Here is a 114,823-nt window from a genome sequence, read left to right as displayed (position 1 = left end):
TCGCCCGCTGGACGACGGAGCTCGAGCTCGACGACGTGCCCTCGGACGTCGTGGCCGCGGCGAAGCTCCACGTCCTCGACACGCTCGGGTGCGGGCTCGCCGCGGAAGCCACCGGGGTCGCCGGCGAGGGGCGGGCGACGATGGACGAGCTCGGCGGCCGGCCCGACGCGACGGTGATCGGCTCCCAGGCCCGTCTACCCGCTGCGAACGCCGCCTTCGCCAACGCCATGCTCTGCCACGGACTGGATTTCGACGACACGCACTCGGACTCGGTCAGCCACGTGTCGACCGTGATCGCCCCGGCGGCGCTCGCAGCGTCGGAGCAGCAGCGCGCCGGCGGCCGCGAGGCGCTCGCGGCGATTCTGGCCGGGAACGAGGTCGTCTGCCGCATCGGGATGGCGGCGCCGGGGGAGTTCCACCGGCGAGGGTTCCATCCCACCGCGATCTGCGGCGTCTTCGGCGGCACGGCCGCCGTGTCGAAGCTGACGGGGCTGGACGCCGAGGCGACGACGCGGGCCCTCGGGATCGCCGGCTCGTTCGCCTCGGGGCTGTTCGCCTACCTGGCGGACGGCACGCCGACGAAGCCGATGCACCCCGCCTGGGCCGCGCACGGTGCCCACGTCGCCTCGCGGCTCGCCCACCACGGAGCTGTCGGACCGCAGTCGGTGCTGGAAGGCAAGTTCGGGCTCTACCACGCCTTCCTCGCTGCGGAGGAGGGGACGGTCGACATCGAGGGACAGCTGGCCGACCTCGGCTCGCGGTGGGAGACGCCGCGGATCGCGTTCAAGGCCTACCCGGTGTGCCACTTCATGCACGGCTCGCTCGGTTCGGCGGCAGAGGCCGTGGGCGAGCGCACGTTCGCGCCCGGCGAGATCGAGGACGTGCTCGTCAGCGTCCCCGCCGCGGGCGTGTCGCTCGTGCTCGAGCCGGCGGAGCTCAAGCGGGCGCCGCGCTCGGAGTACGAGGGCAAGTTCTCGCTCCAGTACTCGGTCGCCTCGCAGCTCGTGCGCGGGCACGTCTCTGTCCCCGACTTCACCGAGGAGGCGATCGCGGACCCCGAGGTCCTCGAGGTTGCCGCCAAGGTGCGCTACGAGACGCGGGACTACCCGACCTACCCCCAGGCCTTCCCGGGCGGGGTGACCGTCCGGCTGGCCGACGGCACCGAGCTCGAGGCCGACCACGCGCACCAGAAGGGCGGTCCCGAGAACCCGCTCACGCCGGCCGAGGTGTCCGAGAAGTTCCGCGAGAACGCCTCGCTCGTCCTCCCGGACGACGCGGTGGCCGCGCTCGAGGAGGCGGTGCTCTCGCTCGAGGAGCAGGCTGACGTGACGGCGGCGCTCGCGCCGCTGCAGCTGCTCCAGGCCGTCGGGGCGTGAGCGAGCACCGAGCCGGCGGCGGCACGTAGCGTGGACTTCGCGCCCGCCGAGGAGCTCTCAGGGATCCGCACAGCCGTGCGCGAGCTCTGCTCCCGCTTCCCGGGGGAGTACTGGCGCGGTCTCGAGCCGGACACCTACCCCGCCGAGTTCGTCCGCGCGCTCACCGAGAACGGGTGGCTCGCGGCTCTCGTCCCCGAGGAGTACGGCGGCGCGGGCCTGTCGCTCACGGCGGCGAGCGTGATCCTCGAGGAGATCAATGCGTCGGGCGGCTCGAGCGGCGCCTGCCACGCGCAGATGTACACGATGGGCACGATCCTGCGGCACGGCTCGGAGGAGCAGAAGCTCCGCTATCTGCCGCGCATCGCCTCCGGCGAGCTCCGGCTGCAGGCCTTCGGCGTGACCGAGCCGACGGCCGGCTCCGACACGACCTCGATCCAGACGACCGCGGCGCGCTCGGACGGAGGCTGGCTCGTCAGAGGTCAGAAGATCTGGACCTCGCGGGCGCTCCACTCCGACCTGATGCTGCTGCTCGCGCGCACGGCCCCCGCAGACCAGGTCGAGCGGCGCACGCACGGCCTCTCGACCTTTCTCGTGGACATGAAGCGCGCCCAGGCCGAGGGCACCATGACGATCAGGCCGATCAGGACGCTGATGAACCACGCGACCACGGAGATCTGGCTCGACGGCGTGTTCGTGCCTGACGAGGACCTCGTCGGCGAGGAGGGGCTCGGCTTCCGCTACATCCTCGACGGCATGAACGCCGAGCGCGTGCTGATCGCGGCGGAGTGCATCGGCGACGGTCACTGGTTCGTCCGGAAGGCGGCCGCCTACGCCTCGGAGCGCGTCGTGTTCGGTCGGCCGATCGGCGCCAACCAGGGCGTCCAGTTCCCGATCGCCCAGGCGCACGCCCAGATCGAGGCGGCGGACCTGATGCGCTACAAGGCCGCGTGGCTGTTCGAGCAGGGGCTCCCGTGCGGGGCGGAGGCGAACATGGCCAAGCTGCTCGCCGCCGAGGCGTCATGGCAGGCGGCCAACGTCTGCCTCGACACGCACGGCGGCTTCGGCTTCGCCGAGGAGTACGACGTCGAGCGGAAGTTCCGCGAGACGCGCCTGTACAAGGTGGCGCCGGTCTCGAACAACCTGATCCTCGCGTACCTGGGTCAGCACGTGCTCGGCATGCCGCGCTCCTACTGATCTGTCGTCGCCTGCGACGCGGCCCGAGACTGGGTGCGGCGCCGAGACATGCCGCGGGAGGAGGAGCTCAGGCGGTCCGCGAGCGGCAGCATGCCGAGCTCCCGCGCTATCGAGAGCGCCTCGGCTCGGAGGTCCGCCGCGCGTGCGGTCCCGTCCGCATCGGGAACGCCGAGGAGCACCTCGGCGTAGTCCGACGCGGTCCAGGCGCACTCGGGCCGGTAGCCGGTGCGTCGGCAGAAATCGAGCCCGCGCTCGAAGTGGCTCAGCGCCGTCTCCACGTCGCCGGCGGTCGCTGAGAGAAGTCCTAGCAGTCGGTCGGCGGTGACACCGATCAGCGCCAGTGCGGTTCCACGCAGGTGCAAGAGCGCGTCGTGCTCCGCCCGAGCGCGAGCTGCGTCGTGCTCTCGCACCGCGGTCAGGGCGCGGCCGACTCCGCAGTACATGTCGAGCAGGGGAAGCACGACCCCGGACGAGTCGACGTGAGCAGCTGCCTCCGCCGCCTTGTCGAGCCGCCCATCGTTGCCGGCGATGCGCGCCAGCAGCGGCAGGTACCCGGCGACACAAGCGTCCTCGAACGCGAACCCTGTCGCCGAGAGCCACCGCGCCTCCACGAGCCGATCGGCGTGGGCGTCGGCCAGGTCGTGCTCGCCGAGCTGACACTCGACCAGCGCGCGGCTGGCCAGGCTCCGCGCATCCCTCGGCTGCAAGGCGAGCGCCTCCTCGCTCAGCGCCCGCGCAGCTTCCCACTCTCCGGTCAGGACGCAGAGCCATAGTCGGTTCACGCGCGCGGTTACGAGCCAGTAGCGTTCGCGGAACCTGTCGGCCAGCTCGAGCATGCGCAGCGCGTGCCGGTCGGCTTCGACCGGCCGGCCGAGCGTTGCGCACATGCGAATCACCTCCGAGAGCGCGAGCATCTCGGTGCGCTCGTCGCCTGCGTCTCGCGACAGCGCGATCGCGCGCTCGCCTTTCTCGAGACAGCGGTCGTACTCGAGATGCCAGAAGTCCACGTGGGCCTCGCTGAGGAGGACTCGTCGCTCGAGAGTCGCGTCGCCGAGCTGCCGGGCGATCGCGGTGGAGCGCCCGAATGCGTCCCTGGCCGCGTCGTAGTCGGTCATGCCCGTGAACCAGCCGAGCGTCGACAAGAGATGGCCCGCCTCCCCCGAGCCGGCCGGGACGAGCGTCAGAGCGCGGGAGGCCAGGCCGGCCGCGTCTGGTGAGCCGTACACGTACGGGACGGGGTGTGTGGCCACTTCGATCGCCCGCCGCCGGTCTCCGGACGTCTCGAAGTACGTGAACGCCTCGCACATGTGCCCCAGCGCCTCTCCGAGGTCGTAGCGTTCGCGCCCCGCGAACTCGGATCGGGCGAGCCCGAAGAGGAGCGAGGCCGTCTCCTCGTCCATCTGCAATCCCGCCTTGGCGTCCAGGGCCTGGCGGAAGTACGCAGACGCCTCCTCGTAGGAGTGCGCGACGAGGGCCTGCTCGCCGGCGAGCCGCGCGTAGCGGACGAGAGCGGCTGGGCCGAGCACCGTCTCGGCCTCCGCACAGTGGTGGACGAGCTCCGCCGCGTGGGCGTCGACCGTGTCGCCGTAGTGCTGCTCGAGCGCCTCGGCGACGCGGGCGTGGAGCCGCACGCGCTGCGTGGTCGACAGCTCCGAGAGGAGCGTCTCCTGGATCAGCCGGTGCGTGAACCGGAAGCAGTCGATCGTGTCGGGGAGCTCCTCGACGAGGCGCATGTCGAGAGCCTCGTGCACGAGCCCGAGCAGCTCGTCGTCGGCCGACTCGACGACGAGCGCCTGCAGCTGGCGGAGGCCGAACTCACGGCCAATGACGGACGCAAGCCGGAGGACATCGTTGCAGGCCGGCGAGAGCTGGTCGAGGCGCCTGCCGATCACGGCCCGCACTCCCTCCGGCACCCGCAGGCTCCAGTCGCGAGACAGGCTCCTCTCGTCGGCGAAGGCGTCCTCCTGGTCGAGCACGCGCACCACCTCGGTGACGAACAGGGGGTTCCCCTCGGCCTGGCGGTGGATCGCCTGCATGAGCTCGGGTGCAGCGGGCCGGCCCATGATCGCCTCGACGAGGCGTGCCACCTCGGTCACGGTCAGCCCTCGCAGCGGGAGGCGCTCGAAGGTGCCCTCGCGCGTGAGCTCGGCCAGGGTCTCGACGAGCCGGTCTCCGCGCCTCAGCGCGACGTCTCGATACGTGCCGACGACCAGCAGAGGCGTGCCCGCGAGCTCCCGGGCAAGGAACTCGAGCATGAGCAGCGAGCCCGCGTCGGCCGCGTGGAGGTTGTCGAGGATGATCGTCATGACCTGCTTCGCGGCTGCGTGCCTCAAGAACGATGCGACCGAGTCGAGGAGGAGGAAGCGGGCCTCCTTCGGATCACGGGGCGCAGGGGCAGCGCCCAGGCCGGGTAGCTGTTCGCGCAACTCCGGCACGATCTCGGCGACGGTTGCGGTGTGGCGTTGCAGCCCGGACCCGAGCAGCCGCAGATCGCATTGGTCGGCGTACGACCGGATCGCCTGCACCCACGGCCAGTAGGGCGGGGCTCCCTCGCGCTCGTAGCAGCGTCCCCAGAGCACCCGAGCTCCACGTATCTGAGCGAGCCCGGCGAGCTCTGTGACGAGGCGGCTCTTGCCGATCCCCGGCTCGCCCGAGACCATGACGAGTCGGCCGTCTCCGGCGAACGCCTCGTCGAGCGCAGCCGCGAGACGTGCCAGCTCGACCTCACGGCCTACGAACGGGATGCTCGGGCGTGAGACCGGGACGGTCTCCGTCATGCTCCGGGACGGCTCGTCGAGTACCGGGTCCTGTCGAAGGATGGCGCTCTCCAGCTCGTGGAGCTTCCTGCTCGGCTCGATGCCGAGCTCGCCCACCAGGTGGGTGCGCCTGTCCCGGTAGGCGCCGAGCGCCTCGGCCTCCCGACCCGAGCGGTACAAGGCGAGCATGAGCTGCAGGCAGAAGCGCTCCCTGAAGGGGTGCTGCTCCACGAGCAGCTCGAGCTCGCCGATCAAGTCGGCGTGGCGGCCGAGCGCGAGATCTGCTTCGACTCGCTCCTCGAGAGCAAGCAGGCGGAGCTCCTCGAGGCGTGCACCCTCGCTCGCCGCGAACGGCTCCGCGGCGAACTCGGCGAGGGCGAGTCCGCGCCAGAGCCCGAGCGCTCGCCGAAGGGCCTCGCCGGCGGCAGCGTGCCTGTTCTCCGCAAGCCCTCTGCGGCCCTCCTCGAGGAGGCGCTCGAAGACGTGCAGGTCGAGATCGTCGGGATCGACCTCGATCGCATAGCCGTGCGGTCGCGTGGACAAGACGCCCTCGGGCAACGCCTTCCGCAGGCGTGACACGTATGTCTGGATCGCCTTGACCGCCTTCTCGGGCGGCGCCTCGCCCCACAACCCCTCGATCAGACGGCTCAGCGAGACAGCGTGATTGGCATCGAGCAGGAGAAGCGCCAGCAGCGCCCGCTGCTTTTCCGAGCCGAGCGCGACGGGCGCGCCCGGCTCACCCGCTTCGAGAGGACCGAGAAGGCGAAACTCCATTGGCCCGCGAACGTACCAAACGGCACTTGCTTCGGGGGCGTCGTTTACCGGTCTGCTGCCGATCGTCGACTCGCCTGCAACCGCGGCGCTACCCGCCGTCGACCGACTCGGTGTCTCCTGGTCCACGGAGCAATCTGTTCGTGACGCAAGGGAGGAGCAATGACCGGGCAACCGACCGAGAAACAGCGGGTCGTCGCCGAGATGAACGCGTCGGCGGGTGCACCCGAGATCGTGCGTACGGCGATCTCCTACTGCCAGGAGCACGACGCCGAGCTCGTCATAGTCTGGGTGGTCGAGCCGGATCTCTTCGGCGCCACGTGCCGGGGAGAGAGTTGGGGGATCGGAGCCTGGGGGACGGTGAGCGCGCCGCAGCTCGCTCTCCGGCTGGTGCGCGGGACGGGCGTTGCTGCGCGGGCTGTGGTCCGGATCGGTGAGCGCAATCGTGTGCTCGAGGAGGAGCGGCGGGCGCACGGGGCCGAGCGCGTGTTCACTGCTGCCGACGTGCCCGTCGTGCGGTGCCCGGTGTGCCGCGGGCGCCTCGACCCGCGGGGCGTGCATTTCTGCCCGAGGGTTCACCTCGGGTCGGCCGAGACACCCCGTACCGAGCCGCGCGCCGCCTGAGGGTCAGCCGGGGCACGCGGCGCCGCAGAACGCTCGCAACGACGCCTCGAGCTCCTCCCCCGTGAAGCCCCGTCCGATGACGACGAGGCGCGAGCGGTGGTCCTCGTCCGGCCAGCCGTGGAGGTGCACCGGCGGGTGCACCGCGTGCTGGACGCAGTTGACGAGCAGCGGGCCCTCGCCTCCGGTGTCGAGCAGGCCCTTGACCCGGAGCACGTCCGCACCGCGCGCCTGGAGCAGCATCGTCAGCCAGATTCCGAACGCGACCCAGTCGACCTCCTCGTCGAGCACGAGGCACACGGCGTGGATCTCGTGCGCGTGCTCGCCCTCCACCGACGGCGAGGTCGGCAGCCGCTCGAGGTCGTGCTCCGGGCCACGCAGGAGAAGCTCCGGCTCGACGTTCCCGAAGGCCACCCGCAGGGCCGGCGCCGTGGGATTGAGCGCCTCCAGCTCCCGCTCGAGCGCGTCGAGCGACACCGGCTCGGCGAGGTCCGGCTTCGTCAGCACGAGCGTGTCCGCCGCGGCAACCTGCTTCACCGACTCGCTCCCGCGCAGGCCGTGCATCCCGTCGACCGTCGCGACCACGGTGTCCAGCGTGTAGTGGTGCGGGACGAGCGGGTCGGAGAGCAGCGTGTTCACGATCGGGGTCGGGTCGGCGACGCCGGTCGTCTCGACGACCACGCGCCGGAACTGCGGGATCTCGCCGGCGTCACGGCGGTCGAGCAGGTCGCGCAGCTCGTCGGCGAGGTCGCCGCGCAGGGCGCAGCAGACGCATCCGCTGGCGAGCAGGACGGTCCGCTCGTCGACGCGGCGGAGGAGGTGGTGGTCGATGCCGACGTCTCCGAGCTCGTTCACGATCACCGCCGTGTCGCCCAGCTCGGGCCGCGCCAGGAGCTCGGAGATGAGCGTCGTCTTGCCGCTGCCGAGAAAGCCCGTGACGAGGACGACGGGCGTCTTCACGCGGAGAGCGTCGCCAGGAGGCCGGGGTCGAGCGGGTCGAGGGGTCGCCCGGCGAGCCGCTCGGCCTCGACCCAGAGCGCGCCGAGGTCGGAGACGACCGCCGCGCCGCCCTTCGCGTCGCGGACGACGTAGCTGCCCGCCCACGCCGCGACGGAGAGCCCGAACTGCGAGAGCACCCTGTCGAGCAGGGCGGCGCGGAAGACGCGCGCCCGCCGCCCGTCGCCGAGCTCGGCCCAGTGCTCCTTCGACATGACGCCGCAGAGCGAGCACATTAGAGTCGCGTTGTAGCAGCACCGGCGAGGGGCGGACGGAACGGAGGGTGAGGGAGATGGCCAAGGAGATCTTCGTCGCGTACGGCGTGGACGTCGACGCGGTCGCGGGCTGGCTCGGGTCGTACGGGGGCGAGAACTCGCCCGACGACATCTCGCGCGGGCTGTTCGCCGGCGAGGTGGGGACGCCGCGCCTGCTGCAGCTGTTCGAGCGGAACAGCCTGAAGACGACCTGGTTCATCCCCGGCCACTCGATCGAGACGTTCCCGCGCGAGACCGAGATGGTCGTCGCTGCGGGGCACGAGATGGGGATCCACGGCTACACGCACGAGAACCCGATCGCGATGACGAGAGAGCAGGAGACGGCCGTGCTCGACAAGTGCATCGGGCTCGTGGAGCAGGTCTCGGGCCGCAGGCCGACCGGCTACGTCGCACCGTGGTGGGAGTTCTCGACCGTCACCAACGAGCTCCTGCTCGAGCGGGGCATCAAGTACGACCACAGTCTCATGCACCACGACTTCCTGCCGTACCACGTCCGCGTGGGCGACTCCTGGACGAAGATCGACTACTCGAAGCGGGCCGAGGAGTGGATGCTCCCCCTCGTCCGCGGCGAGGAGACCGATCTGATCGAGATCCCGGCGAGCTGGTACCTCGACGACCTCCCCCCGATGATGTTCATCAAGACGGCGCCGAACAGCCACGGCTTCGTCAACCCGCGCGACATCGAGCAGCTGTGGATGGACCAGTTCGACTGGGTCTACGCCGAGCACGACTACGCCGTGTTCACGATGACCATCCATCCCGACGTCAGCGGGCGGCCCGCCGTGCTTGCGATGCACCAGCGGATCATCGACCACATCAACGGGCACGACGGGGTGCGCTGGGCGACGTTCGACGAGATCGCGGACGACTTCGCGCAGCGCTCGGCGCGCAAGGCCTGACGGCGAGCTCCGTGCTAGGACTGCGACGAGAGGACGCCGGCCGCGTCGAGCCCGGCGCCCAGGGCGACCTGCAGCAGCACGCGCGCTTTCGGGCCCGCCAGGTCGCCCGCGAACAGCGCGCCCGCCTCGGCGAGGTCGCGGCCGCCGCCGCGACCGTACACGGGCTCGACCCGCCCTTCCGTGCAGCGTGAGCAGACGACGACCGCGACCCCGGCCGCGACCGCCTCGCGCACGCCCTCCACGACCTGGTCGTTCGCGTTGCCACGGCCGGTGCCTTCGAGCACGATCGCTTGGGCGCCGGACCCGACCGCCGTGCGCAGGAAGCGCGCGTCGCTGCCGGCGTGCAGGCGGATCAGGTCGACGGGCGCGAGCAGCTCCGGCGGCGGCAGGGAGGCGCGCCGCAGGGGGCGGCGGCGGAAACGCACCGCGCCGGCGTCGACGTGCCCGAGCGGGCCGTAGCCGGGAGAGGCGAACGCCTGCAGGGCGCTCGTGTGCACCTTGCGCGCCTCCCGCGCAGCGTGCACCTCGCCCGCGAAGGAGACCAGCACGCCTCGTCCGGCGGCGTCCTCCGCCAGGGCGGCCGTGATCGCGTCGCGGAGGTTGCGCGGGCCGTCGGCGTCCCGCTCCTCGGCTCCCCGCTGCGCGCCCGTGAAGACCACGGGTGCCGCCCTCTCGGGAAGCAGCAGGTCGGCCAGGTAGGCGGTCTCCTCCATCGTGTCGGTGCCGTGCGTGACGACCGTCGGGGTGCCGCCGCCTGCGTGCTCGCCCACGCGCCGCGCGAGGGCGAGCGCGAGCTCCCCGTGGACGTCGAAGCTCGGCACCCGGGCGAAGTCGTCGAGCTCGATCGCGGGTGCCTCCGGCCACTCGAGCATCTCCATCAGCTCCTCGCCCGAGACGGCGGGGACGAGCTTCCCGCTCGCGGGATCGGGCCGCATCGCGATCGTGCCGCCCGTCGAGACCACGACGACGGTCGGAGCGTGTGCCGCGCCCACGCGACTGCCCCTGACGGGCTACTCCGCGGGCCGCCGGAGACTGCCGGGGCCGGCGAGGCTGTCCGCCTCGCCGAGCTCCTCCGCCGGACGGGTCACCGGCGCGCTGCGGAAGCGGAGCCGGAGCGTGACGGCGACGAGCACCGTGAAGATCAGGAACAGCGTCACCGCGGTCGTCCCGGCGCCGAGCGCGTACAGGTTGGGGAGGATCGGCCTCGAGGACGGCCAGGTGCCGATCAGGATCGGCAGAGGCTGCGCCTCGTAACCGTTCTGCAGCAGGATCGTCCGGTCGAAGTCGTTCCAGGTCAGGGTGAAACCGAACAGGAAGCTGCCGAACACGCCCGTCCAGACGAGCGGGAGCGTCACCTCGCGGAACGTGGTGACCGAGTTCGCCCCGAGGTCCCGCGCCGCCTCCTCGATGTGGCGGTCGTACCGGTTCCAGACCGCGAGCATGACGAGGAACGAGAACGGGATCCCCCAGATCACGTTCGCGCCGAGCGCCGTGTACCACAGGCTCGGCGTCTCGCCCATGAACCGCCACAGCAGCTGGTTGCCGAGCCCGACGAGGAAGGCAGGGGTCATCAGCGCGAGCATCAGGACGTAGAAGGCCACGACGTCCGTCCGCAGGCGCCACCGGCGGCGGAAGGCCATCGACAGCATGAACCCGAAGACGGCCACGAGGGCTCCCGCCGCGAGGCTGAGCCAGAGGGACTGACGGCCCGACGCGCTGACGTCGTCGGCGATGGTGTTGAAGAGGTTCGAGTCCCAGAGCGTCTTCCACCAGTCGAGGCTCACGGGGCCACGGAACGGGAACGTGAGCTGGCCCGTGTCGCCCTGGAAGGAGAGGATCGCCATCAGGATCATCGGGATGTAGAGGAAGAAGAGGAAGATGAAGAAGTAGACGCCGAGGCCGAGCTTCGCCCAGTCACGGCGCTGCTTCACCTCGCGGCGCACGACGACGTCCTGCGGCCGCGCGACCGCCTCCGCAGCCTGGGCCATGGTCTCGATCACAGCTCCTCCCTCAGGTTGGAGAAGCGCGTGATCACCCAGACGCCGACCATCAGGACGATCACCAGCAGCACGGCCGAGGCGGCGCCCTGCGGGTACTGCACGGCTCCGATCTTCGAGTAGATCAGCGTACCGACGGAGGTGATGTTGCCCCCGCCCACGGTTGCGACCGTCCCGTAGTCGCCCATCGTGAGGACGAAGATAAAGATCGAGCCGATCACGATGCCGGGCATCGTCTGGGGGAGGATCACCTCCCGGAACGTCCTCCACCAGTTGCCGCCGAGGTCGCGCGCGGCCTCGATCGCATGGCGGTCGACCTGCGCCAGCGAGAAGAACAGGGGCGTGATCATGAACAGGATGTAGAGCTGGATCATCGCGAGACGCACCGAGAGCGTCGAGAAGCCGAACTCCGGGATCGGCTCGGCGATGATCCCCAGCTTGATGAGCACCTGGTTCAGCGCGCCCTCACGACCCATCAGCGGGAACGTCCACGCGATGGCGCGCGTGAGGAAGCTCGTCCAGAACGGCGCCAGCGCGATGATGAACAGCGCGATCTGGATACGCAGGCTCTCGACCTTGAGGGCGAGGAAGTAGGCGACGGGGAACCCGAGGACGAGACATGCGACCACCGCGATCAGCGACGTCACGAAGGTCGAGATCATGTTGTCCCAGTACGTCGAGTCGTTGAAGAGCTCGCTGTAGTTCTCGAGCGTCCACGTTCGCTCGAACCCGGAGTCCGTGAAGGTCCAGAAGCTGACGAGGACGATGATCACGAGCGGGGCGATCAGGTAGAAGCCGATCCAGAGCAGCCCCGGCGCCGCCAGCGCGGCCGTCACCCAGCCGCTCGAGCGGCCGCTTCCCGCACCTTCCCCGAGCGCCGCCTCCGCCTTCTGGGGACGCTGCGCGAGGACGGCCTCGGCCTCCTCGACTTCCTCGAGCGCGAGCCTGGCGGCGTCCTCGTCCAGGTGATCAGGCGTCGAGGAGCTGGACATCCTCCTCCTTCCAGGAGATCCGGATCCGCTCGCCCTCGCGGCCGCGGAGCGCCGGGTACGCCTCCGCGCCGACCTTGGCGAGCATGCGCTCACCGCCCGTGAGCAGGTGCAGCTTGACGAGGTCACCGAGGAACTCGACGAAGACGATCTCGCACTCGGCCGTGTTGAGGTCGCTCGCGGTCGCGCCGTTCGGATCCACGATCACGGCCGCGGCCCGGACCGAGATCATGGCCGGGTCGCCGACCGACTGCCGGGCCTCGGGTGCCCTCACGCTCGCCCGCACCTGCTGCTCGTCCTCGACGACGAGCCGGTCGCCCTCGCGCTCGGTCACGGTGCCGCGGATGATGTTGTTGTCGCCCATGAACCGGGCGACGAGCTCGGTCGCGGGCCGCGTGGCGATCGTGAGGGGGTCGGCGACCTGCTGGATCCGCGCCTCGTTCATGACCACGATCCGATCGGCCATCGAGAGCGCCTCTTCCTGGTTGTGCGTGACGTGGATGAACATCAGGCCCAGCTGGCGCTGGAGGTTGCGCAGCTCGACGCGCATCCGCAGCTGGAGCAGCCGGTCGAGGTCGCCGAGCGGCTCGTCCAGGAGCAGCGCCTTCGGCTTCGTCACGAGCACCCGGGCCAGGGCGACGCGCTGCTGCTGACCGCCGGAGAGCGCCCTCGGCTTGCGGTCGGCCAGGGGGGTCAGCCCGACCATGTCGAGCGCCTCGAACGCCCGCTGCCGCCGCTCCTCCTTCCCGACGCCGTGCATCTTGAGGCCGAACTCGACGTTCGCGAGCACCGACCGGTGCGGGAACAGGGCGAAGTGCTGGAACACCGTGGTCGTCGGCCGCTTGTGCGGCGGCAGGTCGACCAGCGACTGGCCGTCGAGGACGATGTCGCCCTCGGACGGGAACTCGTGGCCGCCGATCATCCGCAGCGTCGTCGTCTTGCCGCAGCCGGACGGCCCCAGCAGGACGACGTACTCCCCGTGCTCCACGTGCAGGTTGACGTCGTCGACGGCGACCGTCCCGCCGGGGAACACCTTCGTCAACCCGATGAGGTCGAGGCCCGACCCGCTCGATGGCGAGGGGGCGGCAGGTGCCGCCCCCTCGATGTCCTCCACGTGATCCGTCATTCGACGTTACGCGGACAGGAAGTCGTTCGCCCTCTTGGTGAGGTAAACGCTCTCCTTGCCGAACGAGTTCCACGAGTAGTACTTGCAGATGCGCTGCTGGAACGAACCGCCCTCGCGGCGCTCGCCCTTCTTGATGTCGCCGACCTTGCCCGTGATGCCCGGCAGGTCTCTCGGGGCCGCCTTGCCGCCCCACCAGTAGTCGTACTCGGCGGGCGTGAAGCCTGCCCGCTTCCCCGCCGCGGACTTGATCCACGGGAGCAGTCTCTGGCCGTTGGCGATGTAGTAGCCCTGACGCATGATCACGGCGCCGAGGTACCCGTTGTAGTTCCAGTTGATGTAGTCGTAACACGCCTGCAGCTTCGCCGGGTCGGTGACCTTCGACGAGATGCCCTCGGCGCTGCACCAGCCGCGGAAGCCCTCGGGCGGCGCTGCGTAGAGGATGTTCACGCCGGCCGCCTTGACCAGCGCGACCGCAGGAGACCACATCGACTCGATCACGACCTCACCGGAGACCATGAAGTTGACCGAGTCCGTGAACGCCGACCAGAAGGCGCGGAACTGGCCCTGCTTCTTGTACCTCGTGAGGATCTTGAAGAGCCGGTCGATCTCGCCCTTCGTCGGGTTGCCGTAGTCCTTGATCTTGAGGAGGCCGAGGGCGCCGACCGCGGCCGCCCCGTCCTGGCTCATGATGCCCGGGTCGCGGAGGAGGGAGACCCGCCCCTTCCACCGGTTGTTCAGGAGCTCGGCCCACGACACCTGCCCCGGCCGCTTCTTGATCACGTCGGCGTTGTAGCCCATGGAGTCGGCGTTGAAGTGCGCCGCCGGGCCGACGATCCAGCGCGGCTGCGGCTTCCCGCCGATCGGCTTGCCGTCCTCGCCGATCCAGCGGATGATCTGCCGGTTGCTCTTCGGGCCGTTGGCGTACGCCGGAAGGCCGGTCGAGCCGTCCGGGTCGACGAACGTCGTCCGGAAGGGCGCGTTGCCCTGGCCGAACGTGCACACGCCGGACGCCGGGTTGAGCTTGCCGTGCGTGAACAGCTTGTACTGCGCCGCCCAGCTCTTGAGCCGGCGCGTGTCGACCGGCTGGAGCCCACCCGACGGCCAGACCTGCAGCGACTGGTAGTTGTAGCCGCCGAAGACGTCGAACGTGTCGGGCGACGTGATCGCGATCTGCGGCTGCTTCTCCGACGGAGCGAGGATCGGCTTCACCGTGAAGCCGAGGTCCTTGGACGCCTGCTTCGCGATGTCGGGGATCGGGAACTCGACCCCGAGCGTGAGCACGCGCAGCGTGCCCGTGAACTTCCCGTTCGCGTCGACCTCGCTGGAACCTTGCCTGGCGGCTGCGGCCGGCCCCGCGAGCGCGCCCAGGCCGCCGACCATCGCCGCACCCGCGCCACCCCGGGCGATGAGCTCCCGGCGGGTCAGGCCCCCGCGCTCGTCCTCTCTCCGCTCGGGCGTCGAGAGATCGCTTCGGCCGAGATCCTCCCCGGCGGCGAGCTCCTCGGCATATTCGTAGGGGTCGTACTCCCACTCCCCACTCATACGTGTGCTCCTTTCCCCTCGCGACTCTCGAGGGTCTCGACGGTTCGGGGCTGACAGACAGGCGAGTCGCGGAGGGCATTGGCGATACCGCAGCCGCGGGAACGACAGGTTGGACCAGACCCTGGAATGCTGTTTGTATACAACCGGCGCGGGCGCGAGTCAACGCCCAACCAGGCTCGTGGACCGTTCGAGCGCATGCCTAGCACGGTGGGTGAGGGACGCCGATCGCGGTCCCGAGCCGTGCCACCTTCGGGCCCGCGAGGATGAAGTCGACGTAGGCGACGCTCAGCGCCCGGAAATCCTGCTTTCGAGCCGCCCGCAGCGCTTTCTCGAGCATCTCCAGCCGCCGTTCCTGGAGGTCGAGCCAGCGCGTCACCCTGGCACGCAGCTTCGGAGGTGGCTCGAGCGCACTGACCTTACGCTTCTGCGCTCGCGCGAGCGGGAGGGCCCGGACGACGGCGTCGATCACGTTCGCGGGCTCCGCGACGTCGGGCGGCCGGATCCTGTCGAGCCGCGGCCCGTAGACGCGGCAGATCGCCGCCACGCGTGCGAAGTACTGCGCCACCGTGGGCTCGGCTCTCGAGCTCGCGCTGAAGACGAGGACGACGGTTGTGACGATTGCCGCCGTGGCGACGGCGCAGGCAGCGCCCACGAGCGTGCGCCGACCTCTCAGCGTCCGCATACACCATATCTTCGTCGAAAATCCGCTTTCGGATCGCAGTCCACCGGCGCTGAGCCGGGCCGCGCGGGCTCAGCGGGGCTTCGCCCCCTCCGAGACCGGTGCCGGCACCGGCCCGCGGCCGACGATCCGGAGCTCGAGCTCACGGGCAGCGAGGTAGCCGAGCGCCGCGACGGCGATGCCCCAGACGACCTTCAGCGCGCCGTCCGGGACGGCGTAGTACGCGGCCACCCCTGCGACGATCCCGACCAGGGCGGAGAGGTTGACGCCGGCGCGGTAGCGGTAGCGACCGGCCGGATCGAACAGGGCGGGCACGTCGATCCGCCCCCGCTGCGCCACGAGGTAGTCGGCGAGCACGACGCCCGTCAGCGGCGCGCCGAGGTTGCCCAGATGCGTGACCCACGACTGGGCCTCCTCGATGAACGAGGGGAAGCCCGAGAGCACCACCGCCGCCGCTCCGGCGATCGCCGTCGCCCGCAGCCGGCCGAGGCGCGGCACGGAGTTCACCAGCGACAGCCCTGCCGTGTACACGTTCGTGAGGTTGGCGGCGACCGTCTGGACGACGATCGCCACGAGCAGGCCGGCCAGGATCACGTCGCTCGACGTCAGTCCCGCGGCGGCGACGAAAGGGTTCGTGTCGCCGCTCGCCGCGGCGACGTAGCCCCCGACGAAGGTGGTCGCGACCGCGGCGAGGAGCGCCGACGCGACGAGACCGATCCGCATGTCGCGTCGCGTCGGCGTGTAGCGGCAGACGTCGGCGACGTTGGTGACGAACGTCAGCGACGAGCCGCACATCACGGTCACGAAGGTCGCGAAGCCGACCCACGTGAGGCTCTGGTCGGGCGAGTCGAGCACCCGGGACGGCGCGTAGCGCGGGTCGTCGGAGGCGATGAAGAGCGCCACCAGCACGGCGGCGGCGCCGAGCGAGAGCGGCAGCACGAGCTTGAGCAGCCACCGCATCACGTCGAAGCCGAGCAGGGCGAGGGCGGCGTAGAAGACGCCGAGTCCGACCGCCGTGGGCACGAGCGGGAGGCGGTGCCCGGACATCGCGTCGACGATCGCCTGGAAGCCGAGCGCGCCGGTGAGCGCCTGGGCGGCGAACCAGTAGGTCGCCGCGACCATCCGGTAGGGCGACGTGGCGAGGCGGGCGCCGAGGATCCCGAACGTCGCGCGCATCGCGACCTGGCCGGGCAGGCCGTCGTCCACGCCCGGGCGGGCGACCACGACGAGGAGGCCGAAGGCGAGCGCCTGCCCGAGCACCATGGCGACGATCGCCCAGGGCAGCGGCAGCCCGCCCTCGAGCACGGCGAGCGCCCCGAGGACGTACATCACGGGGTTGAGAAAGAACGTGAAGTTGACCGCGAAGAGGTCGCGCCAGCCGGCGGTACGTAGCTCCGGCGGGATCGGCTCGATCCCGTACTCCTCGACGGCGGGCATCAGCGCGCGGCGTGGCGCGCGAAGAACTCGCTCACGACGCTGGCGTGCTCCGCCGTCGAGTCGAAGATCGTGGAGTGGTTCGCGCCCCGGATCACGTGCGTCTGCGCGCCGGGGATCCCGTCCGCGATCGCCTGCTGGCCGGCGCCGTCCGGCCCCTGGTCCCAGGGTGTCATCAGATCCTCGTCGCCGCCGAGCACGAGCGCCGGGGAGGTGATCCTCGAGAGCCAGGGCCGCAGGTCCATGTCGCACATCGCCTGACACGCGGCGGTGAAGATCTCGAGGTCGTTCGAGTCCCGGAGGATCGTCTGCATCGCGTCGGCGAGCCCCTCGGCCCCCTGCTCCGCCACGAAGCGCTTCGAGAGCGCCTGCCAGGTGATCAGCTCGGCGAGCACGCGGCTGCCCGGTCCCTCGGGGTCGAGACGGGCGATGTCGATCCAGTTCTTGAAGATCAGGCAGCCGGTCGCGCCGAGCTTGGCGGCCGCGCAGTTGATCACGACGGACGTCGTCCGCTGCGGGTACTTGCCCGCGAAGACGATCGCGATCATGCCGCCCATCGACGTCCCGTGGACGTGGGCCGCCTCCAGCCCGAGTGCGTCCATCAACCCCGCGAGGTCGTCCGCCCACACCTCCATGTCGTAGTCCTGCACCGGGCGATCCGACCGCCCGTACCCGCGCATGTCGTAGTCGACGACCCGGAACCGCTCGGCCAGCGCCGGCGTCACCGGGTCGAAGTTGAAGTGCCCGAACCCGGCTCCGTGGATCTGGACGACCGGCTCGCCCTCGCCCGTGATCCTGTGCCAGAGCTTGACACCGTTCACGACGACGACACCCTCCACCGCGTTCTCCATCGCTCCCTCCGTCACGGCTCGACCACGATCTCCAACCGCTCCGGCTCGAGCTCGAGGAACTGCTCCCGGAACGCCTTCTGTGTCCACCCCCGCTTCGGGACGAGGCGGCGGACGAGCTCGAGCGTGCGTGCGCCGTCGGCGAACGGGTACGGCTCCACGCCGATCCGCCAGGCGCCGCGCGGCTCGATCCGCAGGGCTCCGAGCTCGAACGGCTGCTCCCGTTCGAGGTCGCGCATGCAGAAGAGGAGCGAGAGCCGGTCGTAGGACTGGAGCCGCCGGTAGTCGGCCCAGCGCAGCTCGTCGTCGACCCCTGCGGCGTCCAGTCGCGCCCGGGCGCTCGCCTCCTGCTCGGCGACGAACTCCTCCACGAGCTCGGCGACGTCGTCGGCGTGCGTGAGCCGGAGCCCTGGGTCCTCGCCGTAGCGCTGCCGGTAGATGCCCGCGCCGTGCATCGAGACGAGCAGGCCCGCGTAGGGATCCTCGTCTGCGATCGCCGCGATGCCGGCCCGGTAGAAGGCGAGGTGGGCAGGCACCTGGACGTCGAGGAAGTTCACCGGCGCGCCGTCCGCGTCCACGAGCGGTGACTGCTCCCACACGGCCCAGCCGTCGTCGTGGCGCTCCGCCGCGAGCACGAGCGAGTCGTGCCGGGGGCCCTGCTCGGCCCAGGCGCGTGCGAACGCGCCGGAGAGGTCCGCGTGATCCGTCTGGAGGACGACCTGCCACGCGTCGCCTGCGTCGCGGACGATCATCCCGCGATCATGTCCTCCCTCGGCGCGGCCGTCACGGAGGCGAGCACCTCGTCCAGGGAGACGACGTCGCCGTACTTGGCCTCGATGTCGTAGAGGTTCGCCTCGTGCGCCGCCGGGTTCCGGTCGCCCACCGCCTCGCGGGGGACCGTCGGCCGGTAGCCGTGCTGCAGCGCGTCGACCACGGTCGCCCGGATGCAGCCCGAGGTCGAGGCCCCCGTGACGACGAGGCTGTCGGCGCGGCCCGCGGCGAGGAAGCTCGCGAGCGGGGTCGCGAAGAACGCCGAGGCCCAGAGCTTGTTGAACACGGGCTCGGTGCCCAGCGGGGCGATGCGGGGATCGATCTCCACCCAGCGCGATCCCGCCTCCAGGGTCAGGAGGGCCGGCACCTTGTCGATGAAGGCCCCTGCCGCGCGCTTCGCCGCCTCGTCGTAGGAGACGGTCGTGTACGCGACGGGGAGATCGCTCTCGCGGAATGCCCCCAGGAGCCGCCGGATCGCCTCCACGACGTCGTCGAGGTCGCAGACGAGCGGCGACTCGGGGTCGGTGAACCCGACGTTGACGTCGACGACGACCAGGGCGGGCCTCGAGCCGAGGCCCGCCCTGCCGTGGAAGCCGCGGTGCCTCACGTCACCTCAACCGCGTGTCGGCTCCGGGATCCCGTCGCCCGCCCGGACGCGGGCCAGCGCCTGGTCTCCGGGCTCGAGCGGCGACCAGCGCAGCGGCTTCGCGGGCGTGGGCGGCTCGAGGCCCGTCTCCGCCTCGCAGGCGGCCATCGTCTCCTCCAGGGAGGCGCCGAAGTCGAAGGCGAGCGGCTCTCCGCGCTGCTCGCGCTGGCGTGCCCGCTCCGACTCGGTGGCTGCCTCGTCCACCGACCCGTCCTCGGCGAGCACGACGCCGTACCCCTCGCGGGCGGCCTCGCGGCTGACGAGCCCGAAGGAGACGTCCCTGGCGACCGCGTCCGGCGGCCTGTCGAGCCGGTCCTTCCAGCCGCCGCCGCCCGCTGTCCGGTAGACGAGCATGTCGCCGACGTCCACCTCGACGTTGTCGCACTTCGAGGGCAGCACCTGCTCGGTGCCGTCCGCGCGCTTCAAGAGCTTCGTCGAGCGGGAGCCCGGCCAGCCGCCGAGGACGCCCCAGGGCCGGGTCAGCCAGCGGTCGTCGTGGATCGAGACCTCTCCCGGCTCGAGGTAGACGTAGCGCTTCTCGACGCCGTTGCCGCCGCGGTGCAGGCCGGGGCCGCCGGAGTCGGTGACGGTCGTGTAGCCGTCGATCCGCAGCGGGTAGTAGGCCTCGAGGTACTCGGTGGGGATGTTCTCGAACAGCGGCCACCACGAGTGGCCGTCCATCCCGTCGCCGATCGGCCGCCCGGGGATCCCGCCGTAGAGGATCTCCATCGAGTAGAAGAACTCGCCCTGGGCGTCCCAGCCGGAGTAGAGCATGTAGGGGCTCGTGCCGTAGCCGGCCGCGGTGTTCAGCTCGGGCGCCTGCTTGCAGAGCGCCCCGCCGAGCACGTCGAACTGCCGGGCGAGCGCGTGCGTGCGGCAGCCGAGCGCGGCCGGGTAGCGCGGCCGCAGCAGGCTCCCCTCCGGCATGACGACGTGGAGCAGGGGATAGAAGCCGTCGTTGAAGAGGATCTGGGGATCGTTGACCATGATCAGGTAGATCCCGATGAACATCTTGAACATGCCCTCTGAGAGGTAGAAGTTCACCGGGCCGAGCGCCTGCGGGTCGGTGCCCGACCAGTCGAAGAAGGCGTGGTCGCCTTCCCGCCAGATGGTCAGCTGCATCTTGTACGGCCCGTTGCCGAGCCCGTCGTCGTCGACCCAGTCGACGAATGTCTGGGGCTCCTCCGGGATCGCGAGCTGGATCAGCGTCCGCATCGCCTCGTACGTGCGGTCGAGGAGGGCCTGCAGCGCCGCGAGGTAGGTCTCCTTGCCGAAGCGGTCGCACAGGTCGATCACGCGGCGCTCGCCGGCGCGGCAGCCCGCGACGATCGCGAACAGGTCGGCGCGGTTCATCTCCGGCAGCCGCACGTTGTTGAAGATCAGCCGGAGGATCTCCTCCTGGACGACCCCCCGCTCGACGATCTTGAGCGGCGGGATGATGATCCCCTCCTCGAAGATCGTCCGCGCTCCCGTCGGCAGGGAGCCGGGCAGCGGGCCGCCGGCGTCCATCTGGTGGCCGAACTGGCTCGACCAGCCGACCAGTTCGTCCTCGTAGAAGATCGGCACGAGCACGAGCCAGTCGTTCGTGTGCGAGATCGAGGCCGAGCACTTGAACGGGTCGGACGTGAGGATCACGTCACCCGGGTACACCCCCCGGTCCCACTCGGCCATCATCTCGTTGATGTAGGCGCCGAACTGCCCCACGACCATGCGGCCGCGCGGGTCGGTGAGCATCGGGAACTCGTCGTGCTGCTCGCGGATCACCGGGCTCATCGCGGAGCGGAACAGCACCGCGTCCATCTCGAAGCGGGCGCTCTTGAGCGCGCCCTCGATGATGTCGAGCGTGACCGGGTCGACCTCGACGTCGGTCGGGATCTCGGCGATCCGGAGCTCGTCTGCTGTCGTCGTCATCGTCCGCCCCTCAGGCCGTCGGGTTGATCAGGATGTTGAAGCCGGAGTCGACCTGCGCCGTGTACCCGGGCAGGACGACGGTGGTGGAGTCGAACTCGGTCACGATCGCGGGCCCCTCGAAGCGCATCCCCGGCGCGAGCCGCGCCCGCTCGTAGATCTTGGTCGGGAGTCGGCTGCCCTCGAACACGATCTCGTGCTCCTCCGCCACGGCGCCGGAGGCGTCGGCGGGCCCGGACTCGCCGGTGGGCAGCTCCGGCTTGGGCACGGCGCCGAAGCCCACCGCGCGCAGGTTGACGATCTCCGAGGCGGTGCCGGGCATGCGGAACCCGTACAGCTGCTCGTGCAGACCGTTGAAGCGCTCCTCGAGGTCGGCGAGCCCGCCGCCCCGTACCTCCTCCGGGTCGATCGCGACGGGAATCTCGTAGCCCTGGCGGTGGTAGCGCATGTCCGCCGTGTACGTGATCCCCCGTGCCTCCGGGGCGATCCCCTCGCCCTCGAGCCACTCCGTGGCCCGCTCGCCGAGCGCCTCCAGGATCGTGGCGACGTCCCCCGCGTCGGCGTCGGAGAGGACGCGGATGTACGTCTGCGCGAACTCGTCGCGGAAGTCGGCGACCAGGTCGCCGATCGCGCACAGGACACCGGGGGCTGGCGGCACGAGCACGGGGAACGAGCCCATGATCTCCGCGACCGCGTTCGCGTGCAGCGGCCCGGCGCCACCGTAGGCGACGAGCGCGAACTCCCGCGGGTCGTGGCCGCGCTGCACCGAGACGAGCCGCAACGCGCCGGCCATGTTCTCGTTCACGATCGCCAGGATCCCCTCCGCGGCGGCCTCGACGGAGGGCAGGCCCATCGCCTCCTGCACCTTCTCGACGGCGGCGCGCGCCGCCTCCACGTCGAGCTCCATCTCGCCGCCGAGCAGGCGCGGCGGCAGGTGGCCGAGCACGACGTTCGCGTCGGTGACGGTCGGCTCCGCGCCGCCCTTCCCGTACGCGGCGGGTCCCGGCTCGGCGCCCGCGGACTGCGGGCCGACCCTGAGCGCCTTGGTCAGCTCCGGTACGTGCGCGATCGAGCCGCCGCCCGCACCGACGGTGTGCACGTTCACCGACGGCACCTTGATGCGGAAGTGGCTGATCGAGGTCTCGCGGCCGATCGTGGGCTGTCCGTTCTGGCAGAGCGCGACGTCGGTGGAGGTGCCGCCCATGTCGAAGGTGAGGATGTCGTCGAAGCCGGCCTTGCGGGCCACGTAGAGCGCCCCGGCGACGCCGCCGGAGGGGCCGGAGAGGATCCCGTAGATCGGGTTTCGCGTCGCCTCCTTCGTCGTCATCAGCCCGGCGTCGGAGCGGAGGATGTTGACCTCGGCCCTGGCGCCGATCCCTCCCAGCTCGGACTGGAGCTGCTCGACGTAGGTCGACACCCGCGGGCGGACGTAGGAGTTCATGCAGGCGGTCAACGTCCGCTCGTACTCCCGGAACTCGGGCAGGACGTGCGCCGAGAGGGTCACGGGGAAGCCCGGGTAGAGCCGCTCGACGATCTCCGCCACCCGCTCCTCGTGGGCGGGGTTGACGTAGGAGTTGATCAGCCCCACCGTGAGCGACTCGACGCCCGACTCGACGAGGTCCGAGACGATCTCCTCGACCTGCTGCTCGTCGACCGGGACGACCGTCTCTCCGCGCGCGTCCATCCGCTCGACCGCCTCGCGCGTGTCCGCCAGCGATGCGGGCGGATCCGGCTTGATCATGATGATCCAGCCCGCCAGCGGCCCCGGTGTCTGCGAGCGCGCCAGGTGCAGGATCTGCTTGAAGCCCGTCGTCGTGACCAGCCCGACCCTCGCCCCCTTCGACTCGAGCACCGCGTTCGTCGCGACCGTCGTGCCGTGGAGGATGTTGCGGAGGTCGCCGACCTCGATCTGCGCCTCCTCGCAGATCCGGCGGACGCCGTTGAGCACCCCCTGCGACGGGTCGGCGGGCGTCGACGGGGTCTTGACGCGGAACTGCGCGCCCCCGTTCGAGTCGCCGACCAGGAAGAGGTCGGTGAACGTGCCCCCGACGTCGACTCCGAGCCTGTACGCCATGCTGTCCCCTTTATGCCGTCATCCGGAGACCGGCGCGAAGACGCCGGCCCTGTAGACCATGCCCTCGAGCTCCCGCCCGAGGGTCTCCTCCAGCCACTGCGCGACCTCGACCAGCGCGTCGAGGTCGATTCCCGTCTCGATCCCCTCGCCGTGCAGCAGGTAGACCAGGTCCTCGGTGGAGATGTTCCCGGTCGCGCGCGGCGCGAACGGGCAGCCGCCGACGCCTCCGACCGACGCGTCGAGCACCGTCGCACCCGCCTCGACGGCCGCGAACGCGTTCGCGATCCCCGTGTTGCGGGTGTTGTGGAGGTGCACGCCCACGGGGACGCCGAGCCCGATCGCCTCGCCGACGAGCTCCCGCACCTGTCGCGGCACGCCGACCCCGACGGTGTCCGCGAGCACGAGCTCGTCGGCGCCCCCCTCTGCGAAGCGGCGGGCGAGCTCCAGCACCCGCGCGGGATCGACCCGCCCCTCGAAGGGACACCCGAACGCCGTCCCGAGGGTGACGGTGGCGCGCAGCCCGTCCTCGTGCGCGCGCTCGACGATCCGCTCGCCCGCCTCCACCGAGGCCTCGACGGCGGCGCCCGCGTTGCGGCGGTTGAACTCCTCGCTGACGGCGAAGGCGAAATGCACCTCGTCGAGGGTCGTCTCGCGCAGGCGGTCGTAGCCCCGCTCGTTCAGAGCCAGGCCGGCGTAGACGACGCCTTCGCGCCGGTCGATCGCGGCGACCACCTCCTCCGCCCCTGCCATCTGCGGCACGCGGGCAGGGCTGACGAAGCTGACCGCCTCGATCCGCTGCACGCCCGCCGCGGCGAGCCGGTTGACCAGCTCCGCCCGTGTCTCGGGGTCGAGCACCTGGGCGTCGTTCTGGAGCCCGTCGCGCGGCGCCACGTCGCAGACCGTGACCCTCACAGGACGCCCTCCGCGCGCAGGCGCTCGAGCTCCTCGTCGGGGATCCCGAGCAGGTCGCCGTACACCTCCCGGTTGTGGCTGCCTTCCTCCCAGGTCGCCGACCAGCGGACGGCGCCCGGGGTACGCGACAGCTTCGGGACGATGCCCGGGCCGACGTACTCGCCGAACTCCGGGTCGACGTGCGTGACGAGCATCTCCCGGGCGCGGTACTGCGGGTCCTCGAAGATGTCGGCGATCGTGTAGATCGGGCCGCAGATCACGCCCGCCTCGTTGAGGATCTCGTCGATCTCCTTCGCGGTGTGGCGTGACGCCCACTCGGCGACGATCCCCTCGATCTCGTCCTGGTTGTCGCCGCGGGCGAGGTGCGTCGCGAACCGCTCGTCGTCGGCGAGCTCGGGCCGTCCCATCGCCTCGCACAGCCGCCGGAAGACGTTGTCGGCGTTCGCGGCGATCACGATCCACGTGTCGTCTGAGGACTTGAAGATGTTCGAGGGCGCGATCCCCTTCAGGTTCGTGCCCTGCGGCCCGCGGACGATCCCGAGACGGTCGTACTCCGGCACGGCGCTCTCGAGCATCGCGAACGAGGCCTCCATCAGCGAGACGTCCACCACCTGCCCCAGCCCGCCGCGGAGCGCGTCGCGCCAGTAGAGGGCCGCCAGGATCCCCTGCGCGGCGAACATCCCCGCGAGGGAGTCGCCGAGCGAGATGTGCATGCGCGGCGGGGGCTCGCCGGGGAAGCCGTTGATGTACCGGATCCCTCCCATCGCCTCCGACACCGACGCGAAGCCCGCGCGCTTGGCGTACGGCCCGGTCTGCCCGTAGCCGGAGACGCGCGCGAGCACGAGCCTCGGGTTGACCTCGCTCAGCCGCTCGTAGCCGAGGTTCCACTTCTCGAGCGTTCCCGGCCGGAAGTTCTCCACCAGCACGTCTGCCTGCTCCGCGAGCCGGAGCAGCAGCGACTGCCCCTCCTCGTGGCGGAGGTTCAGCGTGATGCACTTCTTGTTGCGCGACTGCACGGGCCACCACAGCGAGCGGCCCTCGTAGCGGGCCTTGCCCCAGTCCCGGATCGGGTCGGGACGCCCGGGCGCCTCGACCTTGATGATCTCCGCGCCGAGATCACCCAGCAAACGGCCGGTGAACGGCCCGGCGAGGAGCTGCCCGAGCTCCACGACCCGCACGCCCGTGAGCGGGCCGCCGGCCTCGGCCGCGGATGCCTCCCGGCCCTCCCGCGCCGTGTCGGTCACGTTTGCTCGACCTCGTCGCGCGCCCGTGCCTGCTCCTCCTCGACGTGGCCGACCAGGACGTCCCGCGCCTCGAGCACGTGCTCCTTCATCACGAGCTCCGCGCGTTCCGCGTCGCGCCGCTCCAGCGCGCGCGTGATCTGGCGGTGGTAGTGCTGCGAGATCCGCGTCTGCTCGGGCGAGTACCAGACGTACGACTTGTAGACCAGCGGCAGCTCGACCACCTGCCTGACCATGCCGGCCAGACGCCCGCTGCCGGCCGCCTCGAGGATCGTGTTGTGGAAGACGAAGTTCTCGCGCACGAGCTCGCGGAGATCGTCGTCCGCGCTCATCGCCTCGAACCGCTCGCAGCTCGCCCTGAGCGCCAGCAGCTGCTCGTCGGTCAGGCCGGACGCAGCACGGCGCGCCGCATAGCCCTCGAGCAGCGCCCGCAGCTGGTACATGTCCTCGAGGTCGCCCGGCTCGTACGCACGCACCGTGGCGCTGCGGTTGGGGGCTGCGTCGACGAGCCCCTCCGACTGCAGCACCTTGAGCGCCTCGCGCACCGGCGTGCGGCTGATCCCCAGCTCCTTCGCGAGCCGCTCCTCGGTCAGGCGCTGGCCCGGCGCGAGCCGCCCGTCGACGATCGCCTTCCTGATCATCTCCGCGGCAGTGCTGCTGGCCGTCCGGGCGAGCGGGGGATGCCCGTCGAAGATCTTCCCCACGATCGGTGACCATACTGTATGCAGGCCAGGCGATGAAAGGGGGTCGCGGCCGTGCTCCACGACCTCACAGCGCAGGCTCGAGCGGTCGCCGGAGGCCCGCGGCGAGCAGCGCTCCCGCCGCCGCGAGCGCCGTCGTGCTCAGCCACAGGGCGTCCCAGCCGGCGACGTCGACGACCGCGCCGAGCACGGGGGTGACCACGCCCGAGAGCAGGAAGACGACCGTCGCAGCGACCGCGACGGAGCGGGCGGCCAGCTCCGGCGCGGCACGCTCGCCTGCGCTGACGTACACGAGCGCGTTCCATCCGAGCGCCCCGATCCCGAACAGCACCGCCGCCGCCAGCACCAGGAGGGCGCTCCCGTGCAGGGCCACCGCGAAGAGCAGCGAGCCGACGGCGGAGACGACCCCGATCTCCACCAGGGTCCGCACCCGGCGCGAGCCGCCCCCGCGGTCGGCGATCTGGCCCCAGGCGATGCGCGCCCCCATCGCGACGATGTTGATCGCGAAGTACGCGCTCGCCGCAACCAGCTCCGAGAACCCCGCTTCCCGCACCGCGGGCACGACGTACGCGAGGAGCGCCTGCAGCACGACGATGTAGCACGCCGCGACCGCGAGCAGCCTCTGCATCCCGGGAGCGCGCCAGATGCTGCGGAAGGGCGAGGGAATCCGCGCCGCGGGGGTCGACGGGCCGACGACGAGCGCGAACGCGGCCCCCGTCGCGCCGACGGCGACGGCGGTCGTGAGCATCGTGAGCCGGGTGCCGCCCAGCGCGTACAGCCCCGGGAACGTCAGGGCCGCGATCGTGCCTCCTAGCGGCACCGCGGTCTGACGCACGCCGAGCGCCCAGCCGCGCCGCCCGGCCGGGTAGACGCGGAACAGCTCCCCGGCCCCGGCGACGGGGACGACCGCGGAGCCGAGCCCGAAGACGAGCAGCGACCCGAAGAGCGGTCCCTTGGTGGTCGAGAGCGCCGCGACCACGAGCGCGACCGTCCCGAGCGCGGTTCCGGCAACCAGCGTACGGCGGGCCCCGAGTCGCTCGACGGCGACCCCCGCCACGAGCAGCGCGAGCCCGGAGCCGAGCAGCCCTGCGCCGAGCACGGCGCCCAGCTCGAACAGGCTGAGCCCGAACTCGTCCTGGAGCTCGGGCCCGATCGCGGGAAGGCCGAAGTTGACGAACGCGACAGACGCCTGTGCGGCCGAGGCTCCGACCAGGACAGCGCCGGCCGAGCGGGAAGCCTGCGGCACGACGGGATTATCCTTCGCGCGTGGATCGCGACGCGATCGTGCGGAGCCGGCGCAGGGAGGATGCGCTCGAGGCCCTCGAGTTCGAGCGCCAGCGAGAGCGGGCCCTCGCGGGTCAGATCGACGCGATCGTCGTCGAGGAAGACGGTCCGCGCGTCGACGAGCAGGTGTTCGCGCGCATGGAGCCGGACGACGTCGCTCTCGTCCGCGAGCTTCTCGGCAACGGCGGCTGGGTGACCGACGAGGACGGCGACGACTGGCCCGACGAGGACGGTGACGAGGCGGAGGAGGCAGACGCCGACGAGGTCGCGCGCCTGGAGGCGGAGATCGCGGAGTGCCGCCGGCGCCAGCAGGCGCTCGAGCGCTTCATCGAGGCGCTCGGCGCCTGATCGCCTCCCTCAGGGACCTCCGTCCCACGGCCTTACGCGCGGCCACCACCCGGGAACCGCTTGACGGTACGCCTCGTACTGCTCCCCGAACCGCCGGGCGAGCGTCGGCTCCTCGTACCAGTGGACGAATGCCCCGACCGCCGCGGCGAAGGCACCGAGGTACCCGAGGAGCACGACCCGGCCGAGCAGGAGGGCCTGCCCCAGGATGATCGCCCCCACCGCGAGGTACATCGGGTTCCGCACGAAGCGGTAGAGGCCCCCGACGACGAGACGTTCGGTCGGAGCGACCGGCGCAGGCGTCCCGAGCCCCTCTCCGACGAACCGCGCGAATGCGTGCACGAGCGCGGTGCTGCCGAAGACGACGAGCGCGCCCCCGAGTGCCTGCAACGGCCACGGCAGCCGCCGGCCCGTCTCCCAGCCCGTGAGCAGCCACGGGACGAGCCCGGCGACCGCGCCGGGGACGACCACCAGGAAGACGAGGCTGGCGGCCGCGGCCCGCCGCCGTCGGCCTCGGTCCGCGGCTGGTCCCGAGCTCACGTCAGAGGCGTCGTCGCGACGTGCCGGAGCAGGTCGACCCCCAGCTCGAGGTCGTCGACCGCGATCCGCTCGTCGGCGGAGTGGACGAGGCGCGCCGCAAGCTGCGTGTCCATCGTCCTGAGCGGGAAGAAGCCGTAGACGGTCGCGCCGAGCGAGCTGCGGACGTAGTGGCTGTCGGTGAACCCCGCCGTGACGATCGGGGCCAGCCGCGCCCCCGGCTCGATCCCCTCCACCCAGGTCTCCAGCGCCCGCCAGAGAGGCGTGTGGAGCGGCGAGCGCGTGCCGCCGACCTGCTCCGCGACGATCCACTCGAGCTCCCAGTCGTCGGGGATGCCCGCGCGGAGCAGCGCCTCCATCTCGGCGGGCGGCTGCCCGGGGAGCAGGCGGCAGTCCACCTCGATCACGCACGAGCCGGGGATCACGTTCCGCTTGCGGGACGCCTCGATCATCGTCGGCGAGAGGGTGGCGGAGAGCAGCGGCGCGAGGAGCTGGGCCGCAAGCGGGTGCACGTCCGCGGCGCGAGCGAGCGCCTCCTCCAGCGGGGGGACCTCTCCGAGGACGGTCTCCAGGAACACCTTCACCTCGGGAATCAGCGACCGGGGCAGCTCGAGCCGGCCGAGTGCTTCGAGCACCGGGGCCGCCTTCAGCAATGCGTTGTCCGCGGAGTACGGATCGGAGGCGTGCCCGCTGCGCCCGCGGAGGTGCAGCTTGAACGGGGCCGTCGCCTTCTCGCCGACGGCGCAGAGGTAGTAGACGCGGCCCCCGAGGACACAGCGCTCGCCGCCTCCCTCGTTGAGCGCGAAGTCCGCGCGGAGTGCCTCGGGGTGCTCCGAGGCGAGCCACGACGCGCCGAAGTCGAGGCCGACCTCCTCGTCGGCGGTGAGCGCAAGCAGGACGTCGCCCGGCAGCCGGGCGCCCTCGCGGGCGAGGGACGCGACGGCGACCGCGGCCGCGGCCACGTGGCCCTTCATGTCCAGCGCGCCCCGGCCCCAGACCTCGCCGTCGACCAGATCTCCCGACCACGGGTCGCGGGCCCACTCCGAAGCGTCGGCGAGGACCGTGTCCGTGTGGGCGAGCAGGAGCAGCGTAGGCCCGCCGCCGCCCTCGAGCCGGGCGACGAGGTTCGCGCGCTCGGGGGACCTGGCGACGAGCCGGCTCTCGAGGCCGTTCCTCGTCAGGTACTCACGGAGCAGCTCGGCGGCGCGTGCCTCGTTCCCCGGTGGGTTGACGGTGTCGAGCCGGAGCAGCTCCTGCAGGAGCGTCGTGACCTCGTCGCGGAGGGTCACGCCTCGATCGAGCTCAGGTCTCGGCCTTCGACCGCGCCGTCAGCTCGTTGCGGACCTCCCAGAGCTCCGGGAAGACCACCGTCTGCACGAGGCGGCCGAGCACCTCGACGGGCGTGCCCTGCGTGCCGACGACCGCGTCGCCGATCACGCGCGCGACGACGCGGTAGTGGCGCACGCGCCACGCCTGGCACCACTCGTCGAGCTCGGTCAGCGACTCGGCGAGCCGGTACAGCGCGTCGTGGTCGCGGCGCTGGACATAGAGCTCCACCAGCGAGAGCCCCGCTTCCCGCCGGCGGGCGTGGAAGGCCTGCCCGACGCGCGGGAGGGCGGCGCGGAGCGCCCGCCAGCCGGGAGAGTCGAAGCCGCTGCCGTGACCCAGCACCTTGCGGATCTCCTGGTACTCCCACGGCGAGAGCTCCTCCAGCATGTCGAGCTGATCGGTGACGTAGCGCATGCAGCGCAGGGGGCGGCGCAGGTGACGGACAGCCTCCTCGACGTCACCCTCCTCGGCCAGCCGCGCCGCCTCCTCGACGTCGCTCGCGGCGAGCTTCAGCCAGAGCTCGGACGACTGGTGGACGACCTGGAAGAGGAGCTCGTCGCGGTGGACCCACTCGTCGGGGCCCTTCTGCAGCGCGAGCAGCTCCTCGGTGTTGAGGTACCGCTCGTAGTCCGACGGGGCGTCGCCGGGGAGGATCGGTGTCTCGTAGTCCCCGCTCGTCGCGGACATCGTGGTGAGCATACTGACCCGGTGGGCGACCTCTTCAGCGACGCGGTGTCCCTGCGAGCCGACGAGGTCGCACCGCTTCCGCACCGTGTTCGCCCCCGGCGGCTGGAGGAGCTCGTCGGGCAGCAGGGCGTGCTCGGGCCCGGTACTGCGCTGCGACGCGCGATCGAGGAGGGCCGGGCGCCGTCGATGATCCTCCACGGGCCGCCGGGCGTCGGGAAGACGACGATCGCGCGGATCGTCGCCGAGGCATCCGAGGCGGTGTTCGAGGAGCTGTCCGCGGTCTCGGCCCGGGTCGACGACGTCCGCGGAGTGATCGCGCGCGCGCGCGATCGGCTCGGTGGGAACGGGATCCGGACGATCCTCTTCATCGACGAGATCCACCGCTTCGACAAGCGACAGCAGGACTCTGTCCTGCACGCCGTCGAGGACGGGCTCGTGACGCTGATCGGGGCGACCACCGAGAACCCGTACTTCGAGGTCAACCAGGCCCTGCTCTCACGCTGCACCGTGATCGAGCTCGAGCCGCTCACCGTGGAGGAGCTCGGCAGGGTGGTCCGGCGCGGCGCGGCCGAGCTGGGGGCCGAGGTGCCGAACGGGATCGCGGAGGAGATCGCGCGTCGCGCGGGAGGTGACGCCCGGACTGCCCTGCAGACGCTCGAGCTGGCGTGGGAGACGGCGACCGCCGCCGGCGAGCCGCTCGCCGTCGACCACGTGGAGGACGCCGCCCGCAAGCGGCCGCTCCGCTACGACCGTGCCGGCGACCGCCACTACGACCTCGCGTCGGCCTTCATCAAGTCGATGCGGGGAAGCGACCCGGACGCAGCCGTCTACTACCTCGCGGCGATGCTCGAAGGCGGCGAGGACCCGCGGTTCCTGGCCCGCCGCATCGTGATCGCCGCCAGCGAGGACGTGGGCAACGCCGATCCGCGCGCGCTGCTCGTCGCGGTCGCAGCCGCCAACGCAGTCGAGCACGTCGGGCTCCCCGAGGCGCAGCTCAACCTGGCCCAGGCCGCGATCTACGTCGCCCGGGCGCCGAAGTCGAACGCCTCCGCCCAGGCGATCTGGGGGGCCCTCGCCGACGTGCGCCGCGAGGGCATCGCCGAGCCTCCCGCGATGCTGCGCGGGTCGGGATACCGTGCCGCAGCCGCCCGCGGCCACGGGGTCGGGTACGTCTCCCCACACGAGGACCCGTCCCGGGCGGGCGTCGACCATCTCCCCGAGAGCGTGCGCGGACGAACGTACTATGTTCCGTCCGGGAACGGCGAGGAGGCGGAGGAGACGCGTGGCGATCGGGACCGGTGACAAGGCGCCGGAGTTCGACCTCGAGGAGGATCACGGGCAACCGAGGGTGCGCCTTGCCGACTACCTGGGCCGGTCGAACGTGCTCCTCGTCTTCCACCCCTTTGCCTACACGGCAGTCTGCACCGAGGAGGCGCTCGACCTGCAGGAGAACCTGGCCTCGTTCCGCAACGCGAACACCGAGATCGTGTTCGTCTCGTGCGACGCCTCCGCGGCTCGCCAGGCCTGGAAGCGCGAGCTCGGCGCGGAGTACACGTTCGCGTCGGACTTCTGGTCGCACGGAGCGGCGGCCAAGCAGTACGGTGTCTTCAACGAGGACAACGGCGCTCCGATCCGCGGGACGTTCCTGATCGACAAGGACGGGATCGTCATCTGGTCGCTCGTGAAGGACACGAGCACGCAGCGGACCGAGATGGTGCCGGAGTCCCTCGACACGCTTCGAACGAAGGCGTGAGGCCGCGGGCGGGGCGCGCCTGCGGGCCGACGTCGCCCTGCGCGGGTCGGCTGCACGTTCGAGAGGCGGAGCGGTGGACGCGGCGACGCCCGGATCGGCGGCGGGCTCCGGACCCGCATCGGCCGCTCTCGCGGGCGCAGGACCGGCACGAAGTCGGCGCACAGGCGCCACACGTCCGTCGATACCGTGACCTCAGGGGGCCGCGTGCCCCCCTGTGGGGGCGCGGACCGCTCTCCCCGAGAGGCGAGCGAGAGCCCGCGTGAGGAGCCTCCACGTCCACGCGTGGGGCGACGAGAGCGCGCCGGCCGTCGTCTGCCTCCACGGCGTCACCGCGTGGGGCGGGCACTTCGAGGGCCTCGCGCAGACCCTCTCGCCTCGTTACCGCGTGCTCGCGCCCGACCTCCTCGGCCACGGGGCCTCCCCCGGCGAGCCTCCGTGGCGGCTCGAAGACCACCTCGCCGCCGTGGAGAGCGCGGTCGGAGGGTCGCCGAGGGCCTGGCTCGGGCACTCCTTCGGCGCGCGCGTGGCGTTCGAACACGCGGCGCGGGCGCCTCGGGAGGTCGACGCGCTCGTCCTGCTCGACCCGGCGATCCTCGTTCCGCCGCACGTGGCGCTGTGGGCCGCCGAGAACGCGCGACGCGAGCGCGTCTACGCGAGCTTCGAGAGCGCGGTCGACCTGCGCTACGAGGAGAGCCAGCTGCACGACGCCCCGCGCGAGCTGGTCGAGGCGGAGCTTCGCGGCCACCTCGTGGAGGACGGCGACGGGTGGAGGTACCGCTACCGGCAGTCGTGTGTCGTCGCCGCGTACGGAGAGCTCGCCACGCGCCCGCCCGACTTCGCCGATGCCCGAGTGCCGACGCTCCTCGTGCTGGGTGCCGAGTCGTACCTTCCCTACGACCACTTGCTCGAGGCCCATCGCGAGGCGCTCGGCGACCTGCTCGAGATCGTGACGGTCCCCGGCGGGCACACCGTGCTCTGGGACGCGCTGCCCGAGACGGCGCGCGCCGTCGGCGAGTTTCTCTCACGCATCGCCGGCTGACCCCGCAGGCCAAACGCCAGAGGCTTTGATGTGAGGGCGCTCCGTGGAGGGGTCTCGGGTCGAGCCGGGTCGGCTCCGCGTCCATCGGGAGACCGGACGCCCTCGCAAGGGCGCGGACCAGCACGGCGCGGTGCCTGAGACGGCATCCACGACCGCGCACGAATTCGAATCAGGCCTCTAGCTCACGTACTCGTCGGTGATCGCGAGCGCCTCGTCGAGGATCGCGATCCCGGCGTCGACCTCCTCGCGGGTGATGGTCAGCGGCGGCACGACCATGATCACGTTCCAGTGGGTCATCAGGTAGAGGCCCTGCTCGAGCGCCGCCTTTGCGAGACGCGCGACCGGAGCCGCCGCCTCGCCCGAGGCGTTGTACGGCACGAGCATCTCCCGGGTCTCCCGGTTCTTGACCAGCTCGACGCCCCAGAAGCAGCCGAGCCCGCGCACGTCCCCGATCGACGGGTGTCGCTCGGCCAGGCCGTGCAGCGACTCGCCGAGGTGGCCGCCGACCGCGGCCGCGTTCTCGACCACGCGCTCCTCCTGGAACGCCTCGATCGACGCGATCGCGGACGCGCACGCGAGCGGGTGGCCCGCGTACGTGAGGCCGCCGGGGAAGAAGCGCGAGCGCACCTGGTCGACGATCTCGCCGCGCGCGATCATCGCCCCGATCGGGACGTAGCCCGAGTTGATGCCCTTCGCGACGGTGAGGATGTCCGGGACGACATCCCAGTGCTCGCACGCGAACCAACGACCGGTGCGCCCGAAGCCGGCCATCACCTCGTCGAGGATCAGGAGGATCCCGTGCCGGTTGCACACCTCGCGGATCGCCTGCAGGTACCCGTCGGGCGGCGGAATGATCCCGTTCGTCCCGGTGACCGTCTCGAGGATCACCGCAGCCACGGTGTGCGCCCCCTCGTACTCGAGGATCTCCTCGAGATGAGGCGCGCCCGTGCAGACGGGACACGGGTCCGGATGGCCGGCCGGGCAGCGGTAGGTGTACGGGTCGAACATCCGCACGACGCCGGGCATGCCCGGCTCGACCGCCCAGCGGCGCGGGTCGCCGGTGAGCGTGACGGCACCGTTCGTCGCGCCGTGGTACGAGCGGTAGCGAGCGATGATCTTGCTCCGCCCCGTCACCATGCGCGCGAGCTTCACGGCGTTCTCGTTCGCCTCGGCGCCGCCGTTCGTGAAGAAGGAGACCGACAGGTCGCCCGGAGTGACCTCGGCCAGCATCCGCCCCAGCCGGGAGCGCGACTCGTTCGCCATCGGCGGGCCGATCGTGCAGAGCTGGTCGGCCTGGTCCTTGATCGCCTGGATGATCTTGGGGTGCTGGTGCCCGATCGAGACGTTCACGAGCTGAGACGCGAAGTCGAGATACCGCTTTCCGTCGTAGTCCCAGAAATGCCGCCCCTCGGCTCCGGCGACCGCGATCGGATCGATCTGGTCCTGCACCGACCAGGAGTAGAGGACGTACTCCTTCGCGTCCGCGACGATCTGGGCACCGAGGTCGGGGTTCGCCTCGACGATGGCCATCTCCACGCTCCTTCGCTTCGCTCCGCCCGATGGTATCGCCGTTCGTCGAGCCTCACCCGGGTGGCTCGTGGGGCGGGCGCGATTGACGGCAGGATCGACGTTGGTGATCGTCGAGTCGGAGGGGAGGCGCCTTCAGCCCGCGACGGCGAGGATCCGCTGCGCGACGCTCCCCCAGCTCCACCGCTCCACCGCAGCACGGCGCGCCGCCGCGCGGATCGCCTCGCGGTCGTCCGGCCCGAGCGCGAGGAGCGCCCCCAGGCGCTCGCGCAGCGCCTCGGCGTCGTTGCTCGGGAATCGGACGAGGTCGCGGAGGCCGGCCGGATAGTCCTCCTCCAGGCCCGCGCCGACCTCGGCCAGCCCGGAGTGGTCGGCGACGAGCGGCGGGCACCCCGCGGCGGCCGATTCCGCGGCGACCATGCCGAACGCCTCGGGAAAGATCGACGGCACCACGCACGCGTCGGCCAGGGCGAGCAGGTGGACGAGGTGCCGGTGCTCGAGTGGCCCGGTGAAGAGCACGTCGAGGCCGCGAGCCTGCTCCTCGAGCTCCGAGCGGTAGTCGCCGAAGCCGACGACCACTGCGCGGGCGTCGATCCCCCGGAGCGCCTCGAGCAGCACCTGCACGCCCTTGTTCCGGATCAGCTTCCCGTAGTAGACGACGGTCGGCCGCTCGCCCCGGAGAAAGGCGAGCAGCCGCTCGTCGTTGCCGTCGTCGGGATGCCGCTCGTCGGCGTTGCCGGGGTTCGGCAGGTCCCTACGCGCCTCCGCCAGGAGTGCCTCGAGCGCCGGCTCACGCGCCTCCGGTTGCCACAGCTCCACGTCGACCCCGGGCGGGATGGTCTCGACGCGCTCGACGGTCCCGCAGATCTCGGCCAGCACCTCGCGAATGTGCTCCGAGCCGACGATGGTCGCCGTCGCGCCATCGAGCGCCCGCCCTCCCCACGTGGACAGCTCGCGGTTGCCACGCATCGAGTACTCGAGCTCGGAGCCGTGTGCCTTCACGATGTACGGTGAGCCGCTCGCCGCTCCCACCGGTCCGCCGAGGAGGACGTGGTTGACGAAGACCAGGTCGGCAGGCCCGCACTCGCGAAGTGCCGACGCGTTCGCCTCGACCCAGGCGTCCAGCTCCGCGCGCGTGCAGTCCTGCAGCCGCCTGACCTCGTACCCGGCGTAGTCGTCGAGGACGAACACGGGGAGAAAGCCGTGGACGTCGGGCCGCATCGTGGCGGCGCCGCCGAGGTCGACGCGCGCCGGGTCGGGGTCCTGGGAGAACACCGTCACGTCGTGCCCGTCCCGGCTCCACTCGCGGGACAGCTGCCGCGCGTAGATGTTCGACCCCGTGCCGGCGAGGAGGTACCCGTGCCAGACGAAGATGCGCATCAGGGACGGGCGTCGGGAGTCGAGCGCGGAGGAGACGGCATCACTCGACCCTAGTAGTCGCCCAGGTCGACCGACCTCACCTCTGCCCGTCCTCGGGCGGGCCGACCCCACCACGGCGCCCGGGGCTCCCTCCTCGAGCCGAGGGCCCCGGCGTCGGGGCCCTCGGGAGACGTGGACCGGCGGGATCTACACGAGCTTCTGATTGCTCCACTTGCGATAGATCGCCTGCGCCTTGCGTGCGAAGTTCGAGACGCCCTCGGCCGGGGTCGACTTTCCCTGGGCGACCTCGGCGAACATCTGCGGGATCAGGAACGTGTTGAAGATCTCGTCCATGACCGGGGTCGTGTTTCCGGGGTGGCCCGGGTTGGTCGTGTACTTCTCGGCGATGGTCGTCAGCACCGTGTACTTGCCCTTGGGCTTGTGCGGGTCCTGCGCGGTGAGCGAGCGGATGGTCTTGAAGCCGCCCTTGATCGCATTCGTCCAGGGCGGGAAGTTGTAGTACTTGCTGCGAATGAAATGCTCGCGGTAGGCGAGCTGCTGGTCGATGACGTACTTCTGCGCCGCCTCCTTGTTCTTCGCGAACTTCCAGATCAGGTAGACGCCCATCACGTGCTCGTTGCCCATGCGCATCACGGGGCCACGCGGGATCGACGCGAGCCACGTGTCGTCCGAGAGCGCCTGGTTCCCGGAGTCCTCCGCCGTGCGGGCGATCGAGATCGCGTTGAGCGCCACCGACAGCCGGCCGGCGACGAAGGCCTGGTTGTTCGATGCCGCCGTCCACGCGAACACCTCGTCGGACATGCCGTTCCGGTAGATGTCGCGCATCACCTGGAGGGCCTGGATAGCGCCCCTGCGGTTCGAGCCCTGCCCGATCACGATCCGGTTCTGCTCGTTCTGGATGAAGCCGCCGTAGCAGTACAGGAGCGAGGTGAGCAGCATGTTCGAGTCGATCTCGTTCGACATGCCGAGGCCGACCGGGTGTCCCTGCTGCTTGAGCTTCGGCGCTCCCCTGCGGAGGTCGTCCCAGGTGTTGAGGCTCACCCCCGCCTCCTGCAGGTAGCTGCGCCGGTACTGCACGGGGTCGGGCGCGTACGACTCGGGGAAGCCGAAGAACTGCTTCGTCTTCGGGTTGTAGGTGCTCTTCCTCGCGACCTTGGTCATCCGCCCGACCTTCCTCGACACCTCCTGTACGAGGTCGGTGACGGGAATCGCCTGCCGCTGGAAGGTCGACGGGGGCGAGATGAACCAGAAGAGGTCGTGTCCACTCTGGGCGGCCACCTGCGCCGCCCCCGTGCTGTAGAGCAAGGCGTTGTTGATGTGGTCGACCTTGACCTCGACGTCGTTCGCCTCGCCCCACTGCTTGACGTAGGTCCCGTCGAGCCAGGTGTCGTAGGCGGGGACGAAGTGCGCCCACGTCATGATCCTGAGCTCGCCCGAGAGCTGCCTGTGGGCGTACTTCAGCGGGCCGGTGAACGTCCCGAGGGCCTTGTCCGTGAGGCCGCCGAACATGCCGATCGCAAAGGTCGCGGCGGTGCCTCGCCTGAGCAGGTCGCCTCGGGTCAGTGCAGGTCCGGCACCTGCCACCTCGTCGGCTACGTCTGCCACGTCTGTTCCTCCTTTCGGGCCTTCGATTGTCTAGCGGAATGCCCCTCCTGTAAAGCCCTTGATGAACCGGTCGAGGAACGCGTTGTAGAGGAGGGCGATCGGGATCGCGGGGATCAGCGTCGCCGCCATGAGCGATTGCCAGAAGTAGACGTCGCCGCGGATCAGGTCGTTCGGGATCCCGGCGGACACGGTTCGCTGCTCCGAGCTCGAGATGAAGGTGAACGCATAGATGAACTCGTTCACGCACAGAGAGAACGCGAAGATCACAACGGTGAGGATCCCCGGCAGGGAGACCGGGAGGATGATCAGGTAGAGCGCCTTCAGCCGGGAGGCGCCGTCCATCAGCGCCGCCTCCTCGAGCTCCTGGGGGATGGTCTTGAAGAAGCCCATCAGGAGCCACGTCGCGAACGGGACGGTGAACGAGGGGTAGACCAGGATCAGCGCCCAGAGCGAGTCCTTGAGGTCGAGCTGCGTGACGAGCCGCGAGAGCGGCAGGAAGAGGAGCGTCGGCGGGATGAGGTAGACGAGGAAGATCCCGACCCCGGCGCCCTGACCCCACCCGCCGGCGAGCCGGGCCAGCGCGTAGCCGGCGGGCATCGCGAGCACGAGCGTGATCGCCACCACGGCGGCGCCGACGAGGAGCGTGTTGACGAGCCAGGTCGGGTAGTTCGTCTCCTCGAAGAGGAACCGGACGTGCTCGAACGTCGCGTAGTTCCAGAAGTCCCAGTGGAAGTTCCCCGCGAGGTCGTTGTAGAGGTAGGGGGAGTGCTCGACGTTCGAGAGGTCGAGGTTCGTCTTGAACATCGTCACGAGCGCGAACAGGAAGGGGAAGCCGAGGAGGATCGCGAACGGCACGACGACGAGGTACGTGACGATCTTCTGGCGGGTGCCCATCAGCTCACCTGCGCCCGCTTGGCGAAGAACAGCATCCCCACGCTGACGAGCACGAGCAGCGGGAAGAGGAACAGCGAGATCGCGGCGCCCTCGCCGAGCGAGCCGCCGTCGATCCCGATGAAGTACGCCCACGTCGGCAGCACCTGCGTCGAGTTGAACGGGCCTCCGCGGGTGAGGATGTAGACGACGGCGAAGTCGACCGCGGTGAACACGATCCCGAACAGGACCGCGACCAGCGCGATCGGGAGCTGTAGCGGGATGTCGACGTACCAGAGCTTCTTGAACCCGGTCGCCCCGTCGATCTTGGACGCGTCCTCGACCTCGTTCGGGATCGACGCGCGACCCGCGATGAAGATCACGACGGCGAACGGGAGGATCCGCCAGGCGTGTACGAGCGTGATGGCGATCAGCGCGAGATTGGGGCGTCCCAGCCACTGGAGCGGCACCTGCGCGTCCTCCTCGAGGTGCACGACGTCCAGCAGCCAGACGAGGGCGTCGTCGAGATGCAGCCTCGCCAGCGTCCAGTTGACGACGCTGTACAGCGAGTCGAGGAGCCAGAGCCAGGTGATCGTCGAGAGCACGACCGGGGCCGCCCACGGGAGCACGACGAAGAAGCGGACGATCCACTTGCCGCGGAAGTCCCGCACGAGGTACGCCGAGAGGATCGCCGCGCCGACGAGGACGACCGCCTGGGAGGCGAGCGTGAAGACGAGCGTGTTGCGGAGGGCCCGCCGGAAGTTCTCGTCCTGCCACGCGTTCGTGAAGTTGTCGAAGCCGACCCAGTCTCCGGTGAGCGAGCCGCCGATGGCGTTCGTGAAGCTGAGATAGATCGCCCAGGCGAAGGGGACGCCCACGACGAGCGCCATGAAGATCACGGCCGGGGCGATGAGCAGGGGCGCGAGGACGCGGCGGCTCTCGAGAGCGTGCCGCCAGCGGCCACCAGCAGGCTTCAACGGCGCGGCTCCGGCCTCCATGGGAACCGGGCCGATGCTAGTAGATTGCGACCTCGGGAGTCACCTGTGGCCGAGATCACCCTCGAGAGCCTGACGAAGGTCTACCCCGACGGCACGCAGGCCGTCAGCGACCTGCACCTCGACGTGGCCGGCGGCGAGTTCGTCGTGTTCGTCGGCCCCTCCGGCTGCGGGAAGACCACCGCGCTGCGGATGATCGCCGGTCTCGAGACGATCACCTCCGGGCACGTGATGATCGACGGGCAGGTCGTCAACGATCTTCCGCCCAAGGACCGGGACATCGCAATGGTCTTCCAGAACTACGCGCTCTACCCGCACATGAACGCGGCGAAGAACATGGGCTTCGCGCTGAAGATGAAGGGGCTCCCGCAGAACGAGATCGACATTCGCGTCCGTGAGGCGGCGCGCATCCTCGGCCTCTCCGACGCGCTGCACAAGAAGCCCCGCACACTCTCGGGCGGGCAGCGCCAGCGCGTGGCGATGGGCCGCGCGATCGTCCGCAACCCGCAGGCTTTCCTGATGGACGAGCCGCTCTCGAACCTCGACGCGAAGCTGCGGGTCGAGATGCGCGCCGAGATCGCGCGCATCCAGCGCGACCTCGGCGTGACGACGATCTACGTGACCCACGACCAGACCGAGGCGATGACCATGGGCGACCGCGTCGCGGTCATGCGAAACGGGTTGCTCCAGCAGGTCGCCGCCCCGAAGGAGCTCTACGACCGGCCGCGCAACCTGTTCGTCGCGGAGTTCATCGGATCTCCGGCGATGAACCTCGTGATGGCGCGGGTCGAGCGGCTCGACGGCGACACCTGGGTCTCGTTCGGCCCGCATCGCCTGCGACTCGACCCCGCGACGCTCGAGCGGCACGACGGCCTGCCGGCGTACGACGGCCGCGAGGTCGTCCTCGGAATTCGGCCCGAGGACATGGAAGACGCCTCGGTCGCGCGGGAGGCGCCTGCGGACCGTGTCATCTCCGTGGTCTGCGACATCCGCGAGGACATGGGGTCGGAGGTGTACGTGCACTTCAACGTGCAGGCGGACGCCGTGCTGATGAGGGAGGTGGTCGAGGCGCTCGTGGTGGAGGACGCCGAGGACGAGGAGACACGGCTGGCCGCCGAGCGCGCGCGGGGCGGAGGAGTCGTCTTCGTCGCGCGCCTCGACCGGGCGACGGAGGCGCTCGAGCGCCAGCCGGTCGACGTCGCGGTCGACGTCACGCGGCTCCATTTCTTCGACCCCGAGACCGGCGTCGGGATCCACGGGTCGCCGGCGGGCGCGACGTAGGACAGCGGCCGGGCGCCTGGGCCGGTCGCTTCCAGGGCCGGGTGGCGAAGTGCCCGCGGAGCGACCTCCGAGAGCCCGGCCCGAGAAGCCGGAGGGCTGCGCGGGCCGCTGGGCTCGGTGACGATCCGAGGCACGTATCCCGAGACTCGTCGGTGCCATGTGTCGAAATCGGCACGGACCTGGCACGGACACGTCACGCCTTTGCGATTAGCGTCCGTGTCCCCGGGGTGGGTGGGGGCTAGGGATGGGACCCCGCCGCAAACCGCGCCCGGCACCGGCGCGCACGCCGTCCACCCGCGACCGGTTAGGCTCCCTCCGGTGAGGGCGGCCCTGATACGTGAGCTCGGAGCTGCGCCCGAGACCGCCGTCATCGACGAGCCGGGCGGTGACGGGATCGACGTGCTCGCCGCGCCGGTCAACCCCATCGACCTGGCCGTCTCGCGAGGGATCCTCGCCGCAGGCCACCCCGAGCTGCCGTACGTCCCGGGGTGTGAGGCGGTCGGCCGGACCGCCGACGGGAAGGTCGTATGGATCTTTGGCGGAGGGCTCGGCCTGGCTCGCAACGGTGCGATGGGCGAGCGGGCGTCGATCGGCTCGTCCTTCGCGATCGAGGTGCCCGACGGCGCCGACCCGGCGCTGGCCGCCGCGCTCGGAATCGCCGGGCTCGCAGGCTGGCTGCCCTTCGCCTGGCGCGCGCCGCTCCACGGCGGCGAGAACGTCCTCGTGCTCGGGGCCACCGGCTCGGTCGGGCTCGTCGCGGTGCAGTCCGCAAGGCTTCTGGGCGCCGCGCGCGTCGTCGCTGCCGGGCGCAGCCCCGAGGGCCTGGAGCGCGCCGCGTCGCTCGGGGCGGACGCGACCATCCGGCTCGACGAGGCCGGTGACCTCGTCGCCGCCATCAAGGAGGCGTTCGGAGGCGACGGGCCGAGCTACGTGTTCGATCCGCTCTGGGGTGCCCCTGCCGCCGCTGCCGTCGAGGCGGCCGTGCCGCGGGCAACGATCGTCAACCTCGGCCAGTCCGCGGGCGCGACCTCGGAGCTCGCGTCGGCCGCCGTGCGCTTCAAGAGCCTCTCGCTCCTGGGCCACACGAACTTCGCCGTCCCCGCCGACGAGCTGGCCGACCACTACCAGCGGCTCGTCGGCCACGCGATCGCGGGCGACATCCGGCTGGACGTCGAGCAGGTGCCGCTCGCGGAGGTCGCGTCGGCCTGGCAGCGCCAGGCCGAGGGCGCGGGCACCAAGCTCGTCGTCGTCCCCTAGCAAGCCCGGCCGATGCGACGATAGGCTCGCGACCGTGCCGCTCGATCCGTCCCGCGTCGTCTCTCGGCTGGAAGAGCTCCGCTCCCTGACCGGAGACGTGAACGGCGAGCAGCGCGTCGCCTGGACGGAGACGTGGGCGAAGGGACGCGCCTGGCTCGCGGAGTCGCTGGCCGACCTCCCCCTCGACGTCGAGCGGGACGAGGCGGGCAACGACTGGTACACGCTGCACGGCGACTCCGACCGGGCGGTGCTGATCGGCGGTCACATGGACTCCGTGCCGAACGGGGGCTGGCTCGACGGCTGCCTCAACGTGCTCGCGGGCGCCGAGGTGCTGCGTCGCGTCGCCGAGGAGGGGACGCCGCCCGTGACCGTCCGGCTCGTGGACTGGGCCGACGAGGAGGGCGCTCGCTTCGGACGCTCGCTCTTCGGCTCGTCGGCGGCCGGCGGCTCGATGGCCGATCAGGACGAGCTCCGCAAGCTCGTCGACGGCGGCGGCGTCCCGCTGCCCGAGGCGATCGCCGCGTTCGGCATCGACCTCGGCCGGGCCGTCGACGCACGTTCCCAGCTCGAGAGCGCCGCCGCGTACCTCGAGCTGCACATCGAGCAGGGGCCCGTCCTCGAGTCGCTCGACCTCCCGCTCGGAGCCGTGCTGGGCACGTTCGGGGTCGAGCGATGGCGGATCACCTGGAAGGGCCAGGCGGCGCACGCGGGGTCGACGCCGATGGAGCAGCGCCGGGACGCGCTCGCCGGCGCCGCGAAGCTCGCGCTCGCGATTCGAGACATCGCCCGCGACACCGGGGACGGCGCCGTCTGTACCTCGGGTGGAGTCGTGTGCAAGCCGGGGATCGTCACGTCCGTTGTCGAGACCGCAGAGCAGCTGCTCGACCAGCGCCATCTCGACCCGGGGAAGCTCGCCTCCATGCTCGCCCGCGCGCAGGAGCTCTCGCGCGGGTTCGCGGCAGAAGAGCGAATCGACGTGGACTGGGAGCGGCTCTGGTCGATCGAGCCCATCCTCTTCGACGACACCCTGATCGGGCTCGCGGACGAGGCGATCCGCGAGGTCGCCGGCTCGTCCCACCGCCTGCCCTCCGGGCCCCTGCACGACGCGGCGGAGGTGGCACGCGCGGGTGTCCCCACGGTGATGCTCTTCGTGCAGAGCCTGCGCGGCCTCTCCCACACGAAGCTCGAGGACACGAGGCCCGAGCACCTCGAGCTCTCCGTCGCGGCGCTCGACCGGCTCGCCACGAAGACGATCGACTGGATAGCGACCGGATGAGGTACGAGCTGGCGGTCGAGATCGCGCGGCCGCCGGCGGAGGTCTACGCATTCCTCGCGGACCCGTCGAATCTGCCGCGCTGGCAGGACGACGTCCACGAGATTCGCGACGCGACGGGCGACGCGCTCCCCGCCGGGGCGACGTTCACCGAGGTGCGCACGTTCATGGGCAAGCGGGTGGAATCCACGCTCGAGGTCACCGCCTCCGAGCCGGAGCGGGAGTTCTCGCTGCGCTCGCTCTCCGGCCCGGTTCGCGTCGTCGTCCGGCACGTGCTCGAGCCGACCGACACCGGGACGCTCGTGAAGCTCGAGGGCGAAGCGGATCCCGGGAAGCTGTTCGGCCTGGCGGGGCCACTCGTGCGGAAGGCCGCAGAGCGCCGGGCGCGCGCCGACTTCGAGCGTCTGAAGGCGGCGCTCGAGGCCCGGGCCTGACCGAGACGCCGGTACGACGCGACGGATCCTCTGGCACGGGCGCCGACGACGGCCGATACTGACTCCTCGCGAACGACGGAGGAACGACATGGCACTCTCTTTCGGCGTCACCGTCCTGCCCGACCCGCCGGCGAGCCGCCTCGTCGAGCTGATGCAGCTCGGGGAGCGGAACGGATTCGAGATCGGCTGGACCTACGACTCGCACGTCCTCTGGCAGGAGTCGTACGTCCAGCTCACGCTGGCGATCCAGGCGACGTCGCGCCTCAAGTTCGGGCACCTCGTCACGAACCCGGGGACGAGGGATCCGACGGTGGTCGCGAGCCTCTACGCGACGATGCACGACATCTCCGGCGGCCGCATGGTGATGGGGATCGGGCGCGGCGACTCGGCCCGGCGCTACATCGGGCAGCAGCCCGTGCGCGTGGCCGAGTTCGAGCGGCGGCTCCGGATGATCAAGGACTTCATGAACGGGCGTGAGGTCCACTGGAACGAGAAGGACCTCCAGCTCAAGTGGGTGCGGCCGGAGCTGCCGGAGATCCCGACGTGGGTCGCGGGATACGGCCCCAAGGCGCTCGCCGTCGCAGGGCGGGTGGGCGACGGCGTGATCATCCAGCTCGCCGACCCGGAGATCATCCAGTGGATCATGGGCACGGCGCGGGCGGCGGCCGAGGAGGCCGGGCGTGACCCCGCGGCCCTGAAGTGCATCGTCTGCGCGCCGAGTCACGTCGGCCCGATCGAGGAGGGGCGTGAGCAGACGCGCTGGTTCCCGGCGATGGTCTCCAACCATGTGAAGGACCTGATCGAGCGGTACGGGACGGACGGCTCGGTCGTGCCGAAGGCCCTCACGGACTACGTCGAGGCACGGAAGTTCTACGACTACGACGAGCATTCGCGCGTCGGCGCGAGGCACGGCGAGTTCGTCACCGACGAGATCTGCGACCGCTTCTCCGTGCTCGGGGACGTCGAGCAGATCACGACGAAGCTCCGCGAGCTCGAGTCGATCGGCGTCGACCATTTCTCGATCTACCTCATGACCCACGGTCAGGAGGAGACGCTCGAGACGTACGGGGAGAAGGTCATCCCGGGATTCGCGGCGGCGCGCGCGTAGACGGGCGGCGTGGACGACTCGTCGGAGCAGATCGCGGCCTGGAGCGCGGTCGCGGCCGGATGGGAGCGGCAGCGACCGCTGTTCTGGGAGGCGACGCGCATCGTGTCGGAGCGGCTCGTCGACCTGCTCGACCCGACGCCCGGCGAGACGATCCTCGACCTCGCCGCCGGCCCCGGCGACACCGGGTTCCTCGCGCTTCCGCGCGTGCGGCCCGGCGGGAAGCTCCTCACGACCGACGGCGCTCCGGAGATGCTCGAGGCTGCGAGGCGGAGGGCAGCGGAGCTCGCGCTGGGCGACGGCGAGGTCTCCTTCGCCGTCGAGGACGCCGTCGCGCTGTCCCTCGGCGACGCGTCGGTGGACGGCGTCCTCTGCCGCTGGGGACTGATGCTCCTGGCGGACATGGGCGCCGGGGCGAGCGAGATCGCCCGCGTCCTCCGTCCCGGAGGCCGTGCGGCGATCGCCGTATGGGCCGATCCGGCGGAGAACGACTGGATGACGGCCCCCGGCCGAAGCGCGGTCGAGCTCGGCCTCGTGGAGCGACCCGACCCCGAGTCGCCGGGGCCGTTCCGGCTCTCCCCGGAGGGGAGCCTGCGGTCGCTGCTGGAGCGTGCGGGCCTCGAGGTCGACGTGGTCGAGGACGTCCCCCTCACCTGGCGCGCGCCCACCCTCCGGGACTGGTGGGACGTCGCCCGGGACACGTCACGGTCGCTCGCCCTGATCCTCGGCCGGATCACGCCGGCGGAGGCCGAGGCCGTCCGTGCCGGTGCGGAGCGGAAGCTGGAGCGGTACGTGGAGCCGGACGGCACGCTGGCCGTGCCCGGACTGGCGCGGGTCGCGCTGGCGCGCCCGCAGAGCTGAACAGCAGCGCACCGTCGGGGAATGGCGAGGGCCGGACTTGAACCGGCGACACCACGGTTTTCAGCCGTGTGCTCTACCAACTGAGCTACCTCGCCCGGACGAGCCAGTGTAGCCGGGCGGCCGCGGCCTCGTCCTTGGCCGCGTCAGGCGTCGCGCACCGCGTAGGGCGCGGACGACGACGGGTTCCGAAGCGTCCAGGGGAGGTCGATCCACCGGTCCGTCCGCTTCCAGACGTAGTCGGCCCCGACCACGGTGTGAGTTCTCGTAGAGCACCGCGATACGCACCTCGCCGACCTCGCCTGCGCAGAACTGCTGCACGCTCTCGTTCCTGTGGCCGGTGTCGGCGAAGTCGTGCGCGATCGCGATTCGCGCGCCGCCGAGGTCGACGAAGCCCGGCGCCGGGAGGGAGGATCCGCCGGTCATCGAGGCGCTCGTCGACCCCCGTGTGTGCTTCGCCACGTTCATCGTGTAGACGTTCTTGACGGAGGGCGCGTAGCCCAGCCCGGCGCCCACGAGCAGTCCGCCGTGGGCGATCGAGAGGATCATCTCCGGCTCGTACCCGTCTTCGGCGACGCTTCGAGCGAGAGCCCTGCACCCGGCGCCGAGGTCGGGCCACTCATGGTCTCGCGCTCGCCGGTCATGCCCGACGCCGGCGCATCGCGGGGTGCGGACGACGGGTCACCCGGGTAGCCTCCGTCGCCGTGGCCGCGACGCCGAGGACCGTGACCATCATCGGTGCGCCGCTCGATCTCGGCCAGGGCCGCCGCGGCGTCGACATGGGCCCCTCGGCCATCCGCTACGCCGGTCTCGAGGAGCGCCTCGCGTCGTTCGGCTGCCGTGTCGTCGACCGAGGCAACGTGACCACATCCGAGCCCGAGGCGCTGTCGGTGGGCGACGAGCGGACTCGGTTTCTCCCCGAGATCCTCGAGGCGTGCTCGCGGCTCGCCTCACTCGTCGCCGAGGTCGTCGCGGAGGGATCCGTCCCGCTCGTGCTCGGCGGGGATCACTCTCTGGCGCTCGGGACCCTGGCTGGCCTGCGGGCTGCGACCGGTCGGCCCGGAGGGGTGATCTGGATCGACGCGCACGGCGACCTGAACACCCCGGCGACGAGCCCGACCGGCAACGTGCACGGGATGCCTCTCGCGGCGGCGCTGGGGCTCGCCGGGGACGCCTTCCACCACCCCGGCCTGCCGCTCCCGGCCGTCGAGCCCGAGCGCGTGGTGCTCGTGGGCGTGCGCTCGCTCGACCCGGCAGAGAGGGCGCTGATTCGCGAGAAGGGAATTCGCGTGATCACGATGACCGAGATCGACCGCATCGGGATCGAGCGAGCTGTGCTCGAGGCGATCGACCGCGCCTCCGGCCCCGGCTTCGTTCACGTGTCTCTCGACCTCGACGCGCTCGACCCCGAGGTAGCGCCGGGCGTCGGCACCCCCGTGAAGGGGGGCCTGACGTACCGCGAGGCGCACCTGGCGTGCGAGGATCTCGCCGAGTCGGGCGTCGTCGGCTCACTCGAGCTCGTGGAGGTCAACCCGATCCTCGACCGCGAGAACGGCAGCGCGGCGATCGCCGTCGAGCTCGCCGCGAGCGCGCTCGGTCAGTCGATCCTCTGACGGCCGATGGTCGACGCCGAGGAGTGCGAGTTCCAGCGTCTCTGGGGCCCTTGGGAGGCTCTCGCGCCAACGCAGGCGGCCGCGCTGTTCGACACCTACGTGCGGCCGTGGTGGATCTCAGGCGGATGGGCCATCGAGGCTTTCACGGGTATTGCCCGCCCGCACAAGGACGTCGACGTGACGATCTTCAGACGCGACGTCGCGGCGCTGAGGGAGTATTTCCGCGGCCGGTACGACCTGTGGGCCGCAGGAAGCGGCACGCTGCGACCCCTCGACGACCGCCGTCCACGCCCTCCGTCGTGGTCGGCGCAGATATGGATGCGGGAGCATGCGCTTGCGCCGTGGCTCCTCGACGTCCAGCTCAACCCGGGCGGGCCGCGGCGCTGGGTGTTCAAGCGGGACCACTCGGTCTCCATGCCGATCGAGGAGGCGACGTGGGTCGCAGCCGACGGCATTCGCTACCTCCGACCCGAGCTCGTCCTCGCGCACAAGGTGAGGCTTCGCCGGCCGGCCGACGACTCGGACCTGGCCGGGGTCCTGCCACGACTCGACCCGTCGGCACTCGGTTGGCTTCGAGCCTACGTCGCACGCGAGGACCCGAGCCACCCGTGGAGCCACGTCTTGCGAGTGTCTCGGCGAGCTCAGCCGGGCAGCACCTGACCGAAAGCGATGTCGTGCTCCTCGGGGTCCTGGATCCCGAACTCGCGCGTTCCCCACGGCGTGTCGTAGATCGAGAAGTCGATCGGGGCGCCACGTCCCCGCAGCTCGTCGTAGAGCGCGTTCGCATCGTCGACCCATACGTACACCTGGTTGGCCTTGTCGAGCACCCGCCAGTTCGGCACGGGCGGCTCGCTCCCCGGCGGCGCCTGGGCGAGCATGATCGTCACGCCGTCGCGCGTCGGCATGGCGAAGCTCGGCGGCTCCCCGTGGAGCGTGTCGGTCTCGAAGCCGACGCGCTCGCGCCAGAACTCGACGGAGGCGGCGATGTCCCTGACGAGCAGCACCGGCGCGACCCGCAACACGCGCATGGCACGGACGATAGCCCCGGGCGAGAGAAGAGCGTTCGGGCCGGCTGACCGCGCCGCGAACGCTCTTCGTTGTACGCGACCCTAGCGCAATGCGGCCGCAGGGCCAAGCACGCGGATCCGGAGAGGGCGGCCGGGGCTCGCGTGCAGCATCGACGCTGCGTTGCCGCGGTTGATCGCGACGGACATGTTCCGGTAGCTGTCCTCGTAGAGGATCACGTCACCCGGGCGGGCGTCGGCGAAGGTCCGGGCCATCACGGCGTAGTAGCGCTCTCCCGCGAGCTCGAGCTCGACGCGTGTCCCGGGAACGATCCCCGCTCGCTCGGCGTCGTCGCGGGTGAGGTTCAGCGCGATGTTGCCGAAGCTGTCGACGTAGAGCATCGTCGCGTCGATCCGATCGTCGGAGAACGCCGGGCGCGGCAGGTCGAGCCTGACGAGGGCGTCGGGATCGAGGGGAGGGCCAAGCTCGTTGACGTTCACGCCGTTCGCCAGGTGCGCCGCCGCGGGGGCGAACAGGTCGCGGCCGTGGAACGTCCGGGAGATCGTCTCGAGCGCATACCGCGGGTTCGCAAGCTCGCGCACCTCGGTGATGCCTGCCCGCTCGGCCGCAGGCAGAAGCAACCCGTTGTCAGGCCCGACGAACACGCGCCCGTCGCCGTCCGCGATCGCGAGGGGTCGCCGCGAGCCGCCGACACCGGGATCGACGACCGCGAGGTGGACCCCGACCGGCATGTAGGGGAGCGTGCTCGAGAGGACGAGCGCGCCCTGCAGCACCTGGGTGGGCGGGATCCCGTGGGTCACGTCGATCACGCGAGCGTCGGGCGCGATCCTGGCGATCACTCCGTGGCATGTGCCGACGAAGTCGTCCTGCAGGCCGAAGTCCGTCAGGAAGCAGATGACCACGGCGTCGAGTCTACGACCGCAGCGCGCGCTCGACGGCGGCCACGATCCCGTCGAGGTCGTTCGTCGTCGCCTCCTCCGCGAGCGTGGCTCCCGCTGCGATTGCCGCCCGCGTCGTCTCCGGGCCGAGCGACACGACGGGTGTCGAGACGGCGAGCCGGCCGTATGCCCGCGCGGCCGACGGCGACATCAGGACGACGAGCTCGCTCTCCGGCCAGGTCTCGGGAGCGAGCTCGACCGTGCGGTAGAGCACGACCACGTCCGCACCAAGCGTCTTGGGCAGGAGCCCGCGCGCGCCGGCGGCGCCGGCGAACAGGACGCGGCCGGCGGGCCGCGGGATGGCCGCGAGAAGGCCCTCCTGAGTCGAGGTCGCCGCGATCAGGTCCGCGCCCCCGAAAGCGTCTGCGGTCGCCTTCCCGATCGCCGCGACGTGCCGGGGGCGACCGCGCATCCTGCGCCGCAGCTCGCGGGCGCCGACGACGCTCGTGAGGACGACCCAGTCGTATCCGGCGACGTCGACGGGCTGGTCGCCGAGCGACTCGATCGCGACGAGGGGAACGTGAACGGGCTCGTGCCCCAGCGCCTGCAGCCTGTCGAGGAGGTCTGCCTCGCGGCCTGCCGGGCGAGTGACGACGATGCGGGCCACGCGCGGTGTTGGTCCCGTCCCTAGCCCCCGCCCACCCACGGGGACGCAGACGATAACGGCGAGATCGCGACCGGTCTGTGCCACCTGTGTGCCGATCGTGCGATGGGCGCGGCGGCGGTGCTGGTGGCTACGCGTGTCATCCGGCCGAGCGGGGCATGGGTCAGGCGGTTCGGCGCTCGAGCGCCGCCAGCTCTCGGCCGAGCGCGTCCGGGTCCGACCCCTCCCGACGTTCCAGCCAGCTCCCGTCCTCCGCCGCGATGAGGCCGGTGAGCACCGTGCCGTCGTGATACGCGGCCACGGGCGCGAGGCAGCCCCCGCCGACCGCGCCGACACAGCGGCGCTCCGCCTCCACCCGCCGACGGGTCTCGGCGTCGTCGGCCATGGCGACGAGATCCTCCTCCCCCGCCCGCACCTGCAGCGCGAGCGCCCCCTGCCCCGCCTCGGGCAGCATCACGTCCGGGTCGAGACGCACGGCGATCTCCGATCCGAGCCCGAGCCTGTCGAGCCCGCAGGCTGCGAGGACGACCGCGTCCAGCCCGCGCTCGACCCGCTTGCGGAGCCGGGTGTCGATGTTTCCCCGCAGCGGCTCGACCGAGAGGCCCGGCTCGAGCGCGAGGAGCTGCGCACGCCGACGCGCAGACGCAGTCCCGATGCGCATGCCGGCGCGCACGTCGGCGGATCCGCAGAGCGCATCGCGCGGGTCCTCGCGGGCCGGGTACGCCCCGACCGCGAGCCCCTCCGCGTCGGTCGAGGTCATGTCCTTCGCCGAGTGCACGGCGACGTCGATGCGGTGGGCGAGGAGCGCTTCCTCCAGCTCCTTGACGAAGACGCCGCGGCTGCCGATCTCGCCGAACGGGCGCGTGCGGTCGCGGTCGCCCGCCGTGGTGATGGGGACGAGCGCGATCTCCACCCCCGGCCGCCGCAACGCCTCGACGGCGCGCTCGGCCTGGGTGAGCGCGAGCCTACTTCCGCGCGAGCCGACGCGAAGCAGCACGACAGCGGCGGGACACGCGTGTCGCCGGCGTGCCGCAGACCGGTCGCCCACTTGGCCGGATGCGAACGAACGCGGACGGCACGACGAGCGGCAACGGCCTGCCCCGGAAAGCCTCGAGCGGGCGCGTCACGCCTCGTCCTCCTCTTCGAGCCCGAACAGGTGGCGCACGACGTCAGCATAGACCAGCCCGTCGGGAGTCACGGCCGCCTCCTTCAGGCGAACGGTTGGCAGGTGCAGCAGCTTGTTGACGATCTGGGCGGTGACCGTGTCGACGACGGCGCGCTCGCTCTCGGGCAGCCGCCCGAGCCTCGCCTCGACGCGAGCGAGCTCGGACGCTCGGATCTCCTCGGCCAGCGCCCGCAGCGATGCGATCGCAGGCACCACGGCAAGCGAGGCCTGCCAGGCGCGGAAGCGCTCCGCCTCCGCGGCGACGATTCGCTCGGCCTCCACGGCCTCCGCCCGGCGGCCCTGGAGGGAGGAGGAGACGACCGCCTCGAGGTCGTCGACGTCGTACACGAAGCACCCGTCGATCGAGGCGAGCGAGGGATCGACATCCCTTGGCACCGCGAGGTCGACGAGCAGCACGGGTCGACCGCGGCGCGAGCGCAGCGCCGGACCCAGCTCCTCGGCCGTCAGGACGAAACCGGCAGCGCTCGTGGACGACACGACGATCTCCACGTCCGCGAGAACCGTGGCGATCTCGTCCAGGGCGACCGCGCGCGCCCCGAGGCCGTGCGCGAGCCGCTCGGCCTTGCCCACCGTCCGGTTGACAACGGCCACGACCGTGGCTCCCCGGGAGCGGAGATTCTTCGCTGTCAGCTCGCTCGTCCGCCCCGCACCCACCAGCACCACCCGGCGGCCTTCGAGCCCCTCGAACACCTGCTGCGCCAGCGCGGCCGCCGCGGAGGGAACCGACGCCGGGCTCTCGCCGATCGCCGTCTCGATGCGGGCCCGACGCCCTGCGTGGAGCGCCATCCGGAACGTCCGGTCGAGCAACGGGCCGGGCGCCCCGGCCTCGAAGGCGTCGCGCACCTGCCCGAGGATCTCGCCCTCGCCCGGCACGAGCGAATCGAGGCCCGCCGCCACACGGAACAGATGGAGCGCGGCCGACTCGTCCGCGAGCCGGTACGTGCTCGGGGCGAGCGTCCCCGCCTCGGCCCCGGCCAGCGACAGCAGCGCCCGGTCGGCCCGATCGCCGAGTTGGTCGTCGTCCCCGGCTGCGAGATACAGCTCGGTCCGATTGCACGTCGAGAGGACGACGGCCTCGAGACCTGCGCCGTCCGTGCTCGCCAGCGAGCCGGCGAGCCGCCCCGCCGCGTCCAGGTCGATCGCGACCCGCTCGCGCAGCTCGACCGAGGCCGTGTGGTGCGAGATACCCGCGAGCGCGAGCTTCACGACGCGAAATGGGTCAGGGGGAGAACGACGGTGACCAGGGCGAAGCCCGCGACGAGCGACCATGCGAGGCGGCGGCCTCTGAGCCCCGCTTCCCAGCGCAGTGCCAGTGCCGCCGCGTAGAGCGCCCAGATGACGACGGTGACGGTCATCGCGGCATCGAGCTCGCCGGCGTCGAGCCTCGTGACTCCGACGATGATCCCGGCCGAGAGCAGCCCGAGCCCGACGAGCGCGACTCGCGAGGCGAGGCGGTCCAGCGCCTCGAGCGACGGGAGGCGCAGGCGCAGCAGGCCGGCGTCCCGATGCTTGAGGCGTCGCTCCTCGTAGAGGTAGAGCACTGCCATGGCCGCAGCCACGGTGAAGCTCGCGAACGCCGCCAGCATCAGGCCGGCGTGGAGATCCAGCGCCCACCCGCCTCCTTCGGAGGCACGGACGCCGGTGCCGCCCCCGGCCCAGGCCAGGACCAGCAGGCCGACGGCGACCGGCATCACCACGAGCCCCACCAGCCGATAGCGCGGCTTGCAGCCCCAGACCAGGTACCCGGAGACGACGAGCCACGAGAGCAGGTTGAGCGCCCCCGCCCACGTTCCCCACGGGAAGCCGTCGACCGAGAGCACCTGGGCGACGAGGAGCGCGGTCTGCGCGAGCCAACCGATCCGCACGCCCCAGATCCCGAGCCGGCCGTAGCGGCCCGGGCCGCGCAGCTCTCCGGCATAGGCAACCGCCGCCTCCCCGTAGGCGATCAGTGCCGGCCAGACGAGGAGCTCAGCCATCGCCCCGCTCGAGGGCGCGTGCCCGCGCCAGCTGGACGAGCTCCCCGGTCTCCCGCTCGAGCCGGGAGAGCTTGGCGGCGATGATCACGACCCAGACGAGCACGAAGAGGAGGAACACCCCGTAGGCGGCCGCGACGTACTTCTCGGCGGCGGTCACGGCGCAAGCGCCTCGCGGAGCTCACGCAGGTGGAGGTCGGTCCGCTTGCCGGCGAGCTCGGTGCGGTACATCACGTAGGCAACGAGCGTGATGGCCGCCCAGGAGACGCAGAAGGCCGCGAACATCTCACCCGTCATCTGCGGTCCTTCCCGCGTGAACACGGTCGGGTGGATGAAGTCGTTGGCGAGCCGGATCGCGAAGAAGCTGACCGGGATCAAGGCGACGCCGAAGAGGGCGTAGACGGCGGAGATCCGCTCGCGCCGCGGCCCGGGCTCGATCGAGAAGCGGAGCATGAAGTACGCGCAGTAGAAGAGGAAGAGCACGAGGAACAGGACGAGCTGGTTCGAGCTCCACGTCCACCACACGCCCCAGGAGGCCTTCGCCCAGATCGCCCCGGTGACGAGCGTCAGCGCCCCGAAGATCGTCCCCTGGTGGATCGCCGTGTAGCTCTCGAGGTCGTAGCGCTCCCCACGCGTGAGCAGCAGCCGAAGCGCCTTCCAGGCGCCCAGGCCGAAGCAGGCATACGCCGTGAGAGCGATCGGCACGTGGACGTAGAAGATCTTCTGGGAGAGGCCCTGGTCGGCGTCCTCCGGTGCGACGAAGAAGATCATCGCGACGGACACTCCTGCAAGAACGGCGGCCAAGATGGCCACGGCTGTCAGGGAAGGCTTGGCGATGCTCATGGGGACCGTCACTCGGTGACGACGTACTCGAACGCCGCCCAGGAAAGTATCGCGAAGACCGCGTCGTAGAGGGCCAGGAAGGCCAGGTACTTGCCGGGCTCCGGGGAGATGCTCGAGCCGACACCGCCGACGACCAGCGGGATCGCGAGCGGCAGGAAGAGCAGCGGGAGCAGCACCTCGCGGCCTCGGGCCGCGGCGGCCATCGCGGAGACGAGCGAGCCGACCGCACAGATCCCGATCGAGGCGAGCACGACACCGGCGAGCGCGGCGCCATCGAGGCGCGCGAAGAAGAGCGCGAAGGCGGGCAGCGCGACGAGCTCGGCGACCGCCAGGAAGGCGAGCGTCGCGAGGGTCTTGCCGAGCCAGATCGCGCTCCGGTCCGACGTCGCGAGCACGAGCCCGTCGAGCGCGCCCGCCTCCCCCTCGGGCACCCAGGCGCGCGCCAGGCCGAGCAATGCCGTGAACACGAGGGCGACCCAGAGCAGGCCGTACGCCGCGTCGTCACCGGCACCGCCGGGGAGGGCGAAGTGGAACACGACCAGGGTCGCCAGCACGAAGAGGGCCATCGCGGGAAGCGTGTCGCGCGCCCGGAGCTCCAGACGAAGATCCTTGCGCGCGAGGGCCGCGACGTCGCCGAGGTAGGCGCTCACAGCCGCTCCAGCGCGAGGCTCGCCGTGGCGAGCGCGGCGACGCGGCCCGGCTCGTGCGTCGAGACGACGAGCGTCCGCTCGCGCCTCACCGTCGCAAGCTCGTCGTCGAGGAGGACCACCCCTTCGGCGTCGAGCGCCGAATGCGGCTCGTCGAGGACGAGCAGCTCCGGGTCGTGCAGGAACGCGCGGCAGAGCGCGAGGCGCTGCGTCATCCCGCGTGAGAAGGCGGACACGCGCTGATTGCGGGCCTCCCACAGCCCGAACCGCCCGAGGAGCATCCCGATCCGCTCGCGCCGCTCGGGAACGCGGTAGAGCCTGCCGTACAGATCGAGGTTCTCGAGCGCCGTCAGCTCCCGGTAGACGAGCGGCTCGTGCCCGACGAAACCGACGCGCGATCGCTCGACGTCGATCTCGAGCGAGCCGCGGGTGGGCGCGGCCAATCCCACGAGCATGCGCAGGAGGGTGGTCTTGCCGGCCCCGTTCGGGCCCGTCACGACGAGCGCACCGCCGACCGGAAGCTCGAACGAGACGCCGCGGAGGACGGCCCGCGCTCCGTAGCGCTTCTCGAGCCCGGCCGCTCGGATCACCACGAGCCCGGGCTCCCGGCCCGCCCCGCAGCCCGTCCCCTGCCCGTCGCCACCCGAGACAACCACCCCCAGGGGCACCCCCGGTGCCCTGTTGTCACGCTATCGGGAGAACTGTGACCCATGGGTGCCGGGATCGTGCCCGAAGTGTGACGGCCGCGTTGGTCGCACTCCGGTCCGTCGGCGACGCGGATCGCCGCGGCCCCGCGGACGGGCCGACGCGCCGGTACCGGGCCGGTCGGTGGGAGGCCGTCGGGTGGAGGGCCGTTCGACGTCATGACCTCGAACCCGTTCCGGCGGCCGGGCGCACGATGGGCAATCGGCGCCGAGCACCGTTGCACGCCGGGCGCCGAGGCCGTCCAGCTCGAGAGGCGGCCGACTCAGAGCAGCGTGTCGAGCGCGACGAGGACGCCGAAGGCGATCGAGAGGATGCCGTTGACCGTGAAGAACGCCGCGTCGAGCCTGCGCAGGTCGTCGGGCCTGACGATCACGTGCTCGTAGACGAGGAGCACCGCGACCACTGCGACCCCGAGCCAGTACCACGCGCCGACCGGGAGCCCGGCGCCGGCGACGGCGAGCAGCGCGACGGAGCCGGCATGCATGGCACGCGCGCCCGCGAACACGCCGTGGATGCCGAACCGCGTCGCCCATGAATGAAGGCCCTCGGCGAGGTCGTGCTCACGGTCGAACAGGGCGTAGAAGAGATCGAAGCCCGCGACCCAGAGGCATACCGCACCGCCGAGCGCCCACGCCTGCCACGGCAGCTCTCCCGTCACGGCTGCCCACGCGCCGACCGGCGCGAGGCCGAGCGACGCGCCGAGCCACAGATGGCAGAGCCACGTGACGCGCTTGAGGTAGGGGTAGGCCACGAAGAGGAGGACGGGAACGGGCCACAGCCAATGGACGAGCGGGTCGAGCTGGAACACCGCCACGAGGTAGACGGCGAGCGCGAGCCCGCACAGGGCGGCGACCTGAGCCCGGCTGAGCGCCCCCGCGGGCAGCTCCCGACCGGAGGTCCGGGGGTTGCGCGCGTCGATCTCGGCATCGACGAGCCTGTTGAGGCCCATCGCGAGCGTCCGCGCACCGACCATCGCGACCGTGATCCACGCCATCGCCTCGAGCCCGGGCCACCCGTCGATGGCCAGGAGGGCACCCACGTAGGCGAACGGCAGCGCGAAGACGGTGTGCTCGAGCCGCACCAGCCGAGCCAGGCGCACCGGGAGCGGCGCAGCGACGGCGCTCATCCGGCCCCCCCGCATGCCGGACATCGGCTCACACGGGCGCCTTCGTCTTCGAGACGAGCACGACCTCGTCGATCCGCATCTCCTTGTCGATCGCCTTCGCCATGTCGTAGACGGTGAGCGCCGCGACCGCGACGGCGGTCAGCGCCTCCATCTCCACTCCCGTCCGTGCCGTCGTCTCGGCCGCGGCCTCGATCGCCACTCCGCCCGCGTCGACGGTCAGGTCGACCTCGACGACCGAGAGCGGAAGGGGATGGCAGAGCGGGATCAGCTCGCTCGTCCGCTTCGCCGCCTGGATCCCGGCGATCCGCGCAACCGTGAGTGCGTCCCCCTTCGGCAGCGAACGAAGGCGCTCGGCGGTCGAGGTCGCCATCCGGACGCGCCCGCGGGCAACGGCGCGTCGGCGCGACTCCGGCTTCGCGCCGACGTCGACCATCCGCACCTCGCCCGACGTCTCGTCGACATGCGAGAGCTCGCTCACCGCAGGACCTTCCGCGCGAGATGCGCGAGCCCGCGGCGGTGCTCCGCGACCGCGCGGATACGGGCCGTTGCCCCTTCGGCGTAGAGCGCGCCGACGAGGCCCCGCAGCCCGTCGACCGCATGATCCCCGTAGGGGAACCACCAGCCGGGCGTCAGCTGTCCCCGGTCGGAGCCGACCAGCTTCGAGTGCGAGAGGGCGTAGAGGCCGTGGCGGGAGCCGGTGCGGCCCAGGCCGGAGGCACGCCGTCCGCCCCACGGCGCCTGCGACGCGCCGAAGGAGTACGCGTGGTCGTTGACCCACACGGAGCCGGTCTCGAGGCGTTCGGCGAGCGCGCGGGCACGCCGTGGGCTCCGTGTCCAGATGCTGGCGCCCAAACCGAACGGCGAGTCGTTGGCCCAGCGCATCATCTCCACGTCATTGTCCAGTTGGACAACGAGGACGGCGGGCCCGAAGAGCTCCTCGGTTCGTGCGCGCGACGTGCGCGGCTCGCCCACGAGGACGGTCGGCTCGTGGAACCACCCGGCAAGCTCCGTGCTCGGCCTGCCGCCTCCCGTCGCGACCGTCGCGCCGTTCTCGACGGCATCCGCTAGAAGCTCCTCGAACCTTGCCCTCTGCGCCTCGCTGACGAGGGGGCCGAGCTCGACGTCCGGGTCGGTGCCCCGGCCGATGCGCAACGTGCGGGCGGCCGCGGCCAGACGCTCGACGAACGTGTCGTGGAGGCCCGACGGGACGGCGATCCGCTCGATCCCGGCGCATGCCTGTCCGCAGTTGGTGAACGCGCCCCAGAGCGCGCCGTCGACGGCGCGGTCGAGATCGGCGTCGTCGAGGACGAGCATCGCGTCCTTCCCGCCGAGCTCGAGCACGGCCGGGCAGAGCCGGGCGGCAGCTGCCTGCGCGACGAGGCGGCCGACCTCCGAGGAGCCGGTGAACATCACCGCGTGCGTGCCCCGGTGGCGGACGAGGGCCTCGCCCAGCGAGCCGTCGCCCTGGACGACCCGCACGAGGCCCGGCGGGGCGCCTGCGCGGCGGAAGAGCTCCTCGACCCAGGCGCCCGAGAGCGGAGTCAGCTCGGACGGCTTGACGATCGCGGCGTTGCCGGTCGCGACGGCGGCCGCGGCGTGACGCAGCGGGAGCGCCAGCGGAAAGTTCCAGGGCGTGACGACCGCGACAACTCCGAGGGGCTCGTATCGGATCCAGCCCCGCTTCTGCCGGAGGACGAGCTGCGGGAAGCGGAGGCGCTCCTCGCGCAGGACTCCGACGAGGTTCTCGGCCAGCCATCTGCAGGAGTCGGCGGCCACGACCAGCTCGTGCGCGTACGCCTCGGCGAGCGGCTTGCCGGACTCGGAGACGATCGTCCTCGCGATCGCGTCGGCGTCGTCGGCGAGCGCGTGTGCCACTCGCTCCAGCAGCCGCGCCCGCACCTCGAGCGGCCGGCGCGCGAACGCCTCCTGCGCCATGCGGGCCTCCGCGATCGCCTCGGCCAGCTCCTCGGGCGGCGTGACGGGCACGCGCCCGACCGACGCGAGCGTCGCCGGGTCGACGGAGACGAGCTCGCGCCTGAGGACGTCCGGGCCCGCGCTCACCGGCGCATCGTAGCCCCGATGGCCGATCAGGCCCGGAGGGGGGCCCGCTCGTCCAGGAGCTCGAGCTCGCGTGCGGCCCACGCCTCGAGATCGTGCGTCCGCACGTGCGAGCGGATCGCCTCCAGCCACGAGCGCCGCTCCTCGGGCGGGAGCTCGATCGCCTGCTTGAGCGCCGCGGCCTGACCTTCGACGTCCAGCGGATCGATGCCGACCACCCACGGCGCGAGCTCCTCGAACGCCCCGGCGTCGCGTGACAGGATTGTCACGCCGTCGCGCATGTTGACGAGCGGCGCCTCCTTGGCCACGAGGTTGAGCCCGTCCATGATCGGGTTGACGAGGAGCACGTCGTACTCGGCATAGGCGGCCACCGAGGCGAGGAAATCGTCGCGGACGTCGAGGACGACCGGCTCCCAACCGGGCCGTGCAAAGCGCCGATTGACGTCGGCAGCCGCCGCCTCCACCGCCAACCTGTAGTCCACGTACTCGGGAATCTCCTCACGGGACGGTTCGAGCAGCGCGACCAGGCCGACCCGCCCCCGCAGCGCCGGCTCCTGCTCCAGGAGGAGGCCGAACGCCTCGAACCCGCGAACCGCGTTCTTCGCCGGGTCGATGCGATCGACGCGCAGGACGAGAATCTCCGGGCGACGGGCGACGACCTCCTCGCGCCGTGCGCGGACGCCTCTTCCTGCGACGAGCCGTGCGAACTCTCCCGCGTCCACCGTGATCGGGTTCGCATGCGAGCAGCTCTCCGCCTCGGCGCCCCGGCCGAGGAGCGCTTCGCAGCTCTCGACGAATGCCGAGCGCCAGCGCTCGGTGTGGAAGCCGACGCTGTCGCACGCGAGCAGCCCCTCGTGGATCGCGCGCGGGATCGCGGGCGGCAGCACGGCCCAGCCGTCCGGCCCGACCCAGGGGATGTGCACGAAATGCGCGATCCTCGCCTCGGGGCGCGCCGCCCGGACGAGCGCGGAGACGAGGTAGAGGTGGTAGTCCTGGACGAACACCGGCGCCTCGGGGACGCGGTCGAGCTCCTCGACCGCAGCGGCCGCCAGCGCACGGTTCGCCTCGACGTAGCCGTCCTGCCACGGAGGCTCGAGATCTGCGTCAGGATCCTGCTTCAGGTTCCAGAGCCCGTGCTGGACGAACCACAGCACCGGATTCGCGACAACCCCGTAGAAGAGGCGGTAGACGCCCGGGTCGTGGCTGACGAAGCGGAGCCGGAAGGACGAGCCGGCGGCCGAACGCTCGTCCCGCGCGCCGCGCGCCGCGACCTCGCGGTCGGCATCGGTCATGGCGCTCGCGACCCACGTCACGTCGTGGCGGTCGACGAGGGGGCGCAACGCGGTGACGAGGCCCCCGGCTCCCCGGTGCGCCTCGAGCCCGCCGTCCGGGCCGAAGCTGAAGCCGATCGGCGCGCGGTTCGAGACGAGGACGAGCGGCCTGGCTCGCGGCATCGGCGGCTAGCCCGTCGGCGGGCGGTCGCCGAGCGTCACGTCGATCGTGACCCGGCGCTTCCCGCGAAGCACCGTGAACGGGACCGTCTGCCCCGGGAGAAGCTCGGTCACGAGCCCCGAGACGTCGTCGGCGCCGTCGACCTTCTCGCCGGCGATCGCAACGATCAGGTCGCCCCCCAGGGTCACGTTCAGGCCGTTGAATGCCTCCGTGCGGGAGCCGCCGCGGAGGCCCGCGTCGTCGGCCGGAGTGCCGGCCTCGACTCGCGCGACGAGCGCGCCCCGCTCCGCGCCGAGCCCGAACTTCTTCGCGATCCCCGGCGTGACGTCCTGCGTCCGAATCCCGATGTACGCGTAGCGGACACGACCCGTGCGCAGGAGCTGGTTCAGGGAGCGTCGTGCGATGTCGATCGGGATCGCGAACCCGACCCCCTCGGCCGTGCCCGACGTGCTCTGGATCTGTGCGTTGATGCCGATCACGCGGCCGTCTCCGTCGAAGAGCGGGCCGCCCGAGTTGCCGCGGTTGATGGGAGCGTCGACCTGGATCCCGTTCGCCACGCTGAACCCCGACGTGAGGGAGTCGATCGAGCGGCCCGTCGCGGAGACGATGCCGACGGTCAGCGAGCTCTGCTTTCCGAACGGGCTGCCGATCGCGGCCACCGGCTCGCCCACGACCACGTCCGACGACTCGCCGAGCGGCACGGGAGCGAGCGCGTGGGCATCGGGGGAGACACGGATCACGCCGACGTCGCTGAACAGGTCCCACCCGACGACCTTCGCGGTCACGCGCTCGCGGTCGGCGAACTCGACGTACACCGCCTGGGCGCCGCTGACGTTGTTCGGCGACTCTGCGACGTTGGTGATCACGTGTGCGTTCGTGAGGATCACCCCGTCGTCGTTGACGACGAATCCCGACCCCTGCGACTCGCCGCCGAGGCCGAGGTTGGCGTAGATGGTGACGACCCCCGGAGCCCTGGCGAGGTAGAGCGACCTGGGATCGAAGCCGGACACCGACGGTCTCGGGCCTGCTGTCGTCGTGGTGCCCGTCGACGGGAGGTCGAGGCTCCGCACCACGGTCGTGGTCGTCCCCTCGCCGAGATCGGTGAACGAGCCCACGAGCAGCGCGACGCCCGCACCGATCGCTGCGGCGACGGCGGCAATGCCCGCTGCGGCGCGGCGACGCATCACAGCCACCGTAGCAACGGCCCCGCCGAGTGGCCCCGAGGGGCCAAGGGCGTTTTCACGTGGAAACGGCCAGTTCGCCCGTGACGACGGGCGTCGCGGGGAGCGAGAGGGTGAACGTCGTCCGCCCCCGCGCGCTGGCGAGCTCGACCGTCCCGCCCATGCGCTCCGCGAGCTCCCGCGCGATCGCGAGCCCGAGACCGCTCCCCGACGCGTGCGGGCCCTCGACGCGGTAGAAGCGATCGAAGATCCGTTCGGCGTGCTCGCGGGGGATCCCCGGCCCGTCGTCGCTGACGGTGAGCTCCGCCCGCCCCTGGCTCCGGGCCGCCGCGATGCGGATCTCGGTGCCCGGCGGCGTGTGCGCGAGCGCGTTCCCGGCCAGTGCGCGGCCGATCTGCAGCACCCGCTCCTCGTCGGCGAGCGCCCAGGCCTCCGGGTCGGTCTCGAGCACCAGCACGTGCCCGGTCGACTCGGCGAGCGGCGTCAGCTCGTCGACGAGCGCCCGCACCGCGTCCGCGAGGACGACCTCCTCCTGCTCGACGCGGAGGCGGCCCGCGTCCATCCGCGAGAGGTCCAGCAGGTCGGCCGCGAGCTTCGTGAGGCGCTCGACCTGCTCCCGCGTCGTCGCGAGGAACCCGGCGCGCGTCTCCTCGTCGAGGTCCTCGTCGGCCATCAGCTCGAGGAAGCCCGCGAGCGAGAAGAGCGGTGTGCGGAGCTCGTGCGAGGCGTTCGCGACGAACTCTTTCCGCGCGGTGTCCAGCTGCGCGAGCTGCACGCGCATCCGCTCGAACGTCGCGGCGAGCTCGCCGAGCTCGTCGTCGCCGAGATCCACGACCGGCTCGTCGAACCTCCCCTTCGCGATCCGGTCGGCGGCACGCTCCAGGCGCCTGATCCGCCGTGCGTGGAGCGTCGCCGCAGCGCTCCCGAGGATCGCGGCGATCGCCAGCGCGACGCCGGTCGCATAGAGCAGGCGTCGCTTCACGACGCGGACGGTGGCGAGCTGGTCCTCGATCGGTGTCGAGAGCAGGAGCACGTTGCCGGACGGGAAGAGCTGCACCGCGACCTGCCCGAACGGCCGGCCACGCCGCTCCACGCGGCCACGCGTGATCTGGGTCGTCCGCGCCGCCTCGAGGGCGACCGGGTCGTCGCTGGCCGAGCCCGCCCCGCCGGCGGAGTCCGCCAGCGTCCGTAGCGAGATCGGCGAGGGTCCGAAGACCTGGAACACGATCGTGCGCGCGTTCGAGAGGAGGGAGGTCGCATCGACGAAGGCATCGAGCGAGAGCGGATCGCTGAAATCGGTGCGCGCGTACGAGTAGGCCGTCGAGAGGGCGTCCCGCTGGAGCTCGTCGACCCGGTCGTCGACGAGCCGCCGCTCGAGCGACGGCACGACCATGAGGTAGGCACCGCCGAGTGCGCCGCCCACGATCAGCAGAAGCGCGACGGCCAGGGTCGTCCGGATCCCCCCGGGGAGGCTCATGTTCCCCTGAAGCGGTAGCCCGCGCCGCGGACGGTCAGGATGAGCTCGGGCTCGCGGGCATCTCGCTCGATCTTCTCGCGGAGATGACGGACGTGGACGTCGATCGTCCGCGGCTCGCGGTAGTCGGCGCTCCCCCGGATCCGCTCCAGCAGCTGCCGGCGGCTGAAGACGATCCCGGGCTCCGCGGCGAGCTGCGTCAGCAGCTCGAACTCCACGAACGTCAGCTGCACCGGCTCGCCGCGCACCTGGACCGCCCGTCGCGGCAGGTCGATCACGACCTCGCCGCGGTCGAGCACCTCGTCCCGGCGGCTCGCGTGGTGGGGCGTCGCCGCCCGGCGGAGGAGCGCCCGGACGCGGCTGCGGAACTCGCGGATCGAGAAGGGCTTCGTGATGTAGTCGTCGGCGCCGAGCTCCAGCCCGAGGACCTTGTCGAGCTCGTCGTCTCGTGCGGTCAGCATGATGATCGGCACGGTGCTCTCCGACCGCAGTCGTCGGCACACCTCGAGACCGTCGACTCTCGGCAACATGATGTCGAGCACGACGAGGTCGACGTTCTCCTCGGCGAAGCGCCTCATGGCCTCGTCTCCGTCCCGCGCCTGCACGACGCGGTAGCCATCGCGCTCGAGTGGATACGTGAGCAGGGACTGGATCGCGTCCTCGTCGTCGACGAGGAGGATGGTCGAGGAGGATTCCGGCATGTGGTCGTCGGCGCCCCCACGGGCGTGATGGCCTGCCGGTACCTACTATAGCCCCCTGCATGGAGCCCGCCCGCGTCGGCACGATCAAGCGGAGGCCGAGGCGCGGCTCCGTGGAGCGGCCCGTCGACCTGCGCCTCGTCCGCAACCTCGGGGCGCTCGTTGCGCTGCCGTTGCTCCTTGCGATCTTCACCGTCTCGCGGCCGGGCCCGCTGCCGGCACCCGTGCTGCCGCCCGCCTTCGACGGGGCCACGGCGACGGCCCTCACGCTCGAGCTCGCCGGTGACAACGCCAGTCGCGTCCCCGGGTCGCTCGGCGCAGCGAGCGCCGCGCAATGGCTCCGAGACAAGCTGGCGCTCTACGGTCTCCCGGTCCGCGAGGACGTCTGGCGGGAGGACGTGCCCGGGGTCGGCCGCGTCGAGCTTCGCAACCTCGTGTCCGTCGTCGAGGGGACTCTCGACGAGACGATCGTCGTCGTTGCTAATAGAGACAACAACGGCAAGAGCGCCGGTGCGAACCGCAACGCGAGCGGCACCGCGGCGCTCGTGGAGCTCGCGCGGGCGTACGCGACGGCCGGGACGACCGAGTCCGCACGCACGCCCCTCCACACGCTCGTATTCCTCTCCTCGGACGCCGGCGCCTACGGCTCGCTCGGCGTCGCCCGTTTCGCCACCCGGTCTCCGCTCGCGGCCCGGGCGGTCGCGGTCGTGTCCCTCGACGGGCTCGCGGGGACCGGCCGCACCCGGCTCGAGGTCGCCGGGCTCGACCGGCACTCGCCCCCGCCTGCGCTCGTCCGCACGGCGGCAGTGCGCATCGCGTCCGAGCTCGGGCGCGAGCCTGCCCAGCCCGGCGTCCTCGGCCAGCTCGTGGCGCTCGCGCTGCCCTTCGGATTCGGGGAGCAGGCCCCGCTCCTGGGTGACGGGATCCCGGCTCTGCGCATCTCGACAGCGCCGGACGGGGGGACACCGCCCGGCGGGGACGAGGTGGCAGGGCTCGACGCACGCCGGCTGACCCGCCTCGGGCGTGCCTCGGAGTCGCTGCTCACCTCGCTGGACGTCGCTGTCGAATTGCCGTCCACGACCCCGGGGGCGCTCTTCCTCGGACCGCGCGCCGTGCGCGGCTGGGCGTTGCAGCTCCTCCTGCTCGTCGCGGTCGTCCCGTTCGCGGGGGCCGCGCTCGACCTCCTCTCCCGCTGCCGGCGCCGACGGCTGCCGCTCGCTCCCGCCTGGCGCGCGTTCCGCCGAAGGCTCGGCCTCTGGCTGGTGCTGCTCGTGCTCCTCGGCGTCGCGGCCGCCGCCGGCGCGTTGCCCAGCGAGCCGCAGCTGCCGCCGCCTCCCGACCAGCCGCCGGTCGACGCATGGCCGGTCGGCGCCGTCGCTGTGGGGGTCGTCCTCGCGGCGCTCGTCTGGCTCAGGGCGCGGGCGCGGCTGATCCCGCGCGGGCGGGCGAGGCCGGAGGAGGAGCTCGGTGCGTACGCGGTGGCCTTCCTGGTGCTGCTGGTGCTGTCGGCGCTCGTGGCGCTGGTTTCGCCGTACGGGCTTCTCTTCATGCTGCCCTCGCTCTACGCCTGGCTCCTGCTGCCGCAGCTGCGGTTGGCGCCGGCCTGGGTGACCGACGTCGCGTTCGGGCTCGGCCTCGTCGGCCCGGTCCTCGCCCTGGTCGTGCTCGCCGAGCAGCTCCACCTCGGGCTCCTTGCGCCCCTGTATGCGGCATCGCTCCTCACCACGGGAGTCGTGCCCTGGGCGTCGACGCTCCTCCTCACCGCCTGGGCCGCGGCCGCGAGCTTCGTCGGCGCGATCGCCGCCGGCCGCTACACCGAGCCGAGCGGGAAGTAGCGCACAGCCGAGCCGACCGGAAGCTCGCCCTCGCCTCGGGGCACGTGGACGAGCGCGTCGGCCGCGGCGGCGCGGACGATCATGTGCGACTCCTGGCCCTCGATCGGCCGCAGGAGCGTCCCCGCGTCCGACTGCTCCCTGCGGGCGCGCTGGTAGTCGTCCCGGCCGGGATGTCGACGTGCCGGCGTCGCGAGGATGCCTGTCTCGAAGCGCGGTCCCGGCGCGGAAGCGCCCTGGAGCGCCCGCAGCGCAGGCACGACGAAGAGGAGCGCTCCCACGAGCGAGGAGACGGGGTTTCCCGGCAGGCCGAAGACGAGCGTGTCGCCGCGCACGGCGAACGACAGGGGCTTCCCGGGCCGCATGGCGACGCCCCAGAAGACCTCGTCCGCGCCCAGTTCCTCGAGCGTTGCCCGAACGAGGTCGTGCGGCCCGACGGAGACTCCTCCCGACGTCACGAGCATGTCCGCCTCGAGCCCACGGAGGAGTGCCGCCCGGTGCGACGCCTCGTCGTCGGCGACGCTCTCGCGCGGAAGGACGACCGCTCCGGCCGAGCCCAGCAGCGCGGCCAGCATGACGCCGTTCGACTCGTAGATCTCGCCCGCGGCGAGGGGCTCACCCGGCCGCCGGAGCTCCGTCCCGGTCGTCACGATCGCGACGCGCGGACGGACAGCGCAGTGCGGATGCGCCACACCCGCGGAAGCGAGGGCCGCCAGCCCCGAGGGCGCCACGGTCGTGCCCGCAATGAGTACCGGGGCGCCCGAGCGGATGTCGCCTCCCAGCGGCCGCACGTTGTCTCCTTCGGAGACGGAATCTGGAACGCTCACCGTGCCGTCCTCCTCGCGCACGTGCTCGATCGGGACGACGGCGTCGGCCCCCTCGGGGACGACCCCGCCCGTGGCGATCGCCATTGCCTCCCCGACCGCCAGCGCTCGAGGCGCCGGGATCCCGGCCGCGATGCGGGCAACGACCGGGAGCGTGCCCGGCGTGTCGGCCGCCCGCAGCGCGAAGCCGTCCATCGCCGAGCTCGGGAAGCGCGGCAGGTCGACGGTTGCGAGCGCGTCCTCTGCCAGCACCCGTCCCGCAGCATCCGCGAGCGGCACCGGCTCCGCCGGGAGCGGCCGGACGCGCTCCAGCACTCGGGCGAGCGCGTCCTCGACGGTCAGGAGGCCGGCCACGGCGCTGACGGTACACACGGGGTACGCTCGCCGCGTGATCTCTGTCGTCGTCCCGGTTCGTGACGAGGAGCTCACCGTCGAGCCCCTCTACGAGGAGCTCGCGGCTGCCCTCGAGAGTCGCGGCGAGCCGTGGGAGGTCGTGTTCGTCGACGATGGGTCGCGCGACGGGACGCACGCCGCTCTCGTCCGGCTCCACGCGGGGGCGCCGAACGTCCGGGTCGTGCGGCTGCGCCGCAACGTCGGCAAGGCGGCGGCGCTCGACGCAGGGTTCCGCGAGATCGAGGGCGAGGTCGTGGTGACGATCGACGGCGACCTCCAGGACGACCCGTCCGAGATCCCCCGCCTGCTCGCCAAGCTCGACGAGGGCTACGACCTCGTCACGGGCTGGAAGGCACGGCGGAGCGACACCTTCGCCAGGCGCATGCTCTCGCGGATCTTCAACACCGTGACGGGCCGGCTCTCCGGTGTGCGCCTCCACGACATGAACTGCGGGCTCAAAACGTTCCGGGCCGAGGTGGCCCGCGAGCTCGAGCTCTATGGGGAGCTGCACCGGTTCATCCCCGTCCTCGCCCACGACCTCGGGTTCCGCGTGACGGAGCTGTCGGTCAACCACCGCCCGCGCGAGCACGGCCGCAGCCGCTACGGCATGGAGCGCTACCTGCGCGGCTTCTTCGACCTGCTCACCGTCACCTTCATGAGCCGCTACCGGCACCGCCCGCTCCACCTGTTCGGCGGGCTGGGGCTCGTCCTGGGTGCGATCGGGACGGGGATCCTGGTCTACCTGACGGTCGTGAAGCTGACGGGCGAGCCGATCGGCCGCCGCCCGCTCCTCCTGCTGGGCGTGCTGCTCGTCGTGGTCGGCATCCAGTTCCTCTCGCTGGGCCTCCTCTCCGAGCTCCTCACGAGCCAGCACCGCGAGCGGCTCAGGGCGATCGACGATCGCTCCTCCAGGCTCGTCGACGAGATCCTCCGTTAGAAACGGCCCGGTGAAGGCTCTCTACTTCGGGACGTACGACCGTGCGTCCCCCCGGAACACGCAGGTCGTGTCCTGCCTGCGGCGCGCGGGTGTGACCGTTGTGGAGCGACACCGCGAGGTCTGGGGGCGACAGAACTGGTCGGTGGGCCTCGGACAGCTCGCCCGGGTCGTGCGTGCCGAAGGAGCGCTCGCGCGGCGACAGCCGGACGACGCCGACGTCGTCGTCGTCGGCTACCCGGGCCACTTCGACATGCCTGCGGCGCGGCGCATCGCCCGGAAGCGTCCGGTCGTCTTCAACCCTCTCGTCTCGCTCCACGACACGTTCGTCGGCGACCGCGCGCGCTTCCGTCCCCGCTCTCCGGCGGCGGGCGTGCTGCGCGCGATCGACAGCGGCGCGTTCCGGGGGGCGGACCTCGTCGTCGCGGACACCGAGGCGCAGGCGGACTTCTTCCGACGCGTGTTCGGCCTCCCGGGTGAGCGAGTGGCGGTCGCCCTCGTCGGGGCGGAGGAGCCGCTGTTCCGGCCGGGATACCACCCGCCAGAGCCCTTCCACGCTCTCTTCGTCGGGAAGCTGATCCCGCTCCACGGCCTCGAGACGATCCTCGAGGCGGCCGCGCTCGCGCCGGAGATCCCCTTCCGAGTCGTCGGCGACGGCCAGCTGGCGGAGCTGCTCGAGCGGCGCCCGCCGAACGTCGAGCACGTCCCGTGGATCCCGTACGAGGAGCTGCCGGAGGCGTACCGGGCGGCGGGGTGCGCCCTGGGCATCTTCGGCACCAGCGAGAAGGCGGCACGGGTGATCCCGAACAAGGTCTTCCAGGCGCTCGCGTGCGCGGCGCCGGTCGTCACGGGGGACACGGTCGGCGCGCGGGAGCTGCTGACGGACGGCGCGGACGCGATCCTCGTTCCCCCGGGGGACGCCGCGGCGCTCGCGGGGGCCGTCCGCCGGCTCGCGGCCGACCAGCAGCTCGCGCAGCGGCTCGGGGATGCCGGCCGCGAGGCGTTCGAGGCGCGCGCGTCGGAGGAGGTGCTCGGCGCGCAGTGGCGCTCGCTCCTCGAGCGGGTGGTGGCCGGCAGATGACGCGGCCCGCCCGCCTCGTCGGCGCGGGCACCGCGGCGTTCGGGGCAGGAATGGCGGCGCTCGCCGTGCTCCAGCACCGCGCGTTCTGGACCGGGCGCTTCGACGTCGGCAACCTCGTCCAGGCCGTCTCGTCGACGGCGCACGGAGACCCGCTCTCGGTGACCGGTCTCACCGGCAGGCAGATCTCGCGCCTCGGGGCCCACTTCGACCTGTTGGTCGCGGTCTTCGCCCCACTGTGGTGGCTCTGGCCCGACCCCTCGCTGTTGCTCGTCGCGCAGGCCGCGGCGGTGGCGACCGGGGCCATCCCGGTGTTCCTGCTCGGCCGGCGGCACCTCGGCTCCGAGTGGGCGTCGGCCGGCTTCGCGCTGGCGTACCTGCTCCATCCGGCGACCCAATGGCTCGTCCTCGACGACTTCCACCCGGTCGCGCTTGCGACGCCGCTGCTCCTCTGGGGCTTCTGGTTCCTCGACACAGAACGGCTGCTGCCGTTCGCGGCCGTTGCGGCCGCGGCGTGCCTGACGAAGGAGCAGATCGGGCTCGTGGTCGCGGCGATGGGCCTCTGGTATGCCCTCCGTCCCTCCGGTCGGCGTGCCGGCCTCGCCATCGCGGCGGCGGGAACGGCTGTCTCGCTCCTGGCGGTGACGGTCGTCGTGCCCCATTTCGCCCCCGGCGGCGGGTCGCCGTTCGAGGGGCGCTACCGCGCGGTCGGCGGATCGCCGCAGGGCATCGTCGAGACCGCCGTCACCGACCCGGGCGCAATCGTCGCCGCTGCGTCCGAAGGGCGTGACCTCGAGTACCTCGCCGACCTGCTGCTGCCGCTCCTCGGGTTGCCGCTGCTCGCGCCTCTGGCCGCGCTGACTGCCGCGCCGGAGCTGCTCCTCAACCTCCTCTCCGACACGCGCACGCAGACGTCGATCCACTTCCACTACACGGCCGGCGCCATCCCGGGGCTGTTCGTCGCAGCCGTGCTCGGCGCCGCCCGTCTCCGGCGCCGGTTTCCGTGGGCGCGCAGGCCCGACGGGCGAGCCGTCGTCGCCGCCGGGCTCGTGGCCGGAGTCCTGCTCGGGCCCTTGCCCCTCTGGCGGCACGTCCCCCTGGGCTCCGACCTCGCGACGCGCGAGCACGTCGTCGGCTCGCACGCGGCCGTCGCCCGGCGTGCGCTGCGGCTCGTCCCTTCGGACGCTCCGGTCAGCGCGACGAACACGCTCGGCGCCCACCTGTCGGAGCGAGAGCGCATCTTCAGCTTCCCCGTGCTCGGCGAGGCTGAGTGGGTCGTGGTCGACCGGGAGCGCCCGAGCCATCGCGACCAGGCGGACGCCCCGGAGAAGTTCGCCGCGGCCCTGCAGCAGCTGCGCGCGAGCGGCCGCTTCGCGGTCGTATTCGACGAGGACGGTCTCCTCGTGATGCGACTCAGAGCGGGATCGTCTGCGGCAGCAGGTACGCCGTGAGCGCGAGCACGCCGAGCCGGGCGAGGCGGTCTTCCTCCGGGGCGGCGAGAGGCACCGCCCACGCGAGGTACCAGACGGCGAGGTACGGGCTCGTCGCGAGGACGAGGCATGCGGCGCGGCCGAGGTGAGCCCGCCCTCGGAGGGCGTCTCGAACGAGCCACAGCAGGCCGGCGGCCAGCGCCCCGAGGGCGAGGACGAGCGCCGCGCCCTCGGGCGCGCCGAGCTGCTCGAGCCTCGAGGGAAGCGCGTAGCTCGTACGGCGAACCGTGTTGTCGGCAAGAGGCTCGAGCGCGCCCAGCCAGTCGAGCCCGTACCGCCAGGTGGCGGCGCCGACGACGACCGCGGCGGCGGCGGCAAACCCGGCGAGCCCCGCCCGGCGGCTTCGCGAGCGTGCGGCCAGCGCCGCGAGCGCGAAGAAGACGAGCGGAACCCACTTGACGAGGGCGGCGAGCGCCCACACCGCGCCTCCGAGTGACGCCCTGTGCCGCGCCCCGAGCGCCACGGCCAGCGCGACGAGCGCGCCGACGAGCGCGTCGTTGTGCCCGCCGCCGGCGGCGTGGACGGCGAGCACCGGGTTCCAGCCGACGAGGGCGGCCGCCAGAGCCGGTCGGCGGGCGGTGCGCGCGACGGCGACCGTCGCGACCAGGACGGCTGCTGCGGCGAGCCCCTTGAAGATCCACGCCGCAGCGTCGGGGGACGACCCCGCGAGGCGCGCGACGGGCTCGGAGAGCATGGTGAACGCCGGCCCGTACACGGTGGTCGTGTCGCGCCATGCCGCCCCGAGGTACGCGGCCGCCGGGCTCTCGGGGAAAGCCGACGGCGGGTCGATATAGGGATTGCCGCCCCCCTCGGCTGCGATCCACCCGTATCCCCAGTACGTCCACGCATCCGTCGAGAGCAGCAGCGGCGCGAAGAGCGGGACGAGCTGTATCGCGACCGCCAGCCCGACGGCGAGGCGGACCGGGACGCCCGTGCGCCGCATCGCCAGGAGCCCCAGCACGTAGGCCGAGAACGCCGCGACGAGCAGGGCGAAGAACAGCCACGCGGTCCCCTGGCGGGCGAGGCCGCCGTCACGAGGGACGAGCGGAGACCCGTCGCGCCACGCGAGCGCGGACGCTGCGGCGACCAGGCCGAGCGTGGCGGCGCCCGCGCCGAGCGCCGCTCGTCTCGAGCTCACGGCTCGACGATGCGGCCAGGGCTGGACGGTGGGCCGGGCGGGCTGCTGGGCGTGTCGGTCGCGTCGGGCGCCGGAGCCGACCGCTTCGGGGTCGGCTCCGTCGGCCCGTCGTCGCCCGACGGCTCGGAGGGAGCTGTCTCCTCCGGCTCCGGAGCAGCGGGCTCGTAGGACGGGACGTAGTACGGGTCGTACGAGAGAGCGGCCGGGCCGCGCTCCCACGAGCGGAACGAGACGGGCCGCGTCGGGGCGGGGAAGTCGCGTGCAGGCAGGCCCCGGAGCGCCGGGTCCATGAAGCGACGCCAGATCTCCGCAGGGAAGGAGCCCCCCGAGACCGAGATCCCGTGGACGTTCTCCATCGGGATCTCCCCACGCGTGTAGCCCATCCAGACGGCGGTCGCGACCCCCGGGGTGTAGCCGACGAACCACGCGTCGGCGTGCTTGTCGGTCGTGCCCGTCTTACCGGCGACGGGCCTGTCGAGCGCCGCCCGCGTGCCCGTCCCGTAGCGGATGTTGTCCTGCAGGATCCGGGTGACGACGGACGCGACTCCGTCGGAGAGCACGCGCGTCCGCCGGTGGCTCGTCGCCCACCGGTCGTCGGGCTTCCCCTTCACGATCACCTTGCGGATCGCGGTTGGCTCGGTGTAGATCCCGCCGGCGGCCAGCGTGGCGTAGGCGGAGGCCATGTCGAGCGGGGACACCGCGATCGAGCCGAGGCCCATCGCGGGGACGAACTGTCCCCGCACCTCGAGGGGTGTCCGGACGCCGAGTCGCCGTGCGAGCGAGGCGACGCGCTCGGGCCCGACGTCGAGCGTGAGCTGCGCGAAGACCGAGTTGTCCGAGCGCAGCGTCGCGCTCTCCACCGAGGTCCAGCCGTTGTAGCTGGAGTCGTAGGTCTTGACGCACCACCAGCCGTGGTCGCAGTCTCCGATGGGTCGCGGCCGGTAGGTGAACGGCGCCGAGACGTAGTGCGTGGAGCCGGGGTCCATCCCCCGCTCGACTGCCGCTGCGAGCACGAACGTCTTGAACGTCGACCCGGGCTGGCGACGGGCCTGGGAGAGCAGGTTGAACTGGTTGTTCGACCGTCCCGGGACGATCGCGGTCATGGCGCGGATCGCACCGTTCGCGGGGTTGATCGAGATGATCGCGGCGGCAGGGTCGGTCCTGCGCGTCAGCGTCCCGCTGATCGCCTGCTGGGCGAGCCGCTGCAGGCGTGGCTCGATCGTCGTGTAGACCTGGAGCCCGCCCGAGCGCACGGTCTCCGCGCCGTACTCCTTCACGAGCTGGTCGCGCACGTACCCGAAGAAGTAGGGCTCACGGATCTGCGCGTAGAGCCGTCCGCGGCGGAGCCCGGGGGTGCGCTGGTGACGCGCGCGGGCGTACTGCGCGCGGGTGATCATCCCCTCCTCGTGCATCGCGACCAGCACCTGGTCGCGCCGCGCGACCGCCCGGGCCGGGTCGGCCAACGGGTCGTACGTGGTCGGCGCCTGGGTGAGGCCCGCGAGAAGGGCCGCCTGGGGCAGCGTCAGCCAGCGCGCCGGGCGGGAAAAGTACGTCCGCGCCGCCGCTTCCGCCCCGTACGCGAGGTTCCCGTAGAAGACGGAGTTGAGGTAGCTGGCGAGGATCCGCTCCTTCGACCACGCACCGTCCAGCTTCACCGCGAGGCAGGCCTCGGTCAGCTTCCGCTCGACCGTCCGCTCGTTCGAGATGTAGAGGTTGCGGACGAGCTGCTGGGTGATCGTCGAGCCTCCCTCGACGACGCTGCCCGCCTTCACGTCGCGCCAGACGGCACGCGCGATGCCTTCAGCGTCGATGCCGCCGTGGTCGTAGAAGCGTCTGTCCTCGATCGCGACCGTCGCCTTCACGAGCCACGGCGAGATGCTGTCGAGCGGCACCACCTGACGATTCCGCTCGGCCGGGATCACGCCGAGCAGGGAGTTGTCTGCCGCGTAGACGAAGGTGTTCTGGCCGATCTGCGCAGGCCGGAGGGCGGACAGGTCGCAGCGCGATCCGTAGGCGAGCACGGCTGCTCCACCGGCGATCCCGGCCGCCGCGAGCAGCCCGCCGAGCAGGAGCGCCACGAGCAGCAGCTTCCGGCACCGGCGCTGCCGCGGACGACGACGGCGCACACGGATCGCCGGCGCAGGCGCGCGTCCCGCGCGAGAGCGCCTCGAGCGGCTCATGGAGCGATGGTAGCCATGTCTCGGAGGGGGTTCCGCGTCCGGGAGGCCATCCCTCGCAGGGACCCCGGCGTTATGGTCGCCTCGATGCGCGGCGCGCTCGCAGCGTCGTGGCCGGCGCTCCGGTTGTTCGTCTGGAGCAGGCTCGCGCTCGGAGCGCTCGCCGCGGGCACCGTGCTCCTCTTCGAGGACGAGCTCAACCCCTCCAGATGGCGGTGGGACAGCCCACGCCTGCACGAGCTGGGAGCGGCGCTCGACGTCTGGGCCCGCTGGGACAGCGACTGGTACCTGCGCATCGCGGAGAGCGGGTACGACTGGCCGTCGAGCACGCCCGCCTTCTTCCCGCTCTATCCACTGCTCGTCGGCGGGCTCGGCCGCGTGCTCGCGGATCACTACCTGCTCGCCGGCCTCGTCGTCTCCCTGGCGGCCTGCGCGGCGTCATTCGTCCTGCTCCAGCGGCTTGCCCTCGATCGGCTCGGCGCGCCCGAGGCGCGCCGCGCGGCGCTCTACCTCGCGCTCTTTCCGACCTCGCTCTTCCTCGGCGCCGTCTACGGGGAATCGCTCTTCCTCGCACTGGCGCTCGCGACGTTCCTGCTGGCCGAGCGCGGGCGCCTCGGCTGGTCGGCAGTCGTCGCCGGGCTCGCGCTCCTGACGCGCGCCCAGGGGGTTGCGCTACTCCCGGCCCTGGCCGTCTTCGCCTGGCGCTCCCCGCGACGCCGTGACCTTGCGCTCCTCGCCGTGCCTCCGGCGATGTTCCTCGCGTTCCCCCTCGCGCTCGAGGCCTCCGTCGATCACGGGCTCGCGTTCGTCGACGCCCAACGCGTGTGGGAGCGGTCGCTGGCGCCGCTCGGGCCGCTCGGGGGCCTCGTGCAGGCGGTCGGGGAGGGCGATCTGCTCGGGCCGTCGCTGGCCGTGGCGATGCTCGTGCTTTCGGGCCTCGCCTGGCGCTGGCTCGGCGCTGCCTACGGCCTCTACGCCGTGGGGGCGCTCGCCCTCCCGATGGCACTGCCGTCGGAGCGCCTCGGCGGGCTGTACTCGTTCCCGCGCTTCGCGCTCGTTGCGTTCCCGTGCCTCGTCGCGCTCGCCGTCCTCGGCCGCGACCGGCGCGTCCACGTGCTGGTCGTCGCGGTTCTCGGGGCCTCGCTCGCGGTCAACGTGGTTCGATGGGCGCTGTGGTACTGGGTCGCCTGACGGAGGTTCCGCGCCCCCGCCTCATCGGCTGGGCGATCCTCGTCGCAGTCCTCGCGTCGATCTCGTACGCGGCGAACTTCGCCACGGAGGGCGACCCGCCCGACGACGTGCTCTACCGCTGGTCGACCGCAGTCGGCGGGCTCGTGCAATACGCGATCATCCTCGCCGTGGTCCTGGCGCTTGCGCGGGGCATCGCTCCGGACACGCTCGGGCTGCGCCGCCCGAAGTCCTGGAAGGGCGCCGCGGGGTGGATCCTCGCGGCACTCGTGGCGGTCTGGATCGTCGGCGCGATCCTGAACATCTTCCTCGAGGCGGGGGAGGAGCAGGGGCTCGTCCCCGACAGCTGGGACTCGGACCGGGCCGTGCCGTTCGCCGCGAACTTCGTCGTCGTGGCGCTCGTCGCGCCGGTGGTCGAGGAGCTCACCTACAGGGGACTCGGGTTCGCAGCGGTCCGCGATGCCATGACCGCGGGGGCCGCTGTGATCGTGACCGCGCTCGCCTTCGGGCTCGCCCACGGGCTCGTGGTCGCGCTTCCGGTGCTGACCATCTTCGGTGCGATCCTGGCGTGGCTCCGCCTCAAGACCGAGAGCCTCTATCCGCCGATCATCCTCCACGCGCTGTTCAACGGCGCGGCCTTGATCGCGGCGGTGACGGTGTGAGCGAGCGGTTCGAAGAGCTTCGGGCGAGGATCGCGGAGAACGACCGGGCGATCATCGCCGGCCTGAACCTCCGGCTGCGGCTCGTCGAGGAGCTCTGGCGGCTGAAAGAGGCTCAGGGGGCTGCGAGGCTCGATCCCGACCGGGAGCTGCGGCTGCGCGAGGCGCTCGCGGCCGCGAACGAGGGTCCGCTCTCCGGCGAGGGGCTCGACCACTTCGTCGGCGAGCTCCTCGCGCTGACGAAGCGGGAGCTCGGGGAGCACTAGGCCGGCGGCTCGTCCTCGCCGGTCGCGAACTCGTCCGGCGAGACCGTGTCCAGGAACTGGCGGAACTCGTCCATGTCGACCTCGCCCAGGCTCACGCGGTGCGCGTAGTTGAGGTCGGGCTCCTCCCCCTCGAACTCGACGCCGGACTCCTCGACCACTTCGTCCTCCGCGTAGATCTTCGCCTCGGCGCGCAGTGCGATCGCGATCGCGTCCGACGTGCGGGAGTCGATCTCGATCTCCGTCCCGTTGCGGACGAGCGTGATCCGCGCGTAGAACGTGCTGTCTCGGAGCTCCGTGACCGTGACCCGCTCGACCTCGGCGTCGAGGGAGTCGATGATCGCGCACGCGAGGTCGTGAGTGAGCGGCCGCGGAGGCTCCTGGCCCTGGAGGCGCATGAGGATCGCCGCTGCCTCGGCGTGCCCGATCCAGATCGGCAGGTACGTGCGGCCCTCGGCGGTTCGCAGGAGCACGATCGGCTGCTTGCCGACGAGGTCGAAGCTCACGCCGTAGACCGTCATCTCCTGCATGACCCGATTCTCAGTGTAGACGCGCGGAATCCGCGGACGGAGGGAAGCCCTGGCGGACGCCCCGAGGGCCGGCGAGGCGGCTCCGAGGGCAGCCGGCCCGGCGGCGGCGTGCCAGGCACGTAGCCAGGTCCGACGGGGACATGGCCGGCCGGGAGAGGCCGCCGCGACCGAGCGCACGGCACGATGCGTGATCACGACACCGCGTGGTCGTCGCGAGGCGCGAAACGGTGCCAGGCACGTAGCCACGTCTCGCGAGGACACGGCCCGTCGAGTCATGGCAGGACGTTGATCGCGAGAGCGCTTCGCTACACTCGGCACCCGCGGGGGCGATTAGCTCAGTTGGTTAGAGCGCCGCTCTGATAAGGCGGAGGTCCCTGGTTCGAATCCAGGATCGCCCATGCTGGTGCGCGAGACGGAAATCCGCCGGCGGATTTCCGCTGCGCGGCGACGCCGGAAACGTCGGCTTGCCGCCGCACATGCTCCGGCTCGGGGTCGTTCTCGTCCCTGTGAGCGGCGATAGACCGCCGCACGAGGCGTTTCCTTCGCATGACTGCCAGTGACCCTGGCGACGACTGGTTCGGGGCTACAGCGACTCGAGTGCCTCGACGAGCTCGGCCAGGCGCGTCTCGTCGCCGAAGTGGAGCTCCAGCTTTCCGGCCGCGACGCGGGTGGGAAGCCCCGTGAGGCGCTCCGCCGCCGCACGGGCACGCTCGGCGAGGGCAGGGTCGACAGGTGTCGCTCGGGGACGGCGGCGGGCCCCGCCGTCCCGGGCGGCGCGCTCGGTCGCCCTGACGGTGAGCCCGTCACGCGCGACACGCCGGGCCAGGCGGATCCGCGCCTCGTCGTCCGAGACCGCCAACACCGCGCGTGCGTGGCCTTCGGTGAGGTCGCCCCGCGCGAGCATCCAGAGCACCTCCTCCGGCAGCTCGAGCAGGCGTAGCCTGTTGGAGACGCCCGGTTTGGAGCGACCGACGTGCTCCGCGACCTCGCCGAGCGAGAGCTCGAACTCGTCGACGAGGGTTGCGTACGCGCGCGCCTCCTCCACGGGGGAGAGGTTCTCGCGGGCGACGTTCTCGACGAGCGCGAGCAGGAGGGTGTCTCGGTCGTCGGCCTCGCGGACGAGGGCCGGCAGCGTCTCGAGCCCCGCCTCTCGCGCAGCGCGCCAGCGGCGCTCGCCCGCGACGAGCTCGTAGCCGCCCTCGGGCCTCGGGCGGACGACGATCGGCTGGAGCACGCCCTGGTGGCGTAGCGATGCCGCGAGCCCGGAGGTCGCCTCGGGCTCGAAGCGGCGCCTCGGCTGGCGTGCGTTCGGGTGGATCGCGTCGACGGGAAGGTGGAGCAGGTCGCCGTCCGCCCCCGCGCCACCGACGAGAACTTCGAGCCCACGGCCCAGGCCGCGTCGGGGAGACGAGGTATCAGGTGCGGTCGACAAGCTCCATCGCCACCTTCCAGTACGCCTCCGCGCCGGCGGAGCGGCGGTCGTAGGCGATTGCGGGAAGCCCGTGGCTCGGCGCCTCGGCGAGGCGCACCGAGCGGGGCACGGTCGTCGTGAAGACGAGGTCGCGGAAGTGGCCGCGGAGCTCGCGCTCGACCTCCTCGGCGAGCCGCGTCCGGCCGTCCACCATCGTCAAGAGGATCCCCGCCACGCCGAGCCGCGGGTTGAGCCTGCGCTTCACGAGGTCGATCGAGCCGAGCAGCTGCGAGAGGCCTTCGAGGGCGTAGTACTCGGCCTGGACGGGGACGAGCACGCGGTCTGCTGCGGCGAGCGCGTTCACCGTCAGCGGGCCGAACGAGGGAGGGCAGTCGAGGAACACGAACCGGTAGGGCTCGGTCGCCTCGTCCGCGAGCGCGTCGGCGAGGTAGCGCTCGCCTCCCTCGAGCGCCGAAAGATGCACGGTCGCCGCGGCCAGCTCGGCTTTCGCGGGGACGAGGTCGAGGTTCGCGAGCGAGCTTCGCGTCGCGAGCTCCGCCAGCGGGACACCGTCCAGAAGGTCGACCGTGGAGTGGCCGTTCGCGCGGATGCCGAGCCCGGATGTCGCGTTCGCCTGGGGGTCGAGATCGACGATCAGGCAGCGCTCGCCTGCCTCCGCCAGGCAGGCGGCGAGATTGACGGCCGTCGTGGTCTTGCCGACGCCGCCTTTCTGGTTCGCGATCGCGTAGATCCGGGCGGCCACACGGTCACGGTACCCAGGCCCTCGGACGCTCCTCGCGTCGGCGTCGGCGGGTTCGGTGTCAGACACCGCTTGCTGTCAAGCCGTTTCAGCGCCAGGTGCGTGCCAACTGCTCCACAGGCGCCGACGCCTTTGGCCATGCGGGTTCTCCCCGATCAAGGTCAGCCGTAGGCGAGCCAGCGCAGCGGGTGGACGAGCCGAGTCGCCGTCGTTCCGGCCGTGAGGCTGTGGAGAGATCGTGACGGAATCGGCACGCGGTGCCCTTGACGGACGGCAGTGTCTGACACCGCTCGTCCGGACGCACGCGACCGCCTGCGGGAGTGGAGCCCGCCGTGCGCTCAGGCGAGCGGCCGCTTCCGCGCCATGCCCGGGCGGCGCGGGAAGCCCGGCGGCGTGGGGGCAACCTTGCGAATCAGCAGAAAGCCCGCGGGGACCGGCTCGAGGCGCCCGGCGATCCGGTCGGCGACCGCGGCCACCCGGTCCGGCTCGGCCGAGGGGCCGACCCACAGTAGAACGGCGCCGCCCTCGCGCACGAGCGGTAGGCACCACTCGGCCGCGGTCGGCGGGTGGGCGAGGGCCTTCGCGACCGCGACGTCGTACTGCTCGATGGATTGCTCCTCGGCGCGTCCCCACACGACATGCAGGTTCGGGAGCTCGACGGCCCACCGCTCGAGGACGTCGCACTTGCGGCGCTCCGCCTCGATGAGCGTCACCGTTCGCCCGGGGAGCGACACGGCGAGTGGGATCCCCGGCGTCCCGCCGCCCGAGCCGACGTCGACGATCGAGCCCGTTTCCCGGGCGACGAGAGGAACGCCGCGGAGCGCGTCGTCGAGCAGCACGCGGCGTGCCTCGTCCGGGTCGCGGATCGCGGTCAGCCCGGGCGTCCCGACGACCTCGCGAAGCCAGCTGTCGAGCACAGCGGGCAGGCCCTCGCCGATCGACGAGTCTTCGACCCCGTCAGGCAAAGCTGAGCCCGGCGGTGCCGGGGCGGGGGGCAGGGAGCGGCAACCCGTGCAGGAGGGCTCAGTCCACGGGGCGGCGTGGGAGCACGACGACGTACCGGTGCGGGTCCGCCCCCTCGCTCTCCGTCGAGACCTCGGGGTCGTCCTTGAGCGCCTCGTGGACGATCCGCCGCTCGGCGGAGCTCATCGGCTCGAGCTCCACGCGGATCCCCGTGGCAGAGGCCTGCTCCGCGCTGCGCCGGGCGAGGGACTCGAGCGTGGCGGCGCGGCGGGCGCGGTAGCCCGAGGCGTCGATCACGATCCGCCGCCGTTCCTCGCCGACGGCCCTGTGGGCGATGGCGTTTGCCAGGTACTGCAGCGCGTCGATCATCTGCCCGTGGCGTCCGATCAGGACACCGGGGTCGGGGCCGGAGACCGTCGCCGTGACCTCGGCGTCGTCTTCCTCGATCCTGACGGAGCCGCTGACACCGAGCGCGCGGAGCGACCTCTCGAGGAGTGCGCGGGCGACGGCGGCCTCGCCCTCCTCCTCCGGCTCCGCCTCGCCGTCCACGGGGTCGGGCACGTCGACCTTCGCCAGGACGCGGGCCGGTGCGTAGCCGACGCCGAGCAGCCCGCGCTCGCCTTCGCTGACGACCTGGAAGTGGACCGCCTCTCGGTCGATCCCCGGATAGAGCTGCTCGAGCTCGCGGAGTGCCGACCACTTCGCCTCGCCGACGGTCTCGCCCGTCGCCTCGACGGAGAGCTCGTGGGTCACCGGCGCTTGCCCCCGCCGCTGCGTTTCCGCTTCACCCGGCGGGGCGGGCCGGCGACGACCGGTGCTGCTCCGTCGGTGCCCGCGCCGGCCTTCTGCTTCGGCGGCGGCTCCTCCTTCGGTGGAGTGCGAGAGCTGCGCTTCTGAGCGGCCGACAGGTCCGGTTTCGGCATGAGCTTCCGCGTCACGACTCCCTGCCCGGTCGTCCAGAGGTTCGTCGTCAGCCAGTAGACCATCAACCCGGCCGGGAAGTTGAGGATGAAGGGGATGAACACGATCGGGAGGACGAGAAGCAGGATTCGCTGGGCCTTCTGCATCGAGGTCGACATGTAGTACGACGAGGTCAGCTGGCTGATCACGTAGACGACGAGAAGCACCGGGCCCCATCCGTCGATCGTCGGCTCGGTGATGTTCACGAGCCCGAGGAACTCGAGCGACGAGTCCGGGTACTGCGGGAAGATCTCCTCCTCGAAGTCCCGCAGGACGTAGAAGAGCGAGATGAAGATCGGGATCTGCAGGAGGATCGGCAGGCACGACGCGGCCGGGTTGATCTTGTTCTCCCGGTAGAACTTCATCAGCTCCTCGTTCTGGCGCTGCTTGTCGTGCTTGTAGCGCTGCTGGATCTCCTTCATCTCCGGCGCGTGCGCCTGGAGGTTCTGCATCGAGTGGATCTGGCGCACCGTGATCGGCACGAGCACGAGTCGGACGAGCACGACCAGCGCCACGATCGACCACGCCCAGGTGAGGCCGACGGTGGCGTGGAACCACTCGAGGAGCGAGGTGAGGAGGTCCTCGATCGGCTTGAGCGGGTTGAACGCGCCGATCACGTGCCGATCCTCCCCGCGCCGCGTGGCCGGAAGAGGGCCCGGTCACGTACGTGGTCGACACCGCCGTGGCTCCACGGGTTGCAGCGCAGCAGGCGCCAGCCCGCGACGATCCCACCTCGGACCAGCCCGAGCTCCCGGAACGCGTCGAGCGCGTACGCCGAGCAGGTCGGGTGGTACTTGCACGTGCCGGGCGGGGTGAGCAGGCCGAAGCTCCAGCGCCATCCGTGGACGAGCGCGATGCCGACCCACCTCATGCCTGCACCTTGCCGATCACCTCGCGCACCTGCCCGACGAGCCACTCGTGGTCGCGCGTGGACGCGGCCTCCGCGAGCCCCGGGCGCGCGGCGAGCACGTAGTCCCGTCCCGCCGGAGCCTCGCCGGCGAGCTCCGACCACACCGCGCGGAGCTGGCGCTTGAGCCGGTTCCGGGCGACGGCGGGTCCGACCGCACGGGGCACCGCGAGCCCCAGCCGCGAGGCACCCTCGGGGTCGTCGCCGCGCTCGAACCAGTGCAGCGTCAGCGTGCGGGTCGACACGGACCGTCCCTGTCGGTAGACCGCGTCGAAGTCCCGTGACCTGGAAAGGCGCTGCCTGCGCTCCACACGCGGCTCAGGCGGAGAGGCGCTTCCGCCCCTTGGCGCGGCGGCGCTTGAGGATCGCCTGCCCGCCGCGCGACGACATGCGGGCACGGAAGCCGTGCTTTCGCTTGCGGCGGCGGACGTTCGGCTGGTACGTGCGCTTCACGGCGGGAGATGCCCTTCGGTGTGGCGGTGCCCGCGCCGGCAGGCGCGGCGGAGCGCGGAGTATAGACGAGCCCCGAGGGGCCGGTTATCCACAATCGAGCGAGCGCGGGACGATTCCGAAACGGCTGCTCACGAGGGTCGGCCGTCGTCCGGATGGACGCCGCCGGAGGTGTTTTCCACAACTGTGGAGAGTCGTGTGGACGCCGCGAAAATCCCTGCAAAACACGGTCTTTTTTCTTTGCCTACCGTCGGCCGCGGCCGTGCTACGGCCCTTCTCGAGGGTGGTATGCTCGCCCCTTCCTGCGACCTGGAAGGAGCACCGACCCTCGCGTGGCGCACGCCGTCGAGCCCACTGCCGCACAACTCTGGGACGACGCCTGTCGGCGACTCCAGGGCACGCTCAACGAAACGACCTACGCGACGTGGTTCGCCGCGGCGGTGCCGGAGTCGCTCACCGACGACACCTTCGTGGTCGTCCTTCCGAACGACTTCACGCGGAGCTGGATCGAGAGCCATTTCCTCGGCCTGCTGCGTGCAGCGCTCCGCGACGCGATCGGACGGGACATCCGCGTGACGCTCAAGGTCTCCGAGCACGACGCCGCCGGGGACGGCAAGCCGGCCGTCGAGGCGCCGCGCGTCGTGGGCGAGGCACAGCCCGGCGCGAACCCGAAGTACACGTTCGACAACTTCGTGATCGGGTCGTCGAACCGGTTCGCGCACGCGGCGGCGCTCGCCGTCGCCGAGGCGCCCGCACAGGCCTACAACCCGCTCTTCATCTACGGCGGCACGGGGCTCGGGAAGACGCACCTCCTGCAGGCGATCGGCGCGTACGTGAGCAACCACGCGAAGGGCCTCACCACGCGGTACGTCACGAGCGAGACGTTCACGAACGACTTCATCAACTCCCTTCGCGACAAGCGGATCGAGGGGTTCAAGCACCGCTACCGAGCCTACGACGTGCTCCTTGTCGACGACATCCAGTTCCTCGAGGGCAAGGAGCGCTTTCAGGAGGAGTTCTTCCACACCTTCAACTCGCTGTACGAGGCGGGCCGCCAGATCGTGATCTCCTCGGACCGCCCGCCGAAGGAGATCGCGACGCTGGAGGAGCGGCTCCGCTCGCGGTTCGAGTGGGGGCTGATCACCGACATCCAGCCGCCTGACCTCGAGACGCGGATCGCAATTCTGCGCAAGAAGGTGACGACCGACAGGATCGCGGTCACCGACCCCGAGGTGCTCACGTTCATCGCCGGCCGTGTCTCGACCAACATCCGAGAGCTGGAAGGGGCGCTCACACGGGTCGTGGCGTTCTCGTCCCTCACCGGCCTCGAGCTCGACGTCGATCTCGCCGAGCAGGTGCTGCGCGACCTCTTCCCGAACAGCGGCGACCTGCCCGAGGTGACCATCGCACGCATCCAGGAGGCGGTGTGCGACCGGTTCTCGCTGACGGTGCAGGAGCTCGTGAGCCCGCGCCGCTCGCAGGCGGTCGCCTACCCGAGGCAGGTCGCGATGTACCTCTCCCGCGAGCTCACCGACTCTTCCCTGCCCAAGATCGGCAAGGAATTCGGGGGCCGCGACCACACCACCGTCCTCCACGCGAACGCGAAGATCACGCGAATGATCTCCGAGGACAGGGCTGTGTACAACCTCGTGCAGGACCTGACCGCAAGGATCAAGCACCGTGGATGAATTGCTCGCACAGGCGCCCGGTGGTGTGGCACCTGGGGGTCCGGTGGACAACCATGGTCTCTGGACCCACCGCCCGATCCCGCATGAGAGCTGGGTTTCCCTCCGTCTTCCCCGTCGTCCACACTCCCTATGGACTACGACGAAAGGTTTAGAGAAGAAATGATGGAAACCGACATCGCGGTCGGCTCGGACATTCGTGTCGTCGTCGACCGTGAAGATCTCGCGAGCCGGCTCGCGCTCGTCTCCCGTGCGGCCTCGTCGCGGGGCGCCGTCCAGGTTCTCGGGGGCGTGCTGCTCCGGGCGAGCAATGGCCTCCTGGAGCTCGAGGCCACCGACATGGAGATCTCGCTGCGCACCACGGTGCCGGCAACGGTGGAGGGCGAGGGAGCGATCGTCGTCCCTGCGAAGCTGCTCGGCGACGTCGTGCGGCTCCTGCCGGCCAACGAGGTGACGATCGCGCACCGTGCGGAGGACGGGGTCGCGTCGATCGAGTCGGGCTCGTACTCGGGCCGCATGAACGTGTTCGCGGCCGAGGACTTTCCGCGGCTGCCGTCCGTGGACGTGCCTCTCCACGAGATCGAGGCGTCGTCGCTGCTCGACACCGTGCAACGGGTCTCGCGGGCGGCTTCGCGAGACGAGTCGCGGCCGGTGCTGACCGGGATCCTCGTTCGCTTCGAAGGCTCGAGGCTGACGATGGCGGCGACCGACTCGTACCGCATGGCGGTCAAGGAGACCGAGCTCTCGTCGGCCGGCCCCGAGCTCGAGGCGATCATCCCCGCACGCGCGCTCGACGAGCTGGGGCGCGTGGCGGCGGGCGCCGAGAACGTGCAGCTCGGCGTGAACGAGAACCACGTGATCTTCGGTGCGGGTGACGCCTGGCTGACGAGCCGGCGGATCGACGGCCAGTTCCCGAACGTGGCGCAGCTCAAGCCGGAGACGTTCGACGTGGAGCTCGAGCTGAACCGCGCCGAGCTGCTGGAGGCCGTCCGTCGCGCCGGCGTGATGGCCCAGCGGAACACGCCGCTCCGCCTGCGGTTCTCGGAGGGCGAGCTCGTGATCTCCGCGCAGAGCCAGGACGTCGGCGAGACCCGCGAGTCGCTCGCCGTCGGTTACGCGGGTGATGCGCTCGAGATCGGCTTCAACGCCGAGTTCCTGCGCGAAGGGCTCGAGTCGGTGACCGCGGAGGGCGTGCAGCTGAAGCTGATCAACCCGCTGCGACCGGGCCTGATCAGCGCCGAGGGTGACGCCTTCTGGTACCTGATCATGCCGATCCGCCTCGCCGGCTAGGCGGGCCGCGAGAGTGCGGCACGCCCACGCGGCGCACGTCTCGCGGGAAAGCGCAGCGGACAAGAGCAAGACGACTTGATCGTGAGCCAGGTGTCGCTCCGGGACATCCGCTCGTACCCGCGGCTGGAGCTCGCGCTCGAGCCCGGGCTCGTGCTCGTGACGGGGCCGAACGGGGCCGGGAAGACGAACCTGCTCGAGGCGGTGCACGTGGCGACGCAGGGGATCTCCTTCCGCACGCGCCAGGACGCGCAGATCGTCCGGCGAGGCGCCGAGGAAGGCCTGGCGCGCGTGGCCGGCCGGAGGGGTGACGTCGGCGTCGAGACCGAGGTGCGGCTCTCCGTCCGCGACTCGAAGCGGATCCGGCTGAACGGCGCCACGGTCGCGTCTGCCGAGGAGCTTCGCTCCCGTGCGCACACCCTCGTCTTCACGCCGGACCGGCTCGCGGTCGTGAAAGGAGGACCGGCAGCGCGGCGCGCATACTTCGACCGCGTCCTCGTCCGCGCCCTGCCCGCGCGGGCCGATCTGCCGACGGCCTACGGAGCCGCGCTCGGCCAGCGAAACGCCGCGCTGCGTCGCGTCGCCGCGGGGCTCTCCGACGTGACCACGGTCGACCCGTGGACGGCCCAGGTCGCCGCCCTCGCCGGCCAACTCGTGGACGCTCGGGCGCGCGTGCTCTCGCTCCTGTCCCCGGTGTTCGAGGAGCGAGCGTCCGAGCTCGGTCTCGAGCAGGCAACACTCGGCTACGACATCGAGCCGCCGTCGCGAGAGGCTCTCGACGAGCGGCTCTCCCGCGACCTCGAGCGGGGGACGACGGGCCTCGGGCCTCATCTCGACGAGATCCGGATCGCGGCGGGCGATCGTGATCTGCGCACGTTCGGCTCCCAGGGAGAGCAGCGGATCGCGGTCCTAGCGCTGCTCCTGGCGGAGGCCGAGCTGCTCGCGGGCCAGGGCGGGGTGGCACCGCTCCTCCTGCTCGACGACGCGCTCTCCGAGCTCGACGCCGACCGCCGGAGGTTGCTCAGCGCACGGCTCGGCCTCGCGGGTCAGACCCTGGTCACGGCGACGGGCGCCGAAGCGCTCCCGCTCGCGCCCGCTCAGCTCCTCGCGGTGACCCCGGGGGAGGTGCGCCCCGCCTGATGGAGCGGCTGGACGGCTCGGTTCGCGGCGCGCTCCGCCGCGCGGGCGTTCCGGACGCAGGCGTGCTCGCCGAGGTGACGCGCGCGTGGCCCGGAGCGGTCGGCGAGGGCATCGCGCGCTCGGCCTGGCCGCAACGTCTCGCGCGGGACGGGACGCTCCACGTGACGACCGTGTCTGCGACGTGGGCCTTCGAGCTCGGGCGCATGGAGGAGGAGGTGCGGGCCAAGCTCCGCGCTGCGATCGGGGATGCCACCCCGCCCGCCCTGCGTTTTGCGCCGGGCCCGGTGCCCTCCCCGGGCGCAGAGGCCCTGCCCGCCGCGACTCCTCCTCCCCCCACCGCTTCGGAGGAGGCCGAGGCGGCCTCTCTGAGCGCCGCGATCGAGGATCCGGAGCTTCGTGAAGCGGTGTGTCGAGCGGTTGCCGCTAGCCTCGCCGCGGCCCGCACCGACCGTGGTGTCTGATATACTTCCAAGACGCCGCAAAACCATCGTTTTGCAGGCATTTTCTCGTTCAGGAGGCACGTGACCGAAACCGCCTATACCGGTAAGGACATCACCGTTCTCGAGGGCCTCGAGCCCGTCCGCCTCCGGCCCGGCATGTACATCGGCTCGACGGGCCTGCGCGGCCTCCACCATCTCGTCTACGAGGTCGTGGACAACGCCGTCGACGAGGCGCTCGCGGGGCGAAACGACCGCGTCGACGTGACCATCCACCCGGACGACTCGATCACCGTGCGCGATGCCGGAGCCGGCATCCCGGTCGACGTGATGGAGGAGCAGGGTCTCTCCGCCCTGACGGTCGTCCTGACGAAGCTCCACGCGGGTGGCAAGTTCGGCGGGGACGGCTACAAGGTCTCGGGCGGCCTCCACGGCGTCGGCGTCTCCGTCGTCAACGCGCTCTCCGAGTGGCTCGTCGCGGAGGTTCACCGCGACGGGAAGCTGCACCGCCAGGAGTTCGCCCGCGGCGTGGCCCAAGGGGACGTCGAGGTCGTCGGCAAGTCGAAGGAGACCGGCACGACGATCTCGTTCCTGCCCGACCGGGAGGTCTTCGAGGAGACGGAGTTCTCCGCGTCGACGCTGGCCCAGCGGCTGCGGGAGACCGCGTTCCTGACGCGGGGCCTTCGGATCGTGCTGCGTGACGAGCGGCCGGACGGCAAGACCGAGGAGTTCCACTACGAGGGCGGGATCAGCGACTTCGTCGCGCACGTGAACTCCGGCAAGGACCCGGTGCACAAGCACGTCGTCTACTTCGAGGGCGAGAACGACGACGGCCAGGTCGAGGTCGCGATGCAGTGGAACACCTCGTACGTCGAGTCCGTCTTCTCCTTCGCCAACAACATCAACACGACCGAGGGGGGCACGCACCTCTCGGGCTTCCGCGCGGCGCTGACGGGGACGCTCAACCGCTACGCGCGCGACAAGGGGCTGCTCAAGGAGAAGGAGGACAACCTCGAGGGAGAGGACGTCCGCGAGGGGCTCGCCGCCGTCATCTCCGTCAAGCTCCGGAACCCGCAGTTCGAGGGGCAGACGAAGACGAAGCTCGGCAACCCGCCGGTCGAGAGCCTCGTCAAGACGGTCGTCAACCAGAAGCTGGCGGAGTTCCTCGAGGAGCACCCCACCGAGGCGAAGCAGATCATCACCAAGGCCGTGTCTGCCGCGCGGGCACGGCTCGCCGCCCGCAAGGCGCGCGAGCTCACGCGCCGCAAGAGCGCGCTCGAGAACTCGTCCCTCCCGGGGAAGCTCGCCGACTGCTCGCTGAAGGACGCCGACTCGTGCGAGCTGTACATCGTCGAGGGCGACTCGGCCGGCGGGTCGGCGAAGCAGGCTCGCGACCGGACGTACCAGGCGATTCTCCCGCTGCGCGGGAAGATCATCAACAGCGAGAAGAACCGGATCAACAAGGTGCTCTCCAACAACGAGATCCAGGCGATGATCACCGCGATCGGCACCGGGTTCGGCGACGAGTTCGCGATCGAGAACATCCGCTACGGCCGGATCATCGTGATGACCGACGCCGACGTCGACGGGGCGCACATCCGTACGCTCGTGCTGACGTTCCTCTACCGCACGATGCCCGAGCTGTTCGAGCGCGGGCACGTGTACATCGCGGTGCCGCCGCTCTACAAGGTCAAGCTCGGCAGCCAGGAGCTCTACTTCGAGAAGGACCACCAGCTCGAGGAGCTCCTCGCCCGGGAGCGGATCAAGGACATGACCGTCCTCGACCGGACGGGCAACGAGCTCACGCTCACAGAGGCCCGCTGGAACCGCCTCACGCGCGAGCTGGGAGACGTCGAGGCCTGGCAGGCCAAGCTCGCCTCCGACCACGGGCACGCCGCGGCGTTCGTCGTCGAGCACCGCATCGTCGAGGGCGAGACCGCCGACACGGCGGACCTCGAGAAGCTGGTCGGAGGGCTGCCGCAGAACGGCTACGAGCTGAGCATCGCCGAGTCCGTCGCGGAGACCCTGCGGGTCAAGGTGACCGAGATGGAGACGAGCTCCGCGAGCTTCGTCGACGTGCCCGCGGCCCTCTTCGGCGACCCCGCCTACGCAGCGTTGCGACGCGCCTACGGCAAGACCGCCGAGGTCGTGGGCTTGCCGCCGTACACGCTGACCTACGGGAAGAAGCAGGCGACCGCGGAGACGTTCTCCGAGCTTCGCGCAGCCGCGCTCGACCTGGCCAAGGAGGGCATGCAGATCAGCCGCTTCAAGGGGCTCGGCGAGATGAACCCGGAGCAGCTCTGGGAGACGACCATGGACCCCGCGAACCGGATGCTGCTCCGCGTCGAGGTCGAGGACGCAGCGGCCGCGGACGCCGTGTTCACGATGCTGATGGGCGATGCGGTCGAGCCACGCCGCGAGTTCATCGAGCAGAACGCGCGGGAGGTCCGCTTCCTCGATGTATAGGCAGCGCCGTACTCGGACGAACACGTTCTCGACGGTGGCCGGTGCGCTCTGCCACCGGGGCCGGAGGCCGGCTTTGCCGGCCGGGAGGCCAGCTCAGGTCGAGCCATGCGCAACCCGGAAGGAGGGGGCTCGTGGGGGAACCACGGGTTCCCCCACGTTAGATGTCTGACGTGATCGAGCCTCTCGGGGCGGGCCGGATCGAGCCGCGCGAGCTCGAGCAGGAGATGCGCTCGAGCTACCTCGACTACGCGATGAGCGTCATCGTCGGGCGCGCGCTGCCCGACGCCCGCGACGGGCTGAAGCCCGTCCACCGCCGCGTCCTCTGGGGGATGCACGAGTCGGGGATGCAGCCGAACCGGCCCTACAAGAAGTCCGCCAACGTCGTCGGGTACGTGATGGGCAACTACCACCCGCACGGCGACTCCGCGATCTACGACACCCTCGTCCGGATGGCGCAGCCCTTCTCGCTCCGCTACCCGCTCGTCGACGGGCAGGGCAACTTCGGCTCGCTCGACGACGACCCGCCGGCGGCGATGCGCTACACGGAGTGCCGGCTCACGCGGCTGGCCACCGAGATGCTCCGCGACATCGACATGGACACGGTCGACTTCGGGCCGAACTACGACGAGTCGCGCAAGGTGCCCACCACGCTCCCCTCGCGCTTCCCGAACCTGCTCGTCAACGGCTCGACGGGAATCGCCGTCGGCATGGCGACGAACATCCCGCCGCACCACCTCGGCGAGACGGTCGACGCCGTCGTGAAGCTGATCGACAAGCCGGACGCGAACGTCGAGGAGCTGATGAAGCACGTCAAGGGGCCGGACTTCCCCACCGGCGCGATCGTGGTCGGCCGCAGCGGCATCCGCGACGCCTACCGGACGGGGCGTGGGCGGATCGTGATGCGCGCGCGGGCGCACGTGGAGGAGTTGCGCGGCGGCAAGAGCGCGATCGTCGTCACCGAGCTGCCGTACAGCGTCAAGAAGGGCGGCGACTCGGGCGTGATCAAGAAGATCGCCGACCTCGTCAACGACAAGGTCATCACCGAGGTCTCGGACCTCGCGGACCACTCCGACAAGACCGGCATGCGGATCCAGATCGAGCTCAAGCGCGACGCGATCCCGCAGGTCGTCCTCAACAAGCTCTTCAAGCACACGGCCCTCCAGACGACGTTCGGCTACAACGCCGTCGCGCTGGTCGAGGGCGTCCCGCGGACGCTGTCGCTGCTCGAGCTCGTGCGGTACTACCTCGACTACCAGCGCGAGATCGTCACGCGCCGCTCGAAGTACGAGCTCCGCCAGGCGGAGAAGCGCGCGCACATCCTCCAGGGCTACCTGATCGCGCTCGACAACCTCGACGCGGTGATCGCCCTGATCCGCGGCTCGGCCGACACGGACGAGGCCCGGACGGGGCTGATCGAGACGTTCTCCCTCTCCGAGGAGCAGGCGCAGGCGATCCTCGATCTCCGCCTGGCCCGTCTCACCGGGCTCGCCCGCAAGGAGATCGAGGACGAGTACGCCGACCTGCAGGAGCGGATCGCCGAGCTCCGCGCGATCCTCGGGGATCCGGCGCGGATCGACGCGCTGATCCGCGAGGAGCTGCTCGAGGTCAAGCAGATCTACGGGAAGTCGGACGACCGCCGGACGGAGATCGTCGCCGGCGACGACGCACTCGAGCTCGAGGACATGATCGCCGAGGAGGACATGGTCATCGCGATCACGCGGTCGGGCTACATCAAGCGGCTGCCCGTCACCACCTACCGCGAGCAGCGTCGCGGCGGGATCGGGGTGATGGGGATGGACATGAAGGACGACGACTACATCGAGCACCTGTTCGTCGCCTCCACGCACGACTTCATCCTCTTCTTCACGACCGTCGGCAAGGTGTACCGGCTCAAGGTCCACGAGCTGCCGCTCGGCTCCAGGCAGTCGAAGGGCCGCGCGATCGTCAACCTCCTCCCCGTTCGTCAAGGCGAGCTGATCCGAGCGGTGATCGCGACGCGCGACTTCAAGGAGGCGAAGTACCTCGTCTTCGCGACGAAGAAGGGCGTCGTCAAGAAGACGGAGTTCCTCGAGTACAACACACCGCTCAAGGCCGACGGGATCATCGCGCTCAGGATGCGCGAGGACGACGAGCTGATCGGCGTGCGGCTCTCCGACGGGAACGACGACATCCTGATGGTCTCTCGCATGGGCCAGGCGGTCCGCTTCTCGGAGAAGGACGTCCGGTCGATGGGTCGCCCGGCCTCGGGCGTCGCCGGGATGAAGCTCCGAGGCGAGGACGAGGTGATCGAGGTCGACATCGCCTCCGACGACGCCGACCTGCTCGTCGTGACCGAGAACGGCTGGGGGAAGCGGACCCGCGTCTCCGAGTACCCGGTCAAGGGCCGCGGCACGATGGGGGTCAAGACCGCGCAGCTGGTGGAGGGAAAGGGCCGTCTCGCCGGCGCCCGCATCGTCCGGGAGGGCTACCAGGTGATGCTCATCTCCGACGGGGGCACCGTGATCCGGACGCCCGTCGACGGCATCAAGCGCTCGGGTCGTGCTACGCAGGGCGTGATCGTGATGCGGCTCCGCGAGGGCGAGCAGGTCTCGAGCCTCGCACCGGTGGTCGGCGCGGACGATGCCGATGCCGACGAGCTCATCGAAGCGGCCCTCGTCACCTCCGCCGAGGACGAGGTCTCCGCGCCCCCCGGCGAGGACACCACCCCGCCGGACGGGACGGCGTAGCGGCCGGGCGGCCGAGCCACGCCCGTCAGTCGAGCAGCGCGACGAGGATCACCACGCCGATCACGACGATCGCGAGCACGATCAGGCCCTCGACGAGGTTCTGCACCGCGCTCCTCCCGGTCTCCTCCACCTGCCCGGTCCAGGCGACCCGCCGGAGCCCGCGCAGCACGCCGGCGGCCAGCGGTGCGAGGACGAGCACGACGACGAGGACGCCGACGAGCGCCCGCACCTAGTCCCCCGGGCTCCTGAGCGGCACTACGACTCTTTCGACCTCTGGAGCCCGAGGGTCTCCAGGAACTCGATCGGGATCGGGAAGATCACGGTCGAGTTGTTCGTCGCCCCGATCTCGAGCAGCGTCTGCAGGTAGCGGAGCTGTACCGTGATCGGCTGCTGCGCCATCACCGCCGCGGCGTCCTTCAGCCGCTCGGAGGCCTGGTATTCGCCCTCGGCCGAGATGACCTTCGCGCGCCGCTCGCGCTCCGCCTCCGCCTGACGCGCCATCGCCCGCTGCATGTCGCCCGGGATCTCCACGTCCTTGACCTCGACGATCGAGACCTTGATGCCCCAGGGCGAGGTCGCCTCGTCGATGATCGACTGGAGGATCTGGTTGATCTTGTCCCGCTCCGAGAGGAGCTCGTCGAGGACGTGCTGGCCGAGCACCGAGCGGAGGGTCGTCTGCGCGATCTGGGAGGTCGCGACCATGTAGTTCTCGACCTGCACGATCGCGGCCTTCGGCTCGACGATCCGGAAGTACGCGACTGCGTTGACGCGCACGGGGACGTTGTCCTTCGTGATCACCTCCTGCGGCGGGACGTTGAGCGTCACCGTCCGCAGGTCGACCTTCTCCATCCGGTCGATCACCGGGATCAGCAGGAAGAGCCCCGGCCCCTTCGGCTCGGGGAGCAGCCGCCCGAGCCGGAAGATCACACCGCGCTCGTACTCGCGCGCGATCTTGACCGTCGCGAAGAGGACGACGATCAGCAGGATGACGATGACGACGAGGACGATGAACGCGGTGGACATCAGGCCCTTTCGGTCGGGTGCTGGGATCCTACGACGAGCTCGAGGTCGTCCTCGACGGCCTCGACGGTCACGTGCTGCCCGGGTACCAGCTGCCCGCCGTCCGCCGAGCGGGCGCGCCACAGCTCGCCGGAGACCGTCACCCACCCGTCGCGACGCACGACCGCCTCGCCCCCGACGAGCGTGCCGATCCCGACCTCCACGGGGTTGCGACGCGCCCTGACGACGCGGCTCAGCGCGAAGCCGAGGAGGAGCGCGAGCGTGGCGGCGATCCCGATCGCCGTCCAGAGCGACACCTGGTAGGCCTCGCCCGCCGGGTCGAACAGCATCAGTGCGCCGATCACGAACGTCACGGCGCCCGCGAGCGCGAGCGCGCCGTGGCTCACCACGAAGGCCTCGGCGACGAACAGGCCGGCCGCGACCAGCATCAGGAGCACGCCGGCCGCGGAGACCGGGAGCACCTGGAGGCCGTAGAGCCCGACAAGAAGCGAGATCACGCCCACCGTGCCGGGGAGGACGAGGCCCGGGTTCCAGAGCTCGACGAGGATCCCGACGAGCCCGAGCGAGAGCATCAGCGCGATCACGTTCGGGTCGATCAGCAGGTCGAGAGCCCGTTTCCACGCACCCATCTCGACGCGCTCGACGGATGCGCCGGATGTCTGGAGGACGAGGCCCTTGGGGACGGTCTTGCGGCCGTCGATCTGCTCCAGCAGGGCCGGCACGTTGGGCGCGATCACGTCCACGACGCCGCGCTCGAGCGCCTCGCGCGCGCCGTAGTTGGCTGCGGTGCGCACCATCGCCTCGGCCGCGTCCGCGTTCCTCCCGTGCTCGCGCGCGAGCTCGGCGATGTACGCCGCCGCGTCGTTGATCACCTTCTTGCGCAGGTCCTCGCCCAGGTCCTCGCCCGTGGCCGAGATGGGCGTCGACGAGCCGATGTTGGTCTGCGGCGCCATCGCGAGGATGTCGGCCGCCTGGCCGATCACCGCGCCCGCAGAGTCGGCGCTCGACCCGGGCGGGGCGACGTAGACCACGACCGGGATCTCCAGGGCGAGCATCGTCTTGACGATCTCGCGCATCGAGGAGCCGAGACCGCCGGGGGTGTCCATCTCGATCACGACGGCCGACAGCTGCTCCTCCTCGGCTCGGTGCATCTCGTCCTGGAGGAAGTCCTGCGTGACCGGGTTGACGTCGTTGTCGAACTCGACGACCCGCACGCGGTTGACGTCGGCGCCCGCCGCCGGCAACGCGACGAGAACCGCGGCGGCGCCCGCCGCGAGAAGGCACCAGAGCGCTCGCACGGGGCGCGTGTCCACGTCGATTCGACTGTAGCAACGGGCGTGCGGCGTCTCTCTGCGGCCGACCCGGCGTAAGTATTCCGTGAGGGGAGGGTCGGCGGCCTTGCCGGAGAAGGCGTGCTGCGTCACGCTGGTCGACACCCGATGACCCCCCGCCTCCTGATCGCCGCGGCGCTCGCGGCCCTGTTTCCCGCTTCGGCGACGGCGGGCCTGGCCTCGCTCGAGGTTCGCGAGCTCGCGCTCGACGGCGAGCGAACGCTCAGCGCGACGCGCACGACGACGGCGTTCGACCTCGTGGGAGTGCACTGGCAGGGCCCCGGCCGGCTCCAGCTGAGGGTGCTCGGCGCCGGAGGGCGATGGTCACCCTGGCGGCCGGTGCGGGAGCACGACGGGGACGCTCCCGACCGCGGCAGCCGCGAGTCCGGTGCGACAAGAGGCTGGCGCCTGTCGGCTCCCGTCTGGGTCGGTCGCGCCGTGGGGCTCGAGGTGCGCGCCGTGGGACGTGTCACGCGCGCACGGGCGCTCACGGTGCGAAGCCCGGTGTCGAAGGTGCCGCTGCGCACGACCTCCGCCGCGGGTGTGCCGAAGATCGTGCCCCGCAGCGGCTGGCAGGCCGACGAGGCGATTCGCAGGGCGAAGCCGGTGTACGCGGACACGCTGCGCATGGCACACGTTCACCACACGGCCGGGACGAACACGTACACGCGCCTGCAGGCACCTGCGGTCGTGCGGGCGATCCAGCTCTACCACGTCGAAGGGAACGGCTGGAACGACATCGGCTACAACGCGCTCGTCGACCGCTACGGGACAGTGTACGAGGGACGGTACGGGGGCGTCGACCGCAACGTCGTCGGCGCTCACGCTCGGGGGTTCAACACGGGCTCGTTCGGGATCGCCGTCATGGGGGACTTCCGTGGGGCCGACCCGCCGGCGGCCGCCGTCGACGCGCTGGTGAGGACACTCGCCTGGCGGCTCGACGCGGCGCACGTCGACGCGCTCTCGACGTTCAACGGGATCTCCTCCGGGAACGAGCGCTTCGGCGCGGGTATCCCCGTCTTCCTGCGCGCCGTCTCCGGCCACCGCGACACCGGGCTCACGACGTGCCCCGGCGAGCGGCTCTACACACAGCTTCCCGGGATCGCGCGGCGGGTGGCGGCGCTGGGGCTGCCAAAGCTCTACTCACCGTCGGCGACGTCCGACCCGCTGGGCGGCATCCGGCTCACCGCGCGACTGTCGTCCGCGCTTCCGTGGAGCGCGGTCGTGACCGACGGCGTCGGCGCCGAGCTCGGCCGCGGAGCGGGAACGGGCGTGGCGGTCGACTGGACGTGGGCGCCGGGGACGCCGATCCCGGCGAACGCGCGCTGGCGGATCGAGTCGCCCGGCGCGACCCCCGCGGAGGGGGTTCTCGCCGCCACCGCCACCGCGACGGCCCTGCGCCTGGCCGAGGTGAAGGCCGTGCCCGCGACGATCTCCCCGAACGGCGACGGCCAGTCGGATGCGACCACCGTCTCGTTCACGCTCAGCGCCGACGCCAACGTGACGGTGACCGTGCTGGACTCCGCCGGAGCGATCGTGGCCGAGCTCGAGTCCCGGCGCTGGCGTCGCGCAGGCCCGCGGACGATCGTCTTCGACGGGAAGGAGCTTGCGGACGGCGCGTATGTCGTCCATGTCGCCGCCAACGCGACGGGTGGGCGCGAGGCCACCGTCGACGTCCCGGTCACGGTCACGCGGACGCTCGGCCGGGTCAGGCTGGAGACCGAGGCGATGACGCCGAACGGCGACGGCCGCGGCGACGCGCTCGCGATCACGGTGCCGTTGACCGTCCCGGCAACGGTGACCGTGAAGATCCTCCGGGAGGGGCGCTGGGTCGCGACGCCGTTCGCCGGCGCCGGCGAGCCCGGCGAGCGCATCGTGACCTGGGACGGCCGGAAGCGGCTCGGCAAGGCGCGGGACGGGTCGTACGTCGTCTCCGTCGAGGCGTCCGACGGGCTGGCGACGGCGAAGGCGGAGGTGCCGTTCCTGCTCGATGCCACGGCGCCGATCGTGCGCGTGGTGTCCGCAGAGCCTCCGCGGGTGTGGGTGTCGGAGGCGGCCACGCTGAGAGCCCGCGTCAACGGCGCGCGCCGGACGATTCGCGCTGCAGCCGCGGGAACGCACCGGATCCCGCGCATCGAGCGCCTGCGGACGCTCGTCGTCACGGCCCGGGACGCCGCGGGGAACGAGTCCGTGCTCCGGCGCTGACGGCCGGGTCGGCAGCCGTCCGCAGTACACTCGCCGCGTGGCACCCACCCCGCCCTTCGGGCGTGACGAGATCGAGTCGATCCTCCCGCATCGGCCGCCGTTCCTCCTCATCGACGAGGTGCTCGAGCTCGTGCCCGGGGAGCGCGTGTCGGCCTCCTACCGCGTGCCCGAGGACGGCTGGTGGTTCTCCGGGCACTTCCCCGACCGACCGGTGATGCCGGGCGTCCTGATCGTCGAGGCGATGGCCCAGACGGGCGCGGTCGCCGTGCTCGCCGAGGAGGAGAACCGGGGCCGGATCGCGTTCTTCGCCGGGATCGACGACTGCCGGTTCAAGCGGATCGTCTCGCCGGGGGAGACGCTGGAGCTCACCTGCGAGATCGAGCAGGTGCGCGGCCCGGTCGGCCGCGGCAAGGCGACGGCGCGCGTCGGCGAGGACCTCGCCGCCCGCGGCACCCTGACCTTCGCGGTGGATCGATGACAGAGATCTCGAGCGGTATCCCGTGCCGTGGCCTTCGTGTCCGGAGGCCGCCTTTGCCGGCCAGGAGGCCGGAGTCCGATGTCCTGTGCGCGACGGAGGAAGGAGGGGGCTCGTGGGGGAACCACGGGTTCCCTCACGCCGGATGATCGGATCGGCCAACGGCCAGCGGATCGGGATCACGGGCCTCGGGGTCCACGTGCCCGAGCGGATCGTCACGAACGACGAGCTCGCCCGGCACGTCGACACGTCCGACGAGTGGATCATGGAGCGGACAGGGATCAGGGAGCGCCGCATGGCGGCGGACGGCGAGGCCCTCACCGACATCGCGCTGCCCGCTGCCCGCGCCGCCCTGGCCGACGCCGGCGTGGAGGCCGGCGAGATCGACCTCCTGATCAGCGCCACCGTCACGCCCGACATGATGTTCCCGACGAGCTCGGCGTTGATGGCCGACACGCTCGGCGCGTCGAACGCGGCCGCCTACGACCTACTCGCCGGGTGCACCGGGTTCGTCTACGCGATCGTGCAGGCGTACGGGATGCTCGCGTCCGGGCTCTCCCGACGCGCGCTCGTCGTCGGGGGCGACGTGCTCTCCAGCATCCTCGACTGGGAGGATCGCTCGACGCTGGTCCTCTTCGGGGACGGTGCGGGCGCGGTCGTCATGGAGCCGGTCGAGCGGGGCGGCTTTCTCGCCTTCGAGCTCGGCGCCGACGGCGGAGGAGGCGTCCATCTCCAGCTTCCGGGCAGCGGCTCGAGGAAGTTCGAGCGTCCCGAGTCGATGCTCAGGATGAACGGCCGCGAGGTGTACAAGTTCGCGACGCGGGTACTGGTCTCGTCAGCGGAGGCGGTTCTCGCCGAAGGCGGAAGGACGGTCGGCGAGGTCGACGTGTACGTCCCACACCAGGCGAACAAGCGAATCATCGACCATGCCGTCGGTAAGCTCGGCGTCCCCCATGAGCGAACGGTGGTGAACGTGGACAGGTTCGGCAACACGTCGTCCGGGTCGATCCCTCTCGCGCTCGCGGACGCGCGCGCGGACGGTCGGCTGCGCGACGGTGCGCTGGTCCTGATGACCGGCATGGGGGCCGGGCTGACGTGGGGCTCCGCGCTCCTCGAATGGACTGCCTCGCCCACCTCCGGCGGTCGAGGCTAGAAGGGCTGGTTGCTGCGTGACAGAAGGGATCAACATGAGGTGCAGCGTGTCGACGCGACCCAGGTCCTCCAACCCGGATCCCGAAGGCAGCCGGGCATGACGAAGGTCGCGTTCTGCTTCCCGGGCCAGGGCTCGCTCGAGGTCGGGATGGGACGGGAGATCGCCGAAGCAGTCCCCGAGGCGATGGAGGTCTACCGGCTCGGCTCGGAGGTGACGGGCATGGACCTCGCCCACCTCTGCTTCGAGGGCCCGCTCGAGGAGCTCGTCGAGACGGAGGTGCAACAGCCGACCCTCGTCACGACGAGCCTGGCGATCCTGGCCGCGGTGCGCGGGGCGGGGATCCGGCCCGACGTCGTCGTCGGCCATTCCGTGGGCGAGTTCGCGGCGCTCGCGTCCGTGGGCGCGATGTCGGACGGTGACGCGATCGCCCTCGTGCGCGAGCGCGGGCTTGCGATGGCCGAGGCTGCCCGCCAGCGCCCCGGCGCCATGGCGGCGATCCTCGGGCTGGAGGATCAGCTCGTCGAGACTCTCTGCCGGAAGATCCTCGGGGTCTGGCCGGCCAACTACAACTGCCCCGGGCAGATCGTCGTCTCGGGGGAGAACGAGGCGGTCGAGGAGTGCTGCGCCGAGGCCGAGAGCCTCGGCGCGCGACGAGCGATTCGGCTCAAGGTGTCGGGTGCGTTCCACAGCCCGCTCGTCGCACGCGCGGCCGACCGGCTCAAGCCGGCGATCGACCGGGTCCGGTTCACCGACCCCGTCACGCCCTTCATGTCGACGGTGACCGCGAAGATCGAGCCGGCCCAGCGCCTCGGCTCTCTGCTCGTCGACCAGCTGACCGCGCCCGTCCGCTTCACGCAGGCGGCCGGCGAGCTCGTCCGCGGAGGCGTCACGACCTTCGTCGAGATCGGGCCCGGCAACGTCCTCTCCGGCCTCGTCAAGCGCATCGACCGCGGCGTGCGGACCATCTCGGTCAACGACCTCGCCAGCCTCGAGAAGGCCAGGGAGACGCTGACCGCGTCGTGACGACGTTCGCCTCGCTCGAGGGGAAGGTCGCCCTCGTCACGGGGGGCTCACGGGGTATCGGCCGTGCGATCGCGCTCGAGCTCGGCCGCGCAGGCGCCGATGTGATCGTCGGGTACCGGACGGGCCGCGAGGAGGCCGAGGCCGTCGCCACGGAGGTTGGCGGCAGGGCCGTCGAGGCCGACGTGTCCGACCCCGGATCGGCCCGGACGCTCGTCGAGTCTGCGGGCGAGCTGGACGTCCTCGTGAACAACGCGGGCCTGACCCGAGACGGCCTTCTCGTGCGGATGAGCGATGAGGACTGGCGTTCGGTGATCGACACGAACCTCTCATCGGTCTTCTACACCTGCCGCGCGGCCGCACGGGGGATGATGCGCAAGCGCGCGGGAGCGATCGTGAACATCTCCTCGATCGTCGGCGTGCACGGGAACTGGGGCCAGACGAACTACGCGGCGTCGAAGGCCGGGATCATCGGGTTCACGAAGTCCCTCGCCCGCGAGCTCGGGAGCCGCAACGTCCGCGCGAACGTCGTCGCGCCCGGCTACGTCACCACGCAGCTGACCGACGTCCTACCGGACGAGGCGAAGGAGACGATGCTGTCGGCGACGCCGCTCGGCCGGCTCGGAGACCCGGAGGACGTCGCGGGCTCGGTGCGCTTTCTCTGCTCCGACGAGGCCCGCTTCGTGACGGGGGTCGTGCTCCACGTCGACGGCGGGCTGGGGATGTAGCGTGGCGGCCGCGAGCAGCAACGGCAGGCGCCGGGTCGTCGTAACGGGCCTCGGGATGGTGAGCCCGCTGGGGAACACCGTCGAGGACAGCTGGTCGGCGTTGGTCGCCGGCGAGTCGGGGGCCGCGAAGATCACGCAGTTCGACACCACCGGGTTCCCGGTCGACTTCGCCTGCGAGGTGAAGGATCTCGACGTCACGGACTACGTCGACTACAAGGCGTCGCGGCGGATGGACCGGTTCACGCACCTCGCGCTGGCCGCGGCGCGCCAGGCGGAGGCGGACGCAGGTCTCGACATCGCGGGTGAAGCCGAGCGGATCGGCGCCGCGGTCGCGACGGGCATCGGTGGGCTCAAGTCGTTCGAGGCGTGCATCCAGGTGCTCGACGAGCGTGGGCCCGACCGGGTCAACCCGTTCTCGATCGTCCAGATCATCCCGAACCTCGCCGCGGGCTGGGTCTCGATGGAGCTCGGCACGAAGGGCCCCCTGCTCTCGGAGTGCACCGCGTGCGCTGCGTCGAACATGGCGATCGGCGACGGCCTCGATGCGATCCGGCTGGGCCGAGCCGACGTCATGCTCTGCGGCGGCACGGAGGCTCCCGTCTCTCGGGTCGGGATCGCGGGATTCGGAGCCATGAGGGCGATCTCGCGCCGGAACGGCGATCCGAAGCGCGCCTCGCGGCCGTTCGACCTCGAGCGGGACGGGTTCGTGATGGGGGAGGCGGCGGCGATGATCGTCCTCGAGGAGCTCGAGCGTGCGCAGGCGCGCGGCGCGAAGATCTACGCGGAGCTGCTCGGCTACGGGGTCTCCTCCGACGCGACGCACGTGTCCGACCCGGACCCGACGGGCGACAGCCCCGCGCGCGCGCTGGAGATGGCGTTCACGGACGCCGGGATCACGCCGGACGAGGTCGGCTACGTGAACGCGCACGGGACGTCGACCCCGATCGGGGACAGCGCGGAGACCCGCGTGATCAAGCTCGCGCTCGGCGAGGAGAAGGCCATCCGAACACCCGTCTCATCGACGAAGGGCGCGACCGGGCACTGCCTGGGAGCCGCGGGCGCGGTCGAGGCGTCGTTCACGATCCTGGCTCTGGAACGGGGCGTCCTGCCGCCGACCATCAACCAGGAGGTTCCGGACCCGGAGTGCGATCTCGACTACGTCCCGAACGCGGCGCGGCAGGAGCAGGTCGAGATCGGCGTCTCCAACTCGTTCGGGTTCGGCGGGCACAACGCGTGCGTCGTCTTCCGGCGCTGGACGGGCTGACGGGCCACACGCCGAGCGCTCCCGGGAGGGGCGGCGGCACGTGTCGCGACGAGATCGGTGTCAGACACCGTGTTCTGTCAAGACCAAACCCTGTCGATTCAGCACCAGTTCGTCCACAGGGCGCGATCCTCGTAGTCACGCCGAACGGGGCGCCGAGAGCCGGGGGGTGCGGACTGATCGAACACGTCCCGCGTGGCCGTCTTGACAACGACCGGTGTCTGACACGGACAGTCGCCCCTACGGCAGCCGGAGCTCGAGGAGCACGGTGTCGTGCCACACGCCGTCGCGCTGCGCGATTCGCTCCCGCCGCCCGACGACACGGAAGCCGACCGACTCGTGCAGAGCGAGGCTCGGCGCGTTCCCGGCCATGATCGACGTCTGGATCGTCCAGATCCCGTGGTCCGGAGCCTCCGCGACGAACCGCTCGAGCAGTGCCCTGCCGACGCCCAGGCCGCGTGCACGCCCGTCGACGTACACCGAGTGCTCGACGACGCCGCGGTAACAGTCGCGCGACGACACGCGCGTGGCCGCGAGCCACCCGACGACCCTTCCATCCGCCTCGGCGACGAGTCTCGGCGCCCGGAGGTGGCCCGCGTCCCACACCGGCCAGGAAGGAACGTCCACTTCGAACGTGGCAACTCCGGTGGCGAGCCCCTCGGCGTAGATCCGAGCGACGTCGGGCCAGTCACCTCGGGTGAGAGGGCGGATCGTCGACCGCGACACCTCCGCACGGTACGCAGATCGAGGCGCGTACGGATGCCCGCACCACTTCCGCCGCGGCGCGTTCGTAGGCTGCGCGGCATGCACGTCGTGCGCCCTACACCCGCCCGGTTCGACGAGACGCTCGCGCTCCTCCGCGCCGCGGACGTCGCGGTCTTCGGAGACTCCGACTGGACCGCGGACGAGCTTCGCGAGGAGTGGGACGAGCTCGACCTCGCCCACGACGCGTGGCTCGTCGAGCTCGACGGCCGGATCGCGGGCGTCGCACATCTGCTCGACCGCAAGGGCGGGCGGTTCATCGGCGACGGATACGTGCACCCCGAGCTCACGGGCCGCGGCGTCGGCGGCCGCGTGCTCGGCCTCCTCGAGGAGCGCGCGCTCGAGCTCAGGCCCAGCTGGCCCGCCGGCGAGCGGATCGTGCTCGAGGCGGCGCACCTCGTCGGCGACGAGCGTGCGCCCATGTTGTTCGCAGGGCGGCGCTTCGAGCGCGTGCGAAGCTTCTTCCGCATGGTGGTCGACGTCACGGACGAGCAGCCGCAGCCGGCGTGGCCGGAGGGCACCACACTCCGCCCGCTCGATCCCGACCGGGACGGGCCGATGCTCCACGACGCCGAGCTCGAGGCCTTCGCGGACGAGTGGGGCTACGTTCCGCTGTCGTACGACGACTGGCGCGGCCGGGTCTTCGGTCGGTCCGGCTTCGATCCGGCGCTCGTACCGGTCGTCTGGGCGGGGGACGAGGTCGTCGCGTTCTCGCGGAACTACCCCAAGCGAAACGGCGACTGGGGCTTCATCGCCAACCTCGGTGTGAGGCCGGCCTGGCGCAGGCGGGGGCTCGGGCTCGCGCTGCTCCACGAGTCCTTCCGTCGGTTCCGAGAGACAGGGGAGACGACGATCGCGCTCGGCGTGGACGTCGAGAACCCGACAGGAGCGACGCGGCTCTACGAGCAGGCGGGGATGCGCGTCCTCTGGCAGGCGGACCTCTGGCAGAAGGAGCTTCGTGCGCGTGATTGAGCTCACGCTGCGCGCGCCTGTGCCGGCGGACGCCGCCGAGATCGCCGACGTCCTGAACGTGCATGCCACCTCGAGCGGCCGCCCTGCCGACGAGACGGCCGAGGGAGTCGCGCGGTGGTTCGCGCTCGAGGACCTCGATCCGGCCAACGACATGTTCCTCGCCCTCGAGGAGGGGAGGATCGTCGGGTACGCCGACGTGAGCGCGCCCGGCGACGACGCCGGGGTCGTCTACGTCGACCTCCGCGCCCTCCCCGGCCGTCCGCGCGTGATCGAGCGGCTCCTGGGGGAGGTCGAGCGCCGTGCGCACGAGCTCGGCGAGGCGGGCGCTCGCCTTCGTGCGCCGGCCAGCGAGGCTGACCAGGAATACAGGGCGGTGCTCTCGCGGCACGGCTTCCGCGTCGTCCGGAGCTCGTTCACCATGGAGATCGACCTCGCGCAGCCCGGCCAGGAGCCCGTCTGGCCGGGAGGGTTCACGTCACGGGGGTTCGAGCCGGGCGAGGAGCGGGCCGTCTACGACGCGTACGTCGAGGCATTCGCCGATCACTGGGGCTTCGTGCCGGAGAGCTTCGCCGACTGGCGCACCTGGAACCTCGGGGCGAGCGACGACACGTCCCTGTGGCGGCTCGTCGAGGACGACGGGGAGATCGCCGCGCTCTGCGTGAGCAGGCCATCGCGCGGCGAGGACGAGGCGCTCGGATGGGTGAGCATCCTGGCGGTACGCCGGCCCTGGCGGCGGCGGGGTCTTGCCCGCGCGCTCCTGCTCGAGAGCTTCGGGCTCTTCCGCTCGATCGGGCGCCGACGCGTCGGTCTGGGCGTCGATGCCGAGAACACCACCGGGGCGCTCGCGCTCTACGAAGGCGTCGGCATGCGGGTCACGAGCCGCTCGGATACGTGGGAGCGGATGCTGTGAGCGCGCTCCGCGCCCGGTGCCCGCACTGCCGGACGCTGACGGCGGTCGCTTTCGAGGACGCCTACGAGTGTCATTCCTGCGGGGCCGCTTTCGCCGCGGGTCTCGTGCGGGTGCCGCGCGCCTGGGGGGTCGGCGGCTCGGCGATGGAGGAAGCCGCGCACGCCTGGCTGCCCTACCCCGAGGCACTCGTCGTCGAGCGGGACACGTTGGAGGAGCAGTCCGCGGCGATCGCGGCGGGCTTGCCGAAGCGCCCCTTCGTCCTCGGAGGGTGCTGCTGCGCGCACATCGGGGCGATCCGCGGGCTCGCGGCGCGTCACGACCGGCTCGCCGTCGTGTGGCTCGACGCGCACGGTGACCTGAACACGCCCGCGACGTCGCCGTCGGGGAACCTCTGGGGCATGCCGCTGCGGATGGCGATCGACGAGGGAAGCGTCGCTCGCTCGGACGTCGCTCTGGTCGGCGCCCGAGACCTCGACACACCAGAGGAGGAGTACGTCGCCCGGGAAGGCATCGACGACGATCTCGCCCGCGCGCTCGGCGGCGCGACTGCGGTCTACGTCGCGCTGGACGTCGACGTCCTCGAGCCGGGCGAGGTGCCGAGCTTCATGCCCGTGGCGGGCGGCCCCGACACCCGGGATGTCGTTCGCGTGATCCGGGACGTCGCAGGGCGGGCGCGGGTGGCGGGGCTCGGCATCACCGGGCTCGTGCCGGGAGCCGCGCCGGAGACGCTCACGCGGTTCGCGGTCGCGGCGGGGCTCTGAGCCGCGCGCTCTAAGATGCCCGGGATGTCCGCGCCGGGTCACATCGACGTCTCGATCGAGCACAAGCGCGCGGACCCCGGCGGGCGCGACGACGGCACTCACCCGAACACCTGCCCGGGCTGCGGCTCCCACTATCGCGACGACGAGCTCAGCGAGCACTTGCGGGTCTGCCCGCAGTGCGGCCATCATTTCCCGGTGCGGGCTCCCGCGCGGGTCGCGCAGCTCTCCGACCCGGGCTCCTTCGAGGAGGAGGACGGCGAGCTGCGCTCGGCGGACCCGCTCGACTTCTTCGACCTCAGGCCCTACGTCGAGCGTCTCGTCGAGGCGGAGTCGGGAACCGGGCTCGGCGATGCGATCCTCACCGGCCGCGCGGCGATCGACGGCCACGCGTGCCGGATCGCCGCGATGGACTTCTCGTTCATGGGGGGCTCGATGGGAAGCGTCGTGGGCGAGCGGTTCGCCCGCGCGTGCGAGCGCGCGGCGGAGGACCGCGGCGTCCTCGTCTCGGTCTCCGCCTCGGGTGGCGCGCGCATGCAGGAGGGCATCCTCGCGCTCATGCAGCTCCCCAAGACCGTGGCCGCGGTCGGCGAGCTCCACGACTCGGGCGGTGCCCTGATCTCGGTGCTCGCCCACCCGACGACGGGCGGCGTCACCGCCAGCTTCGCGAGCCTCGGCGACGTGATCCTCGCGGAGCCGGGCGCGCTGACGTCGTTCGCCGGCCCGCGCGTGGTCGCCCAGACCACCCGGGAGAAGCTCCCCGATGACTTCGGCCTCGCCGAGTCGAACCTCCGCTTCGGGCACGTCGACGCGGTCGTGCCGCGCGCAGAGCTCCGGCCCACGCTCGCCCGGCTGCTGCGCCTCTTCGGAGCGAAGCCGTGACCCAGGAAGCCGAGCTCGGCCTGCGGGATCGCCTCGCGCAGCTGTCCGGCGTGAAGCTCCTGCGCGGCACGAGGCTCTCGGCGGAGCTCGAGCGCCTGCAGCGGCAGCTCGAGCGGCTGCGCGAGGACACCTCGGACGAGGAGATCTGGCGGTCCGTCGAGCTCGCCCGCCACGAGAAGCGCCCCTACACGCTCGACTACGTCGAACGGATGCTCGACGACTGGTTCGAGCTGCACGGTGATCGGGGGCGGATGGACGATCGGGCGATCGTCGCCGGCCTCGGCTCGCTCGACGGCCGGACGATCGCCGTCGTCGGCCACCAGAAGGGGCGCGACATCAAGGAGCGGGGGTTTCGCAACTTCGGCATGGCATACCCCGAGGGCTATCGCAAGGCGATGCGCACCATGGAGCTCGCCGACCGTCACGGGTTCCCGCTCGTCACGCTCGTCGACACCCCCGGCGCGTATCCGGGCATCGCCGCCGAGCAGCACGGGCAGGGTGGCGCGATCGCGCGGTCGCAGGCGGCGATGCTGCGCCTCTCCGTGCCGACGGTGTCCGTCGTGATCGGAGAGGGCGGCTCGGGTGGCGCGATCGCGATCGCCGTCGCCGACCGGGTGCTGATGCAGGAGAACGCGATCTACTCCGTGATCTCGCCCGAGGGGTGCGCGTCGATCCTCTGGCGTGACGCCGCCCAGGCGAAGAAGGCCGCCTCGGCGTTCAAGCCGGACGCGGCGCACTGCCTCGAGCTGCGCGTGATCGACGGGATCGTCCCTGAGCCGGAAGGCGGCGCCCAGGTGGATCACGACGCGGCCGCGGCACTGCTCCGCGAGGCCGTGATCGCCCATCTCGACGAGCTGGCCGACATCCCCGCAGACGAGCTCCGGCGGGCGCGGCGAGCCAAGTTCCGCTCGATGGGCGTGCTCGCGCACGTCTGACCGTCCCGACCGGCTCTCCACACTATCCACAGGCTTATCCCCGGCCCGGAAATCGCAGTTTCCAGGGCTTTCTCCCAAGCTGTGGGGGCGAGGTAAAGACCTGGTGACCGGGGCAGGGTTGTGGATTACCGCGGTCCTGAAATCATCGGGGGCGTGACGAGCCTCGACGACTACCGTCGCAAGCGCGACCGTCGCCGGACACCGGAGCCGTTCGGCGGCGCGGCGGCGGGCGCTGCACCGATCTTCGTGATCCAGAGGCACGACGCGAGGCGCCTCCACTACGACCTCCGGCTCGAGCGGGACGGAGCGCTCGCGAGCTGGGCGGTGCCGAAGGGGCTGCCGTTCGAGCCCGGGGAGCGTCATCTGGCTGTGCACGTCGAGGACCACCCGCTCGACTACGCGTCGTTCGAGGGCGTCATCCCCGCCGGGGAGTACGGCGCGGGGACGGTCGAGATCTGGGACCGCGGGACGTACGAGCTCCTCGAGCAGAAGCGGAACGGCGGCCTCACGTTCCGGCTCCACGGCGAGCGCGCCGACGGGGTCTGGACGCTCGTCCCGGCGCGCCTCGACGGGGACGAGCGCAACTGGCTGCTCCTCCGAAAGGACGGCGGGCGCGGTGCACACGCCGAGCTCCGCCCGCAGCTGGCGACATTGGCGGAGACGCTCCCGAAGGGGAGCGGCTGGCTCTACGAGCCCAAGTGGGACGGGTACCGCGCGCTCGTCACCGTGCGAGGTGGCGAGGCGACCCTGACCAGCCGGAACGGCACCGACCTCACGGAGCGCTTCCGGGACGTCGCCCGCGCGGTCGTGTACGCCGTGAGGTCGCCCTCCGCGGTGATCGACGGCGAGGTGTGCGCCCTGGACGAGTCCGGCGCGACGCGCTTCGAGGCCCTCCAGTCGGGATCCGGGCGGCTCGTCCTGATCGCCTTCGACCTGCTCGAGCTCGACGAGGAGCCGGTCTACGATCGGCCGCTCGAGGAGCGACGGAGAATGCTCGAGGAGCTGCTCGACCCGACGATCGAGACGGTGCGGCTCTCACCCGCCTTCGCGGACGGCGATGCGCTCCTCGAGGTCGCGCGGGAGCAGGGGCTCGAGGGAGTCGTCGCGAAGCGCGCGGATGCCCCCTACCGCCCGGGCCGGAGGACGCCCGAATGGCAGAAGGTCAAGGTGCGGCAGCAGGACGACCTGCCGATCGCGGGTTACACGCGCGGGACGGGGAAGCGCGGGAAGCTCGGCGCGCTCGTGCTCGCGCGCCGCGAGCCCGACGGCCTTCACTGGGCGGGGAACGTCGGCTCGGGGATCGGAGACGGTGACGTCGACAGGTTGCTCGATGCGCTCCGGCCGCTCGAGCGCCCCACGAGCCCCCTCGTGGACACCCCGCGGATGCCACGCGTCCGCGCCTCGGACGTGACCTGGGTCGAGCCGGTGTTGGCCGCCGAGGTGGTCTTCGCCGAGCGGACCCGCGAGGGACGGCTGCGCGCCCCGGTCTTCCTTGGGTTGCGCGACGACGTTCCGGTGGAACGCCCTGCCATGGCCACGAAGATCGACCGCGGTCGACGGACGCTCGCTCTGACGAACCTCGACAAGCCGTTCTGGCCGGAGGAGGGGATCACGAAGGGTGAGCTACTCGCGTACTACCGCGACGTCGCGGAGGTGCTCGTTCCCCACCTGCGCCGGCGGCCGTTCACGATGAAGCGCTACCCCGACGGCTGGCAGGGGAAGAGCTTCTTCCAGAAGCAGGCGCCGTCGCACATGCCCGACTGGATCGAGACTGCGTCGTTCCCGGCATCCACGCGGGAGGGAGAGCAGCGCACGATCGACTACGCGCTCGTCGACGACGACCTCGCCCTCCTGTGGATGGTGAACATGGGCTGCATCGACATGCATGCGTGGGCGTCCCGCGTCGACAAGCCGCACCGTCCGGACTGGGTCATGTTCGATCTCGACCCGTCCGAGGGGGCGACCTTCGAAGAGGTGATCGAGGTGGCGCTGCTCGTGCGGGACACGCTCGACGTGCTCGAGCTCGAGTCGGTCCCCAAGACCAGCGGCTCCCGCGGGATCCACGTGCTCGTCCCCATCACCCGGCGGCACGGGTTCGACGCAGTGCGCGAGTTCGCCGGGATCGTCGCCGGCGCTCTCGCCCGCGCGCACCCCGGGCTCGTGACCACCGAGTGGACGAAGGCCAAGCGGAAGGGCGTGCTGGTCGACGCGAACCAGAACGGACCGGGGAAGACGACCGCGTCGGTGTACTCGGTGCGTCCGCGAGCCGGTGCGCCGGTGTCCACACCTCTCCGCTGGGAGGAGGTCCGGTCGGGCCTCGACCCGGCGGCGTTCACGATGGACGCGGTGCTCGAGCGCGTGGCACGTGAGGGGGATCTCTTTGCACGCGTGCTCGAGGGCGGTCAGTCGCTGGGCACCGCGATGCGGTCGCTTCGCTGAGCACCGACTACGGCCCGAGCTCGTGGGGGCGTCCGAGCGCCGACAGCTCCACGATGTCGCGCCGGAAGAAGAGCGCCACGGTCCAGTCCGCGACGACCCGCATCTTGCGGCGGAAGGTCGGCAGCGCATACAGGTGGTACGTCCGCGCGACGAACCAGCCGAGGAACCCCCGGAGCCTTAGGCCGGGCAGCTCTGCGATCCCGCGGTAGCGTCCGAGCGTGGCGACCTGGCCGAGCATGCGATAGCCGTACGGCCGCGGTGGCCCCTTGAGGTTCTTCGCGAGCCGGCGCGCCTGCCGAAGGGCGTGCTGGCAGGTCGGGGGATCGAAGCGGTCCGGTGTCCGGGTGTTCGGCACCGCCGCGCAATCCCCGAGTGCCCACACGTCGCTCGTGCCCGTCACCTGCAGCGTCGGGTCGACCGTGACCCGGCCTCGCTCGTCGAGCGGGACGACGAGCCTGGCGAGGTCCGGGCTGGGGCGCACCCCTGCGGCCCAGACGAGCGTCCTCGCAGGAACCCTCGTTCCGTCGGAGAGGACCGTCTCGTCGCCGTCGAACGACTCGAGCGTCGTGCCCACGCGGATCTCGACCCCTCGCTTCTCCAGGTACCGATGGGTGTACTCGCCCAGCTTGCGCGGGATCTCCGAGAGGATCCTCGGCGCGGCGTCGACCAGCACCCACCGCTGAGGGACTCCGCGCAGCGTCGGGTACGACCGGCGGACGGCCTCGTGCGCGAGGTCGTACAGCTCGGCGAGCGCCTCGACGCCCGCGTATCCGGCCCCGACGAAGACGAACCCGAGGTCGTGCGCCGCTTCCTTCGGGTCCAGCCGGGCGGCGGCGGACTCGAGCGAACGGAGAAGGTGGTTACGGAGCGCGATCGCGTCGGCAACGTCCTTGAAGCCGCGTCCGTGCTCGGCGAGCCCGGGCACGGGAAACGTGCGCGTCACCGCGCCGAGCGCGACGACGAGCCGCTCGTACCCGATCTCGTACGTCCCCCCGAGGGTGTCGGCGACGACCGTCCGTGCGTCCGGGTCGCGCTCGAGGACTCGCCCGAGGAGCAGCTCGGCATGCGGGCACATCTGGCGGAGCGGGACGACGACGTGGCGCGGCTCGAGGGTTCCGGCCGCGGCCTCGGGCAGCAGCGGGGTATAGAGCATGAAGTTGTCGGGGTTGACGATCGTCGCGCCGCGCTTGCCGAGCAGACGCGCGACGTACGCGCCGGCGAAGCCGCCGCCGACGACGAGCGTCCCTCCAACCGCTTCGCGACGTTCTGGCATCACGGCGTACGATCGCACGGGTGGAACGTCAGGTGTCGGTGATCGGGAGCGGGCGCGAGCACGAGGCCGCCGCCGAGGAGGTCGGCCGTCTTCTGGCCGAGCGCCGCTGCACCGTGGTCACCGGCGGCCTCGGAGAGGTGATGGCAGCGGCACACCGCGGGGCGAAGTCGGCCGGCGGGACGACGATCGCGATCCTGCCGGGCGAGGCCCACACCGACGCCAACCCCTGGGCCGACCACGTCGTCGTCACGGGGATAGGCCACGCACGGAACCTCGCGGTAGCTGCGTCTGGTCATGCCGTCATCGCGGTCGGCGGCAGCTTCGGCACGCTCGCCGAGATCGCCTTCGCGTTGCGTCTGGGACGCCCGGTGGTGGTGCTCGGGGACGGCCCCGTGGTCGAGGGAGTGCCGCGCGCGCCGACCCCGGCCGAGGCCGTCGAGACGGTGTTGGCCTCGTTCTAGGCTCCGGCCCTCGGCCCCTCGACCTCGCGCAGGCGACGCTCGAGGAAGCGGCGCTCGGGGACGTTGTCCGTGAGAGCGAGCGCCTCCCGGTAGCTCGCCGCGGCGGCGTCGGGCCGGCCCAGCCGACGGAGCAGATCGGCCCGCGCTGCGGGGAGGTAGCCGTAGCCGTCGAGGCCCTCGATCCCGTCGATCATCCGGAGGCCGGTCTCGACGTCGCCCGCCAGCGCGACGGCGACGGCCCGGTTCAAGCGCACGACCGGGGAGGGGTCGAGGCGCTCCAGGGCCTCGTACACCGCTGCGATCGTCGTGGCATCGGCCCCCTCCGCATGACCGGCCGCGATCGCCGCCTGCAGCTGGTAGGGACCGGGACGGCGCAGGCCTTCCGCGCGTCGCAGGACACGCAGTCCCTCTTCGATCTCGGCCGAGTCCCAGAGGGAGCGATCCTGGTCGGCGAGGAGAACCAGATCGCCGTCGGGCCCGACGCGGGCGTCGCGCCGGGAGTCCTGGAGGAGGAGGAGCGCGAGCAGGCCGAAGGCCTCCGGCTCGTCGGGCATCAGCACGCAGAGGAGCTTCGCGAGGCGGATCGCCTCCGTGCAGAGCTCACGCCGCACGAGCGTGTCGCCGGCGGTCGCGGCGTACCCCTCGTTGAACACCAGATAGAGCACCCGGAGGACGTCGGGCACACGCTCGGGCAGCAGGTGGTCGGGCGGCACGCGGAACGGGATGCCGGTGTCCCGGACGCGGCGCTTCGCGCGCACGAGGCGTTGCGCCAGCGTCGGCTCCGGGACGAGGAAGGCGCGTGCGATCTCCGGGGTGGCGAGCCCACCGACCTCCCGTAGCGTCAGGGCGACACGTGCTTCGACGGCGAGCGCGGGGTGGCAGCACGTGAAGAGCAGGGCGAGCCGCTCGTCCGGGATGGAGCTCACGTCGGCGTCCTCCTCGGCGGGCACGGTCTCGAGCCGCGCGAGCAGCTCGGCCTTGCGGGCGAATGTGCGCTCGCGTCGGATCCGGTCGATCGCCCCGTTCCGGGCGGTCGCGACGATCCATGCGCCCGGAGAGCCGGGCACGCCGTCGCGCGGCCAGCGCTCGAGGGCCTTCGTGAACGCGTCCTGCACCGCGTCCTCGGCGAGCGAGAGGTCGCCGAGGACGCGAGTGAGGATCGCGACCGCACGAGGCCATTCCTCTCGAAACGTGGCCTCGAACGACGACGTCACCTCTCAACGATAGGCCGGATCTCCAGGGAGCCGTACTCGGCCGCGGGGACGAGCGCCGCGATGCGGATCGCCTCGTCGAGGTCCGGCAACGTGGTCACGAAAAGGCCTCCGATCTGCTCCTTCGTCTCGGCGAAAGGCCCGTCGGTGACGATCCGCTCGCCGTCGACGACACGGACGACCTTCGCCTCGGTCGCGCCTTCGAGCTCGCGGCCCGCGACGTTCGGGTCCGCCGCTCCCATCGCCTCGAAGAGCGCCATCCAGCGGGGCATCGACTCGGCCCGGCGGCGCGCGGCCTCGTCCTCGTCGATCCCCTCCCAGGACGATTGGTCGCTGTAGACGAGCAATGCGTACTTCATCTCACTCCTCCGGGTCGACGTGGACGGGTCGCACCTCGACTGCGCCGTGCCCAGCCGCCGGGATCCGTGCGGCCCAGTCGAGCGCGTCGTCGTACGTGGAGCAGTTCAGGATGAAGAAGCCGCCGAGCGACTCCTTCACCTCTGCGTAGGGGCCATCCGTCACGAGCCGGCGCCCATCGCGGATGCGGACCGTCGTCGCGGAGGAGGTCGGCCCGAGCTCGTCTCCCCCGACGAGCACACCCGCCGCCTCCGCCGCGCCCGCGAACTCGGCGTACTGCTCGTACGCGGCGTCGCGCTCCTCGTCCGAGAGCCGCTCCCAGGCGCCCTCGTCAGCGTGGATCAGTGCCAGGTACTCCATCGGCTCCTCCTGCTCGTGTCTGTCCGTTTCGTGCCTGCACCCTCACGACGAGCGACGGCGGGCGGAATCGACATCCTCCTGCGCCCCGAGCTCCAGGGTCGGTGGTGTCGGGCCGGGCTCGGCGTTCGCCCCGCCGGCGTCTCCGGTATCCGCCTCCTGGTCCAGCACCCCCCATGGGGGACGGCGCCCCCCTACCGGAACGATCGCACGCAACCCGTCGCGGGTGCGTGCCGGCTTCGTACCGCGTTCGTACCGCGTTCGTGCCGACTTCGTGCCCACTTCGTGCCGACTCCCGCCGCGGGCTCGCCGGCGTTCGTGTCCGCTTCCGCCGCGCATTGCGCCACCCACCATGGCCGCCTGCGCTATCGGCGACCGCAACCTCCGCCCCGTGCTCAGGAATCTCCCGCGACCATCCGCTCGAGCAGCGTCCGCGCAGCGGCCTTGTCGAGGAGCTCGTTCAGGTTTCCGCACTTCGGGCTCTGCACGCAGGAGGGGCACCCGGCACGGCAGGGACAGCGGGCGAGCAGGCGCGCGGTGTCGGCTGCCCACTCGGCGAAGCACTCGAAGCCCCGCTCGGTGATCCCGACACCGCCGGCGTGCCCCTCGTAGACGAACACGGTCGGTCTGCCCGTCTGCTCGTGGATGTTCGTGGACAGGCCGCCGATGTCCCAGCGGTCGCACATCGCGAACAGCGGCAGGAGTGAGATGAGGGCGTGTTCGGAGGCGTGGAGGGCGGAGACGAGCGTCGGCATCACGTCGATTCCCTCGAGCAACGAGTCGTCCGGAGCGAACCAGACGCCCTCGGTCTCGAACGTCGTCAGGGGCAGCTCGAGCGGTGTCGTGTCGATCACGGTTCCGTCCGCGATCGCCTTTCGCTGGAACCCGACCACCTGCTCCGAGACGGCGACCCGCCCGTGATGGAGCTCGACCCCCGCCACGCGCCTGCTCTGCAGGGACTCCACGATCGACGTCTCCGTCTCCTTCCGCGCCTGTGTGTACCAGTCCACCGTGACGGGCGTCACGAGGGCGGCGCGGGTCTCGAGGTCGAGCGTCGTGACGCCGTACTGGTCGCCGAGATGCAGGTACACCGCTCCCTCGTGGACGGTCGAGAACGCGCGCTCGCGCTCGGCGGTTCCCAGCACGGCGCCGGTGCTCTCGTCGACGATCACGAATGCCTCCGCATCGCCCGATCGCAGCGACAGCCGCGCGGCCGGCGTGTCGCGGCCGCGCCAGACGAAGCCGGCCGGTGTCGACTCGAGCTCGGGCAGCACGGCCGCCCGCTCGAGGGCCTCTGCACCGAGGACGTCCGCGTCGGCGGCGGTCAGCGGGCCTTCGTAGGCGGCCGAGAGCACGTGCCCGTCGAGGATCCGTGGAGTCGTGTGGTCGATCAGGGCCGCCTCGGCCGTCCTGCCGAGGAGCGCGTCCGGCTCGTTGACGAAGAACTGGTCGAGCGCGTCCTCGCTCGCGACGAGGACGGCGAGCCCGCGCGAACGACGACCGGCACGACCCCACTGCTGCCGCAGCGAGGCGACGGTGCCCGGGAACCCGACGGAGATCGCGCAGTCGAGCGAGCCGACGTCGATCCCGAGCTCGAGCGCCTCCGTCGCAGTGACCCCCAGCAGCTCGCCCTCGACCAGGCGCCGCTCGATCTCGCGGCGCTGCTCGGGCGTGTAGCCCGCGCGGTACGGCGCCAGGCGCCCGGCCGTCTCCGCATCGAGGCGATCGGCGGCGAAGCGGTGCACGAGCTCCGCCGCCTTGCGGCTCTTCGTGAAGCAGATCGTCCGCAGGCCCTGACCGACGAGCCCCGCGAGCAGCCGGGAAGCGTCCCCGAGCGGGCTCGCCCGGATCCCGAGCTCCGCATCGACGAGCTCCGGGTTCCAGAGGACGATCTCGCGCTCGGCGCGCGGTGAGGTGTCGACGTCGACGACGCGGACGTCGAGCCCCGTCAGCCGGGCGGCGAGCTCCCCGGCGTTCGCGATCGTCGCCGACGCGAGCACGAACACCGGCTCGGCGCCGTAGGCCAGAGCCAGCCGGCGCAGGCGCCGGAGCACGTTCGCCACATGGGAGCCGAACACGCCCCGGTACACGTGCGCCTCGTCGACCACGACGACCCGAAGGTTGTGCAGCACGTCGCCCCACCGGTCGTGGTGCGGGAGGACGCCGACGTGGACCATGTCGGGGTTCGTGAGGATCGCGTTCGCGCTCCGGCGGATGTGAGCACGCCGCTCGATCGGCGTGTCCCCGTCGTAGATCGCGGGCCGGAGCCCCTTCAGGCCGAGGCTCGCGAGCCACCGAGCCTGATCCTGTGCGAGCGCCTTCGTGGGGTAGAGGAAGAGCGCCCTCGCGGCGGGCTCCCGTGCCATCGCGTCGAGCACCGGGAGCGAGAAGGCGAGGGATTTCCCCGACGCCGTCCCGGTCGTGACGACCACGCTCTCCCCCCGGGCGACTGCGTCCCACGTCTCCGCCTGGTGCGCGTAGAGCCGGGTCACCCCCCGTGCGCGCAGCACGTCCGCGACGGCGGGGTGGAGCTCCCCGGGGACCGGCTCGCCGCGGCCTTCCCGGCCGGGGACGACGCCACGGTAGGCCACCTCGACGCCGTCGAGGAGCGGCTCCCAGGCGACACCCGTGGTCAGTGCGGCGGCTCCGCCGGCCGGAACCCGGCACACGAGAGGTCGAGCGCGGCGATCCGCCCGTCCACGACCGTCGCGTAGGCGGTGTGCTCGTTCTCCTGCCAGCCCTCCGCCGGGTCGCGGCCGTGGAAGCGGTACCTGAGCCTGACGCGGTCGGCGACCTGCTCGACGTCGGACGACGTGACCGCGAACTCTTCGAGTGCGTCGAGCCACGAGGAGTAGCGGCCCGCGATGAGATCTGGGCCGAGCTCTTCGCGCAGTCGGTGCGGTGTCAGCGCGCGGAGCCTCGCATCCGGGGCGAGGCAGGCCGCGATCCGGTCACGGTCACGTGCCGCGATCGCGCCGAGCAGCTCGGTCACGACGGCCGTGTCGTCCACGCGGCGAGGGTAGTCGAGCAGATGGGCACCTACGCTGCCAGGAGGCGCGCGACGGCCTCGGCGTACCGTCTCCGCGGCTGCGCGCCGTGGATCACCTCGACGGGCTCGCCGCCGGAGAAGAGGATCACCGTGGGCAGCGACAGGACGGCGAAGCGGGCCGGGATTCGAAGGTTCGCGTCGATGTCGAGCCGCACGACCCGCAGCCGTCCTTCGTGCTCGCGGCCGAGCTCCGCGAGGAACGGCTCGATCGCGTGGCACGGACGACACCACGGCGCGGTGAACTCGACGACCACGGGGAGCTCCGAGGTGAGCACGTCGCCCTCGAACGTCTCATCGGTGGCGTCGATCACTACAGCCTCCCCCGCAGGGCCTTCCAGCGCAGCACCGGTACCTGATGCATGGCCTCGAGCACGATCGCGCCGCTCATCTTCGACTTCCCCACCCGGCGGTCGACGAACGTGATCGGGATCTCGACCACGCGGAACCCGGCCCTGATCGCACGGTAGGTGCCCTCGATCTGGAACCCGTATCCGCGCGCCGAGATCGCGTCCCGGTCGATCGTCTCGAGCACCGCGCGCCTGAAGCACTTGAAGCCGCCGGTCAGGTCGCGGATCCCGACCCCGAGCACGAGCCGTGCGTAGAGCGATCCGCCGCGGGAGACGAGGCGCCGCAGCAGGCCCCAGTTCTCCGTTCCGCCCCCCTCCACCCACCGCGAGCCGAGGGCCAGGTCGGCGCCGTTCTCGCAGGCGGCGATCAGCCGCGGCAC

The 114,823-nt window shown here is 71.5% G+C and carries 110 protein-coding genes, 2 tRNA genes and 1 pseudogene (2 of these 113 running past the window's edge); 43 read left to right on the top strand and 70 right to left on the bottom strand.

The genetic code is table 11. The annotated features are described in order from the left end of the window. Positions 1 to 1,376, top strand: partial view of an MmgE/PrpD family protein gene (locus tag VFO26_RS01195; RefSeq protein WP_325113038.1) — the 3' portion only. It extends 22 nt beyond the left edge of the window; only the last 1,376 of its 1,398 coding nucleotides appear in the window; its start codon lies off the left edge, out of view; the stop codon is at positions 1,374 to 1,376. A gap of 30 nt (positions 1,377 to 1,406) precedes the next feature. Then, on the top strand, positions 1,407 to 2,570 hold the full coding sequence (locus tag VFO26_RS01190) for an acyl-CoA dehydrogenase family protein (RefSeq protein ID WP_325113037.1): 1,164 nt from the start codon (positions 1,407 to 1,409) through the stop codon (positions 2,568 to 2,570). Here VFO26_RS01190 and VFO26_RS01185 read toward each other — a convergent pair. Continuing rightward, positions 2,564 to 6,100 carry an ATP-binding protein gene (locus VFO26_RS01185; protein ID WP_325113036.1) on the bottom strand — a complete coding sequence of 1,179 codons (3,537 nt, stop codon included), beginning with the start codon at positions 6,098 to 6,100 and terminating at the stop codon, positions 2,564 to 2,566. The two genes, VFO26_RS01190 and VFO26_RS01185, sit on opposite strands and share 7 nt — an antisense overlap. A 159-nt stretch (positions 6,101 to 6,259) precedes the next feature. Between VFO26_RS01185 and VFO26_RS01180 the strand changes: the two genes are divergently transcribed. After that, complete coding sequence (locus VFO26_RS01180) at positions 6,260 to 6,721, top strand: hypothetical protein (protein ID WP_325113035.1); 462 nt, start codon at positions 6,260 to 6,262, stop codon at positions 6,719 to 6,721. A gap of 3 nt (positions 6,722 to 6,724) precedes the next feature. On the opposite strand, the gene VFO26_RS01175 is transcribed toward VFO26_RS01180, so the two are convergent. Beyond that, positions 6,725 to 7,678, bottom strand: a complete 954-nt coding sequence (locus VFO26_RS01175; RefSeq protein WP_325113034.1) for a GTP-binding protein — start codon at positions 7,676 to 7,678, stop codon at positions 6,725 to 6,727. Further along, on the bottom strand, positions 7,675 to 7,950 hold the full coding sequence (locus VFO26_RS01170) for a hypothetical protein (protein WP_325113033.1): 276 nt from the start codon (positions 7,948 to 7,950) through the stop codon (positions 7,675 to 7,677). The genes VFO26_RS01175 and VFO26_RS01170 overlap by 4 nt, the downstream gene beginning before the upstream one ends. A gap of 56 nt (positions 7,951 to 8,006) precedes the next feature. On the opposite strand from VFO26_RS01170, the gene VFO26_RS01165 reads away from it, so the two are divergent. Continuing rightward, on the top strand, positions 8,007 to 8,888 hold the full coding sequence (locus VFO26_RS01165) for a polysaccharide deacetylase (RefSeq protein WP_325113032.1): 882 nt from the start codon (positions 8,007 to 8,009) through the stop codon (positions 8,886 to 8,888). A gap of 14 nt (positions 8,889 to 8,902) precedes the next feature. Here VFO26_RS01165 and VFO26_RS01160 read toward each other — a convergent pair whose 3' ends face one another. The 16 genes from VFO26_RS01160 to VFO26_RS01085 form a co-directional block, all read right to left on the bottom strand. Further along, positions 8,903 to 9,880: an asparaginase gene (locus tag VFO26_RS01160; RefSeq protein ID WP_325113031.1), complete on the bottom strand. Its 978-nt coding sequence runs from the start codon at positions 9,878 to 9,880 to the stop codon at positions 8,903 to 8,905. A gap of 18 nt (positions 9,881 to 9,898) precedes the next feature. Then, positions 9,899 to 10,888, bottom strand: coding sequence for an ABC transporter permease (locus tag VFO26_RS01155; protein WP_325113030.1), 990 nt, complete (start codon positions 10,886 to 10,888; stop codon positions 9,899 to 9,901). Then, entirely contained in the window at positions 10,885 to 11,877 is a 993-nt protein-coding gene (locus VFO26_RS01150) for an ABC transporter permease (protein ID WP_325113029.1), read from the bottom strand. The genes VFO26_RS01155 and VFO26_RS01150 overlap by 4 nt, the downstream gene beginning before the upstream one ends. Further along, complete coding sequence (locus VFO26_RS01145; RefSeq protein ID WP_325113028.1) at positions 11,855 to 12,988, bottom strand: ABC transporter ATP-binding protein; 1,134 nt, start codon at positions 12,986 to 12,988, stop codon at positions 11,855 to 11,857. Before VFO26_RS01145 ends, VFO26_RS01150 begins: the two co-directional genes overlap by 23 nt. An 18-nt stretch (positions 12,989 to 13,006) precedes the next feature. Beyond that, positions 13,007 to 14,542, bottom strand: a complete 1,536-nt coding sequence (locus VFO26_RS01140; RefSeq protein ID WP_325113027.1) for an ABC transporter substrate-binding protein — start codon at positions 14,540 to 14,542, stop codon at positions 13,007 to 13,009. A 199-nt stretch (positions 14,543 to 14,741) separates the two neighbouring features. Continuing rightward, entirely contained in the window at positions 14,742 to 15,224 is a 483-nt protein-coding gene (locus VFO26_RS01135; RefSeq protein ID WP_325113026.1) for a hypothetical protein, read from the bottom strand. A 69-nt stretch (positions 15,225 to 15,293) separates the two neighbouring features. Then, positions 15,294 to 16,658, bottom strand: a complete 1,365-nt coding sequence (locus tag VFO26_RS01130) for a purine-cytosine permease family protein (protein ID WP_325113025.1) — start codon at positions 16,656 to 16,658, stop codon at positions 15,294 to 15,296. Then, positions 16,658 to 17,521, bottom strand: a complete 864-nt coding sequence (locus VFO26_RS01125; RefSeq protein ID WP_325113024.1) for an alpha/beta hydrolase — start codon at positions 17,519 to 17,521, stop codon at positions 16,658 to 16,660. The genes VFO26_RS01130 and VFO26_RS01125 overlap by 1 nt, the downstream gene beginning before the upstream one ends. Beyond that, positions 17,518 to 18,255 carry a DUF3891 family protein gene (locus VFO26_RS01120; protein WP_325113023.1) on the bottom strand — a complete coding sequence of 246 codons (738 nt, stop codon included), beginning with the start codon at positions 18,253 to 18,255 and terminating at the stop codon, positions 17,518 to 17,520. The genes VFO26_RS01125 and VFO26_RS01120 overlap by 4 nt, the downstream gene beginning before the upstream one ends. Beyond that, positions 18,252 to 18,881 carry an isochorismatase family protein gene (locus tag VFO26_RS01115; RefSeq protein WP_325113022.1) on the bottom strand — a complete coding sequence of 210 codons (630 nt, stop codon included), beginning with the start codon at positions 18,879 to 18,881 and terminating at the stop codon, positions 18,252 to 18,254. The genes VFO26_RS01120 and VFO26_RS01115 overlap by 4 nt, the downstream gene beginning before the upstream one ends. A 6-nt stretch (positions 18,882 to 18,887) precedes the next feature. Next, on the bottom strand, positions 18,888 to 20,831 hold the full coding sequence (locus tag VFO26_RS01110) for a hydantoinase B/oxoprolinase family protein (RefSeq protein WP_325113021.1): 1,944 nt from the start codon (positions 20,829 to 20,831) through the stop codon (positions 18,888 to 18,890). Positions 20,832 to 20,841: 10 nt separating this feature from the next. After that, positions 20,842 to 22,902, bottom strand: coding sequence for a hydantoinase/oxoprolinase family protein (locus tag VFO26_RS01105; protein WP_325113020.1), 2,061 nt, complete (start codon positions 22,900 to 22,902; stop codon positions 20,842 to 20,844). A gap of 18 nt (positions 22,903 to 22,920) precedes the next feature. Then, entirely contained in the window at positions 22,921 to 23,814 is an 894-nt protein-coding gene (locus tag VFO26_RS01100; RefSeq protein WP_325113019.1) for a hydroxymethylglutaryl-CoA lyase, read from the bottom strand. Further along, positions 23,811 to 25,058, bottom strand: a complete 1,248-nt coding sequence (locus VFO26_RS01095) for a CoA transferase (protein WP_325113018.1) — start codon at positions 25,056 to 25,058, stop codon at positions 23,811 to 23,813. The genes VFO26_RS01100 and VFO26_RS01095 overlap by 4 nt, the downstream gene beginning before the upstream one ends. Further along, a complete protein-coding gene (locus VFO26_RS01090; RefSeq protein ID WP_325113017.1) occupies positions 25,055 to 25,759 on the bottom strand; it encodes a GntR family transcriptional regulator in 705 nt (234 codons plus the stop codon). The genes VFO26_RS01095 and VFO26_RS01090 overlap by 4 nt, the downstream gene beginning before the upstream one ends. 64 nt (positions 25,760 to 25,823) lie before the next feature. Next, entirely contained in the window at positions 25,824 to 27,002 is a 1,179-nt protein-coding gene (locus tag VFO26_RS01085; RefSeq protein WP_325113016.1) for an MFS transporter, read from the bottom strand. 20 nt (positions 27,003 to 27,022) lie between these two features. Here VFO26_RS01085 and VFO26_RS01080 point away from each other — a divergent pair, with 20 nt between their 5' ends. Continuing rightward, positions 27,023 to 27,388 (top strand): hypothetical protein, encoded by a 366-nt coding sequence (locus tag VFO26_RS01080; protein ID WP_325113015.1) that lies wholly within the window; start codon positions 27,023 to 27,025, stop codon positions 27,386 to 27,388. A 9-nt stretch (positions 27,389 to 27,397) separates the two neighbouring features. Here VFO26_RS01080 and VFO26_RS01075 read toward each other — a convergent pair whose 3' ends face one another. From VFO26_RS01075 to VFO26_RS01065, 3 genes are read right to left on the bottom strand one after another with little or no spacing between them, the layout of a single operon-like run. Continuing rightward, entirely contained in the window at positions 27,398 to 27,925 is a 528-nt protein-coding gene (locus VFO26_RS01075; protein ID WP_325113014.1) for an isoprenylcysteine carboxylmethyltransferase family protein, read from the bottom strand. After that, positions 27,922 to 29,211 carry a M20/M25/M40 family metallo-hydrolase gene (locus tag VFO26_RS01070; RefSeq protein ID WP_325113013.1) on the bottom strand — a complete coding sequence of 430 codons (1,290 nt, stop codon included), beginning with the start codon at positions 29,209 to 29,211 and terminating at the stop codon, positions 27,922 to 27,924. The genes VFO26_RS01075 and VFO26_RS01070 overlap by 4 nt, the downstream gene beginning before the upstream one ends. A gap of 13 nt (positions 29,212 to 29,224) precedes the next feature. Further along, positions 29,225 to 29,938: a tryptophan 2,3-dioxygenase family protein gene (locus tag VFO26_RS01065; protein WP_325113012.1), complete on the bottom strand. Its 714-nt coding sequence runs from the start codon at positions 29,936 to 29,938 to the stop codon at positions 29,225 to 29,227. Between the two features lie 21 nt (positions 29,939 to 29,959). Between VFO26_RS01065 and VFO26_RS01060 the strand changes: the two genes are divergently transcribed. The 3 genes from VFO26_RS01060 (at position 29,960) to VFO26_RS01050 (ending at position 32,730) form a co-directional block, all read left to right on the top strand. Then, positions 29,960 to 31,240 carry a replication-associated recombination protein A gene (locus tag VFO26_RS01060; protein WP_325113011.1) on the top strand — a complete coding sequence of 427 codons (1,281 nt, stop codon included), beginning with the start codon at positions 29,960 to 29,962 and terminating at the stop codon, positions 31,238 to 31,240. Next, positions 31,221 to 31,691 (top strand): redoxin domain-containing protein, encoded by a 471-nt coding sequence (locus VFO26_RS01055; RefSeq protein WP_325113010.1) that lies wholly within the window; start codon positions 31,221 to 31,223, stop codon positions 31,689 to 31,691. The genes VFO26_RS01060 and VFO26_RS01055 overlap by 20 nt, the downstream gene beginning before the upstream one ends. 259 nt (positions 31,692 to 31,950) lie before the next feature. Next, positions 31,951 to 32,730, top strand: a complete 780-nt coding sequence (locus VFO26_RS01050; protein WP_325113009.1) for an alpha/beta fold hydrolase — start codon at positions 31,951 to 31,953, stop codon at positions 32,728 to 32,730. Between the two features lie 177 nt (positions 32,731 to 32,907). Here VFO26_RS01050 and VFO26_RS01045 read toward each other — a convergent pair whose 3' ends face one another. From VFO26_RS01045 to VFO26_RS01025, 5 genes are all read right to left on the bottom strand, one after another. Continuing rightward, a complete protein-coding gene (locus VFO26_RS01045) occupies positions 32,908 to 34,260 on the bottom strand; it encodes an aminotransferase class III-fold pyridoxal phosphate-dependent enzyme (RefSeq protein ID WP_325113008.1) in 1,353 nt (450 codons plus the stop codon). 132 nt (positions 34,261 to 34,392) lie between these two features. Then, a complete protein-coding gene (locus VFO26_RS01040) occupies positions 34,393 to 35,637 on the bottom strand; it encodes a glycosyltransferase family 4 protein (RefSeq protein ID WP_325113007.1) in 1,245 nt (414 codons plus the stop codon). Between the two features lie 186 nt (positions 35,638 to 35,823). Then, on the bottom strand, positions 35,824 to 37,242 hold the full coding sequence (locus VFO26_RS01035) for an ABC transporter substrate-binding protein (RefSeq protein ID WP_325113006.1): 1,419 nt from the start codon (positions 37,240 to 37,242) through the stop codon (positions 35,824 to 35,826). A gap of 30 nt (positions 37,243 to 37,272) precedes the next feature. After that, entirely contained in the window at positions 37,273 to 38,136 is an 864-nt protein-coding gene (locus VFO26_RS01030) for a carbohydrate ABC transporter permease (protein ID WP_325113005.1), read from the bottom strand. Continuing rightward, positions 38,136 to 39,110, bottom strand: a complete 975-nt coding sequence (locus VFO26_RS01025) for a sugar ABC transporter permease (protein ID WP_325113004.1) — start codon at positions 39,108 to 39,110, stop codon at positions 38,136 to 38,138. The genes VFO26_RS01030 and VFO26_RS01025 overlap by 1 nt, the downstream gene beginning before the upstream one ends. A 45-nt stretch (positions 39,111 to 39,155) precedes the next feature. Here VFO26_RS01025 and VFO26_RS01020 point away from each other — a divergent pair, with 45 nt between their 5' ends. From VFO26_RS01020 to VFO26_RS00995, 6 genes are all read left to right on the top strand, one after another. Continuing rightward, positions 39,156 to 40,388, top strand: coding sequence for a sn-glycerol-3-phosphate ABC transporter ATP-binding protein UgpC (locus VFO26_RS01020; RefSeq protein ID WP_325113003.1), 1,233 nt, complete (start codon positions 39,156 to 39,158; stop codon positions 40,386 to 40,388). A gap of 318 nt (positions 40,389 to 40,706) precedes the next feature. Beyond that, entirely contained in the window at positions 40,707 to 41,645 is a 939-nt protein-coding gene (locus VFO26_RS01015) for a zinc-binding alcohol dehydrogenase family protein (protein ID WP_325113002.1), read from the top strand. 34 nt (positions 41,646 to 41,679) lie between these two features. Continuing rightward, the gene (locus VFO26_RS01010) at positions 41,680 to 42,921 is read left to right on the top strand and encodes a Zn-dependent hydrolase (RefSeq protein WP_325113001.1); all 1,242 of its coding nucleotides are present in this window, start codon (positions 41,680 to 41,682) and stop codon (positions 42,919 to 42,921) included. Then, entirely contained in the window at positions 42,918 to 43,352 is a 435-nt protein-coding gene (locus tag VFO26_RS01005; RefSeq protein ID WP_325113000.1) for an SRPBCC family protein, read from the top strand. Before VFO26_RS01010 ends, VFO26_RS01005 begins: the two co-directional genes overlap by 4 nt. Before the next feature lie 88 nt (positions 43,353 to 43,440). Beyond that, positions 43,441 to 44,460, top strand: coding sequence for a TIGR03842 family LLM class F420-dependent oxidoreductase (locus tag VFO26_RS01000; protein WP_325112999.1), 1,020 nt, complete (start codon positions 43,441 to 43,443; stop codon positions 44,458 to 44,460). Positions 44,461 to 44,469: 9 nt separating this feature from the next. Then, positions 44,470 to 45,318, top strand: coding sequence for a class I SAM-dependent methyltransferase (locus tag VFO26_RS00995; RefSeq protein ID WP_325112998.1), 849 nt, complete (start codon positions 44,470 to 44,472; stop codon positions 45,316 to 45,318). Between the two features lie 22 nt (positions 45,319 to 45,340). On the opposite strand, the gene VFO26_RS00990 is transcribed toward VFO26_RS00995, so the two are convergent. Together VFO26_RS00990 and VFO26_RS00985 are read right to left on the bottom strand one after the other, a co-directional pair. Continuing rightward, positions 45,341 to 45,413 (bottom strand) — tRNA-Phe (locus VFO26_RS00990). Next, positions 45,379 to 45,876, bottom strand: a pseudogene (locus tag VFO26_RS00985) (hypothetical protein); the annotation flags it as partial. The gene VFO26_RS00990 and the pseudogene VFO26_RS00985, both read right to left, overlap by 35 nt. 143 nt (positions 45,877 to 46,019) lie before the next feature. Here VFO26_RS00985 and rocF point away from each other — a divergent pair. Beyond that, positions 46,020 to 46,928 carry an arginase gene (gene rocF, locus VFO26_RS00980; RefSeq protein WP_325112997.1) on the top strand — a complete coding sequence of 303 codons (909 nt, stop codon included), beginning with the start codon at positions 46,020 to 46,022 and terminating at the stop codon, positions 46,926 to 46,928. Between the two features lie 6 nt (positions 46,929 to 46,934). Then, positions 46,935 to 47,588 carry a nucleotidyltransferase domain-containing protein gene (locus tag VFO26_RS00975; protein WP_325112996.1) on the top strand — a complete coding sequence of 218 codons (654 nt, stop codon included), beginning with the start codon at positions 46,935 to 46,937 and terminating at the stop codon, positions 47,586 to 47,588. Here the strand turns inward: VFO26_RS00975 and VFO26_RS00970 are convergent. From VFO26_RS00970 to VFO26_RS00890, 17 genes are all read right to left on the bottom strand, one after another. After that, a complete protein-coding gene (locus VFO26_RS00970) occupies positions 47,570 to 47,956 on the bottom strand; it encodes a VOC family protein (protein ID WP_325112995.1) in 387 nt (128 codons plus the stop codon). The genes VFO26_RS00975 and VFO26_RS00970 overlap by 19 nt on opposite strands. Positions 47,957 to 48,037: 81 nt before the next feature. Beyond that, positions 48,038 to 48,856, bottom strand: a complete 819-nt coding sequence (locus VFO26_RS00965) for an SAM-dependent chlorinase/fluorinase (protein ID WP_325112994.1) — start codon at positions 48,854 to 48,856, stop codon at positions 48,038 to 48,040. A gap of 10 nt (positions 48,857 to 48,866) precedes the next feature. After that, entirely contained in the window at positions 48,867 to 49,499 is a 633-nt protein-coding gene (locus VFO26_RS00960) for a uroporphyrinogen-III synthase (protein WP_325112993.1), read from the bottom strand. A 160-nt stretch (positions 49,500 to 49,659) separates the two neighbouring features. Continuing rightward, entirely contained in the window at positions 49,660 to 50,493 is an 834-nt protein-coding gene (hemC, locus tag VFO26_RS00955; RefSeq protein WP_325112992.1) for a hydroxymethylbilane synthase, read from the bottom strand. 126 nt (positions 50,494 to 50,619) lie between these two features. Further along, positions 50,620 to 51,888: a glutamyl-tRNA reductase gene (hemA, locus tag VFO26_RS00950; RefSeq protein ID WP_325112991.1), complete on the bottom strand. Its 1,269-nt coding sequence runs from the start codon at positions 51,886 to 51,888 to the stop codon at positions 50,620 to 50,622. Further along, entirely contained in the window at positions 51,885 to 52,658 is a 774-nt protein-coding gene (locus VFO26_RS00945; RefSeq protein ID WP_325112990.1) for a cytochrome C assembly family protein, read from the bottom strand. Before VFO26_RS00945 ends, hemA begins: the two co-directional genes overlap by 4 nt. Further along, positions 52,651 to 52,815, bottom strand: a complete 165-nt coding sequence (locus VFO26_RS00940) for a hypothetical protein (protein ID WP_325112989.1) — start codon at positions 52,813 to 52,815, stop codon at positions 52,651 to 52,653. The genes VFO26_RS00945 and VFO26_RS00940 overlap by 8 nt, the downstream gene beginning before the upstream one ends. After that, a complete protein-coding gene (locus VFO26_RS00935; protein WP_325112988.1) occupies positions 52,812 to 53,498 on the bottom strand; it encodes a cytochrome c biogenesis protein in 687 nt (228 codons plus the stop codon). The genes VFO26_RS00940 and VFO26_RS00935 overlap by 4 nt, the downstream gene beginning before the upstream one ends. 8 nt (positions 53,499 to 53,506) lie before the next feature. Continuing rightward, entirely contained in the window at positions 53,507 to 54,148 is a 642-nt protein-coding gene (locus VFO26_RS00930; protein WP_325112987.1) for a heme exporter protein CcmB, read from the bottom strand. Beyond that, positions 54,145 to 54,813: an ABC transporter ATP-binding protein gene (locus tag VFO26_RS00925; RefSeq protein WP_325112986.1), complete on the bottom strand. Its 669-nt coding sequence runs from the start codon at positions 54,811 to 54,813 to the stop codon at positions 54,145 to 54,147. The genes VFO26_RS00930 and VFO26_RS00925 overlap by 4 nt, the downstream gene beginning before the upstream one ends. 299 nt (positions 54,814 to 55,112) lie before the next feature. Next, complete coding sequence (locus tag VFO26_RS00920; RefSeq protein WP_325112985.1) at positions 55,113 to 55,976, bottom strand: UbiA-like polyprenyltransferase; 864 nt, start codon at positions 55,974 to 55,976, stop codon at positions 55,113 to 55,115. 28 nt (positions 55,977 to 56,004) lie between these two features. Further along, on the bottom strand, positions 56,005 to 56,454 hold the full coding sequence (gene moaC / locus VFO26_RS00915; RefSeq protein ID WP_325112984.1) for a cyclic pyranopterin monophosphate synthase MoaC: 450 nt from the start codon (positions 56,452 to 56,454) through the stop codon (positions 56,005 to 56,007). Beyond that, complete coding sequence (locus tag VFO26_RS00910; protein ID WP_325112983.1) at positions 56,451 to 58,037, bottom strand: aldehyde dehydrogenase family protein; 1,587 nt, start codon at positions 58,035 to 58,037, stop codon at positions 56,451 to 56,453. Before VFO26_RS00910 ends, moaC begins: the two co-directional genes overlap by 4 nt. A 26-nt stretch (positions 58,038 to 58,063) precedes the next feature. Then, positions 58,064 to 59,488 (bottom strand): alpha,alpha-trehalose-phosphate synthase (UDP-forming), encoded by a 1,425-nt coding sequence (locus tag VFO26_RS00905; RefSeq protein WP_325112982.1) that lies wholly within the window; start codon positions 59,486 to 59,488, stop codon positions 58,064 to 58,066. 6 nt (positions 59,489 to 59,494) lie between these two features. Then, on the bottom strand, positions 59,495 to 60,670 hold the full coding sequence (locus VFO26_RS00900; protein WP_325112981.1) for a S1C family serine protease: 1,176 nt from the start codon (positions 60,668 to 60,670) through the stop codon (positions 59,495 to 59,497). Between the two features lie 55 nt (positions 60,671 to 60,725). Then, the gene (locus tag VFO26_RS00895) at positions 60,726 to 62,144 is read right to left on the bottom strand and encodes a sensor histidine kinase (RefSeq protein WP_325112980.1); all 1,419 of its coding nucleotides are present in this window, start codon (positions 62,142 to 62,144) and stop codon (positions 60,726 to 60,728) included. After that, positions 62,141 to 62,842: a response regulator transcription factor gene (locus VFO26_RS00890; RefSeq protein WP_325112979.1), complete on the bottom strand. Its 702-nt coding sequence runs from the start codon at positions 62,840 to 62,842 to the stop codon at positions 62,141 to 62,143. Before VFO26_RS00890 ends, VFO26_RS00895 begins: the two co-directional genes overlap by 4 nt. Before the next feature lie 59 nt (positions 62,843 to 62,901). Here VFO26_RS00890 and VFO26_RS00885 point away from each other — a divergent pair, with 59 nt between their 5' ends. Further along, the gene (locus tag VFO26_RS00885) at positions 62,902 to 64,674 is read left to right on the top strand and encodes a M28 family peptidase (protein WP_325112978.1); all 1,773 of its coding nucleotides are present in this window, start codon (positions 62,902 to 62,904) and stop codon (positions 64,672 to 64,674) included. On the opposite strand, the gene glp is transcribed toward VFO26_RS00885, so the two are convergent. Continuing rightward, complete coding sequence (gene glp / locus VFO26_RS00880) at positions 64,650 to 65,849, bottom strand: gephyrin-like molybdotransferase Glp (RefSeq protein ID WP_325112977.1); 1,200 nt, start codon at positions 65,847 to 65,849, stop codon at positions 64,650 to 64,652. The genes VFO26_RS00885 and glp overlap by 25 nt on opposite strands. A gap of 34 nt (positions 65,850 to 65,883) precedes the next feature. Between glp and VFO26_RS00875 the strand changes: the two genes are divergently transcribed. Genes VFO26_RS00875 through VFO26_RS00865 form a run of 3 tightly spaced genes read left to right on the top strand, consistent with a single transcriptional unit; the run spans position 65,884 to position 69,351 of the window. Beyond that, positions 65,884 to 66,825, top strand: a complete 942-nt coding sequence (locus VFO26_RS00875; RefSeq protein ID WP_325112976.1) for a glycosyltransferase family 2 protein — start codon at positions 65,884 to 65,886, stop codon at positions 66,823 to 66,825. Positions 66,826 to 66,835: 10 nt separating this feature from the next. Beyond that, entirely contained in the window at positions 66,836 to 67,903 is a 1,068-nt protein-coding gene (locus VFO26_RS00870) for a glycosyltransferase family 4 protein (RefSeq protein WP_325112975.1), read from the top strand. Beyond that, positions 67,900 to 69,351: a DUF2079 domain-containing protein gene (locus VFO26_RS00865; RefSeq protein WP_325112974.1), complete on the top strand. Its 1,452-nt coding sequence runs from the start codon at positions 67,900 to 67,902 to the stop codon at positions 69,349 to 69,351. Before VFO26_RS00870 ends, VFO26_RS00865 begins: the two co-directional genes overlap by 4 nt. On the opposite strand, the gene VFO26_RS00860 is transcribed toward VFO26_RS00865, so the two are convergent. Continuing rightward, a complete protein-coding gene (locus tag VFO26_RS00860; protein ID WP_325112973.1) occupies positions 69,314 to 70,528 on the bottom strand; it encodes a glycosyltransferase 87 family protein in 1,215 nt (404 codons plus the stop codon). The two genes, VFO26_RS00865 and VFO26_RS00860, sit on opposite strands and share 38 nt — an antisense overlap. Next, complete coding sequence (locus VFO26_RS00855) at positions 70,525 to 72,708, bottom strand: transglycosylase domain-containing protein (RefSeq protein ID WP_325112972.1); 2,184 nt, start codon at positions 72,706 to 72,708, stop codon at positions 70,525 to 70,527. The genes VFO26_RS00860 and VFO26_RS00855 overlap by 4 nt, the downstream gene beginning before the upstream one ends. A gap of 84 nt (positions 72,709 to 72,792) precedes the next feature. Between VFO26_RS00855 and VFO26_RS00850 the strand changes: the two genes are divergently transcribed. Genes VFO26_RS00850 through VFO26_RS00840 form a run of 3 tightly spaced genes read left to right on the top strand, consistent with a single transcriptional unit; the run spans position 72,793 to position 74,818 of the window. Further along, positions 72,793 to 73,896, top strand: coding sequence for a mannosyltransferase family protein (locus tag VFO26_RS00850; protein ID WP_325112971.1), 1,104 nt, complete (start codon positions 72,793 to 72,795; stop codon positions 73,894 to 73,896). After that, complete coding sequence (locus tag VFO26_RS00845; RefSeq protein WP_325112970.1) at positions 73,869 to 74,555, top strand: type II CAAX endopeptidase family protein; 687 nt, start codon at positions 73,869 to 73,871, stop codon at positions 74,553 to 74,555. The genes VFO26_RS00850 and VFO26_RS00845 overlap by 28 nt, the downstream gene beginning before the upstream one ends. Then, complete coding sequence (locus VFO26_RS00840) at positions 74,552 to 74,818, top strand: chorismate mutase (protein WP_325112969.1); 267 nt, start codon at positions 74,552 to 74,554, stop codon at positions 74,816 to 74,818. Before VFO26_RS00845 ends, VFO26_RS00840 begins: the two co-directional genes overlap by 4 nt. Here the strand turns inward: VFO26_RS00840 and VFO26_RS00835 are convergent. After that, entirely contained in the window at positions 74,815 to 75,345 is a 531-nt protein-coding gene (locus tag VFO26_RS00835; RefSeq protein WP_325112968.1) for a bifunctional nuclease family protein, read from the bottom strand. The genes VFO26_RS00840 and VFO26_RS00835 overlap by 4 nt on opposite strands. A gap of 324 nt (positions 75,346 to 75,669) precedes the next feature. On the opposite strand from VFO26_RS00835, the gene VFO26_RS00830 reads away from it, so the two are divergent. Continuing rightward, a tRNA-Ile gene (locus VFO26_RS00830) sits at positions 75,670 to 75,743 on the top strand. 185 nt (positions 75,744 to 75,928) lie between these two features. Here VFO26_RS00830 and VFO26_RS00825 read toward each other — a convergent pair. From VFO26_RS00825 to rpmH, 8 genes are all read right to left on the bottom strand, one after another. Next, positions 75,929 to 76,777 (bottom strand): ParB/RepB/Spo0J family partition protein, encoded by an 849-nt coding sequence (locus VFO26_RS00825; RefSeq protein WP_325112967.1) that lies wholly within the window; start codon positions 76,775 to 76,777, stop codon positions 75,929 to 75,931. Then, positions 76,761 to 77,519: a ParA family protein gene (locus tag VFO26_RS00820; RefSeq protein WP_325112966.1), complete on the bottom strand. Its 759-nt coding sequence runs from the start codon at positions 77,517 to 77,519 to the stop codon at positions 76,761 to 76,763. The genes VFO26_RS00825 and VFO26_RS00820 overlap by 17 nt, the downstream gene beginning before the upstream one ends. Positions 77,520 to 77,854: 335 nt before the next feature. Beyond that, positions 77,855 to 78,481 (bottom strand): 16S rRNA (guanine(527)-N(7))-methyltransferase RsmG, encoded by a 627-nt coding sequence (locus VFO26_RS00815; protein WP_325112965.1) that lies wholly within the window; start codon positions 78,479 to 78,481, stop codon positions 77,855 to 77,857. A 58-nt stretch (positions 78,482 to 78,539) separates the two neighbouring features. Next, positions 78,540 to 79,232 (bottom strand): RNA-binding cell elongation regulator Jag/EloR, encoded by a 693-nt coding sequence (gene jag / locus VFO26_RS00810; protein WP_325112964.1) that lies wholly within the window; start codon positions 79,230 to 79,232, stop codon positions 78,540 to 78,542. Beyond that, the gene (locus VFO26_RS00805; RefSeq protein ID WP_325112963.1) at positions 79,229 to 80,056 is read right to left on the bottom strand and encodes a YidC/Oxa1 family membrane protein insertase; all 828 of its coding nucleotides are present in this window, start codon (positions 80,054 to 80,056) and stop codon (positions 79,229 to 79,231) included. Before VFO26_RS00805 ends, jag begins: the two co-directional genes overlap by 4 nt. Further along, positions 80,053 to 80,310, bottom strand: coding sequence for a membrane protein insertion efficiency factor YidD (gene yidD, locus VFO26_RS00800; RefSeq protein ID WP_325112962.1), 258 nt, complete (start codon positions 80,308 to 80,310; stop codon positions 80,053 to 80,055). Before yidD ends, VFO26_RS00805 begins: the two co-directional genes overlap by 4 nt. Then, entirely contained in the window at positions 80,307 to 80,657 is a 351-nt protein-coding gene (rnpA, locus tag VFO26_RS00795; protein WP_325112961.1) for a ribonuclease P protein component, read from the bottom strand. Before rnpA ends, yidD begins: the two co-directional genes overlap by 4 nt. Positions 80,658 to 80,664: 7 nt before the next feature. After that, positions 80,665 to 80,799, bottom strand: a complete 135-nt coding sequence (gene rpmH, locus VFO26_RS00790; protein ID WP_325112960.1) for a 50S ribosomal protein L34 — start codon at positions 80,797 to 80,799, stop codon at positions 80,665 to 80,667. A gap of 329 nt (positions 80,800 to 81,128) precedes the next feature. Between rpmH and dnaA the strand changes: the two genes are divergently transcribed. The 6 genes from dnaA (at position 81,129) to gyrA (ending at position 90,537) form a co-directional block, all read left to right on the top strand. Beyond that, a complete protein-coding gene (gene dnaA / locus VFO26_RS00785) occupies positions 81,129 to 82,484 on the top strand; it encodes a chromosomal replication initiator protein DnaA (RefSeq protein ID WP_325112959.1) in 1,356 nt (451 codons plus the stop codon). A 162-nt stretch (positions 82,485 to 82,646) separates the two neighbouring features. Next, positions 82,647 to 83,771: a DNA polymerase III subunit beta gene (gene dnaN / locus VFO26_RS00780; RefSeq protein ID WP_325112958.1), complete on the top strand. Its 1,125-nt coding sequence runs from the start codon at positions 82,647 to 82,649 to the stop codon at positions 83,769 to 83,771. 81 nt (positions 83,772 to 83,852) lie between these two features. Beyond that, positions 83,853 to 84,908, top strand: a complete 1,056-nt coding sequence (gene recF, locus VFO26_RS00775) for a DNA replication/repair protein RecF (RefSeq protein WP_325112957.1) — start codon at positions 83,853 to 83,855, stop codon at positions 84,906 to 84,908. After that, a complete protein-coding gene (locus tag VFO26_RS00770) occupies positions 84,908 to 85,369 on the top strand; it encodes a DUF721 domain-containing protein (RefSeq protein WP_325112956.1) in 462 nt (153 codons plus the stop codon). The genes recF and VFO26_RS00770 overlap by 1 nt, the downstream gene beginning before the upstream one ends. A gap of 60 nt (positions 85,370 to 85,429) precedes the next feature. Then, complete coding sequence (gyrB, locus tag VFO26_RS00765; RefSeq protein ID WP_325112955.1) at positions 85,430 to 87,811, top strand: DNA topoisomerase (ATP-hydrolyzing) subunit B; 2,382 nt, start codon at positions 85,430 to 85,432, stop codon at positions 87,809 to 87,811. A 170-nt stretch (positions 87,812 to 87,981) separates the two neighbouring features. Next, positions 87,982 to 90,537 (top strand): DNA gyrase subunit A, encoded by a 2,556-nt coding sequence (gyrA, locus tag VFO26_RS00760; protein WP_325112954.1) that lies wholly within the window; start codon positions 87,982 to 87,984, stop codon positions 90,535 to 90,537. 25 nt (positions 90,538 to 90,562) lie between these two features. Here gyrA and VFO26_RS00755 read toward each other — a convergent pair whose 3' ends face one another. The 3 genes from VFO26_RS00755 to VFO26_RS00745 are packed head-to-tail and all read right to left on the bottom strand — an operon-like array spanning position 90,563 to position 92,870. Further along, positions 90,563 to 90,766, bottom strand: a complete 204-nt coding sequence (locus VFO26_RS00755; protein ID WP_325112953.1) for a hypothetical protein — start codon at positions 90,764 to 90,766, stop codon at positions 90,563 to 90,565. A gap of 26 nt (positions 90,767 to 90,792) precedes the next feature. Continuing rightward, entirely contained in the window at positions 90,793 to 91,560 is a 768-nt protein-coding gene (locus VFO26_RS00750; RefSeq protein ID WP_325112952.1) for a slipin family protein, read from the bottom strand. Beyond that, positions 91,560 to 92,870, bottom strand: coding sequence for a nodulation protein NfeD (locus VFO26_RS00745; RefSeq protein ID WP_325112951.1), 1,311 nt, complete (start codon positions 92,868 to 92,870; stop codon positions 91,560 to 91,562). The genes VFO26_RS00750 and VFO26_RS00745 overlap by 1 nt, the downstream gene beginning before the upstream one ends. A gap of 126 nt (positions 92,871 to 92,996) precedes the next feature. Here VFO26_RS00745 and VFO26_RS00740 point away from each other — a divergent pair, with 126 nt between their 5' ends. The 6 genes from VFO26_RS00740 (at position 92,997) to fabF (ending at position 99,733) form a co-directional block, all read left to right on the top strand. After that, positions 92,997 to 95,093 carry an N-acetylmuramoyl-L-alanine amidase gene (locus tag VFO26_RS00740; protein WP_325112950.1) on the top strand — a complete coding sequence of 699 codons (2,097 nt, stop codon included), beginning with the start codon at positions 92,997 to 92,999 and terminating at the stop codon, positions 95,091 to 95,093. 37 nt (positions 95,094 to 95,130) lie between these two features. After that, the gene (gene fabZ, locus VFO26_RS00735; RefSeq protein WP_325112949.1) at positions 95,131 to 95,571 is read left to right on the top strand and encodes a 3-hydroxyacyl-ACP dehydratase FabZ; all 441 of its coding nucleotides are present in this window, start codon (positions 95,131 to 95,133) and stop codon (positions 95,569 to 95,571) included. Positions 95,572 to 95,713: 142 nt separating this feature from the next. Further along, the gene (locus VFO26_RS00730) at positions 95,714 to 96,721 is read left to right on the top strand and encodes a beta-ketoacyl-ACP synthase III (protein ID WP_325112948.1); all 1,008 of its coding nucleotides are present in this window, start codon (positions 95,714 to 95,716) and stop codon (positions 96,719 to 96,721) included. 96 nt (positions 96,722 to 96,817) lie between these two features. Next, positions 96,818 to 97,744, top strand: coding sequence for an ACP S-malonyltransferase (gene fabD, locus VFO26_RS00725; RefSeq protein WP_325112947.1), 927 nt, complete (start codon positions 96,818 to 96,820; stop codon positions 97,742 to 97,744). After that, positions 97,741 to 98,469: a 3-oxoacyl-[acyl-carrier-protein] reductase gene (gene fabG, locus VFO26_RS00720; protein WP_325112946.1), complete on the top strand. Its 729-nt coding sequence runs from the start codon at positions 97,741 to 97,743 to the stop codon at positions 98,467 to 98,469. The genes fabD and fabG overlap by 4 nt, the downstream gene beginning before the upstream one ends. Position 98,470: 1 nt before the next feature. Then, entirely contained in the window at positions 98,471 to 99,733 is a 1,263-nt protein-coding gene (fabF, locus tag VFO26_RS00715; protein ID WP_325112945.1) for a beta-ketoacyl-ACP synthase II, read from the top strand. A 237-nt stretch (positions 99,734 to 99,970) separates the two neighbouring features. Here the strand turns inward: fabF and VFO26_RS00710 are convergent, their stop codons facing one another. After that, positions 99,971 to 100,456, bottom strand: coding sequence for a GNAT family N-acetyltransferase (locus tag VFO26_RS00710; RefSeq protein WP_325112944.1), 486 nt, complete (start codon positions 100,454 to 100,456; stop codon positions 99,971 to 99,973). Between the two features lie 78 nt (positions 100,457 to 100,534). Here VFO26_RS00710 and VFO26_RS00705 point away from each other — a divergent pair, with 78 nt between their 5' ends. The 6 genes from VFO26_RS00705 to ligD all read left to right on the top strand — a co-directional run bounded on the left by VFO26_RS00705 (position 100,535) and on the right by ligD (position 107,388). Next, positions 100,535 to 101,464: a GNAT family N-acetyltransferase gene (locus tag VFO26_RS00705; protein ID WP_325112943.1), complete on the top strand. Its 930-nt coding sequence runs from the start codon at positions 100,535 to 100,537 to the stop codon at positions 101,462 to 101,464. Next, positions 101,457 to 102,374: a GNAT family N-acetyltransferase gene (locus VFO26_RS00700; protein ID WP_325112942.1), complete on the top strand. Its 918-nt coding sequence runs from the start codon at positions 101,457 to 101,459 to the stop codon at positions 102,372 to 102,374. Before VFO26_RS00705 ends, VFO26_RS00700 begins: the two co-directional genes overlap by 8 nt. Next, positions 102,371 to 103,135, top strand: coding sequence for an arginase family protein (locus VFO26_RS00695; RefSeq protein ID WP_325112941.1), 765 nt, complete (start codon positions 102,371 to 102,373; stop codon positions 103,133 to 103,135). Before VFO26_RS00700 ends, VFO26_RS00695 begins: the two co-directional genes overlap by 4 nt. 24 nt (positions 103,136 to 103,159) lie before the next feature. Next, complete coding sequence (locus VFO26_RS00690; RefSeq protein WP_325112940.1) at positions 103,160 to 104,014, top strand: acetyl-CoA carboxylase carboxyltransferase subunit beta; 855 nt, start codon at positions 103,160 to 103,162, stop codon at positions 104,012 to 104,014. Continuing rightward, the gene (locus VFO26_RS00685) at positions 104,011 to 104,949 is read left to right on the top strand and encodes an acetyl-CoA carboxylase carboxyltransferase subunit alpha (RefSeq protein WP_325112939.1); all 939 of its coding nucleotides are present in this window, start codon (positions 104,011 to 104,013) and stop codon (positions 104,947 to 104,949) included. The genes VFO26_RS00690 and VFO26_RS00685 overlap by 4 nt, the downstream gene beginning before the upstream one ends. Before the next feature lie 153 nt (positions 104,950 to 105,102). Then, positions 105,103 to 107,388, top strand: coding sequence for a DNA ligase D (ligD, locus tag VFO26_RS00680; protein ID WP_325112938.1), 2,286 nt, complete (start codon positions 105,103 to 105,105; stop codon positions 107,386 to 107,388). A gap of 7 nt (positions 107,389 to 107,395) precedes the next feature. Here ligD and VFO26_RS00675 read toward each other — a convergent pair whose 3' ends face one another. Next, a complete protein-coding gene (locus VFO26_RS00675; RefSeq protein ID WP_325112937.1) occupies positions 107,396 to 108,661 on the bottom strand; it encodes an NAD(P)/FAD-dependent oxidoreductase in 1,266 nt (421 codons plus the stop codon). A gap of 20 nt (positions 108,662 to 108,681) precedes the next feature. On the opposite strand from VFO26_RS00675, the gene VFO26_RS00670 reads away from it, so the two are divergent. Further along, complete coding sequence (locus tag VFO26_RS00670) at positions 108,682 to 109,122, top strand: TIGR00725 family protein (RefSeq protein ID WP_325112936.1); 441 nt, start codon at positions 108,682 to 108,684, stop codon at positions 109,120 to 109,122. Here the strand turns inward: VFO26_RS00670 and VFO26_RS00665 are convergent. From VFO26_RS00665 to VFO26_RS00635, 7 genes are all read right to left on the bottom strand, one after another. Next, on the bottom strand, positions 109,119 to 110,336 hold the full coding sequence (locus VFO26_RS00665) for an RNA polymerase sigma factor (RefSeq protein WP_325112935.1): 1,218 nt from the start codon (positions 110,334 to 110,336) through the stop codon (positions 109,119 to 109,121). The genes VFO26_RS00670 and VFO26_RS00665 overlap by 4 nt on opposite strands. Beyond that, on the bottom strand, positions 110,333 to 110,692 hold the full coding sequence (locus VFO26_RS00660; RefSeq protein ID WP_325112934.1) for a YciI family protein: 360 nt from the start codon (positions 110,690 to 110,692) through the stop codon (positions 110,333 to 110,335). The genes VFO26_RS00665 and VFO26_RS00660 overlap by 4 nt, the downstream gene beginning before the upstream one ends. Position 110,693: 1 nt before the next feature. Next, on the bottom strand, positions 110,694 to 111,050 hold the full coding sequence (locus VFO26_RS00655) for a YciI family protein (RefSeq protein ID WP_325112933.1): 357 nt from the start codon (positions 111,048 to 111,050) through the stop codon (positions 110,694 to 110,696). A gap of 392 nt (positions 111,051 to 111,442) precedes the next feature. Next, positions 111,443 to 113,716, bottom strand: coding sequence for a DEAD/DEAH box helicase (locus VFO26_RS00650; protein ID WP_325112932.1), 2,274 nt, complete (start codon positions 113,714 to 113,716; stop codon positions 111,443 to 111,445). Further along, the gene (locus VFO26_RS00645) at positions 113,680 to 114,057 is read right to left on the bottom strand and encodes a nuclear transport factor 2 family protein (RefSeq protein WP_325112931.1); all 378 of its coding nucleotides are present in this window, start codon (positions 114,055 to 114,057) and stop codon (positions 113,680 to 113,682) included. Before VFO26_RS00645 ends, VFO26_RS00650 begins: the two co-directional genes overlap by 37 nt. A gap of 29 nt (positions 114,058 to 114,086) precedes the next feature. Further along, positions 114,087 to 114,407, bottom strand: a complete 321-nt coding sequence (locus VFO26_RS00640) for a thioredoxin family protein (RefSeq protein ID WP_325112930.1) — start codon at positions 114,405 to 114,407, stop codon at positions 114,087 to 114,089. Beyond that, positions 114,407 to 114,823, bottom strand: partial view of a polyprenol monophosphomannose synthase gene (locus tag VFO26_RS00635; protein WP_325112929.1) — the 3' portion only. It continues 312 nt past the right edge of the window; the window shows 417 of its 729 coding nt (coding positions 313-729); its start codon lies beyond the right edge, outside the window; its stop codon occupies positions 114,407 to 114,409. The genes VFO26_RS00640 and VFO26_RS00635 overlap by 1 nt, the downstream gene beginning before the upstream one ends.

Origin of the sequence: Gaiella sp., from assembly GCF_035710885.1 — a bacterium.
GTDB lineage: Bacteria > Actinomycetota > Thermoleophilia > Gaiellales > Gaiellaceae > Gaiella.
The sequence above is the reverse complement of the archived record's forward strand: the minus strand, read 5'-3'. Positions and strand labels throughout refer to the sequence as shown.

Coding starts and splice junctions, on each gene's coding strand:
- VFO26_RS01185 (WP_325113036.1), bottom strand. CDS start 6,100: ATGGAGTTTCGCCTTCTCGGTCCTCTCGAAGCGGGTGAGCCGGGCGCG.
- VFO26_RS01180 (WP_325113035.1), top strand. CDS start 6,260: ATGACCGGGCAACCGACCGAGAAACAGCGGGTCGTCGCCGAGATGAAC.
- VFO26_RS01170 (WP_325113033.1), bottom strand. CDS start 7,950: ATGTGCTCGCTCTGCGGCGTCATGTCGAAGGAGCACTGGGCCGAGCTC.
- VFO26_RS01165 (WP_325113032.1), top strand. CDS start 8,007: ATGGCCAAGGAGATCTTCGTCGCGTACGGCGTGGACGTCGACGCGGTC.
- VFO26_RS01150 (WP_325113029.1), bottom strand. CDS start 11,877: ATGTCCAGCTCCTCGACGCCTGATCACCTGGACGAGGACGCCGCCAGG.
- VFO26_RS01140 (WP_325113027.1), bottom strand. CDS start 14,542: ATGAGTGGGGAGTGGGAGTACGACCCCTACGAATATGCCGAGGAGCTC.
- VFO26_RS01135 (WP_325113026.1), bottom strand. CDS start 15,224: ATGCGGACGCTGAGAGGTCGGCGCACGCTCGTGGGCGCTGCCTGCGCC.
- VFO26_RS01130 (WP_325113025.1), bottom strand. CDS start 16,658: ATGCCCGCCGTCGAGGAGTACGGGATCGAGCCGATCCCGCCGGAGCTA.
- VFO26_RS01120 (WP_325113023.1), bottom strand. CDS start 18,255: ATGATCGTCCGCGACGCAGGCGACGCGTGGCAGGTCGTCCTCCAGACG.
- VFO26_RS01110 (WP_325113021.1), bottom strand. CDS start 20,831: ATGACGACGACAGCAGACGAGCTCCGGATCGCCGAGATCCCGACCGAC.
- VFO26_RS01105 (WP_325113020.1), bottom strand. CDS start 22,902: ATGGCGTACAGGCTCGGAGTCGACGTCGGGGGCACGTTCACCGACCTC.
- VFO26_RS01065 (WP_325113012.1), bottom strand. CDS start 29,938: ATGTCCGCGACGAGCGGGGACTACGAGACACCGATCCTCCCCGGCGAC.
- VFO26_RS01045 (WP_325113008.1), bottom strand. CDS start 34,260: ATGGCCATCGTCGAGGCGAACCCCGACCTCGGTGCCCAGATCGTCGCG.
- VFO26_RS01040 (WP_325113007.1), bottom strand. CDS start 35,637: ATGCGCATCTTCGTCTGGCACGGGTACCTCCTCGCCGGCACGGGGTCG.
- VFO26_RS01030 (WP_325113005.1), bottom strand. CDS start 38,136: ATGGGCACCCGCCAGAAGATCGTCACGTACCTCGTCGTCGTGCCGTTC.
- VFO26_RS01025 (WP_325113004.1), bottom strand. CDS start 39,110: ATGGAGGCCGGAGCCGCGCCGTTGAAGCCTGCTGGTGGCCGCTGGCGG.
- VFO26_RS01005 (WP_325113000.1), top strand. CDS start 42,918: ATGAGGTACGAGCTGGCGGTCGAGATCGCGCGGCCGCCGGCGGAGGTC.
- VFO26_RS01000 (WP_325112999.1), top strand. CDS start 43,441: ATGGCACTCTCTTTCGGCGTCACCGTCCTGCCCGACCCGCCGGCGAGC.
- VFO26_RS00975 (WP_325112996.1), top strand. CDS start 46,935: ATGGTCGACGCCGAGGAGTGCGAGTTCCAGCGTCTCTGGGGCCCTTGG.
- VFO26_RS00970 (WP_325112995.1), bottom strand. CDS start 47,956: ATGCGCGTGTTGCGGGTCGCGCCGGTGCTGCTCGTCAGGGACATCGCC.
- VFO26_RS00945 (WP_325112990.1), bottom strand. CDS start 52,658: ATGGCTGAGCTCCTCGTCTGGCCGGCACTGATCGCCTACGGGGAGGCG.
- VFO26_RS00935 (WP_325112988.1), bottom strand. CDS start 53,498: ATGAGCATCGCCAAGCCTTCCCTGACAGCCGTGGCCATCTTGGCCGCC.
- VFO26_RS00920 (WP_325112985.1), bottom strand. CDS start 55,976: ATGAGCGCCGTCGCTGCGCCGCTCCCGGTGCGCCTGGCTCGGCTGGTG.
- VFO26_RS00905 (WP_325112982.1), bottom strand. CDS start 59,488: ATGCCGCGAGCCAGGCCGCTCGTCCTCGTCTCGAACCGCGCGCCGATC.
- VFO26_RS00900 (WP_325112981.1), bottom strand. CDS start 60,670: ATGCGTCGCCGCGCCGCAGCGGGCATTGCCGCCGTCGCCGCAGCGATC.
- VFO26_RS00895 (WP_325112980.1), bottom strand. CDS start 62,144: ATGAGCCTCCCCGGGGGGATCCGGACGACCCTGGCCGTCGCGCTTCTG.
- VFO26_RS00890 (WP_325112979.1), bottom strand. CDS start 62,842: ATGCCGGAATCCTCCTCGACCATCCTCCTCGTCGACGACGAGGACGCG.
- VFO26_RS00885 (WP_325112978.1), top strand. CDS start 62,902: ATGGAGCCCGCCCGCGTCGGCACGATCAAGCGGAGGCCGAGGCGCGGC.
- VFO26_RS00865 (WP_325112974.1), top strand. CDS start 67,900: ATGACGCGGCCCGCCCGCCTCGTCGGCGCGGGCACCGCGGCGTTCGGG.
- VFO26_RS00855 (WP_325112972.1), bottom strand. CDS start 72,708: ATGAGCCGCTCGAGGCGCTCTCGCGCGGGACGCGCGCCTGCGCCGGCG.
- VFO26_RS00850 (WP_325112971.1), top strand. CDS start 72,793: ATGCGCGGCGCGCTCGCAGCGTCGTGGCCGGCGCTCCGGTTGTTCGTC.
- VFO26_RS00845 (WP_325112970.1), top strand. CDS start 73,869: ATGGGCGCTGTGGTACTGGGTCGCCTGACGGAGGTTCCGCGCCCCCGC.
- VFO26_RS00835 (WP_325112968.1), bottom strand. CDS start 75,345: ATGCAGGAGATGACGGTCTACGGCGTGAGCTTCGACCTCGTCGGCAAG.
- yidD (WP_325112962.1), bottom strand. CDS start 80,310: ATGAGGTGGGTCGGCATCGCGCTCGTCCACGGATGGCGCTGGAGCTTC.
- dnaN (WP_325112958.1), top strand. CDS start 82,647: ATGGAAACCGACATCGCGGTCGGCTCGGACATTCGTGTCGTCGTCGAC.
- VFO26_RS00770 (WP_325112956.1), top strand. CDS start 84,908: ATGGAGCGGCTGGACGGCTCGGTTCGCGGCGCGCTCCGCCGCGCGGGC.
- VFO26_RS00750 (WP_325112952.1), bottom strand. CDS start 91,560: ATGTCCACCGCGTTCATCGTCCTCGTCGTCATCGTCATCCTGCTGATC.
- VFO26_RS00740 (WP_325112950.1), top strand. CDS start 92,997: ATGACCCCCCGCCTCCTGATCGCCGCGGCGCTCGCGGCCCTGTTTCCC.
- VFO26_RS00730 (WP_325112948.1), top strand. CDS start 95,714: ATGATCGGATCGGCCAACGGCCAGCGGATCGGGATCACGGGCCTCGGG.
- fabD (WP_325112947.1), top strand. CDS start 96,818: ATGACGAAGGTCGCGTTCTGCTTCCCGGGCCAGGGCTCGCTCGAGGTC.
- VFO26_RS00705 (WP_325112943.1), top strand. CDS start 100,535: ATGCACGTCGTGCGCCCTACACCCGCCCGGTTCGACGAGACGCTCGCG.
- VFO26_RS00690 (WP_325112940.1), top strand. CDS start 103,160: ATGTCCGCGCCGGGTCACATCGACGTCTCGATCGAGCACAAGCGCGCG.
- VFO26_RS00675 (WP_325112937.1), bottom strand. CDS start 108,661: ATGCCAGAACGTCGCGAAGCGGTTGGAGGGACGCTCGTCGTCGGCGGC.
- VFO26_RS00660 (WP_325112934.1), bottom strand. CDS start 110,692: ATGAAGTACGCATTGCTCGTCTACAGCGACCAATCGTCCTGGGAGGGG.
- VFO26_RS00655 (WP_325112933.1), bottom strand. CDS start 111,050: ATGGAGTACCTGGCACTGATCCACGCTGACGAGGGCGCCTGGGAGCGG.